Annotated in this window: 103 protein-coding genes and 1 pseudogene (1 of these 104 cut by a window edge); 47 read left to right on the forward strand and 57 right to left on the reverse strand. The window is 56.4% G+C overall.

Going from position 1 to position 102,391, the window contains the following annotated elements; translation table 11 throughout:
* The 12 genes from ACOTTU_RS18040 to ACOTTU_RS18095 form a co-directional block, all read left to right on the forward strand.
* Window positions 1-478: the 3' portion of a nitric oxide reductase activation protein NorD gene (locus ACOTTU_RS18040; RefSeq protein ID WP_425660019.1), read on the forward strand. It extends 1,412 nt beyond the left edge of the window; 478 of the gene's 1,890 nt are visible here — the last part of the coding sequence; its start codon lies off the left edge, out of view; its stop codon occupies window positions 476-478.
* A 2-nt stretch (window positions 479-480) separates the two neighbouring features.
* Window positions 481-657, forward strand: coding sequence for a hypothetical protein (locus ACOTTU_RS18045; RefSeq protein ID WP_298918631.1), 177 nt, complete (start codon window positions 481-483; stop codon window positions 655-657).
* Window positions 654-872, forward strand: a complete 219-nt coding sequence (locus ACOTTU_RS18050; protein ID WP_425660020.1) for an NnrT protein — start codon at window positions 654-656, stop codon at window positions 870-872. Before ACOTTU_RS18045 ends, ACOTTU_RS18050 begins: the two co-directional genes overlap by 4 nt.
* A gap of 819 nt (window positions 873-1,691) precedes the next feature.
* Window positions 1,692-2,078, forward strand: coding sequence for a nuclear transport factor 2 family protein (locus tag ACOTTU_RS18055; RefSeq protein ID WP_425660021.1), 387 nt, complete (start codon window positions 1,692-1,694; stop codon window positions 2,076-2,078).
* Between the two features lie 35 nt (window positions 2,079-2,113).
* The gene (locus ACOTTU_RS18060) at window positions 2,114-3,514 is read left to right on the forward strand and encodes an NAD(P)/FAD-dependent oxidoreductase (protein ID WP_425660022.1); all 1,401 of its coding nucleotides are present in this window, start codon (window positions 2,114-2,116) and stop codon (window positions 3,512-3,514) included.
* Window positions 3,511-3,879 (forward strand): cupin domain-containing protein, encoded by a 369-nt coding sequence (locus ACOTTU_RS18065; RefSeq protein ID WP_298918619.1) that lies wholly within the window; start codon window positions 3,511-3,513, stop codon window positions 3,877-3,879. The genes ACOTTU_RS18060 and ACOTTU_RS18065 overlap by 4 nt, the downstream gene beginning before the upstream one ends.
* A gap of 732 nt (window positions 3,880-4,611) precedes the next feature.
* A complete protein-coding gene (locus ACOTTU_RS18070) occupies window positions 4,612-5,628 on the forward strand; it encodes a TRAP transporter substrate-binding protein (RefSeq protein WP_298918616.1) in 1,017 nt (338 codons plus the stop codon).
* 64 nt (window positions 5,629-5,692) lie between these two features.
* Window positions 5,693-6,256: a TRAP transporter small permease gene (locus ACOTTU_RS18075; protein ID WP_298918613.1), complete on the forward strand. Its 564-nt coding sequence runs from the start codon at window positions 5,693-5,695 to the stop codon at window positions 6,254-6,256.
* Complete coding sequence (locus ACOTTU_RS18080; protein ID WP_298918610.1) at window positions 6,256-7,596, forward strand: TRAP transporter large permease; 1,341 nt, start codon at window positions 6,256-6,258, stop codon at window positions 7,594-7,596. The genes ACOTTU_RS18075 and ACOTTU_RS18080 overlap by 1 nt, the downstream gene beginning before the upstream one ends.
* A gap of 25 nt (window positions 7,597-7,621) precedes the next feature.
* Window positions 7,622-8,110 carry a universal stress protein gene (locus ACOTTU_RS18085; protein WP_298918607.1) on the forward strand — a complete coding sequence of 163 codons (489 nt, stop codon included), beginning with the start codon at window positions 7,622-7,624 and terminating at the stop codon, window positions 8,108-8,110.
* A 94-nt stretch (window positions 8,111-8,204) separates the two neighbouring features.
* On the forward strand, window positions 8,205-9,167 hold the full coding sequence (locus tag ACOTTU_RS18090) for a LuxR C-terminal-related transcriptional regulator (protein WP_298918604.1): 963 nt from the start codon (window positions 8,205-8,207) through the stop codon (window positions 9,165-9,167).
* Between the two features lie 119 nt (window positions 9,168-9,286).
* Entirely contained in the window at window positions 9,287-10,279 is a 993-nt protein-coding gene (locus tag ACOTTU_RS18095; RefSeq protein ID WP_425660023.1) for an MBL fold metallo-hydrolase, read from the forward strand.
* A 103-nt stretch (window positions 10,280-10,382) separates the two neighbouring features.
* On the opposite strand, the gene ACOTTU_RS18100 is transcribed toward ACOTTU_RS18095, so the two are convergent.
* Together ACOTTU_RS18100 and ACOTTU_RS18105 are read right to left on the reverse strand one after the other, a co-directional pair.
* Window positions 10,383-10,814, reverse strand: coding sequence for a RidA family protein (locus ACOTTU_RS18100; protein WP_425660024.1), 432 nt, complete (start codon window positions 10,812-10,814; stop codon window positions 10,383-10,385).
* 134 nt (window positions 10,815-10,948) lie between these two features.
* Window positions 10,949-11,284 carry a carboxymuconolactone decarboxylase family protein gene (locus ACOTTU_RS18105; RefSeq protein WP_425660025.1) on the reverse strand — a complete coding sequence of 112 codons (336 nt, stop codon included), beginning with the start codon at window positions 11,282-11,284 and terminating at the stop codon, window positions 10,949-10,951.
* A 43-nt stretch (window positions 11,285-11,327) separates the two neighbouring features.
* Between ACOTTU_RS18105 and ACOTTU_RS18110 the strand changes: the two genes are divergently transcribed.
* A complete protein-coding gene (locus ACOTTU_RS18110) occupies window positions 11,328-12,053 on the forward strand; it encodes a creatininase family protein (RefSeq protein WP_425660026.1) in 726 nt (241 codons plus the stop codon).
* Here the strand turns inward: ACOTTU_RS18110 and ACOTTU_RS18115 are convergent, their stop codons facing one another.
* Complete coding sequence (locus tag ACOTTU_RS18115) at window positions 12,054-12,821, reverse strand: amino acid ABC transporter permease (RefSeq protein ID WP_425660027.1); 768 nt, start codon at window positions 12,819-12,821, stop codon at window positions 12,054-12,056.
* Window positions 12,822-12,832: 11 nt separating this feature from the next.
* The gene (locus ACOTTU_RS18120; RefSeq protein WP_298918585.1) at window positions 12,833-13,576 is read right to left on the reverse strand and encodes an amino acid ABC transporter ATP-binding protein; all 744 of its coding nucleotides are present in this window, start codon (window positions 13,574-13,576) and stop codon (window positions 12,833-12,835) included.
* A 118-nt stretch (window positions 13,577-13,694) separates the two neighbouring features.
* Here ACOTTU_RS18120 and ACOTTU_RS18125 point away from each other — a divergent pair, with 118 nt between their 5' ends.
* Together ACOTTU_RS18125 and ACOTTU_RS18130 are read left to right on the forward strand one after the other, a co-directional pair.
* Window positions 13,695-14,471, forward strand: a complete 777-nt coding sequence (locus tag ACOTTU_RS18125; protein WP_425660028.1) for a transporter substrate-binding domain-containing protein — start codon at window positions 13,695-13,697, stop codon at window positions 14,469-14,471.
* A 157-nt stretch (window positions 14,472-14,628) separates the two neighbouring features.
* On the forward strand, window positions 14,629-15,645 hold the full coding sequence (locus ACOTTU_RS18130) for an amidohydrolase family protein (protein WP_425660029.1): 1,017 nt from the start codon (window positions 14,629-14,631) through the stop codon (window positions 15,643-15,645).
* Here ACOTTU_RS18130 and ACOTTU_RS18135 read toward each other — a convergent pair.
* The 5 genes from ACOTTU_RS18135 to hutI form a co-directional block, all read right to left on the reverse strand.
* Window positions 15,642-16,679 carry a Rieske 2Fe-2S domain-containing protein gene (locus ACOTTU_RS18135; protein WP_425660030.1) on the reverse strand — a complete coding sequence of 346 codons (1,038 nt, stop codon included), beginning with the start codon at window positions 16,677-16,679 and terminating at the stop codon, window positions 15,642-15,644. The two genes, ACOTTU_RS18130 and ACOTTU_RS18135, sit on opposite strands and share 4 nt — an antisense overlap.
* Before the next feature lie 127 nt (window positions 16,680-16,806).
* The gene (gene hutU, locus ACOTTU_RS18140; protein ID WP_425660031.1) at window positions 16,807-18,474 is read right to left on the reverse strand and encodes a urocanate hydratase; all 1,668 of its coding nucleotides are present in this window, start codon (window positions 18,472-18,474) and stop codon (window positions 16,807-16,809) included.
* A 10-nt stretch (window positions 18,475-18,484) separates the two neighbouring features.
* Entirely contained in the window at window positions 18,485-19,288 is an 804-nt protein-coding gene (gene hutG, locus ACOTTU_RS18145; protein ID WP_425660032.1) for an N-formylglutamate deformylase, read from the reverse strand.
* Entirely contained in the window at window positions 19,285-20,823 is a 1,539-nt protein-coding gene (gene hutH, locus ACOTTU_RS18150; protein WP_425660033.1) for a histidine ammonia-lyase, read from the reverse strand. Before hutH ends, hutG begins: the two co-directional genes overlap by 4 nt.
* A complete protein-coding gene (gene hutI, locus ACOTTU_RS18155; RefSeq protein ID WP_425660034.1) occupies window positions 20,820-21,986 on the reverse strand; it encodes an imidazolonepropionase in 1,167 nt (388 codons plus the stop codon). The genes hutH and hutI overlap by 4 nt, the downstream gene beginning before the upstream one ends.
* A gap of 123 nt (window positions 21,987-22,109) precedes the next feature.
* Here hutI and ACOTTU_RS18160 point away from each other — a divergent pair, with 123 nt between their 5' ends.
* Window positions 22,110-23,477, forward strand: coding sequence for a formimidoylglutamate deiminase (locus ACOTTU_RS18160; protein WP_425660035.1), 1,368 nt, complete (start codon window positions 22,110-22,112; stop codon window positions 23,475-23,477).
* Between the two features lie 23 nt (window positions 23,478-23,500).
* Window positions 23,501-24,418, forward strand: a complete 918-nt coding sequence (locus ACOTTU_RS18165) for a LysR substrate-binding domain-containing protein (protein WP_425660036.1) — start codon at window positions 23,501-23,503, stop codon at window positions 24,416-24,418.
* Window positions 24,419-24,502: 84 nt separating this feature from the next.
* Here ACOTTU_RS18165 and ACOTTU_RS18170 read toward each other — a convergent pair whose 3' ends face one another.
* Window positions 24,503-25,615, reverse strand: a complete 1,113-nt coding sequence (locus tag ACOTTU_RS18170) for a hypothetical protein (protein ID WP_425660037.1) — start codon at window positions 25,613-25,615, stop codon at window positions 24,503-24,505.
* A 182-nt stretch (window positions 25,616-25,797) separates the two neighbouring features.
* Here ACOTTU_RS18170 and ACOTTU_RS18175 point away from each other — a divergent pair, with 182 nt between their 5' ends.
* The 6 genes from ACOTTU_RS18175 to ACOTTU_RS18200 all read left to right on the forward strand — a co-directional run bounded on the left by ACOTTU_RS18175 (window position 25,798) and on the right by ACOTTU_RS18200 (window position 31,482).
* Window positions 25,798-26,487, forward strand: coding sequence for a UTRA domain-containing protein (locus tag ACOTTU_RS18175; protein WP_425660038.1), 690 nt, complete (start codon window positions 25,798-25,800; stop codon window positions 26,485-26,487).
* A gap of 129 nt (window positions 26,488-26,616) precedes the next feature.
* Window positions 26,617-27,978: an MATE family efflux transporter gene (locus tag ACOTTU_RS18180; RefSeq protein ID WP_425660039.1), complete on the forward strand. Its 1,362-nt coding sequence runs from the start codon at window positions 26,617-26,619 to the stop codon at window positions 27,976-27,978.
* 123 nt (window positions 27,979-28,101) lie between these two features.
* Window positions 28,102-28,845 (forward strand): amino acid ABC transporter ATP-binding protein, encoded by a 744-nt coding sequence (locus ACOTTU_RS18185; protein WP_425660040.1) that lies wholly within the window; start codon window positions 28,102-28,104, stop codon window positions 28,843-28,845.
* Between the two features lies 1 nt (window position 28,846).
* The gene (locus ACOTTU_RS18190) at window positions 28,847-29,674 is read left to right on the forward strand and encodes an amino acid ABC transporter permease (protein WP_425660041.1); all 828 of its coding nucleotides are present in this window, start codon (window positions 28,847-28,849) and stop codon (window positions 29,672-29,674) included.
* Between the two features lie 35 nt (window positions 29,675-29,709).
* Window positions 29,710-30,543 carry a transporter substrate-binding domain-containing protein gene (locus ACOTTU_RS18195; protein WP_298918546.1) on the forward strand — a complete coding sequence of 278 codons (834 nt, stop codon included), beginning with the start codon at window positions 29,710-29,712 and terminating at the stop codon, window positions 30,541-30,543.
* A 69-nt stretch (window positions 30,544-30,612) separates the two neighbouring features.
* Window positions 30,613-31,482, forward strand: coding sequence for an amino acid ABC transporter permease (locus ACOTTU_RS18200; RefSeq protein ID WP_425660042.1), 870 nt, complete (start codon window positions 30,613-30,615; stop codon window positions 31,480-31,482).
* Here ACOTTU_RS18200 and ACOTTU_RS18205 read toward each other — a convergent pair whose 3' ends face one another.
* Window positions 31,483-32,478 (reverse strand): succinylglutamate desuccinylase/aspartoacylase family protein, encoded by a 996-nt coding sequence (locus tag ACOTTU_RS18205; protein WP_425660043.1) that lies wholly within the window; start codon window positions 32,476-32,478, stop codon window positions 31,483-31,485.
* Window positions 32,479-32,657: 179 nt separating this feature from the next.
* Between ACOTTU_RS18205 and ACOTTU_RS18210 the strand changes: the two genes are divergently transcribed.
* From ACOTTU_RS18210 to ACOTTU_RS18250, 9 genes are all read left to right on the forward strand, one after another.
* Window positions 32,658-33,239 carry a helix-turn-helix domain-containing protein gene (locus ACOTTU_RS18210; RefSeq protein ID WP_425660044.1) on the forward strand — a complete coding sequence of 194 codons (582 nt, stop codon included), beginning with the start codon at window positions 32,658-32,660 and terminating at the stop codon, window positions 33,237-33,239.
* A 68-nt stretch (window positions 33,240-33,307) separates the two neighbouring features.
* The gene (locus tag ACOTTU_RS18215; RefSeq protein WP_425660045.1) at window positions 33,308-34,270 is read left to right on the forward strand and encodes a fatty acid desaturase family protein; all 963 of its coding nucleotides are present in this window, start codon (window positions 33,308-33,310) and stop codon (window positions 34,268-34,270) included.
* Between the two features lies 1 nt (window position 34,271).
* Complete coding sequence (locus tag ACOTTU_RS18220) at window positions 34,272-34,589, forward strand: Rieske (2Fe-2S) protein (protein ID WP_425660046.1); 318 nt, start codon at window positions 34,272-34,274, stop codon at window positions 34,587-34,589.
* A 160-nt stretch (window positions 34,590-34,749) separates the two neighbouring features.
* Window positions 34,750-37,041, forward strand: coding sequence for a bifunctional salicylyl-CoA 5-hydroxylase/oxidoreductase (locus ACOTTU_RS18225; protein ID WP_425660047.1), 2,292 nt, complete (start codon window positions 34,750-34,752; stop codon window positions 37,039-37,041).
* Window positions 37,038-37,781, forward strand: a complete 744-nt coding sequence (locus ACOTTU_RS18230; protein ID WP_425660048.1) for an SDR family NAD(P)-dependent oxidoreductase — start codon at window positions 37,038-37,040, stop codon at window positions 37,779-37,781. Before ACOTTU_RS18225 ends, ACOTTU_RS18230 begins: the two co-directional genes overlap by 4 nt.
* Window positions 37,778-38,254 (forward strand): MarR family winged helix-turn-helix transcriptional regulator, encoded by a 477-nt coding sequence (locus ACOTTU_RS18235; protein WP_425660049.1) that lies wholly within the window; start codon window positions 37,778-37,780, stop codon window positions 38,252-38,254. Before ACOTTU_RS18230 ends, ACOTTU_RS18235 begins: the two co-directional genes overlap by 4 nt.
* A gap of 1 nt (window position 38,255) precedes the next feature.
* Entirely contained in the window at window positions 38,256-39,056 is an 801-nt protein-coding gene (locus tag ACOTTU_RS18240) for an enoyl-CoA hydratase family protein (RefSeq protein WP_425660050.1), read from the forward strand.
* A complete protein-coding gene (locus tag ACOTTU_RS18245) occupies window positions 39,056-40,207 on the forward strand; it encodes an acyl-CoA dehydrogenase family protein (RefSeq protein ID WP_425660051.1) in 1,152 nt (383 codons plus the stop codon). Before ACOTTU_RS18240 ends, ACOTTU_RS18245 begins: the two co-directional genes overlap by 1 nt.
* Window positions 40,208-40,332: 125 nt before the next feature.
* Window positions 40,333-41,085, forward strand: coding sequence for a sulfite exporter TauE/SafE family protein (locus tag ACOTTU_RS18250; protein WP_425660052.1), 753 nt, complete (start codon window positions 40,333-40,335; stop codon window positions 41,083-41,085).
* Window positions 41,086-41,097: 12 nt separating this feature from the next.
* On the opposite strand, the gene ACOTTU_RS18255 is transcribed toward ACOTTU_RS18250, so the two are convergent.
* From ACOTTU_RS18255 to ACOTTU_RS18275, 5 genes are read right to left on the reverse strand one after another with little or no spacing between them, the layout of a single operon-like run.
* Entirely contained in the window at window positions 41,098-42,585 is a 1,488-nt protein-coding gene (locus ACOTTU_RS18255; RefSeq protein ID WP_425660053.1) for an AMP-binding protein, read from the reverse strand.
* Complete coding sequence (gene sauS, locus ACOTTU_RS18260; RefSeq protein ID WP_425660054.1) at window positions 42,582-43,985, reverse strand: acylating sulfoacetaldehyde dehydrogenase; 1,404 nt, start codon at window positions 43,983-43,985, stop codon at window positions 42,582-42,584. Before sauS ends, ACOTTU_RS18255 begins: the two co-directional genes overlap by 4 nt.
* A 57-nt stretch (window positions 43,986-44,042) precedes the next feature.
* On the reverse strand, window positions 44,043-45,011 hold the full coding sequence (locus ACOTTU_RS18265) for a tripartite tricarboxylate transporter substrate binding protein (protein WP_425660055.1): 969 nt from the start codon (window positions 45,009-45,011) through the stop codon (window positions 44,043-44,045).
* 38 nt (window positions 45,012-45,049) lie between these two features.
* The gene (locus ACOTTU_RS18270; RefSeq protein WP_425660056.1) at window positions 45,050-45,520 is read right to left on the reverse strand and encodes a tripartite tricarboxylate transporter TctB family protein; all 471 of its coding nucleotides are present in this window, start codon (window positions 45,518-45,520) and stop codon (window positions 45,050-45,052) included.
* Window positions 45,517-47,028: a tripartite tricarboxylate transporter permease gene (locus ACOTTU_RS18275; protein ID WP_425660057.1), complete on the reverse strand. Its 1,512-nt coding sequence runs from the start codon at window positions 47,026-47,028 to the stop codon at window positions 45,517-45,519. Before ACOTTU_RS18275 ends, ACOTTU_RS18270 begins: the two co-directional genes overlap by 4 nt.
* 108 nt (window positions 47,029-47,136) lie before the next feature.
* On the opposite strand from ACOTTU_RS18275, the gene ACOTTU_RS18280 reads away from it, so the two are divergent.
* Window positions 47,137-48,156 carry a LacI family DNA-binding transcriptional regulator gene (locus ACOTTU_RS18280; protein ID WP_425660058.1) on the forward strand — a complete coding sequence of 340 codons (1,020 nt, stop codon included), beginning with the start codon at window positions 47,137-47,139 and terminating at the stop codon, window positions 48,154-48,156.
* 6 nt (window positions 48,157-48,162) lie between these two features.
* On the opposite strand, the gene ACOTTU_RS18285 is transcribed toward ACOTTU_RS18280, so the two are convergent.
* The 26 genes from ACOTTU_RS18285 to ACOTTU_RS18410 all read right to left on the reverse strand — a co-directional run bounded on the left by ACOTTU_RS18285 (window position 48,163) and on the right by ACOTTU_RS18410 (window position 81,348).
* Entirely contained in the window at window positions 48,163-51,474 is a 3,312-nt protein-coding gene (locus ACOTTU_RS18285; protein WP_425660059.1) for a hypothetical protein, read from the reverse strand.
* Window positions 51,471-52,832 (reverse strand): ATP-binding protein, encoded by a 1,362-nt coding sequence (locus ACOTTU_RS18290; RefSeq protein ID WP_425660060.1) that lies wholly within the window; start codon window positions 52,830-52,832, stop codon window positions 51,471-51,473. The genes ACOTTU_RS18285 and ACOTTU_RS18290 overlap by 4 nt, the downstream gene beginning before the upstream one ends.
* Complete coding sequence (locus ACOTTU_RS18295) at window positions 52,825-56,712, reverse strand: contractile injection system tape measure protein (protein ID WP_425660061.1); 3,888 nt, start codon at window positions 56,710-56,712, stop codon at window positions 52,825-52,827. Before ACOTTU_RS18295 ends, ACOTTU_RS18290 begins: the two co-directional genes overlap by 8 nt.
* Complete coding sequence (locus ACOTTU_RS18300) at window positions 56,709-58,898, reverse strand: hypothetical protein (protein WP_425660062.1); 2,190 nt, start codon at window positions 58,896-58,898, stop codon at window positions 56,709-56,711. The genes ACOTTU_RS18295 and ACOTTU_RS18300 overlap by 4 nt, the downstream gene beginning before the upstream one ends.
* Window positions 58,895-59,740 carry a hypothetical protein gene (locus ACOTTU_RS18305; protein WP_425660063.1) on the reverse strand — a complete coding sequence of 282 codons (846 nt, stop codon included), beginning with the start codon at window positions 59,738-59,740 and terminating at the stop codon, window positions 58,895-58,897. Before ACOTTU_RS18305 ends, ACOTTU_RS18300 begins: the two co-directional genes overlap by 4 nt.
* On the reverse strand, window positions 59,737-63,687 hold the full coding sequence (locus ACOTTU_RS18310; protein ID WP_425660064.1) for a hypothetical protein: 3,951 nt from the start codon (window positions 63,685-63,687) through the stop codon (window positions 59,737-59,739). Before ACOTTU_RS18310 ends, ACOTTU_RS18305 begins: the two co-directional genes overlap by 4 nt.
* A gap of 133 nt (window positions 63,688-63,820) precedes the next feature.
* The gene (locus ACOTTU_RS18315; protein ID WP_425660065.1) at window positions 63,821-64,747 is read right to left on the reverse strand and encodes a hypothetical protein; all 927 of its coding nucleotides are present in this window, start codon (window positions 64,745-64,747) and stop codon (window positions 63,821-63,823) included.
* Window positions 64,744-65,181, reverse strand: coding sequence for a GPW/gp25 family protein (locus tag ACOTTU_RS18320; protein ID WP_298922130.1), 438 nt, complete (start codon window positions 65,179-65,181; stop codon window positions 64,744-64,746). Before ACOTTU_RS18320 ends, ACOTTU_RS18315 begins: the two co-directional genes overlap by 4 nt.
* The gene (locus ACOTTU_RS18325) at window positions 65,182-65,472 is read right to left on the reverse strand and encodes a PAAR domain-containing protein (protein ID WP_298922129.1); all 291 of its coding nucleotides are present in this window, start codon (window positions 65,470-65,472) and stop codon (window positions 65,182-65,184) included. It lies immediately after the preceding gene.
* Between the two features lie 13 nt (window positions 65,473-65,485).
* Window positions 65,486-67,249 (reverse strand): phage baseplate assembly protein V, encoded by a 1,764-nt coding sequence (locus ACOTTU_RS18330; RefSeq protein ID WP_425660066.1) that lies wholly within the window; start codon window positions 67,247-67,249, stop codon window positions 65,486-65,488.
* 9 nt (window positions 67,250-67,258) lie between these two features.
* Entirely contained in the window at window positions 67,259-67,951 is a 693-nt protein-coding gene (locus tag ACOTTU_RS18335) for a LysM peptidoglycan-binding domain-containing protein (RefSeq protein ID WP_425660067.1), read from the reverse strand.
* A 3-nt stretch (window positions 67,952-67,954) separates the two neighbouring features.
* The gene (locus ACOTTU_RS18340; RefSeq protein ID WP_425660068.1) at window positions 67,955-68,131 is read right to left on the reverse strand and encodes a hypothetical protein; all 177 of its coding nucleotides are present in this window, start codon (window positions 68,129-68,131) and stop codon (window positions 67,955-67,957) included.
* Window positions 68,128-68,583, reverse strand: a complete 456-nt coding sequence (locus ACOTTU_RS18345) for a phage tail protein (protein WP_298922125.1) — start codon at window positions 68,581-68,583, stop codon at window positions 68,128-68,130. The genes ACOTTU_RS18340 and ACOTTU_RS18345 overlap by 4 nt, the downstream gene beginning before the upstream one ends.
* Window positions 68,584-68,589: 6 nt before the next feature.
* Entirely contained in the window at window positions 68,590-69,048 is a 459-nt protein-coding gene (locus ACOTTU_RS18350) for a phage tail protein (RefSeq protein WP_298922124.1), read from the reverse strand.
* Window positions 69,049-69,068: 20 nt separating this feature from the next.
* The gene (locus ACOTTU_RS18355) at window positions 69,069-71,243 is read right to left on the reverse strand and encodes a cadherin-like domain-containing protein (RefSeq protein ID WP_298922123.1); all 2,175 of its coding nucleotides are present in this window, start codon (window positions 71,241-71,243) and stop codon (window positions 69,069-69,071) included.
* 13 nt (window positions 71,244-71,256) lie between these two features.
* Window positions 71,257-71,997, reverse strand: a complete 741-nt coding sequence (locus ACOTTU_RS18360) for a hypothetical protein (protein WP_425660069.1) — start codon at window positions 71,995-71,997, stop codon at window positions 71,257-71,259.
* Complete coding sequence (locus ACOTTU_RS18365; RefSeq protein WP_425660070.1) at window positions 71,997-72,569, reverse strand: DUF4255 domain-containing protein; 573 nt, start codon at window positions 72,567-72,569, stop codon at window positions 71,997-71,999. The genes ACOTTU_RS18360 and ACOTTU_RS18365 overlap by 1 nt, the downstream gene beginning before the upstream one ends.
* A 123-nt stretch (window positions 72,570-72,692) precedes the next feature.
* On the reverse strand, window positions 72,693-73,295 hold the full coding sequence (locus ACOTTU_RS18370) for a hypothetical protein (protein ID WP_425660071.1): 603 nt from the start codon (window positions 73,293-73,295) through the stop codon (window positions 72,693-72,695).
* Window positions 73,292-74,938: a transporter substrate-binding domain-containing protein gene (locus tag ACOTTU_RS18375; protein ID WP_425660072.1), complete on the reverse strand. Its 1,647-nt coding sequence runs from the start codon at window positions 74,936-74,938 to the stop codon at window positions 73,292-73,294. The genes ACOTTU_RS18370 and ACOTTU_RS18375 overlap by 4 nt, the downstream gene beginning before the upstream one ends.
* Window positions 74,935-75,723, reverse strand: a complete 789-nt coding sequence (locus tag ACOTTU_RS18380) for a class I SAM-dependent methyltransferase (RefSeq protein ID WP_425660073.1) — start codon at window positions 75,721-75,723, stop codon at window positions 74,935-74,937. Before ACOTTU_RS18380 ends, ACOTTU_RS18375 begins: the two co-directional genes overlap by 4 nt.
* A complete protein-coding gene (locus tag ACOTTU_RS18385; RefSeq protein ID WP_425660074.1) occupies window positions 75,723-77,009 on the reverse strand; it encodes a transporter substrate-binding domain-containing protein in 1,287 nt (428 codons plus the stop codon). The genes ACOTTU_RS18380 and ACOTTU_RS18385 overlap by 1 nt, the downstream gene beginning before the upstream one ends.
* Window positions 77,010-77,160: 151 nt before the next feature.
* Complete coding sequence (locus ACOTTU_RS18390; protein WP_425660075.1) at window positions 77,161-78,735, reverse strand: DUF4157 domain-containing protein; 1,575 nt, start codon at window positions 78,733-78,735, stop codon at window positions 77,161-77,163.
* 215 nt (window positions 78,736-78,950) lie between these two features.
* Window positions 78,951-80,210: an FCSD flavin-binding domain-containing protein gene (locus ACOTTU_RS18395; RefSeq protein WP_425660076.1), complete on the reverse strand. Its 1,260-nt coding sequence runs from the start codon at window positions 80,208-80,210 to the stop codon at window positions 78,951-78,953.
* Between the two features lie 23 nt (window positions 80,211-80,233).
* Window positions 80,234-80,578: a c-type cytochrome gene (locus ACOTTU_RS18400; RefSeq protein ID WP_298922114.1), complete on the reverse strand. Its 345-nt coding sequence runs from the start codon at window positions 80,576-80,578 to the stop codon at window positions 80,234-80,236.
* On the reverse strand, window positions 80,575-80,904 hold the full coding sequence (gene soxZ, locus ACOTTU_RS18405; RefSeq protein WP_425660077.1) for a thiosulfate oxidation carrier complex protein SoxZ: 330 nt from the start codon (window positions 80,902-80,904) through the stop codon (window positions 80,575-80,577). The genes ACOTTU_RS18400 and soxZ overlap by 4 nt, the downstream gene beginning before the upstream one ends.
* Window positions 80,905-80,922: 18 nt before the next feature.
* Window positions 80,923-81,348 carry a thiosulfate oxidation carrier protein SoxY gene (locus tag ACOTTU_RS18410; RefSeq protein WP_425660078.1) on the reverse strand — a complete coding sequence of 142 codons (426 nt, stop codon included), beginning with the start codon at window positions 81,346-81,348 and terminating at the stop codon, window positions 80,923-80,925.
* A gap of 178 nt (window positions 81,349-81,526) precedes the next feature.
* Here ACOTTU_RS18410 and ACOTTU_RS18415 point away from each other — a divergent pair, with 178 nt between their 5' ends.
* Window positions 81,527-82,246, forward strand: coding sequence for an ABC transporter ATP-binding protein (locus ACOTTU_RS18415; RefSeq protein ID WP_425660079.1), 720 nt, complete (start codon window positions 81,527-81,529; stop codon window positions 82,244-82,246).
* Entirely contained in the window at window positions 82,243-83,034 is a 792-nt protein-coding gene (locus tag ACOTTU_RS18420; RefSeq protein ID WP_425660080.1) for an ABC transporter permease, read from the forward strand. The genes ACOTTU_RS18415 and ACOTTU_RS18420 overlap by 4 nt, the downstream gene beginning before the upstream one ends.
* 8 nt (window positions 83,035-83,042) lie before the next feature.
* Here the strand turns inward: ACOTTU_RS18420 and ACOTTU_RS18425 are convergent, their stop codons facing one another.
* Window positions 83,043-83,246: a hypothetical protein gene (locus ACOTTU_RS18425; protein ID WP_298922107.1), complete on the reverse strand. Its 204-nt coding sequence runs from the start codon at window positions 83,244-83,246 to the stop codon at window positions 83,043-83,045.
* 113 nt (window positions 83,247-83,359) lie between these two features.
* On the opposite strand from ACOTTU_RS18425, the gene ACOTTU_RS18430 reads away from it, so the two are divergent.
* The 7 genes from ACOTTU_RS18430 to pqqE all read left to right on the forward strand — a co-directional run bounded on the left by ACOTTU_RS18430 (window position 83,360) and on the right by pqqE (window position 88,898).
* Window positions 83,360-84,958, forward strand: a complete 1,599-nt coding sequence (locus tag ACOTTU_RS18430; protein WP_425660081.1) for an ATP-binding protein — start codon at window positions 83,360-83,362, stop codon at window positions 84,956-84,958.
* A gap of 4 nt (window positions 84,959-84,962) precedes the next feature.
* Window positions 84,963-85,646: a response regulator transcription factor gene (locus tag ACOTTU_RS18435; RefSeq protein WP_425660082.1), complete on the forward strand. Its 684-nt coding sequence runs from the start codon at window positions 84,963-84,965 to the stop codon at window positions 85,644-85,646.
* A 108-nt stretch (window positions 85,647-85,754) separates the two neighbouring features.
* Window positions 85,755-85,853, forward strand: a complete 99-nt coding sequence (gene pqqA, locus ACOTTU_RS18440) for a pyrroloquinoline quinone precursor peptide PqqA (RefSeq protein ID WP_298922104.1) — start codon at window positions 85,755-85,757, stop codon at window positions 85,851-85,853.
* Between the two features lie 24 nt (window positions 85,854-85,877).
* Window positions 85,878-86,774: a pyrroloquinoline quinone biosynthesis protein PqqB gene (gene pqqB, locus ACOTTU_RS18445; protein WP_425660083.1), complete on the forward strand. Its 897-nt coding sequence runs from the start codon at window positions 85,878-85,880 to the stop codon at window positions 86,772-86,774.
* Complete coding sequence (gene pqqC, locus ACOTTU_RS18450) at window positions 86,771-87,520, forward strand: pyrroloquinoline-quinone synthase PqqC (protein ID WP_425660084.1); 750 nt, start codon at window positions 86,771-86,773, stop codon at window positions 87,518-87,520. The genes pqqB and pqqC overlap by 4 nt, the downstream gene beginning before the upstream one ends.
* Window positions 87,520-87,795: a pyrroloquinoline quinone biosynthesis peptide chaperone PqqD gene (pqqD, locus tag ACOTTU_RS18455; RefSeq protein WP_425660085.1), complete on the forward strand. Its 276-nt coding sequence runs from the start codon at window positions 87,520-87,522 to the stop codon at window positions 87,793-87,795. The genes pqqC and pqqD overlap by 1 nt, the downstream gene beginning before the upstream one ends.
* The gene (gene pqqE, locus ACOTTU_RS18460) at window positions 87,792-88,898 is read left to right on the forward strand and encodes a pyrroloquinoline quinone biosynthesis protein PqqE (protein WP_298922100.1); all 1,107 of its coding nucleotides are present in this window, start codon (window positions 87,792-87,794) and stop codon (window positions 88,896-88,898) included. The genes pqqD and pqqE overlap by 4 nt, the downstream gene beginning before the upstream one ends.
* A gap of 19 nt (window positions 88,899-88,917) precedes the next feature.
* On the opposite strand, the gene ACOTTU_RS18465 is transcribed toward pqqE, so the two are convergent.
* From ACOTTU_RS18465 to ACOTTU_RS18495, 7 genes are read right to left on the reverse strand one after another with little or no spacing between them, the layout of a single operon-like run.
* Window positions 88,918-89,526 carry an ABC transporter ATP-binding protein gene (locus tag ACOTTU_RS18465; RefSeq protein ID WP_425660086.1) on the reverse strand — a complete coding sequence of 203 codons (609 nt, stop codon included), beginning with the start codon at window positions 89,524-89,526 and terminating at the stop codon, window positions 88,918-88,920.
* Window positions 89,523-90,272 carry an ABC transporter permease gene (locus ACOTTU_RS18470; RefSeq protein ID WP_425660087.1) on the reverse strand — a complete coding sequence of 250 codons (750 nt, stop codon included), beginning with the start codon at window positions 90,270-90,272 and terminating at the stop codon, window positions 89,523-89,525. The genes ACOTTU_RS18465 and ACOTTU_RS18470 overlap by 4 nt, the downstream gene beginning before the upstream one ends.
* A 12-nt stretch (window positions 90,273-90,284) precedes the next feature.
* Window positions 90,285-91,250: an ABC transporter substrate-binding protein gene (locus tag ACOTTU_RS18475; protein WP_425660088.1), complete on the reverse strand. Its 966-nt coding sequence runs from the start codon at window positions 91,248-91,250 to the stop codon at window positions 90,285-90,287.
* A 27-nt stretch (window positions 91,251-91,277) separates the two neighbouring features.
* Window positions 91,278-91,529, reverse strand: a complete 252-nt coding sequence (locus tag ACOTTU_RS18480; RefSeq protein WP_425660089.1) for a PepSY domain-containing protein — start codon at window positions 91,527-91,529, stop codon at window positions 91,278-91,280.
* Between the two features lie 17 nt (window positions 91,530-91,546).
* On the reverse strand, window positions 91,547-91,984 hold the full coding sequence (locus tag ACOTTU_RS18485; RefSeq protein ID WP_425660090.1) for a hypothetical protein: 438 nt from the start codon (window positions 91,982-91,984) through the stop codon (window positions 91,547-91,549).
* Window positions 91,985-92,002: 18 nt separating this feature from the next.
* The gene (locus ACOTTU_RS18490) at window positions 92,003-92,974 is read right to left on the reverse strand and encodes a YVTN family beta-propeller repeat protein (protein ID WP_298922093.1); all 972 of its coding nucleotides are present in this window, start codon (window positions 92,972-92,974) and stop codon (window positions 92,003-92,005) included.
* 10 nt (window positions 92,975-92,984) lie between these two features.
* A complete protein-coding gene (locus tag ACOTTU_RS18495) occupies window positions 92,985-94,148 on the reverse strand; it encodes an ABC transporter substrate-binding protein (RefSeq protein WP_425660102.1) in 1,164 nt (387 codons plus the stop codon).
* Between the two features lie 171 nt (window positions 94,149-94,319).
* Here ACOTTU_RS18495 and ACOTTU_RS18500 point away from each other — a divergent pair, with 171 nt between their 5' ends.
* The 4 genes from ACOTTU_RS18500 to ACOTTU_RS18515 are packed head-to-tail and all read left to right on the forward strand — an operon-like array spanning window position 94,320 to window position 97,087.
* Entirely contained in the window at window positions 94,320-94,808 is a 489-nt protein-coding gene (locus ACOTTU_RS18500) for a DUF3280 domain-containing protein (RefSeq protein WP_425660091.1), read from the forward strand.
* Entirely contained in the window at window positions 94,805-95,350 is a 546-nt protein-coding gene (locus tag ACOTTU_RS18505; RefSeq protein WP_425660092.1) for an SRPBCC family protein, read from the forward strand. Before ACOTTU_RS18500 ends, ACOTTU_RS18505 begins: the two co-directional genes overlap by 4 nt.
* Window positions 95,313-96,275: a YncE family protein gene (locus ACOTTU_RS18510; RefSeq protein ID WP_425660093.1), complete on the forward strand. Its 963-nt coding sequence runs from the start codon at window positions 95,313-95,315 to the stop codon at window positions 96,273-96,275. Before ACOTTU_RS18505 ends, ACOTTU_RS18510 begins: the two co-directional genes overlap by 38 nt.
* A complete protein-coding gene (locus ACOTTU_RS18515; RefSeq protein ID WP_425660094.1) occupies window positions 96,272-97,087 on the forward strand; it encodes a quinoprotein dehydrogenase-associated SoxYZ-like carrier in 816 nt (271 codons plus the stop codon). The genes ACOTTU_RS18510 and ACOTTU_RS18515 overlap by 4 nt, the downstream gene beginning before the upstream one ends.
* A gap of 29 nt (window positions 97,088-97,116) precedes the next feature.
* On the opposite strand, the gene ACOTTU_RS18520 is transcribed toward ACOTTU_RS18515, so the two are convergent.
* Together ACOTTU_RS18520 and ACOTTU_RS18525 are read right to left on the reverse strand one after the other, a co-directional pair.
* A complete protein-coding gene (locus ACOTTU_RS18520; RefSeq protein ID WP_425660095.1) occupies window positions 97,117-97,671 on the reverse strand; it encodes a PQQ-dependent catabolism-associated CXXCW motif protein in 555 nt (184 codons plus the stop codon).
* Window positions 97,668-98,420 (reverse strand): substrate-binding domain-containing protein, encoded by a 753-nt coding sequence (locus ACOTTU_RS18525; protein WP_425660103.1) that lies wholly within the window; start codon window positions 98,418-98,420, stop codon window positions 97,668-97,670. The genes ACOTTU_RS18520 and ACOTTU_RS18525 overlap by 4 nt, the downstream gene beginning before the upstream one ends.
* Here ACOTTU_RS18525 and ACOTTU_RS18530 point away from each other — a divergent pair.
* The gene (locus tag ACOTTU_RS18530; RefSeq protein WP_425660104.1) at window positions 98,327-98,602 is read left to right on the forward strand and encodes a DUF1589 domain-containing protein; all 276 of its coding nucleotides are present in this window, start codon (window positions 98,327-98,329) and stop codon (window positions 98,600-98,602) included. The two genes, ACOTTU_RS18525 and ACOTTU_RS18530, sit on opposite strands and share 94 nt — an antisense overlap.
* Here ACOTTU_RS18530 and ACOTTU_RS18535 read toward each other — a convergent pair.
* The 5 genes and pseudogenes from ACOTTU_RS18535 to ACOTTU_RS18555 form a co-directional block, all read right to left on the reverse strand.
* Entirely contained in the window at window positions 98,494-98,964 is a 471-nt protein-coding gene (locus ACOTTU_RS18535; protein ID WP_425660096.1) for a c-type cytochrome, methanol metabolism-related, read from the reverse strand. The genes ACOTTU_RS18530 and ACOTTU_RS18535 overlap by 109 nt on opposite strands.
* A 120-nt stretch (window positions 98,965-99,084) precedes the next feature.
* Window positions 99,085-100,884, reverse strand: a complete 1,800-nt coding sequence (locus tag ACOTTU_RS18540) for a methanol/ethanol family PQQ-dependent dehydrogenase (RefSeq protein ID WP_298922084.1) — start codon at window positions 100,882-100,884, stop codon at window positions 99,085-99,087.
* A gap of 126 nt (window positions 100,885-101,010) precedes the next feature.
* Window positions 101,011-101,412 (reverse strand): c-type cytochrome, encoded by a 402-nt coding sequence (locus ACOTTU_RS18545; protein WP_298922141.1) that lies wholly within the window; start codon window positions 101,410-101,412, stop codon window positions 101,011-101,013.
* A 22-nt stretch (window positions 101,413-101,434) separates the two neighbouring features.
* Complete coding sequence (gene fghA / locus ACOTTU_RS18550) at window positions 101,435-102,259, reverse strand: S-formylglutathione hydrolase (protein WP_298922083.1); 825 nt, start codon at window positions 102,257-102,259, stop codon at window positions 101,435-101,437.
* Between the two features lie 7 nt (window positions 102,260-102,266).
* Window positions 102,267-102,391, reverse strand: a pseudogene (locus ACOTTU_RS18555) (S-(hydroxymethyl)glutathione dehydrogenase); the annotation flags it as partial.

Consider the following 102,391-nt stretch of genomic DNA (forward strand, 5'->3'; position numbering starts at 1 on the left):
CGGAGGGATTGATGCCACCGGTGATCGTTTTGCGATCTGGGGATTTTCATCGTTGCGACGCGACAGGGTCTTCCTGCACAGATGCAAAACGTTTGACGCCGCTCTCTCTCCGGATGTGCTGGATCGGATTTGCAGCCTTAAACCCGGGCACTACACCCGTCTTGGCGCCGCAATTCGCCATGTAAGCACCCAGCTGGACACTGAAACAGCACGCTGCAAATTGTTACTGGTACTGACTGACGGCAAGCCCAATGATCTCGATCACTACGAAGGCCAGCACGGTATCGAGGACAGCCACATGGCAATTCGCGAAGCCCGCAACCGGGGTCAGGCGGTCCATGGAATCGTCATAGACGAAGACGGTCAGAACTGGTTCGCACGTCTTTTCGGAAAGCATGGGTTTACCCTTCTGCCGCAACCTCAACGCTTGACTAAAGCCTTGCCGGATATTTACCGCGCCCTCATCCTGGAGATTTGAACATGATGCGCATCTTTTTCGTGATCTTGCTGTCTGCGCCGTCAGCTGTGACCGCTGATGGATACATCCGACCCATTCCTCAGCCGCAATCCGCCACGGCAGAATTCTGGTTTCTGGCCGCATCCCTGGCTTTGATCGGCGCACTCTGGGGCGTGCACCGGTTGGTCTCCCGCAGATGAGCACCAAAGGATGGAGTGTCTGGCAAATTACTTTGGCGCTGTATCCCTTTGGGGCAGGGGCCATGGCGCTGAATATCTATTTCGGATCGCTGATTGTTTCATGGTTTGGTGCGCCAGTCATTACACCTGGCATCGCAGTTCTTCTGGGCCTGCCGCTTGGACTTCCCGCTACCTGGTTATTCGCAAAGCACATCAAACGATTGATGACATCTTAGCTTGATGAACGATGCATCGCGCTTGCTGAAGACAGCAATCGATCCAGATAGCGAACGTTGCGAACAGCGCAGGATGCCATACACGGCAGTACACCGGAAATTGATCTCGACTCGCTGGTATGAAAATCGAAGCCCTGGCTCAACGCCACGAACGCTGACCACATCCCTCGCAGCATCTTCGAAATCGCTAAATCGACAAGAACTGAACATGATCGTCTTCAACGTAAACTTTCACGAAATGCAGGTTTGTGATGCATCAAACAATTAACCTCAGGATATTTCAAACGAGCCTTGAGAACCTATGCCCGGCCAGTTGGGTATCCCAAACGGTTGCGCAATCCGGGATAAAAACTCGGTACCCGCAGCCAAGGCAGCTTATTTTATTGCGCTTTAGGCGAGTCTAAAATTTAATAAGACATGTTATGTAATCTGATTAATATATTTGATACGCGAGTCGTCGCTTCCTGGAAGGTCTGCGTTCTAAATGCCGCAAGGGTCTCAAACGACAGCCTTTTGAAGCCTTGCACACCATCACGGGGAACATAATAGTTGCGTTGCTTACTGGCCAAATACATTTGACGAGACCGCGGCGCGAGACGCGTTTGCAAACGCTCTTAAATTTGAGGCCAGTGCTTGGCATTAAGCTAAGTCAATAACTGGCCCTATTTGAATAAGTGGCTTTTCCTGTAAACGCAGGCTCAGTGGCGCATCCAACTATTTATGGAATCACCCACGAGGACGCTATCCGCTTGATCACTGCAGCCTGGTTTTACGAGAGATGTCGTGGCCAGAACCACTTACAATTCCTGGAGACTATAAATGTCCAACACCCTGACCGCTCAAGACCTGGCTGATACTTTCGATGCTTTCAACAGGCACGATGTGGACAGCGTCATGAAGTGTTTTGCAGAGGATTGCGTATTTTTCACTGTGGGTGGCCCGGAAGTTTTTGGTGCTAAAATCGAAGGTGCCAAGGCCATTGCAGAGGCATTTTCGGCGGTCTGGGCTGGTATGAAAGACGCTCATTGGGATCATCACAGCCATTTCGTCCATGGCGACCGCGCCGTTTCAGAATGGACGTTCTCCGGCACTGACGCTGACGGCATGCGTGTCGAGGCACAAGGCGCTGATCTCTTCACACTCCGCGACGGGCAGATCATCGTGAAACAAGCATTACGTAAATCGCGTCCTCCGTTCAAAGCGTAAGGATGCGTCTCTTCTCAGACTGAAGGAATGAGAAAATGCCGGACAGAATGCGGCCCCGCCATTGGCCAAAGGCCAGCTACGATCCAAAATACGACCCGATGGTCGACGCAGGCCCCGGCCATAACCGAGATCATGCGCCGACCTACTGGATTGGGACCGCGGGCGCACCTCCCGAGGATGACGGACCTGTCTCCGAAGATATGGACGTCGATGTTGTTGTCATCGGTTCTGGCTACACGGGTCTTTCCACGGCAATCCACCTGGCAAAAGAGCACGGCATCAAGGCAACCGTGCTTGAGGCAAATACTGTTGCCTGGGGCTGTTCCACACGTAATGGCGGACAAGCCCAGATATCGTCCGGCCGTCTCAAACGCTCGCAGTGGATTCAACGCTGGGGCGTTGACATGGCCAAGAAGATGCATGCAGAGGTCTGCGAGGCATTTGAACTCTTCAACGATCTGATTGGCTCAGAAGATATCGACTGCGACCCGCAGACGGGTGGGCATTTCTATCTGGCGCACCGTGAAAAAGTCATGCCAAATCTGGAAAAGGAATGCCAACTGCTCAATGAAACATTTGGGTATGGCAGTCGCATGATCGGACGTGACGAACTGCATGAACGTTATGTGCGCGACCAGGAAGCCTGTGGCGCAATGTGGGAACCCGACGGGACCAGCATTCACGCGGCGAAACTGGCGTTCAGCTATGTCAGGCTAGCGCGCAAACTTGGCGCAAAGGTGCACACGGCAAGCCCGGTTATGGGATGGAAGGTCAAAAACGGCATGCACCACTTGACCACCCCTGGCGGGACCGTTCGCGCAGGTGCGGTGGCTTTGGCCACGGCTGGCTACACGCCCCCCGGCCTTGACAATCGCACCAAGCATCGCCTCATGCCGATCCTGTCAAATTCGATCGTCACCCGGCCTTTGACCGATGACGAAAAGGCCGAATGTGGTTTCCAGACCAAATCGCCGCTGACGGACACGCGCACATTGCGCCATTACTATCGCTTCCTGCCCGACGACCGCGTCCAGATCGGTAGCCGTAGCGCCATCACCGGGCGCGATGCGGAAAACCCCAAACACCTTGCACTCTTGCGTAAGGGCCTGCACCGAAAATTCCCTGCGTTGACAGACGTGGACCTCGACTACTCGTGGTGGGGTTGGGTCGATGTCAGCCACGACATGATGCCGCGCGTCTACCAGCCTGACCCTGACCGGACGGTATATTACGCCATGGGTTACGGTGGAAACGGCGTGATGTATTCCGCCCAGGCTGGCAAGCGTCTGGCCCAGATTGTTGCCGGCAAGAAAATCGAGGTTGATCTGCCAATCTTCAATTCGCCGCTGCCAAGCCACGGGATTCTGACACCATTCAGACGCCTCGGTCAGCGCATAATGTACCCGTACTACTACGTGAAAGACGAAATCCTATGACGCAGTCGGTTATCGATTTTTCGAAGCATGAAGGGACCCTTGGCAAGCGCCGTTTGGCGGATCTGCCAGACAGGGTGGTCGAAGGCGATCCGCATCACGAGACGCGATCACATTTCACCAGCCCGGATGGCACGTTTCTGGCCGGAACCTGGACAAGTACGCCAGGCAAGTGGCACGCCTTCTCTGATCGGGATGAGTTTTGCTACATCATCTCGGGTCATGTTCAATTGATATCTGAAGACGGCGAAACACAGACCTTTCGCGCAGGAGATTCATTCCTCATCCCAAATGGGTTTTCAGGATTTTGGAACGTGATCGAAACCACAACCAAACACTTCGTAATTCGCGATTACTCTGCAAAATGACCAATGGCCAACCGCTTCAACTCCTCAAAAGATCAGGCATGACATGCTAAATGTTCACGGAATTTCGATGATGTTATCAGGTGAATATCTATCTGATTTAATGACGAAGTTCCGTGTTTTTCTTGCGCGTCAGGTGTCTTCCAACGGAAGTGACGACACCACAATTGCGGCTTTTGGAATTAGCTGGACGTTAAGAACTCGAAATGCCATCGTGACCCAGGGGAAAGTGACTCCGCACCATACCAAGTTGCTTGGCAACTGGGCACGGGAGGCAATAATCGCAATTCGAAACCGCCTTATCCAAGCAAGAGACACCAAGACGCGTTTTGGCATAACCTCCTTCGGGAAGGGCATGTGGCGAGAGCCTCGGATGTGTTCCCGTCAGGGTTCGAATAGCACTGAATATTCCTGCGGCAGAGCGATGGACGCAGGATGGCTCAATTCGAAAATTACGGCTTTGAGCGGTACGCTGGCTTACGCGGCCTCGCAGATTGCATTCTGTTCGATTGGCAGGCGCGCCTACGCTTTCAGTCCAATGATCGTCATGTCCTGCTACACTACGGCTAAACGTAATTCTGACAGCGCCGCCGAAATTCCCATTCCGCAAGCGGCTCGTGCCGGTTCGCGGTCCATCCACAGGCCATCAATAAGGACAAGCGTCTTATATGGCGCGACAAGAAGGCCGGACAGCCGGCTCATGGAACTTTGATTCAACAGCAAGGAGAACTCTACATGAATCCCATCAAATCTTTTACAACGTTTGCGGCCGTTGCGTCGGTTGCGGCACTGACGCTGGTTGCCCCAGCGCATGCCAAGAACTTCAAGATCGCCGTTGGCGATAGCGGCGGCAGCAGCCAGGAAGCGACAGGTCTGGGTTTTGTCAAAGCGCTTGAAGAACTTTCTGGCGGCAAGCACACTGCTACATTGTTCCTGAATGGTCAGCTGGGCTCGGAACAGGATACAGTGAATGATGCGGCAATCGGGACATTGGATATGTCCTTGCTGGCGATCAACAACATCACGCCATTCTCGCCAACTGTGGGCGTCTTCACCCTGCCTTACGTCATTCTCAGCCTCGAAGATGCGGAAACACTGACCCAAGGCCCCATCGGACAGGAGCTGACCGAAAACACCATCAACGACGCCGGTGTGCGCATCATCGCGTGGACCTACACAGGCTTCCGTGTTCTGACAAACTCCAAAAAGCCAGTTAAATCCGTGGCGGACCTTGAAGGTCTGGTGATCCGTGTTCCCAAAAACGAGATCATGATTGACACGTATAAATCCTGGGGCATCAGCCCGACACCGATGGCCTGGTCAGAAACTTTTGCGGGTCTTCAAACCAAGGTTGTGGATGGTCAGGACAACCCCTACACGACCATCAACGCGATGAAGTTCTACGAAGTTCAGAAGTATGTGACCAATATTCGCTACATCTTCTCGATTGAACCTCTGATCATTTCTGAAAGCGTATTCCAGGACCTTTCTGCCGAAGATCAGAACACTGTGCTGGAAGCCGGTAAGGCCGCGACACAAGCCTCTGCTCAGTTCCTGCGCGACAAGGAAGCCGAGATCAAACAAATCCTGCTCGACAAGGGTATGGAAATCTCTGATCCGGAAAACAACGAGCAGGAGTTTATCGACCTTGCGACAGCAGCTGTCTGGCCAAAGTTCTATGACAGCATCGGTGGTATCGAAAAAATGAACGAAGTGCTGGCAGCCATCGGGCGAGACCCGGTCGCCGAGTAACATCGCAAAAGAAATAATGAGGAGCGCCTTTGGGCGCTCCCTTCACATAGACAGTGAGGGACACATGACTAGATTCTGGGGTATTCTGAACAATATAGAAAGCTACATATGCCGCACCCTGTTGGCGATATTTGTGTGCCTTCTGTTCCTGCAGGTTGTCGTACGAACCGTATTTAATTTCTCGTTCTCCTGGGTGGAAGAACTCTCTGTTTACATGTTTGTGTGGTTTGTCTTCTTTGGTGCCAGCTACGCCGCAAAAATGAACGCGCATAACCGCGTGACTTTCCAATTCAAATTTTTACCACCCAGAGCGATTAAGTACATTGAGGCATTTGCTGACCTCTTCTGGCTGTTTTTCAATGTCTACTTTGTCTATCTGTCGATTGATTTCATCTTCAACAAAATGAACCGCTTTCAGTCCTCACAGACCTTGGGTTTTCATCTGAGCTGGGTCTACATCGTGCTGCCCATCGCTTTCACGTTGATGACGATCCGCATCCTGCAAGTGAACTACAAGAAAATTATCCTGAACGAAGATCTCCGCGATCCTGACGCGATTGATCTCGAAGAATTGCGCGCAGAAGAAGCCGGAAGCGCGGCAGGCCAAAACGACCGGGGGAACACCTAATGGGCACCGAAATCATTTTCATCCTCTTCGGAGGATTTCTCTTCCTTCTCTTTATTGGCGCGCCGATTACCGTCGCACTGGGTGTCTCGACCCTGATTTCGTTTTTGTATCTCGATGAGAACCCCATCAAGTTCGTTCAGATCGCCTTTACCTCCGTGGGGTCCTTTCCCTTGATGGCGTTGCCTGCATTCATCCTAGCTGGCGCGTTGATGGAAGCCTCCGGACTGTCGCGAAGGCTGATCAATGTGGCTGAGAGTTTCGCGGGCCCCTTCACGGGCGGCATGTCGGCCGCGACCGTTTTTGCATGCCTGTTTTTCGGCGCTATTTCGGGCTCCGGTCCGGCCACTACGGCTGCTGTGGGCATGTTGATGATCCCGGCGATGATTGAACGCGGATACGGAAAACCATTCTCATCCGCGATTACCGCTTCCTCGGGGGGGCTGGGCATCGTGATACCGCCCTCCATCCCGTTGATCATCTACGGCATCGCGGCCCTCGGCATGCCGGCCCCGCCAGAAGCCGTTGCCGCACACGGCACATTCCAGACCGTCTCCATCCCCAAACTCTTCATTGCGGGTTTCATGCCAGCCTTCCTGATTGCGGGCAGCCTTCTGATCATGAACTACATCCTTGCCAAGAAGAACGGATACAAAGGCTCCGCCGAAGGATGGTCTGCACGTCAGATCTGGTGCGAGCTCTACCGTGGTTTCTGGGCGCTGATGGCACCTGTGGTGATCCTGGGCGGTATCTACTCGGGCTTCTTCACCCCAACGGAAGCCGCCATTGTCGCGATCTTCTACACTTTGGTTGTCGGAGCGTTCATTTACCGTGAGCTGACATGGGCAAATCTCTTCACCTCTCTGGAGACCACAACCTGGCTCACCGGGCGGGTCTTGCTGATCATGTTCACGGCTACGGTGTTTGGGCGTCTGCTGGTAGAAAACCAGATTCCAGCCGTCATCGCGGAAGGCATGTTGTCCGTGACGGACAATATCTACGTGATCTGGACGCTCGTGATCTTCTTCCTGCTCTTTGTCGGGATGTTCATGGAAACGCTGGCGACAATCCTGATCCTCGTTCCTGTGATGTTGCCGGTGGCTTACAGCATGGGGATCGACCCGATCCACTTCGGCGTTGTCATGGTGTGTACGCTTGGCATTGGCTTCCAAACACCACCCCTTGGCGAGAATCTGTTCATTGCCTCCGGGATATCGAACATCTCGATTGAACGGATTTCAGTGGCGGCCCTGCCCTTCGCCTTCATCAATACCATCGCGATCTTCATCATAGCCTTCTTCCCGGAGATATCGCTTTGGTTGCCGAGAGCCTTCGGATATTGAGCCGCGAACAGAAAAGGATCACAAAATGATACCCCACGTAAAAGACATTCTGTTCGCGACAGATCTCTCGCCGAATTCTGACAATGCGCTGCGCCATGCCTTGGGTTTGGCGCAGTCACTTGGCGCAAAGGTGCACATCCTTCATGTCGCCGAGCCACTCTCGCAAGATGCGGTGGTGACGCTGCGCATGTTCTTGCAGGACGAAACAGCGCGCGACAAAGCCATCAAAGAGAGGCATGCGTCGGTTAAGGATATGCTCAAGCTCAATCAGAAGAAGTTTGTGCAGTCGCTTTCTGACGCTGAGAAAGACGCTTATTCAGCGGTCGGATCGGTTGAGTTGGTCGATGGTCACCCAGCAGAGATGATCCTTAATCGCGCAAAGGAGCTCAATTGTGGTTTGATCGTCATGGGGACCCACGAGCAAGGCACAGGGCATACGTTCATCGGGACCGTTGTAAAACGGGTGCTGCGGCGATCCTCCATTCCAACCATGGTTGTCCCGCATCTTACCTGATTGACCGCGGCTCTGCGAAACCCCAACATCAAACGTGAGCCCTGACGGCTCGCGTTTGCTTGTCTAGCTGCACCAAAGTGCCGGGAGGGTGTGCATGGCCGTTCCAAAACCAAAGATACCACCACAGACCATGTCCAACTGGCAGCGGATCGTCGACCTGATCGCGCGGCTGGCGGATGTTCCGGCAAGTCTTGTCATGCAAACCCATGCGCCTGATCATTCTGTTCTGGTGACAAGTCACAGCCCCGGCAACCCCTACGATGTCGGGCGCCGTTTCACGCTCAATGACAAACTTTACTGTTTCGGTGTCCTAAAGAATGACGGAGAGCTAGTGGTGGAAGACGCCACCTGTGAACCTGCGTGGGTGGACAATGAAGACATGGAACACGGCATGAGTTTTTATGTTGGATTTCCACTTAAATGGCCTGATGGGGTCATTTTCGGAACCATTTGCGTGCTGGATAAGCACCGCAATCGCCGGGCCTTGATGTTTCGTGAAGGGTTGCAGGAATTTGCCCGCGTGATCGAGGCTGATTTGCGGCTACTGACGGAAATCGACCAGCGCGCAAGGCTGGAAGCCAAATTGCAGGCGACCTTGGATCAACTGGAAAGAAATGTGGCCAAGCGTACTTCCGAACTGGAAGAAGCCAACACCGCGTTGCGCGTGCTGCTGGCGAACGTCGAACAATCCCGCAATGAATATGACGCCAAGGTGCTTCGTCAAATCAAGGGGTTGGTTTTACCCCATCTTGGCAAGCTCCGCAGCCGTCTGGAAGGCGATAGCGCGGCCAGCGCCTACCTCGAAATGATTGATGAGAACCTTCGGTCGATCACTGCCTCCATGTCCGACCAGTTTTCCGAAGTCTTCGAAGTTCTGACCCCTTCAGAACAAGAAGTCGCGCAAATGATCATGCACGGACAGACGACCAAGGATATCGCGCGTACTCTGTCGCGCGAACCCAGCACGGTCGAGTTTCACCGCAACAATATTCGCAAGAAACTCGGGCTCAAACGGAGTGGCAAGAACCTGCGCAGCCTTCTTTTATCCATTCAGTAAACCAAGGGGTATTTCCCCATGTTTTACCATGGTTTTTCCAACATCATGAAATGCTGATGTCCTCCGTTACTCTCCCGCTACCGGGCGACGCCCGACCCTAGCCAACATGGAGAACCGAAATGGAAAGAGACGATCTGAATCTCATACCAACTGTGCTGAACGGTGCCAGAGACACCTTGTCCCCCGGCCTGTCACGCCGCTCATTTTTCGCAGCAGCGGGGGCCGCCGGCGTAGGAACGACTGCGGCGCTCTTGGGCGGCACCTCAGCCAAGGCGCAATCCACTGACTGGACCCAGCCGGGCAACAACAATCACGTCATAGATTTGCAAAGCACAACCGGATCGGCGGTTGACGGGGCAGTCGGCGTCGATTTCTACGGGCATTGCGCTATCAAAATCACCTCTCCCGGAGGCGCAACAGTGCTGTTCGATCCCTGGCGCGATGACCCGTCCGGGGCGTGGGGACTATGGTTCAAGAATGAGTTCCCGGAAACGCCCGTCGATATCTGCATGTCGACCCACACGCATTTTGATCACGACGCTATCCACCGTCCGGTATCGACCATGGTGCTTGATCGAATGGTCGGAAATTTTGAGTTTGCCGATATCAAAATCACTGGCTTTGCCGACAAACATGCCTGCGTGGCCCCCGGGTGGTACAGCTGGACCGATGCGCTCGCAGAATTCGGCGTTAACGCCTGCCCACCCGATAACGTCGGCCATATGGATATGGTCGTTTACCTGGTGGAGACAGGCGGTATTCGGACGCTGATCTGGGGCGACAACCGGCACAATCCGCCGCAGGAATTCTGGGACGCGATTGGCCAGGTCGATGTGCTGACCCTGCCTGTCGATGGATCCCAGCATATTCTGAGTTACGAGATGGGGAACAACATCGTCGAACGCCTCAAGCCCAAGGTCGTGATCCCGACCCACTATCTGAACGAGACCACAAGTTACACGCTGACCACCCTTCAAAACGCAGATGAGTGGGTGAAAGCGCAATCCAGCTACAAGATGCTTGATGGCGCCAGCGTTTCGCTTAACGCCAGCGAGGTCGCGGGCATGGATCGCGAGTTCATGTACTTCGGCCACAATGCTCTGACTGCCTGATCAGCCGTACGACCCGCTCCCAATCCGGTTGCCCGGGTTGGGAGCGGACCGTTTAACCGTGACACACGTCATGGAAATAGTTGAACGCGCTCGCGCCAGAACATCATAGTTTGAACCGGGCTTCGGGAATGACCGCTATCGCCGACATTTCGACAAGAAGCTCGGGCCGCACCAGACCGGCAACCTTGACGCCGGTAGAGGCGGGACCGTGTTCGAGGCCAAACCGCCGTCCGCGCACATCTCGAATGGCCGCAAGGTCCTCGTCTCGCACATAATACATCGTAACCGAGATCACATCATGTATCGATCCGCCCATAGCGCTCAGAATCGTCTCGATGTTATCGATCGTTTTCTCGGTCTGTGCCGTGGGGTCGTCAGGCCCGACCAGTTCCCTCTCAACTGTCCAGGCCACCTGACCTGCGACATGCACCCTGTGGCCAGCCGGTTCTACAGCTGCCTGGCAATAAGGATAGTTTTCTATCCCCCAGACATCGGGCGTGTTGAATCGGATTGCTGGCCTGACTGTTTTACTCATCTCTCGCTAGCTCCCAAAGATATTCTGCATCGCCATACGCCTAGGTCCGCTTGCTATTAACCGATCACTAGGCACCATCGCAGACCTGTCAAAAGGTGCTCCATCGACAGCCGCATTGGCAGAGTTCAACGTTTCTAGGCGGAGAACTCGTCAAAAGCCTCCAGCGCTTTCGCACCGTAAGCAATGGACGGGCCGCCGCCCATATAGCCAATCATTTCAAGCGCTTCACAAAGCTCTTCTCGCGTGGTCTTCAGCCGGACCAGAGATTTGACGTGAAAGCCAATGCAACTATCGCAGCGGGTGGACACCGCAATTCCAAGTGCAATCAGCTCTTTTGTCTTCTCATCCAGTGCACCAGATTTCTTGGCCGCCTGCGACATGGCGTTGAAGCCCGCGAACATATCCGGCGTTTCTTTCTGCAATTTGCTGATACGACCGATGGTCTCCCCTAAAAACGTCGTCCAGTTCATGATTGAGCTTTCCTTTCGATATGGCTGCGCGTTAGCAGATGGTATGAAACTTGAAGAAATGGCCTGGCAAGAGGTCGATACCTATCTTGCGACCTGCCAAGGGGTGATCCTGCCGACGGGATCGATTGAACAGCACGGACCGCTCGGTCTGATCGGGACAGATGCGATTTGCGCGCGCGAAATTGCCTGGGCGGCGGCAGACCAATGCCAGGCCATCGTTGCACCGGAACTGGCCTATGCTCCTGCGCCGTTCAACATGAGCTTTGCGGGCACAGTCTCGGTGAGCCCTGCCCTTTTTGAGGATCTTGCGCTGCAGGTCATGCAATCTCTGGCGCATCATGGGTTTCGTAAAGTCTACATTTTGAACGGACATGGTGCCAACCTTGAGCCATTGACCGAGGCCAGCATGAAGGTCGACGCAGACACGCGCATCCGCAGCTGGTGGGACTTCGAAGAGGTCAATGTGCTGCGGGAAGCGTGGTATGGGGATTGGGAAGGTATGCATGCCACGCCGTCCGAAGTGTCGATCACGCAGCACACCCATCGCACCATCGAAGACAAAAACCTCCCTGCGCCACGCAAACTCACGCCCGATTACATCAAGGCGCATGCTGGGGACAAACATGGACCACCAGAGGACCACCGCCGCGATTTTCCAGACGGCCGGGTCGGGTCTCATTCTGCATTGGCCCGGCCTGACCACGGTAAGGTGCTGCTAGAGACGGCAGCCGCCGCAGTCGCTGCGGATTTTCTGTCTTTCACGGGGTGATCACTTGCTTTCATCCGCGCCCATTTTTCGTTCAAGCCAGCGGACAAAGAAGCTGATGATCAGCACCAGCACGAGATACTCAAATATCAGCAAAGTGTAGATTTCGAGGGGGCGATACTCTGTCACCACCAATTCATTGGCGCGGCGCGTCAACTCCTGCATGCCGATGACAGAGGCAAATGCGGACATTTTGACAATATAGATGAATTGGTTCGCCAGGGGTGGCAGGATGCGTTTGATCGCCTGAGGCAAGATGACGTAGCGCATGGTTTGCCGATAGTTCAAACCAACGGTTTTGGCAGCTTCGGTTTGCCCCTTGCTGATCGACTGAATGCCCGACCTGTAAATCTCTGCGGTAAAGGCGCTGTCAGAGATTGCAAGCGTCAGAACCGCGCCCCAGAAAGCATCAATGCTTACGTTGATCCCGATGGATTTCAGCACAACCGGGAGCCCGTAGAACACCCAAAACAGCATCGGAAGCAAGGGAATGGCCCTTATGAATTCGATGTAGATGCGCGATGGCAGTCGTATCCAGCGATTGCCCGACATGCCGGGCAAGGCCACCAGCAACCCCAACATCATCGAAAGCCCCGCTGCTATGAGCGACAACAGGATGGTTGCACCGAAGCCGCTAAGCAAGAAGCTGATATTGGACATACCCTTTGGTGTACTGGGATCAATCACATACCAACCCCAGGTTCCGGAGCCGGAGCTACACCCGGCCAGAAGCACCAAGGCACCGAATGACAAGAATATACGTAGTCTCATGGGTGCGCCCCCTAGTGCTGCAAGATTTGGCTGAGGAACAACTGACAACGCTGGGATTTTGGCGCATTGAAAAACGCATCCGGTGGGCCGGTTTCAATAATCTCGCCATGATCCATGAAGATCATGCGGTCAGCAGCACGCCGGGCAAATCCCATCTCATGGGTGACGCAGATCATCGTCATCCCCTCTTCGGCAAGATCAACAATGACATCCAGAACCTCCGAGATCATTTCCGGGTCCAGCGCGGAAGTTGGTTCATCAAAAAGCATGATTTTCGGCTCCATGCAGAGCGATCGGGCAATCGCAACCCGCTGCTGTTGGCCACCGGACAACTCGCTGGGTTTCTTTTGCGCCTGATCGGGAATGCGGACACGTTCCAGATAGCGCATGGCCCGCTCCTCGGCATCTGCCTTAGACATGTTGCGGGCCTTCATCGGCCCCAGCGTTAGGTTCTGCAAAATCGTCAAATGCGGAAACAGGTTAAACTGCTGAAAGACCATACCAACTTCTGAGCGGATTTCGTTGATCGATGCTTCATCCTTCATCAAGATGCCATCGACAACGATCTGGCCTGAATTGTGCTGTTCAAGTGAATTCACACAGCGAATCAACGTGGACTTCCCGGAACCCGACGGCCCGCAGACAACAATCCGTTCGCCATGATCAACTTGCAGATCAATATCCTTGAGCGCATGATAGTCGCCATACCACTTGTTCAATGCGCTGATTTTGATGGCCGGACCTTTTTCGGACATAGACCCCTCCCCGGTATGTTTGTTATCGTCTTTGTTACTTGATATTCCGATAGAACTATACAAAAATTTTAATGCACAGACATAATACAGACAGAAAGCAACCAACAGGGACGACATAATGAAACTAATGAAAACGGTAGGCCTGGCGACGGCATTTGCAGTGTCACTGCTGGCAGCACCAGCAAGCGCGCAATCCGCCTTGAATGAAATTCTGAACGGTGGCGTTTTGAAAGTCGGCACGACGGGTGACTGGAACCCGATGTCGGTGCGGGATCCGGCGACCAACTCCTATGTCGGATACGACATTGATGTGATGACACAGCTGGCGGCGGACCTCGGCGTGGAGCTTGAAATGGTTCCCACCGACTGGAAAACCCTCGTCAATGGTGTGGTCGCAGGCAACTACCACATGACCGGCTCCGCTTCGATCAGCCCGGCACGTCTGAAAGCCGCGGGCTATTCAGACAGCTATATTGACGTGGAAATCCTGCCTTTCACCACAGAAGACAAGGCTGAGCGCTTCGGCGAATGGGAGACCATCAACAAAGGCGACGTCAAGGTTGCCACGACCCTTGGCACCACCTTTGAAAAAAGCGTCCGGAGCTGGTTTCCCGACGCCGAAATCGTTGTGGTTGAAGCTCCCGCACGAGGCTTTCAGGAAGTTCTGTCGGGTCGCGCCGATGTCTTCATCACATCTAACATTGAAGGGTCGACGCTGCTGACAAAGTTCCCAAATTTGCGCCAAATCGGCGTGTCCAACTCGCGCGCGCCAACCCCGATTGCAATGCTATTGCCGCAGACCGATCAGGTTTGGATCAACTACGTCAACAGCTGGATCGAACTGAAGAAAAAGCAGGGCTTCTTTGAAACAACCGCCGAGAAATGGGGGCTTTGAGCCGCCAGAACAATAAGTAGCCGTGAGAATATATGCCGCGCAGCGTTTCAGGCCGCGCGGCACATCTTCAAACACTCAGAAGTTAACACGCCGGATCTGAAAGCCTGAGTGCAGTGCGATTTTCTCACTCGGAACCAGCGGCGATCAGGACATGCGCATGGCAGAAGAGAACCGTCGCATCGATATGCACGCCCATTTTTATGGTGGCGGGCTGGTGGAGACACTGCAATCGCGCAGGGAACGACCGTACCTGCGAAAACGAGAGGACGGCGTGACCGTCATGGTCGCGATGAATGGCGAATTTCCGTTTACGGATCATTATCATGACCCGCTCGTAGGTTTGGCAGAGATGAAATCTGCAGGGCTGACCCACCGCATGCTGACTTTTCCCGGTGCTCTGGGTGTGGACTTATTGCCCGCAAATGAAATTGCGACGGCAATCTCGGATTACAACGATTTCCTTGCAGAACTGGGCACGCAAAGTGCCGGGGCCCTGATCGGGCTGGCGGGGGTGCCTCTGGACGATCTTGAGCTTGCCTGTGCGGAGGTCCGGCGTATTCGTCGAGACCTTGGCTTACCCGGGATCATCTTGCCGTCGAACTACTTCAACTCCTTGCAGGAAGCCGCCACCCTTGTGCCATTGCTTGAAGCAGCAAATGACCATGGCTGCCATATCATGTTGCACCCGGGACTGAAGGTCGGGCAGGAGCCGCCTCCCCTGCCCGCAGATTTTGTACAATACAGGCTCTCCGCCGTGGATCTGCAATCAAGCGCCTCGCAGGTGGCCCTGACCCTGATCCTTTCTGACATAATCGAAACCTATCCCAACATCAGCTTCCAGATCGTCAATCTGGGGGGCACCCTGCCTTTCATTTTTGAACGCCTGGAGAGCATTGCCCGGCATCGCAATCCGGACCTGCCATTTCCCACGGAAAAGCTACGGCACCTGTGGTATGATTGCGCGTCGCTTGGTCCGCGCGCTTTGGAGGCCGCAGTGAAGGTTCTTGGCGCGGATCGGATCATGTTGGGGTCGGATTATCCGATCTTCAAGGACGATCCTTATGCCCATGCCGTTGCGCCCGCCAACCTGACGGAAGCAGAGAAAGAGCAGGTAACGTGGAAGACTGCCCATCGTCTTTTAACACGGCTCGAAGACCTGCGGCAAAAGCCCTAGGTTGATCCAAACGCGGCTTGCTCAGCGTCGATCAACCTTTGTAGCTGGAGCCGAAATGTCTTTGCACCCAGATCGAGCCCCAGGTCCAAATGCGGTGTGACCGGCGCTTCCATACCCTTGTGAACCGCTTCCAGAATATCCTTGTCCTCGTTGAAGGCCATGATCGCCCCGTCATTCATCTTTTTCGAAATGGCCTTGTCATCGGGGTCGGTGTTGCGATGCTGGAACCAGATATACTGCGCGTTATGCGCGTCAACTGGCGTCATGAAGTTGTATGAGATGTTCACATAGGTCTGATCAACTGCGGGTTTACCTGGGCCACCGGTCCCTACGGGCGTGTAGACAGATTTGTTGAGCGCAATGGCGGGAAAGCACATCTCATAGTGCTGTTTGCGATCACAGTTCCCCCCGAACCTGATCAAGTCCTTGTAGTAAGGTGACGGTGGTTGATCGTAAATCCAGCGCGACACGATCACGCCGCGGTCGGTCTTTTCCATGTCCAACGGCTGGTCATCGGTCCCACCCCCGGCAAAAGACGTGACATGCACCCAGGCGACATGGCTGGGGTCCAGCAGATTATCGACGATCCAGAGGTAGTTGCAGGCAATCGGGAGGGTGCCGCCATCGGTGTAGCCCCATTCCGGATTGTCAAAGTTTTCAATCTTAAAAATCTCGTCTGGATCAGCCTTTTCCGGATCACCCATCCAAATCCACAGCAGGCGGTATCGATCCACGACCGGATAGGATCGCACGACCGCCCGTTTCGGGATGCTGCCCCTCTGTGTCGGCGCATCAACGCAGGCCCCAGAACAATCGAAGGTCAAGCCGTGATAGCCGCAAACGACATTATCATTTTCCAGTTTCCCCATTGAAAGGGGCAATTTTCGATGCGGACAGGCGTCTTCGAGCGCTGCTGGCGTGCCATCGGACTTCCGGTAAAGAACAATGTTTTCGCCCAGCAGCTTTTGCGCCGTAAGGGTCTGATCATAGTCCTTGCTCCAACCTGCGACATACCAGCAATTGCGCAAAAACATCTGTCTTCTCCTCTGACTTCTTCACCTAGCAGCATATGCGCTTGGACAGGATTGCTCCATGACTGTCTGTTAATGCACCTTATTAGCTGGGCTTATTCGACCCATGAAAGACGCATGAGAGGATGTTTTAATTGCCCAGAATGGTTGGCAGACGCAAACCCTGTTCGCGCGCGCAAGCAACCGCATCGGCGTAGCCGGCATCGGCGTGACGCCACACGCCCGATGCGGGATCATTCCACAGCACGCGCGCGAGCCTTGCCGCCGCCTCATCTGTGCCATCTGCGCAGATGACCATTCCGGCGTGCTGGCTGAACCCCATGCCGACACCGCCACCATGATGCAACGAAACCCACGTGGCCCCGGAGGCTGTGTTGATCATGGCGTTCAGCAGCGGCCAGTCGGAGACGGCATCGGAGCCATCCTTCATCGCCTCCGTTTCCCGATTGGGTGAGGCAACCGATCCGCTGTCGAGGTGGTCACGCCCGATCACAACTGGCGCGGATAGCTCGCCGCTTTTGACCATTTCGTTGAACGCAAGGCCGAGTTTATGTCGTACGCCCAGACCCACCCAGCAAATCCGCGCGGGCAATCCCTGGAAACTGATCCGCTCCCGCGCCATGTCCAGCCACTTGTGCAGGTGTGGATCATCGACGAGTTCCTTCACCTTGGCATCGGTCTTGTAAATATCTTCCGGATCACCCGACAGCGCTGCCCAGCGGAAGGGGCCGATGCCCCGGCAAAAGAGCGGTCGGATATAGGCGGGCACAAAACCCGGGAAGGCAAAAGCGTTCTCCAACCCTTCCTCCAGGGCGACCTGTCGGATGTTGTTCCCATAATCCAGCGTTGGCACCCCCAAGTTCCAGAAATCCACCATCGCCTTGACGTGGATTTTCATCGAGGCGCGCGCAGCTCTCTCTACGGCCTTCGGATCGCTCTCGCGTTTCTCGCGCCATTCTGCCATGCTCCAGCCCTGAGGCAGGTATCCGTTGATGGGATCATGGGCAGAGGTCTGATCGGTGACGATATTGGGTCGGACGCCACGTGTCACGAGCTCGGCAAAAACATCCGCAGCATTGCCCAGCAGCCCGACGGATTTGGCCTCACCCGCAGCCGTCCAACGGGTGATCATCTCCAAGGCCTCGTCAAGCGTATCGGCTCTTTCATCGACGTATCGGGTACGCAGGCGGAAATCGATACTGTCAGGGTTGCACTCGACCGCAAGACAGCAAGCGCCCGCCATGACCGCCGCCAGAGGCTGCGCGCCCCCCATGCCACCCAATCCGCCGGTTAGGATCCATTTGCCGGTCAGGTCCCCCTGATAATGCTGTCGCCCGGCCTCGACAAAGGTCTCGTAAGTGCCTTGTACGATCCCCTGTGATCCGATGTAGATCCACGACCCGGCGGTCATCTGGCCATACATTGCCAGACCTTTCTTATCGAGCTCGTTGAAGTGATCCCACGTCGCCCAATGCGGAACGAGGTTGGAATTTGCGATCAGAACGCGCGGCGCATCTGCGTGGGTCTGGATCACAGCGACCGGGCGCCCGGACTGCACGATCATCGTTTCGTCTTCTGCGAGGTCCTTGAGCGTCGCCACCATCGCGTCAAAATCCGACCATGTGCGCGCGGCGCGTCCGATACCGCCATAGACCACAAGTTCATGCGGGTTTTCAGCGACATCCGGATGCAGATTATTCATCAACATGCGCAATGGCGCCTCGGTCAGCCAGCTTTTGGCATTCAGTTCGGGACCTGTTGGCGGATAAACGTCACGTGTATTCTTGCGGTCGCGCATTTCCGGCTCCTTATGTGTTGAATTCACCACTGCGGGCGAGGCGATCCAGATTTTTGAGGATTTTCTGCAAGACCGCGCGCAGGCCTGATGCGCGATCTTCGCAGTAGGTCCAGGGGGCTTGCTCTTCCATGTAGGCACGCTGGGCCAATTCCATCTGGATGGCGTGGATCCCTTCGGCGGGCTTCCCGTAATGGCGGGTCGTCCAGCCACCTTTGAAACGCCCATTCAGAACAGTGCTGTATTCGATTTCCGACAGGCACTCCTGGTGGACCGTTTCCTCCACCAGCCGATCACAGGTGAGGCCATCGTTGGTACCGATGCTAAAGACAGGCAACACCCCTTCGAAGAGAAAGGGAATGGTCGAGCGAATGGAGTGGCAATCATAGAGAATAGCGACCCCGTGACGGGCCTTCACGCGATCCAGTTCCGCCCGCAACGCTTCATGGTAGGGCAGATGAAAGGCTTCGCGGCGCGCCGCGATCTCATCGTCTCCGGGGGCTTGCCCTTTAAGCCAGATATCAAGCCCATCGAAGTCCGTCTGTGGGCAAAGCGTGGTCGTATTTTGGTTTGGGTACAATGACATACCGCCCGGATCGCGGTTTGCATCCACGACATATCGGTGCACATTTGACCTGACCACCGTCGCGCCGTCGAGCAATCCGCCATAAAGCCGGGTGATGTGCCAATCGGTATCTGACAATCCCTGACCGCAGGCATTCAGTCTGGAAAGGATGTCCTCCGGTACGAAAACCCCACCGTGGGGCTGCGCGAGCACAACCGGGCTGTGCCCCGTGATCACCTCAAAAACCTTCATGCGTCCAGTTCCGGCATGGGGACTTTTGCAACATTTTGCACCTCGGCCGAGGCAATAAGATCGGCTGCACGTTTGATATCGGGCGCGAGATAACGATCTTCTTCCAGCGTAGGCACATCCTTGCGCAGCAAGCGGATACAGCGCGACAGGGCGGCACTGGTTTCCAGCGGCGCACGAAATTCGACGCCCTGTGCGGCACAGAGCAGTTCAACACCCAGAATATTGTGCAGGTTCGACAACATCCGATGCAACCGAAACGCCCCATGCGCCGCCATGGAAACATGGTCCTCCTGATTGGCGGAGGTGGGCGTTGAATCTGTCACGCAGGGGTTTGCCAGATGTTTGTTTTCCGACATCAACGCCGCCGTGGTTACCTCTGCGATCATGTAGCCGGAGTTCAGGCCCGGATTTGGCGTCAGAAAGGGAGGCAAATCAAAGGACAGGGTCGGGTCGACCATCAATGCCACGCGTCTTTGCGCGATGGCTCCTATTTCCGACAGTGCAAGCGCGATCATATCGGCGGCAAAACCAACCGGTTCCGCGTGAAAATTGCCACCAGAGACAATCATATCCGCGCCCGTCAAAACCAGGGGATTGTCCGTGGCGGCATTGGCTTCAATCCGCAGCGTCATCGCCGCCTGTCGCAGCACATCCATAGCCGCCCCGGTAACCTGCGGCTGGCATCTGATACAATATGGATCCTGAACACGGCTATCGCCTTCGCGGTGGCTTTCGCGGATCTCGGATCCGTCCAGCAACGCCCGCATCGCCGCGGCGGCTTCAATTTGCCCGCGATGCCCCCGCAGCGTGTGGATTTCAGGCTGCAAAGGGGCGGTCGAGCCCATGATCGCATCCGTGGATAGTGCTGACGTAACAAGTGCTGAACTGGCCGCCTGCCACGCGCCAAAGAGGCCGGACAAGGCAAAAGCAGTAGAGAACTGGGTGCCATTGATGAAAGCCAGGCCCTCTTTTGGCCCGAGCTGGATGGGTTGCAGGCCAGCCTTGCTCAAGGCGTCGTGGCCCGGCATGACATCACCCTCAAACTCCGCCAGCCCCGCGCCGATAAGGACAGCCGCCATATGAGCAAGGGGCGCCAGATCGCCCGAAGCGCCCACTGAGCCCTGCGCTGGAATCATAGGCGTCACACCTCGCGCCAACATCTCTTGCAGCAATTCAATGAGCGACCAGCGCACCCCGGACGCTCCGCGCCCCAATGACAGCATCTTCAGCGTCATGATCAACCGGGCGTGAGCACGCGATATTGGGTCACCCACACCGCAACAATGTGACAGGATCAGATTACGTTGCAGCGTCTCTGTATCTTCGGGTGCGATCTTCAAGCTGGCCAGTTTTCCAAAGCCCGTATTCACACCGTAGACTGGGTCTTCGCCGCGAGCCGCCGCCGCAATGCGTGCAGCCGCAGCCTCGACAGCACTGCGGCAATCAGGGTCCAGGACCACAGAGGTTTCATGATGAAAAACCTCCGCTAGATCACGCAATGAAACAGCGCCGGGCGTCAGTGTCAGAACGGTCACGGCTGACCTCCAAAAATCCGTGAATGCAGCGGATTGAACCCAATTCTGTAAACCAGTTCAGCGGGCGTCTCGACATCCCAAACGGCAAGGTCCGCGCGCATTCCCGGGGCGATCATACCGCGATCCGTGAGCCCCAGAGCAAGCGCCGCATTGCGCGTAGCCCCGGCCAATGCCTCTTCCGGCGTCATGCGAAACAGGGTCGAGGCCATATTCATTGCCAACAACAGGGAGGTCATTGGCGAAGAGCCGGGATTGGCATCAGTCGCGACCGCCATCGGCACGGCGTGTTCACGCAACAGATCAATTGGCGGCCTCTGGGTTTCACGCAACGTGTAGAATGCGCCCGGCAAAATGACCGCAACGGTGCCTGTCACAGCCATGGCCGCCACACCCGGCGCATCGAGGTATTCAATATGATCAGCGGACAGGGCGCCGTATCCCGCAGCCAGTTTTGCGCCCCCCAGATTTGAAAGCTGTTCGGCATGGATTTTCACCGGCAACCCGAGCTCGCTGGCCACCTCAAACACGCGCGCTACCTGCTCCGGCGAAAAAGCAATGCCTTCGCAAAATGCATCCACCGCATCCACAAGACCTTCGCCATGCGCTGCACGAAGAGTGGGAATACAAACCTCGTCAATATACGCATCCCCTTGCCCAGAAAATTCTGGTGGTTCCGCGTGCGCGCCCAGAAAGGTGGTCTGAACTGTCACGTCCCGCAGATCACCAAGGTGACGTGCGGCCCGCAACATGCGCAGCTCCACCTCCGCATCAAGGCCATAGCCCGACTTTATCTCAACGGTAGTGATGCCCTCGGCGATTAGGGTATACAGTCTGGGTAGCGCCTGAGCTACCAGCTCGCTCTGGCTGGCGGCGCGCGTCGCCGTGACCGTTGACACAATGCCGCCGCCAGCGCGCGCAATCTCCTCATAAGACGCGCCATTCAGGCGCATCTCAAATTCCCGCGCCCGGTGGCCTCCGAACACCAGATGCGTATGGCAATCGATGAGACCCGGGGTCACCAATCTGCCCTCCAGATCGAGAGCGGATGCCTTGGAATATTCTTGCGGCAGTTCGGCCTGCACGCCAACCCAAATGATCTTTTCATCCTGTAAGGCAATTGTATCGCTACCATCCAAACCATAGGCCGCGCTGCCGGGTACCATGGTCGCAACTTGGCAATTTTTCAGAACTCTGCGCGTCACGGGAACACCAAATTCGAAATTCATCTTGTCAGCCAGATTGTATGGCCTTAAGTTTATTATGTCCATTCATAATAAGGATCATGAATGACCATTTTTGCGCAACGTGCCTACCTCCAAGATGGCTGGGCCAAGGATGTTCGGATAACCCTGCGCGCAGAAGAAATCGCGCACATCCAGACCCAGACAGCACCGAAACCAGAAGACATTCGTGTCGATACGTTGCTGCCTGCATTGTCGAACCTTCATAGTCATAGTTTTCAACGTGCCATGGCCGGGATGACGGAGTTTCGCACAGCGGGCAGAGAAAGTTTCTGGACGTGGCGTGACCTGATGTACCGGTTTCTGGATCATCTGACGCCAGAGGAGATTGGGGCAATCGCGCGCCTCGCCTTCATGGAGATGCAAGAAGCGGGCTTTGCGGCGGTGGGCGAATTCCACTACATCCATCATGCACCCGGCGGGCAGTTCTATGACAACCCCGCTGAGCTTTCGGACCAGATATTGCAGGCCGCGTCGGATACCGGCATTGGGCTGACGCATCTGCCTGTCCTTTATTCTTATGGCGATGTTGGTCAAAAACCACTGACAGGCGGCCAATTGCGTTTTGGCCATAAGGTCGATCAATACATTGAATTGATCGACCGTTGTCAGGACATGGTAAAGCAACTCAACGCAGATACACGCCTCGGGATTGCACCCCATTCCCTGCGCGCGACTTCGCCTTCCGATCTCGCCCGGGTATCGAGCCTTCAGGCGCAGGGCCCGATCCACATCCATATTGCTGAACAGGTGAAAGAAGTCGAAAGCGTCAAAGCGGCGCTCGGGGCGCGACCGGTAGAGTGGCTGCTACATAATGCCGAGGTCGACGCGAGATGGTGCCTGATCCACGCAACCCATATGACAGACGAAGAAACGCAGGGCATCGCTCAGAGCGGGGCGATTGCCGGCCTCTGCCCTGTGACAGAAGCCAATCTGGGTGACGGTATTTTTAACGGTCCCGCATATATTGAAAACGGCGGAAAATTCGGCATCGGCACAGATTCCAACATCAACATTTCGCTTTGCGAAGAGCTCAGAACACTGGAGTATTCGCAGCGCCTGAAACACCAGCAACGCAATGTTCTGGCGGCAGGCCACGGGTCCACGGGTGAAACGCTCTATACAAACGCCGCATTGGGGGGTGCGCAGGCCCTGTCACGTAACGCGGGCATTCTGGGTGAAGGGAAGTTGGCCGATATGGTCGCCATCGACAGTACGGCTCCGGCTCTCTGCATGCTTCGGGACGACCAGTTGCTTGATGGTCTCGTTTTCGCGGCCAAAGACAAGGTCGTCACGGATGTTTGGTCAGGCGGGCGCCATCAGGTTCACGGTGGGCACCATGTTGCCCAGGAAGAAATCCTGTCGCAATATCGCGAGGCCATGCGCAAGCTGATGGCGACATTGAACAAATGATATGATCTCAAAGAATAGGTGACATGCTCAAGACCTTGCCCTTCAACGCCTTGCGCACTTTGGAATCGGTCGTACGGCTGCGCGGTTTCGGGCGTGCGGCGGAAGAATTGAATGTCACGCAAAGCGCGGTCAGTCAGCATATCAAACTGCTGGAGGATTGGTTGGGTCACAGGTTGCTGATCCGCCGCAGCCGCAAGACCGTGCCCACCGAGGCGGGCGAACGCCTGGCACAAGCCACACGCGAAGGCTTTGGCGGCATCGAGATGATCTGCGACGAGTTGCGTGGATCAAAAAGAACTCGTGGGCAAGGTATACTGGTTGGCGCGCCGCCCGGTTTTGCCTTTGTCTGGCTGCTGCCCCGGCTTTTGAGGTTTGACCATATGAATCCGGACATCTCAATCTCATTGTCAACCGATCCTCATTCACGTGAGCCCAGCACCGGAGAGGCGGATGTTTTCATTTCATATAGCGCCGGGGGTTTCCCGGGTTTGCACGCCGAACAATTGATGGACGAGAGGATGTCACCGGTTTGCGCACCGAATTTGGCGCGAACAGTGAACGCCATTGGCGACCTGTCCAATCACACCATCCTGAGGGACAATCTGGAATCCGACGAAGCCCTATCGCCCTGGGAATTCTGGGCAAAAGAGTGCGGGATCGGATTGCCACGTTTCAACCGCACAAAGACATACGGTCAGGCAAATCTTGTGGTTCAGGCCGCGGTTCAGGGTCTTGGGATCGCAATGGGAAGAGGGCCGCTGGTTGCGGATGCCATCAAGGATGGGACGTTGGTTCGCCCGTTCGAAGCCACAGCGCCGTCGCAGTTTTCTTACTGGTTTGTCTGCCGACACGAAGCGCTCAAATCGGATAACGTAAACGCTTTCCGGAAATGGCTTCATGAAGAAGCCAAACCTTTTAGACAATCAGGCAATGTGGATTAGGACCACTTTTCGGTGCAGGCGCAGCGCTTGCCCGTGGGTGCCTTCGCAGCACATCTGAGCGTCTCACATGCGAAGCCCAACCATTCAGCGATACCTCAGGTTTCCGCAGGCGGCCTGACCTACCATTGCCGCCGGGCTCTGGAAGACCTTTGCAAGATCTGGGGAGGCCTCCAGCAAAGCGGCACTTTCAGGGAGGCGGTCAATTCGAAGGATGCCATTCTCCCACAGCGCCAAACCATCCAAGCGGATGCTCGGGTCAAGCACATTGAGTGAAATCTCGCCGGGCGGATAAGCCCCGCAAGTATGGAAATGCAACAGACGTGGATTACCGAAGGCGCTGCCACTCCAGCGCTCAAAGTGACGCCCTGCTGCCGTTTTATATTCACACCCCGGGTGAATACCCGCATGCCAGGAATGCACGTAGTAGGTGTCGATCCCGTACTTGTTGCCGACAAACTCATAATGCGCACGCGCCGCCGCTACATCTTTGGCAGACCCTTCGAAACCGGTGATGCGCGAACCGTCAAAATTCACCAACAATGTATCTTCTATCTCGCAAGACCAGGGCGAATAGTAGTGTGAGCCCGTTCCTGTCAGGAACCCACGCTGCGCCACACTACCTCTGAAATCGGATGCCGGGACCGGAGCAAAGACGGAAACAGGAAACCGCTTTCTGGTCACGTCACCGATTTGCGATGTGGCTTGACCCACCTTGCCTTTGAAATCGGTCCCCGCCGGGCAAGTCACGTGAATTTCTTTCGCGGACGCAACAGCGGCGTTGATCAGCTGCTTGAGGTCTTCGAAGGCGCTGTAGTCGATGGTCCCGAATGGCGATGCCAGCATTTCGCAGTCAAGCGCATAGCTGATGATCTGCTTTTTCGATGCATCTTTCGTTCTAAATCTGATCTGATCACCCAACCGGGCAAGAAAAACCGTGCAATCGGCCTCCAGCATCTTTGCGACCAGATTGTCGTCAGGGTCCGTGACATCGCGCGCCAGCGGAACGCCGTAGCTTTGCGTGATCAGCCCCAAATGCTCCGCAGTCTTATGGACCTCATCCAACAGGGCCGGATCGTAGTAACCGTCGTTTTCAGTTTCATAGACCAGCAGGACCTTCTGACCCGGTGTGCATTCCGCACAATTGATCAGGAGGTTCCGCGTACCTTCTTCCAGGCGCTGTTGCAGATGTGTGTGCAAGTGATGTCCCCGGTTTCTCGCATGTCCGTTCCCCGAGCACACCGTAGCAAGTGGCGAGCGATCAAACCATTTGGCGTTCATTAACCCCATCATTAGCAATTCTAATATAAGAGCTTTTGCCTTGCCGAAAGTTAGTCATTATCGCTATTAAAGATATACATAATGAAGTGAGCGGCCTCCAAATGCGGACGAGTTACCACGACATCAAAGCCGATGTTCTAGATCGCATTCGCAAAAACATCTGGCCCCCCGGTGCAAATCTTCCAGGCGAAATTGAACTGGCTGAAGAATTCGGGTGTGCACGTGCAACTGTGAACCGCGCGATGCGTGAGCTTGTGAGCGAAGGCATTCTGGAGCGCAAACGCAAGGCAGGAACACGTGTCAAATCCTCGCCCAGCCGAAAAGCCAAGTTCTCCATCCCGCTCATTCGCGAAGAAATCACCAATACCGGTGCGACCTATCGATACGTGCTTGTCGATCGAAACATTATTGCCGCCCCGGGTTGGTTGCGTGCTCAGATCGAGATCCCTAAAGGCCAGAAAGTATTGCATCTCAGATGCATGCATTACGCGGGCAATCGCCCCTACCAGTTCGAGGAACGCTGGATCAACCTTGGCGCGGTTCCGGACGCGGAAGGCTTTGACTTCAAGGACATGGGGCCAAACGACTGGCTGGTGCGCAAAGTACCCTTCACCAATGGCGAGCTGGTTTTCTCGGCCACAAACGCAACACTTGAAATTGCCGATTTTCTGAACATTGCGGAGGACGACGCCATTTTCACGGTCGAGCGGACAACCTGGCTGGAAGACATCAGCGTAACCTATGCGCGGCTCTATTTCGCGCGGGACTATAAAATGACGACGCAACTTTGACCTGGATGCCAACCTCGCTGATCCCCACGCCTGCACTTTTGAAGTCCGAGACCCCCCGGCGACCCACCCGACAGCACCCAAAGATTTTTTCTCCCGCAACCATCTTCGATATCAAGAAGCGGGTCGGCGATGATTGACGACGATCTGACGACCGGATCCATCAAAGGCCACTTTCGCCGATTGGCGCTTCCTGCCGCGATAGGGATGCTGTTCAGCACGCTCTACAACGTGGTGGATACCTTCTACGCGGGCCTCTTCGGTACCCAGGCACAGGCCGGGCTTGCAGTTGGCTTCCAGGCGTTCTTCGTTCTGGTCTCCGTCGGTTTTGGACTGGGAGCGGCGATGAGCGCACTGGTTGGGAATGCAAAAGGCCGCAAGGATGTGGCCGATGCGCGCCACCTCGCCGCCCAGGGCATCAGCTTTGCCCTTTTTGCCACGGTGGTGCTGATTTTCCTGTCACTGTTGGCAGGGCCCGCGCTCATCAATGTGGTTTCCGAACCCGGAGCATATCGCGATGCCGGGCAATCCTATTTCAACTGGCTGGTGCTTTCGTTGCCGGGATTTATCGTGGCCTATGGCGGCAACGGCATCTTGCAGGCACGGGGTGACACGGTATCCATGCAACGCGCGCTTATCGTCGCCTTTTTCGCCAATATCGGGCTTAATCCGCTGTTGATGTACGGCATTCCCGGGGTGGTTCCCGGCATGGGGTTCAACGGCATCGCACTGGCGACCGCGCTTAGCCAAACCGGCGTCGCGATCTACTTGCTTACCAAAATCTTCGGGCGCGCCATGATGCAAGATCTCGCATGGCGTGAATTTGTCCCAATACCCTCGAAATATTCCGAGATTGCCAATCAGGCATTCCCGGCGAGTTTTGCTCTGCTCATCAACTTTGCCAGCGGTTTCGTTGTTCAGTTCGCGCTGAAGGCTTACGGCGCGACGGCCCTTGCCGCCTATGGAATATCTCTGCGTGTAGAGCAGCTCTTTTTGCTCCCGGCGGTCGGCATCACCATCGCGCTGGTTCCCATCGCAGCTCAAAACTATGGTGCGGGAAACCATGACCGGGTTCGCCTGGCTTTTAAACGGTGCTGGACGCTGGGCGTGATTGCCACCTGCTGTGCCTTTCCATTCCTGTGGTTTTTCGGAGGTTTTGCCACGAGCCTCTTTTCATCCGATCCCGAAGTCATCCGGATCGGGGCACTTTTTCTGAAGATCGAAGCGATTGTGCTGCCGCTCTATGTTGTTCTGTTTTCGGTGAACTCATTGCTGCAGGCCCTGAAAAAGGCCGTATGGACCATGTGGATCGGTATTTATCGGCAAGGCATCGGCATTGCCTTTTTCATATGGCTACTTACGGCGGTCTTTGACTTCGGTCTTTCGGGCGTTAGGATCGGGATTGCACTTGCCGTCGTCACCGGGCTGATGCTGTCACTGGCTGTCGCCGCCACTGTTGCCCGGCAGCGCATCGGAGGATTAGCGCCTGCTTAAATTCTGATCAAGGTCCACCGCGGCCGCCTGCCAAGACAAGTCACATTTGAGAAAACTGTTGCCAATCATCATTAAACGCAGACATAATCCGTTTGATATAGGTTTATTCGAGGCCGATAACCGATGAACTCTGGCGAGATGATATCCGTTTCAAACGTCGATAAATTCTACGGTTCCTTTCAGGCTCTTACCGATATCAATCTCACGGTGGAAAAGGGTGAAAGGGTTGTGATTTGCGGCCCGTCCGGCTCTGGAAAATCAACATTGATCCGGTGCTTCAATGGCTTGGAATTTCACGATTCAGGCAGCATCACAGTCGATGGAATTGAGGTTGAGGAAGGGTCAAAGGCGCTCAAGACCCTTCGGCAAGAAGTCGGAATGGTGTTCCAGCAGTTCAATCTCTTTCCGCACCTGACCATTCTTGAGAACCTGACCATCGGACCGATCCGGGTCCAGAAAATCCAGAAAACGGAAGCGGAGGAACGAGCGCGAAAATATCTGGAGCGGGTTCATATCCCCGAACAGGCGGACAAATTTCCCGCCCAGCTCTCGGGCGGCCAACAGCAGCGCGTCGCCATCGCCCGGTCTTTGTGCATGGAAACGCGCATCATGCTTTTTGACGAGCCGACCTCGGCGCTCGATCCCGAGATGATCAACGAAGTGTTGGATGTCATGGTGGAACTGGCCGATACCGGTATCACCATGGTCTGCGTGACCCACGAAATGGGTTTTGCGCGCAAGGTTGCCGATAAAATGGTGTTCATGGAGGCAGGCCGCATCCTGGAAATTTCAGAGCCCGACAAGTTCTTTACCAACCCCGACAGCCCGCGCTGCAAGCTGTTCCTGAGCCAGATTCTGGAGCATTAGGATGACCACGCGACCCGGCACCAAGCGCAAATCCCGGCTTCAATTCTCAAAGATTGTGAATTCGGTTCCGATCTCTCTCGCGCTCTACTTCACTGTTATTCTGGGCATCGTCTGGCTTGCCTATTCAGGGGCGCAGGCGATGGGATACAATTGGCAGTGGTATCGCATTCCTCAGTATTTTTATACACTCACCGACGACGGATTTCAGTGGGGTGAAATCATGATCGGGCTGGTCAAAACGATCCAGCTTTCGGTCACTTCCTTCATTTTCGCGACACTTCTGGGTCTGCTGATTGCGCTGTTGCGGCTTTCGGGGCTGGTCGTTGGTGGGGCGATTGCCATCGCTTTTCTGGAGTTTGTTCGCAACATGCCAATTCTGGTGTTGCTCTATCTCTTTTATTACGTGCTCGGCCCCGTCTTTTCGCTGGATCGGTACACGGCAAGCGTCTTGTGTCTTGCGGTGTTTCACGCCGCCCTTATTTCCGAAATTTTTCGCGCGGGCATCAATGCCGTCCCAAAAGGTCAGTGGGAAGGTGCCACCTCTATCGGGATGTCAAAGGCGCAGGCATATCGCTACATTATTCTGCCCCAGTCCATAAAATTCATGCTGCCGCCCATGACCGGCGAGGTTGTTCATCTTGTCAAAAGTTCCGCAATCGTCAGTGTCATTGCGGTCGCCGAACTCACCACGATCGGGCGCAACCTCATTTCCGACACTTACATGAGCTTTGAAATCTGGTTCACGATTGCAGCCGTCTACATGGTGATCACGCTCGCGCTGTCAATCGGCGTCTCAAGATTGGAAACCAAATACGCGGTCCAGACATAAACCCAAAACAGAAACGATCAACAAGGAGATAGGACATGAAAATCACAAGACGACTGGTGGGGATGGCGCTCGCCTCCGCTGCCGCGATGTCTCTGGCATTGCCAGCCGCAGCGCAGCAGACGCGGCAAGGTCTATCCAGCGACAGCGTTATCGAGACCATCAAGGAACGCGGCGTGATCAAGATCGGCCTGTCGCTGTTCCGGCCCTGGTCGATGCGCGATCTGGACGGTGAACTCGTCGGGTTCGAGCTGGATGTCGGGCGCGAGCTTGCCAAAGACATGGGCGTTGAGGCGGAATTTGTCCCGACCTCATGGGACGGGATCATTCCGGCGCTGGTTTCAGGCAAGTTTGACGTCATTATCTCCGGTATGTCGATCACACCTCAGCGCAACCTGACGGTCAGCTTCTCTGATCCCTACGCCTATTCCGGCATGACGATCCTTGCCAACAGGGCCATGACCGAAGGCTTTTCGCTGGAAGATTACAACAACCCGGATGTTACATTTGCTGCCCGTCGCGGAGCCACGCCGGTTGCGGTCATCCAATCTATGTTCCCGCAGGCACAGCTTCTGATGTTCGACGAAGATGGGGCCTCCACTCAGGAAGTTCTCAACGGAAATGCGCATGCGACCATGGCCTCCGAGCCCACACCGTCAGAAGAAGCGAGACGCTATTCTGATACGCTTTATGTGCCATTTAACGAGACCTTTCAGGCGGGCGGTGAGGCCTTCGCTTTTCGCAAAGGGGATCCGGATGCCGAAAACTATTTCAACAACTGGATCGGCGTGAAGACCCGCACAGGCTGGCTGAAAGAGCGGAATGATTACTGGTTCCGTGGAGATGAGTGGAAAGACAGCGTCGCTGAATAAGCTTGAGGATCAGCATCCAGACGGGCGTTCGTCGCCCCTCTGGGATTTTCCCGGTTGAAAGCGGATTGCATGCGAAATCTGATTAAACGCCTCCATTGGATGGACTACCTTATGTTGTTCGTCCTCGTTGCAGCAACTGCTGCAATCGTCGTGCGCGTTGGTGGCGTTCTGAACTACGATTGGCGCTGGGAGAAAATCCCGAACTATATTTTCCGCTACAAGGAAAGTGAGGAGCGCTGGGTCGCCAACCTGCTTGTGCAAGGCCTTGTTGCGACGGTCCGGATCAGTATCTACGCCAGTATTCTGGCCCTCATTCTTGGGGTGATATTGGGTGTCGCACGCTGCTCGGCAAACCTGACAATAAGGATGCTTGCGCGGACCTATCTTGAGTTTCTGCGCAATGTTCCTCCCGTTGTGGTGATCTTCATCTTCTTCTTTTTCCTCTCCGAGCAGTTGATCGTGGCACTCAACATGGAAAGTTGGGCTCGCGGCATCGCCCGGCAGGAAAACAACGCGGTCTGGACCTTTCTGTTTGGTGACATGCGGCGCTTTCCCGCGCTCATTTCAGGGGTGATTGTGCTGGCCCTGTTCGAAAGCGCATTTGTCGGTGAGATTGTCCGCGCGGGCATCCAGTCTATCGACAGGGGGCAGCGGGAAGCAGCGCGGTCCATCGGCATGAGTTGGTTTCAGGAGATGCGTTTCATCGTGCTCCCCCAGGCGCTTCGCAAGGTTTTGCCGCCGCTGGCCAACCAATTCATAAGCCTGGTCAAGGACAGCTCATTGGTGTCCCTCATTTCCGTACCCGATCTGACGTTCAAGACGGTCGAGTTGGTCGCCTCAACCCGGCTGATCTTTGAAGCCTGGCTGACGGCAGCAGCATTCTACTTTGTGATTTGCTTCGGATTGTCACTGCTATTCCGGCGTCTGGAAAACAAGTAACTATTCTGTATCCTGAACAACCAGCATCAGAAGATCACCCCGCGCGACGTAGCCACGATTGGTATGCGCCAGTACAAATCCGTCATGGGAGAAGGGAATAGTTTCGGAGGCCCGTCGCGGTTCACAAACATAATGCAGGTAGCCTGCGACCTGCCCCTTTCTGACCTCATGCCCGGCTGACACTTTGCGATCAAAGATACCCTCCCCCGGCGCATAAATACTGTGATCAGGGTCTGCGATCTCTACCCGCCGGGGGGTTAGGATTTCAGAGATCTCCCCGGCGAGAACGCCCATGTGACGCAGCACTCTGTAAAGGCCCTCTTCCGCCAGGTTGGCAATGTCAGGATCGACGCCACCGCCGCCGCCCAGTTCTGTGGCAATCATTGGCACCCCTGCCCGCTCAGCCGCAGAATTGAGAGAACGCGGGTCGTTAAATCCGCCCAAAACCCATACAAACGGCAGGCCGAAAACCTCCGCCAAGGCGAGATTTCGCGCATATAGCCCCGGATCAGCTGTCCGTGTTGGCAAGGTGCAAGGTGCAAAATAGGCCGCCTTGCCACCGGAGTGCAAATCCAAAGCAGTATCGGCAAGCGGGAGCAGTTCGGTCTCTACATAGTAGGCGATCTGCTCGGTGAGCGCCCCCATCGGATCACCGGGGAATGCACGGTTCAGATTTACCTGATCAAGCGGAGAAACGCGGGTAGACGCCGCGACGGCGGGCCTGTTCAGACTGGGTATAATAATGATCTGTCCGGTAACATCCTCGATCGACCGATCACCAACAAGACGCATTATCGCCGATGGTCCCTCGAACTCGTCGCCATGGGTGCCGCCAATGATCAATATAACTGGTCCCGCACCGTTTTTGAGGCTGATGATTGGCACCGGGTGATACCCCAAAGGCACCGAGTTATCGGACCAGCGGACACGCAAATCCCCAACTTGTTTTCCCTCGGCCGCAAGGTCAATCGTCGGTGCAACGGTACTTTTCGGCATTGAATGTCTCGCTCTTTTGGGCAGGTTATTCGGTGCAGCCTACAGAATTGAATGCTGTGTGCATGCATATTTTTGACCCGTCAAAGCTCGGGTTTGAACGGCGCGTTTCGTTTGATCTTGTAGGTGAGGTGAGGAATTTCCAACATTGCAATTGGACAAGCCAAACGTAAGCTGCGCGCATGGAACCCAAGGATTCCCCCAACAGGCTTGAAAGCTGCGTCGGTCATTCCGTCAAGAAGCACCGCAATGCGAGAGACCTTACAATCGTCGAACTTTCAAAAATTTCGGGGGTTTCCTCCGCCATGATTTCAAAGATCGAACGCGGTCAGGTCTCGGCCTCTCTGTCCACGCTCGACGCCTTGGCGCAAAGTATTGGAGTGCCCATCGCAAACCTCTTCGCGGACACAGTCGAGCGCAAGGAAGTCTCTTTTGTGAAAGCAGGCGCCGGCATCGAGGTTCGCCGTGTCGGCAGCACCTACGGCCACAGCTACACTCTGGTCGGACGATCCGAGGCAAACGGCCAACATCTGGAGTGCTATGTTATTACCATCAGGGACACCGCAGCAGGACAACCTCTGTTCCAGCATCCCGGGATAGAGTTCATACGCATGATAACCGGTCAATTGACCTACCGCGTCGGCGGCGACAGTTACCTGCTGGAAAAAGGGGATTGCCTGACATTCGACAGCGAGATGCCCCATGGGCCGGTCGCGCTGAACACGCAATCTGTTGAATTCTTGACCATCATCGTCACCCCTTAAGAAATTTTCTTCAAAAGAACTAATTTTACTGATAGTAGAATTAATATCATTTCTGCTGGAAGCACCCGATGACGGCAACCGTTCTGACACCGATCACCCAGGCACTCAACGCTGGCGTGCTCACGCGCCAGGAACTGAAGGCGTTGATGGTACGGTCAGACGTTCCCGCGCTGAAACACCTGGCTCTCTGGATCATGCTGGTGCTTTCGACCGGATCACTCATCCATCTGACGTATGGATCGGTCTGGATGTGGGCCGCCATGTTCCTGCACGGCGTGGTTCTGGTTCACCATTTCTCACTGCAACACGAGTGTTGCCATTATACGGTATTCAGGACCCGATGGTTGAACGACCTAGTTGGGAACATCTGCGCCATCATCATCATGCTGCCGAACCGACATTTTCGTTATGAGCACTGCGATCACCATACCTACACCCAGCTCAAGGGGGATGACCCTGAGCTCATCGAACTGCCGCGCAGCCTTGGCGGATATCTTTGGTATCTGTCTTCCCTCCCCTACTGGCGCAACAAATTCACCGAACTGGGGCAACATACCTTCGGGCACCTCAGTAAGGAAGAAGAACGATTCATTCCCAAGGAGGAGCATCAGACCATTTTCTGGGAGGCGCGTCTGATGCTGCTGGCCTATGTGGCAATCGGGGGTTTTTGTATTGCGACCCATTGGTGGGGACCCGCGATCTATTGGTGGGGACCGGTATTATTGGGCGAACCTGTGATGCGGTTCATTCGCATGACCGAACACGTGGGCAAACCGAACGTGCGCGATATGACCGAAAATACCCGCACCAACTATGTCACCCGGCCCATGCGATTTCTCGCGTGGAACATGAACTATCATGCCGAACACCACTATGCGGCCTCTGTGCCCTTCCACGCGCTGCCTGCTTTGCACGAAAAACTCAAAGGTCATGTGGCGGTCGAGTCCAGAGGCTATATCGGGGCCCACATCGACATTCTGGCGCAGCTGATCGGACGCAAGCATCGCTGTGATGCAACGAAGGACAACTGACATGCCTCGGGAAAGGGCCTGGCAAGATTTAATCCCGGTTGCCCAGATCTATCGCCGCGATGCGACACCGGTTTCCCTTGGGTCCAGAGAGTTTGCAGTGTTTGACACCGATCAGGGGATCACGGTGGCGCTGGCCCGATGCACACATGGCGCAGCCAATTTATGTGACGGCTACTTCGACGGCACCCATATTGAGTGCCCTTTGCATCAAGGCCTGTTTGACGCGCGCACAGGAGTGGCCGTCGCAGCACCCGCCCGGGTCAAGTTGCGGATGATCCCGTCGCGCGAAGTTGACGGCATGGTGCAAGTTTTCATTTAGGACTGACAGTCCGGTGACGTCAATCGGCGTAAGCAGTTCCTATGGTATTTTATTTAGGTTTTAATATTTCAAACTTGAAGATTATCGCCTCTGGTCGTAGACTTCTGCCACAACAGCAAGCGGTACCTGTGCTGTTCAAAGGCGATTTTGGGAGGGCTTAATGCGAATAGCGTGCTTGGGGGGCGGGCCGGCGGGTCTCTATTTTGCGATCTCTATGAAGCTGCGCGACCCTTCCAGCGACATCACGGTATTCGAGCGCAATAAGTTCGATGACACTTTTGGCTGGGGTGTGGTGCTCTCAGATGAAACGCTTGAAAACCTGTCCCGCAACGACCCCATAAGCGCCGAAGCAATCGGCGATAGTTTTGCCTATTGGGACGACATCGCCCTGCATTATCGGGGCGAAACACATATTTCCTCAGGTCATGGATTTTGCGGGATCGGGCGCAAGAAACTCCTGTTGCTCTTGCAGGCCCGCGCCAAGGAACTGGGCGTCGAACTGCGCTTTGAAACCGAGATAAATAGCGCCGATACCTACCGGTCGGACTATGATGTCGTCGTCGCTTCTGACGGGTTGAATTCGGCCACGCGCAATCTTTATGCGGAAAGCTTCAAACCCGAGGTTGATCAGCGGCTATGCCAGTTTGTCTGGCTCGGGACACATCAAAAGTTTTCCGATGCCTTCACCTTCATCTTTGAAGAAACAGAGCATGGATGGGTTTGGGTGCATGCCTACCAGTTCGATGACGAAACCGCGACGTTTATCGTCGAATGCGCTCAGGAAACATTCGACAAGTTCGGCTTTGCTGACATGAGCCAGCAGGAAAGCATCCGGACCTGCGAGGCGATATTCAAAGACCACCTGGGCGGCCATGAATTGATGTCGAACGCGAACCATATTCGCGGCTCTGCCTGGATACGCTTCCCGCGAGTCCTTTGCGAAACCTGGCACCATGAAAATGTGGTTCTGCTGGGGGATGCCTCGGCAACGGCGCATTTTTCAATCGGTTCGGGCACCAAGCTGGCCTTTGAAAGCGCGATCGCTCTGGCTGAATTTATCCATACGGAACAAACCCTTGAATCCGCCTTCACGCGATACCAGGAAGAGCGGCGCCTGGAAGTTCTGCGACTGCAATCAGCCGCGCGGAATTCTCTTGAGTGGTTTGAATCTGTGGAGCGGTACCTGGGCCTTGACCCTGTGCAGCTGAACTACTCAATGCTGACGCGGTCGCAAAGGATCAGCCATGAAAACCTGCGATTGCGTGACCCGAAATGGATGGAAAGCGCGGAGCGCTGGTTCTTTGATCAGGCTGGCGTGGCGGATGACGTGCCGGTTCGTGCGCCAATGTTTGCACCCTTCAAGCTTCGCGAAATGCAGCTTGAAAACCGCATCGTGGTATCGCCGATGGCGCAGTACAAAGCGGTGGATGGTACGCCAAACGATTGGCATCTGATCCACTATGGTGAACGTGCCAAGGGGGGTGCCGGGCTGGTATTCACGGAAATGACCTGTGTCTCTGAGACGGGTCGGATCACACCGGGTTGTCCCGGACTTTACGCGCCTGAGCATGAAACAGCCTGGAGACGCCTGACAGATTTCGTCCACAACGAGACGACGGCGCGCATATGTTGCCAGATCGGCCATTCCGGTCGCAAGGGATCAACAAACATCGGTTGGGAAGGGATGGACCGGCCCCTGGCGGAGGGGAACTGGGAATTGGTCTCGGCCTCTGCAATACCGTGGGCCCCGGACAATGCTACCCCCCGTGAAGCAACGCGCGCCGATATGGACGAGATCAAAGCGCAGTTTGTCGCCGCCGCAGAAATGGCAGAGCGCGCCGGTTTCGACATGATTGAGCTGCACGCGGCCCACGGGTATCTGATTTCTTCCTTCATCTCGCCGGTCTCCAATCAGCGCCAAGACGCATATGGGGGCGCTTTGGCAAATCGGCTGCGATATCCATTGGAAGCCTTTGCGGCGATGCGCGAGGTCTGGCCGGAACACAAGCCAATGTCCGTCCGCATCTCGGCCACTGACTGGATGGAGAACGAAGGCGTCACCCCGGACGATGCGGTCGAAATCGCACGCGCCTTTAGCGCCCTCGGCGCTGATATCATTGATGTTTCCGCCGGGCAGACAACGCCTGACGCCAAACCGGTTTACGGTCGGATGTTTCAAACGCCGTTTTCAGATCGCATCCGCAATGATGCCGGTATCAAGACCATGGCTGTTGGAAACATCTATGAAGCCGACCACGCAAATTCGATCCTTATGGCCGGTCGTGCGGATCTTGTCGCGGTGGGGCGGCCGCATTTGGCGGACCCCTATTGGACGTTGCACGAGGCTGCGAAAATCGGGGATCGCCAAGCCGATTGGGCGCTCCCCTATCAGGCGGGCAGAGATCAGACATGGCGACTGGCCGACCGGGAAGCGGAGATGATCAGGGTATGAGCATTTCAGGCAAAAATGTCATTGTGACTGGCGGCGGCACGGGCGTTGGGGCGCAAACGGCAAAAATCCTTTTCGAAGCCGGGGCCAAAGTCACAATCATGGGACGCACTGAGACGCCTTTGAAATCTCAGAAACTTCCCTATCAGATTTGCGACGTGACCGATCCGGCGGCTGTTGCAGATGCCTTCAGCGCCGCGCGAAAAGATCACGGGCCGATTGCGGCAGTTGTGGCAAATGCCGGAGCCGCGCAAAGCGCACCTTTCGCCAAAATGACCAATGAGCAGATGCACGCCATGCTGTCCGTTAATCTGATCGGGGTTGCAAATGTCTGGCAAGCGGCTTTGCCGGACATGAAGGCGGCAGGCTGGGGACGCATGATCGCCATTGCCTCTACGGCGGGTCTGAAAGGGTACCCCTATGTAGCGGCCTATTGCGCATCAAAGCATGGGGTTGTCGGGTTGACGCGAGCGCTCGCCATCGAACTGGCGGCCTCCGGCATTACCGTAAATGCTGTCTGCCCCGGTTTCATCGACACACCGTTGCTGGATCGTTCCGTCGCGACGATTGTCGACAAGACCGGCATGTCCGAGCAAAAGGCACGCGCGTCACTGGTCGCCGGGAACCCGCAGAAACGGTTGATCTCAACCGATGAGGTCTCGGAGGCGGTGCTTTGGCTCTGTTCGGAAGCCGCTCGCTCGGTCAATGGTCACGCCCTGTCACTCTCGGGAGGCGAGATATGACGTCTGCCCGCGACACGCATGACATCGGTGAAAGCCTCTCCAAGGAACGTCTGCGCTTGTGGCTGAAATTGCTAAAGACCAGCAATCAGATCGAGAGCGAAATACGACGCAGACTACGCAGCGAATTCGGATCAACCCTGCCAAGGTTTGATGTCATGTCTGCGTTGGCACGAACGTCTGACGGGTTGAAAATGAGCGAAATTTCGAAGCGGCTGCGGGTCTCCAACGGAAACATCACAGGAATCGTGGACAAGCTGACCGAAGAGGGCCTTGCATCGCGCCGATCGATCCCGGGTGACCGTCGCGCCAATCTCGTTCAATTGACACCCAAGGGACGTGAAGTCTTTGCTGAACACGCTGAGGCACATGAAAGTTGGATCAGCGGCATTTTGTGCGATCTGGATGAGAACGACATTGAGGGAATGATCCAACGGCTGGATCACCTCAGCCAATCACTTGAGGATCAGAATTGACATGCGCAGCGACGTCTCTCACTTCAATTGCAACGTTTCAGACGGTATCGCCAGGATCTCTTTGGACCGGCCTGAACGAAAAAACCCGCTGACACTGGAGAGCTACGCAGAATTGCGAGACTGGTTTCGGGACCTGCATTACGCAGAGGATGTGAACGCCGTCGTTTTTGCGCCTAATGGCGGCAATTTCAGCTCGGGCGGGGACGTTCATGATATTATCGGTCCATTGACAAAGATGAGTATGAAAGAGCTTTTGACCTTTACGCGGATGACCGGCGATCTGGTCAAGGCGATGGTCAATTGCGGCAAACCGATCATCGCCGCGGTAGATGGTGTCTGCGCAGGTGCAGGCGCGATCATCGCGATGGCCAGCGATCTGCGCATAACAACCCCGGACTCCAAAACCGCTTTTCTCTTCAACCGTGTCGGGTTGGCAGGATGTGACATGGGGGCTTGTGCCATTCTGCCACGGATCATTGGTCAGGGGCGGGCTGCGGAACTTCTATATTTGGGGCGCTCCATGACTGCCGAGGAGGGTCATGCTTGGGGATTTTTCAACAAGATCGTAGCGACAGATCAACTGACCCAAGAAGCCAATGGGCTTGCGCGTCGCATTGCGGACGGTCCGGGTTTTGCAAATATGATGACCAAGACCATGCTGGCGCAGGAGTGGTCGATGTCCATCGAGCAGGCCATCGAGGCTGAGGCGCAGGCGCAGGCCATCTGCATGCAGGGGCAGGATTTTCACCGGGCCTACCATGCCTTTGTGGCCAAAGAAAAACCCGTCTTTGAGGGCGATTGATGGCAGATAAATCCTTTCTTCAATGGCCTTTTCTGGAAGACCGGCATCGCGCCCTGGCCGCGAAGCTGGAGGATTGGTCGCAATCCGCCTTGGGAGATATCGATCACGGGGATACCGACGCCGCTTGTCGGGTGTTGGTGACACGTCTCGGAGAAGGCGGGTTTCTCACCCATTCGGGCTCGGAACGAGGCGTGCTGGATGTGCGCAGTCTCTGCCTGATCCGCGAAACGTTGGCGCGTCATGACGGCTTGGCGGATTTCGCCTTTGCAATGCAGGGGTTGGGTTCGGGTGCGATTTCCCTTTTTGGCTCACCCGATCAACGGGCGGAATGGTTGCCGAAAACCCGCTCCGGAGAGGCCATCGCCGCCTTTGCCCTCACCGAGCCGGGCTCCGGATCGGACGTTGCCAATTCTACGATGACAGCAGAACGCGACGGCGCTCACTATGTATTGAACGGCGAAAAAACCTGGATTTCCAACGGCGGCATTGCGGATGTCTACACCGTCTTTGCCCGTACCGGTGAAGCACCGGGTGCCAAGGGGCTATCTGCCTTTATTGTCACGCCAGATTTGCCCGGCTTCGAAGTAACGGAACGTTTGGAAACCATTGCCCCCCACCCGCTCGCCACTCTGCGCTTCAGCGACTGCCGCGTTCCGGCAGCGGCCTCGATCGGAGAGCGCGGACGGGGTTTCGCCATCGCCATGTCGGTCCTGGATGTTTTCCGATCAACCGTCGCTGCTGCCGCTTTGGGGTTCGCCCGGCGGGCCTTGGACGAAACATTGACACGTGTCGAAACCCGGCAGATTCACGGGGCCCCATTGTTTGATTTGCAAATGGTCCAAGGCCATATCGCCGACATGGCGCTGGACATAGATGCCGCGGCGCTGTTGGTCTACCGCGCGGCCTGGACCAAGGATAGCGGCGCGCCACGCGTGACCCGTGAGGCCGCAATGGCCAAACTCTTTGCAACAGATCGGGCGCAGAGCGTGATCGACAAAGCGGTACAGCTTCACGGTGGCGACGGTGTAAAATCGGGGGAAACGGTGGAACGTCTCTATCGCGACATCAGAGCGTTGCGCATCTATGAAGGCGCCTCAGACGTTCAACGTGTTGTCATTGCCAGACAGGTGCGCGCTGGTCATCCTCAATAGACAGGCCTCGTTTTTTAAGTCCAAGTCGATTTGGAGTTGCAAAACCCGAGGTCAACGGCGATTTCAAAACTCACCGGAAACTGCGGCAACGCTCCCCAAATCAACACACAATCTGAGACCTCCCTTTGACAATCTTTGAAATATGCCTTCTGACATCTGCCGGATTTCTCGCGGGGGTCATCAATGCAATTGCCGGAGGCGGCAGTTTTCTGACTTTCCCCGCACTCGTGTTTGCAGGTGTGCCAGCCATCCCCGCCAACGCGACAAGCGCCGTGGCCGTCTTTCCGGGTTATCTAAGCGGTGCGTTAGGATTTCTGGATGAACTACGCGTTTACCCGCGCAGACATTTGAGCGCGCTTCTGGGCTTGTCCGTACTTGGCGGCGTTCTGGGTTCGCTGTTGTTGCTGGTGACGCCCGCGACTGTGTTTTCTGCAGTGGTCCCATGGCTGCTAGGTTTCGCAACACTGGTCTTTGCAGTGGGCAAACGCATCTCAAACTGGGCTGAACGGCGTTCGCAAACGACTGGAAACCTAGGTACGCTCAGCACCCTGATCGTCTGTATTTATGGCGGCTATTTCAACGGCGGCCTCGGTATCATTCTGCTGGCGCTGCTTTCGACGTTGGGTGTCCGGGATCTCAACGTTATGAACGGTCTCAAAAACGCGATGTCATTCATTCTTTCCGCAGCCTCAGTGGTCACTTTCGCCCTGGCGGGAATAATTTACTGGCCACAGGCTCTGCTGATGATGGTATCAGCGACCGTCGGAGGGTATTGTGGCGCATTGCTGGCCCGCAGGCTATCCGCGCGGGTCATCAGGTCAATCGTGATCTGTGTCGGAGTGGCAATGACGATTGTCTTCACTTTCAGAACCATCTGACGATGTCGTCGATTAGGTGACCGCAAGCAACTTCAATCGCTGAATCTTTCCTGACGGACCTTTGGGCAGTTCCGGCAAGAAATGAATGCGGTCAGGTGCTTTGAATCTGCCAAGTTTCTGCACGCAGATGTCCACGAGGTCATCGTTTGTCAGGCGCGACCCATCCCGGACCCGAACAGCAGCCTCCACCCGCTCACCATATGTCTTGCAGGGGCGCGCAAATGCGGCCGCTTCAATGACATCACCATGCGAATAAAGCGCCTCATCAATCTCACGCGGGGCGATGTTCTCCCCCCCCTTGATGATCAACTCCTTGAGCCGCCCGGTGACGAACAGATATCCATCCGCGTCTTTTTTCCCCAGATCACCGGTACGCAGCCAACCGTCCGCGAAGGTCCCATTGGTGGCATCGGGGTTCTTGAGATATTCGAGCATCACATTGGGCCCACGAACCGCAATTTCGCCCTCTGTATCACAAGGACATTCGGTCAGATCGGGCGCAAGAATTGCAACCTCATTGCCATATGCAATTCCCGGAGACCCGATTTTGCGTATGCCCGGCGGCAACGGGTTGGACAGGATCTGGGCTGCAGTTTCAGTCAATCCCATGGTCTCAATGATGGGAACCTTGAACCTCTTTTCAAAGGCGCTTTGGACATCCGGCGCCAGAGCAGAAGAAGCCGAACGGCCAAACCGCAGCCGATCCATGGTTTCTGCGCCTGGTGCGCCCTTTGCATGGAGCAGATGGGAGATGATCGTCGGAACCACGGAGAACCAGGTGGCACCCATTTCACTGACCTGTGTCCAGAATCCGCTGACCGAGAATTTTGGACACATCGCAACCGAGCCACCCGAGACAAGAGCCCCAATGACAGTCACACATAATCCGTTGATATGGCAAATGGGCAGAACGCAGAGTGCACGGTCCCGAGGCGAAAGGTCATGGGCAATTGCCGTGGTCCACCCGCCGGCAAGCAGGCTTGACTGTGTATGCACAACCCCTTTTGGCCGACCTGTCGTACCGGATGTGTACATCAACAGCGCATGATCCGATGGCGCCACGTCGTGTAATTTCGCGTCAGTCACCGCGACAGATACATCCATCGTTGCCATCGCTCCAGGCCGTGTGGCCTCAAAAAGCGACCGGACGCTGTCATGGACGATCGCGACCTTCGCTTCACTATGCTCCAGCGCATAGGAAATCGCATCCTGACCTGCCGCAAGGTTGATCATGGTGGCGCGGAACCCGCCGTAGACCGCACCATAAAAAGCCAGCACGCCTTCGCGGCCGTTAGGTTGGAGGATCGCGACACTTTCACCCTTTTCAAGGCCTTGGGCCGTGAGGGCCATGGCTATCTTTCTGGCTTCAGCCTGAAGAGACTTCCAATCCAATCCTTCAGGATCATCCCAGAAGACAAACGCTGTCCCACCGCTCGCGGCGCGATGATCAACCCAGTCGCGCAGCGTCCCCTTTGGGGGCGTATCCGGCGCGAAGATCATTGACCAGCGACTTCCCAGTAGTCGCCGAAGATGTCTGCAACTTCTGGCTCGCGCGGCGGAATTTCGCGAATGACTTTTGTCGTTTGCAAGAAATGCCGCCAATGCAGGTTGTCATCAATAGAGTTTCCGCCCCATGATCCGCAGCCCATGGAGAGTGAAAAGGGCATTCCGTTGTTAAAAGCCCCGCCGGTCGCGAAACAATGCGCCTGATTGACGATCACGCGACAGGTCGGAATGGCCGTACCCAATTGCAAAGCCCGATCATCCTTTCGCGAGTGTAGGCCGATGGAATGTCCTGCCCCCTGATAGGCCAGAATTTTCCCGGCAACGGTCATCGCATCGGAAAAATCTGCCGCACGATAGAGTGCTGCCACACGTGACAGCTTCTCGCCAGATAGCGGGTGTTCATGGCCGATGCCCGAGGTCTCAACCACGAGGAATTTGGTTTCTGCCGGGACCTCCTGCGTCAATTCCAGCGCTTGCAGCATCTTGTCGGCATCCTGCGCAATGACCGCGCGATTGAGATGCCCGTCAGGCCACAGGGCCCTGACAATGCGATCTTCGTCCTTGACCAAAGCCCCCCCCGCTTGCGCCAGTTCCGCAACAAATGCATCGTAGATTTCATCAACGGCCACAATCGCGTTTTCCGAAGAACAGGACGTGGCGTTGTCGAAGGTCTTGGAGGCCGTGATCTTCTCTGCAGCTGCTTTCAGATCGCAGGTTTCGTCAACGATCACGGTGACATTGCCTGCACCAACGGCAAGCGCGGGCGTGCCAGAGGTATAGGCCCGTTTGACGTTATTCTGCGACCCCGTCACGACGATCAGATCGGTGGTCTCCAACAGACGCTGGGTCTTCTCCTTGCTGCCCTTGCCCGGCACCATCTGCACCAGATCATGGTCTTCGCCAATCTTGTCGAATTCCGCGTGTACGTATTTCAGCAGGGTCTCGCAGGCGGGCACGCCCTTGGGTGACGGCGACAGGACAATGGCATTGCCGCATTTCAAAGCGTTGATGATGTTGTTGGCCGGCGTCGCCGCGGGATTTGTGGAGGGCACGACGGCGCCGATCACACCCATCGGGCGGGCGATTTCGGTGATACCTGTTTCCGGGTCATCGGCGATCACGCCGTATGTCTTGGCCGGCGCAATATCGCGCATCAGACCCAAGGTTTTGCGATGGTTCTTGGTGATCTTGTCCGGCACGTTGCCGAGGCCGGTTGTCTCGACCGCAAGCTCCGCAAGATGGCGGTTACGGGTGGGTTCCATGATGGCCCAGGCAGCGGCCTGTGCGGCCCGGTCGTATCGGGTTTGCGATCCACCGACCTCATAGGCTTTTTGTGCGTGGCGCGCCCTTGCAACAATGGCATCAACCTCGGCAAGATCATCATGGACGTTCATTTGCATGTTCCTCTGAAGGGGGTCCCCACCCGGCTGACCGGATGGGGACGGCGTAGATTACAAACCGGCCAGCAGTTCTTTCAGCGTTTCTTCGCGCGCGGCCCACATGGCCAGAACCTCGTCGCGGGTCATGATGTGCATGGGCGAGCCGCCCGCTTTCATCTTGCCCGCGACGCGGCTGTTCTCGAACATGGTCGGAACCGTTTCTGCAAGCTTGTCGATGATCCCCTCCGGCGTACCCTTGGGCACCATCACGCCGCGAAAGTTCACGGAGGCATTGTCTACATCCAGACCACCTTCCATCATCGTGGGAACATCCGGCAAAAAGTCGTTCCGCTCCAGATCGGCGACCGCGAGGATTTTGACATTGCCCGCCTCACGCGCACGGAAAGCATCGCTAAGGTTATTGATACCGGCCATCACTTCGCCTGCAATCACCGCTTTCATGGCCGCAGCACCACCGCCTTTTGTCGGGATATAGGCCATTTTCATATCGCCTGCTTTTTCCATTTGCAGTGCAGCAATGTGGTGACCGACGAAAAGCCCCGCGCCCGAGGTGGTCAGCTTACCTGGATTGGCCTTGGCAAAATCGACCACATCCTGAAGCGTGTTGAATTCGCTGTCCGCGCCGACAACCAGCACGGCAGGATCCGCGCCCCAATTGGCGATGGGCTCGAAACTGTCAGCCGAATACTCGACACCGCCTTTGATTGATTGGGCAATGAAATGTGGGACGTTATATGCACCAAGCGTATAACCATCCGCTTCGGCCTGACCGGCGAGCCAGTTCCAGCCGACACGCCCCCCCGCACCGGGCTTGTTGAGGATCGCGATCGGCATGCCTAGCGCATCCTCGTTCCCGGCGGTCATCGTCACGATGCGCGCTTGAAAATCCGTGGCCCCCCCGGCCCCGTAGCTGACCATCATCATGATCGGTCGGTCTGGGTAGTTTGCGTGACCATCCGCCGTCGCGGTCGTGGTCAGTCCCATTAGGGCAATGGCGGCCCCGGCGATTACTTTCTTCATGGTAGTTCCTCCCAAAATGATCTGCCGCTGTTTGCGGTTCAGAAATATATCTCTCGCGGTGTGTAGACTTTCAGCAGCAAGGCGAAGAGACCGTACATGACAGCCATAAAGCAGGCCGTGATGATGATGCGTTTGAGCCAGGATTTGAGCACGCCGTGTGGTGCCGGATCATAAAGGCTCAACAGAATAAAAAAGGCGATGGAGGTTGCGGTATAAAACCCCAATCCCTTGGCCGCCCAGAAGATGTAGATCAGTGCGATGATCAAACCCGGTGCCAGATTTCGGAGCTGCCTGGCGGAAATGCCGTTGCCAACCTTGGTCCAGCCGAGACAGGCTTTGGCAAATGTCCAGATGGCCAGCAAAACAAAGACAGTCGCGATCAGACGTGGAAACAAAAAGGCTTCGGACGGTTGCTGGGTGTAGCTGACATAGGCGACCCAGATGCCGACGGCGGCTACGATCCCCGACCCTATGATGTGCTGAACACGCGGCAGGCTGATATCACTCATGCCATGATCTCCTCTTTGGAGGTGTAGCGACGGCTGCGTAACTCCATGTAAGCGGAGTAGAAAATCGAGGCGATGACCACCGCGATCAGGAAGAGGTTGAGTGCGCCGCCGAGGAAATAGGGACCCATTCCATCTGTTGCAGTGGCGATCATGCTGCCCTGGATGAAATTCGCCTCAGCAATGGGTCCGAGGATCAGACCCAGCACCAGTGGGGCGGCTGAAAAGCCAAAGCGTTCGAGGAAGTACATCATCACGCCAAGCCCGGCCATGACGTAGACATCTCCCATACTGGACTGCACCGAGTAGCTGCCAAAGACCGCGAGCCCCAGAACCACAGCGGCCATCACGCTTTGCGGCACCTGGGCCACCCGCGCCGCCATCCCGGCCACATAAAGACCGAAAATACACATCAGAACCTGGCCAATCAGCATCGAATTGATGAATGTCCAGGCCACATCCGGGTGATTGTCGAAAAGGTCGGTGCCTGGAAAGATGCCATGAATCAGCAGCCCCCCCAACAGTACCGCCGCCGTGGGCGATCCGGGGATCGAGAGGGTCAGCAACGGCACCAGCGACGGGCCAACCATCGCGTTATTCGCCGATTCCGCCGCGACAAGACCTTCGGGATGGCCGGTGCCGAATTTGTCACGATCAGGGCTGAACTTCTTGGATTGGTCATAGGCAACCAGCCCGGCGATCTGCCCACCGACACCCGGGATCAGGCCGATGACGGAGCCTGTGAGCGTCCCGATGCTCATGGCGCGTTTGTTGCGCATCAGTTCCGTAATCGCCCCGGAAATCGGGTGTTTTTGAACCTGAATGACTTCCGCACCATCATTCCGGCGGCCTTTGGCGAACATGGTGATCACCTGCGGGATGGCAAAAAGCCCGATCAATGCCGCAATGATATTGATACCGCCCCCAAGCGCTGGGTGGAAGATGAACCGTTGCGCGCCCATGATGTCATCAAAACCGATTGTGGCCAGCCACAGGCCGATACACCCCGAAAGCAACCCCTTCACCACCGAACGCGAATCCAGAGACCCGATGACAGTTACCCCTAGGATCGCCAGCCAGAAAAGATGACTGGGACCAAAAGCCAGAGCCCATTTCGCCAGCACAGGCGTCAGAAAGATAAGCAAGAGAACACCGAATATCCCCCCGACAGCCGAGGACAGAAATGACAATTGCAGCGCTTTGGCCCCCTCGCCTTTCTGCGCCATTGTGTGGCCGTCGAGCGTTGTGGCGATGTTCGCCGGAGCACCCGGAATTTTTAGCAAAATCGCAGAGACTGCACCGCCCGCCACTGTGGATGTATAGGCCGCCCCCAGCAGAATGAGGCCCTGCGCCGCCTCCAGTTGAAACGTAAATGGAATGAGCAAGGCCACGGCCATGGTGGGTGATAACCCGGGCGTGGCCCCCAGGATGAGCCCGCCAATGGTGCCCAGCAAGAGCAGCCCAAAGTTGATGGGTGTAAAGACATCGCCGAAATAGAAGATGAATTCCATTTAAAGGCTCCCCAGCCAAACTTCCTTGACAAAACAGGGTAGGCAATGAAAATAGTTTTGCAAATGTTTTCATTTTTGAGCTCATATTTTCCTATAAGGCACTGATAAATGATAGATAAAGTGGATATATTTGCCGTTGCAAAGCGCGCCCAAGTTTCTATTTCGACGGTTTCGCGGACGTTCAATCACCCCGATCAGGTAAAACCTGCGACTCGCAAAAAGATTGACAAAGCGGTGCGCGACCTGGGCTACATCCGAAACCGTGCCGCCCAGACGATGCATGGTATCCGGAGCGGAACGATTGGCCTTGTGGTCCCGACAATTGATCACACGATCTTCGCGGAGCTCATTCAGGCGTTTTCACAATCGGTGGAAGCGCATGGTTTCGTAATTCTGGTGGCATCCCATGGATACGACCTGGAACGCGAATATGCGGCAGTCCGCAAATTCCTTGAACATCGCGTGGATGGCGTGGCGCTCATCGGACAGGACCATTCCGAAGAGACCTATCAATTGCTGGAAAGTAACAAGACACCCGCCATATCGATCTGGAACTACGACGCGGAATCGCGGCTGTCTTGTGTGGGGGCTGACAATGCTCTGGCCGGCCAACTGGCGGCGCAATGTTTGCTGGATCACGGTCACCGGGACATCGGACTTTTGTTTCCGCCCCTTCCCGACAATGACCGTGCCCGAGGGCGATTTGATGGGGCATGCAAGACCTTGGCGGCAGCGGGTGTCGATCTGCAGGAACGATGGATGACCGAAAGTCTCTATAGCCTATCTGAAGCCAAACAAGCGGTGACGGGGATTCTCAATCGAGAGCACAAGCCCACCGCCTTGCTATGCGGCAATGACGTGCTGGCGGTCGGCGCATTGTATGGCGCACAAAGTATCGGGCTGAAGGTCCCTGATCACCTTTCGATCATCGGCATTGGCGATTTCAAAGGATCCGAAGAAATGACACCCGCCTTGACCACGGTCCGTCTGCCAGCACGAGAAATCGGCCACCTCGCCGGGCAACAGTTGGCGGGCTCCATTGTTGGCAACCTGAATCAAACCGTGCGCATCAACTGCGCTATTACCCTGAACACCCGCGAGACCTGCAAGCGGCTTCAACAGTTTTGAACCCGGTCACGGTTTCGGCCCGTTTTTCACCCGCTGCACAAAATTGTATCCGATGATGAGCCCCAGAACGGCGATTAACCAGATCACGAAGATGCGTGGCCAGAACGACCGGTAGTCGCAAATGTCCAGGATCAGCAACATCGCGATCACAGCGGCCATGCCGATCCAGACAACACCAAGCCGGAAGGCCAATTGATTGATGGCGCCGCTATAGAACGACCGCAGCGTCAGAATGAGCACAAAAACAAAGAGGGCCGCCGCGATCAGCGAAATATAGGCACGGTTCGGGCAAGCCCATGTGCAGACCTGTTCCAGCGGAACCCGAATTGTGCTGAGCTCCTTGGGAAGGCTGTGCAGGTTCCAGTCCCCGGCGATTGTTGCCTTGATCGTGGCGATATCCGTATCTGCCAAGCGCGGGACGGGCCAGAACCCGATACCCGAAAAGTTGTCTTCAAAATAGATTACGTCATCAACGAATTGCGAATATTTCAGCGCCTCTTCGTCAGTAACGTCGCTTTCTTGATGGCGCTGAAATACGAACTCATGCCCGCTGGGGGGGACAATCGGAATGATGCTGCGCAGGATTTCCGAGCGCTCCTTACCCCGGAAATCACTGCGATCCATGCCGGCGCGCAGACGCTTTTTCGTTTCCGTCGTTGGGCGCTCCAGAAAGATCAGAATCTTGTCCACGATCTTTGCCTCTTCCTGTTCCTTGCGGGAAAACTGCCCTTCTTCCTGACCCTCCACACGTTTCTGCGCCAAGGACCGGCCGGTCAAAAGCAAATCGCTGAGATTGCTCAACACCGGTTCTTGGCCGGGGATGTCGATCAGGGCAAAATCGAGCGCAATGTTGACATGTTGGTTTTCAGGCTGCGGTAACTTGGCGTGCACTGCGCGAACGATATCGATCAGGTTCTGGGCATTCAGATCAGCCATCGTCTTGTCTGCATAGTTTTCAAAAACCAGCGTCACACCGTCGGGATAGGTCGCATCAAAGAGCGTCGGCAGCGCGGCGCGAAGGTCTGCCACCGTTTCAGTTGGAATACGCTCAAAGGCTTGCAACTGTTTGGTGATTTCGGTGGTGGCATTATCAATTTCACTTGCCGTCCAGTTGGACCAGTCACGCAGATCAAACGCCACATCCACTTTGGCACGATGCCGGTGCGCCGAATTCACAAAACTCCGCCGGGCCTCAATCCAACGATCTCGATGGATCAAGGACAGGTTTCGCGTCGTTTCATCGCCTTCGGGGTTGGCATAGGTCATCTCCATTCCATAGAACGCGAGACGGCTGATCAATTCGAAATCGACAAGTTGCAAGGTCGGCGCAGGTGGGGCGTCTTCGCTGTCGTCCGGGGGCGGTGCATCTTTGAGGGGCGCGAACCAGAAAGGGTAGAACCCATAGACTTCTGCAGTGTCGTCTCTTTTCGGAACGCATCCGCAATCGGGCGCCGCCAAAGGACCAAATGCACGTTCCTTGAATTTGTCAGGGACCTCGCGTTGCGCCAATGCGGCAGCAGCGGCGACCAGTTGTTCCGACAAGGGCGGCTCCGAGGGGTCCGCGCCTTCCGCAGGGGGCACGGCGTTTAATGCGGATTGAAACAGCCTTGCTGACGGATACTCGACACCCACCAATGATCTAAGCCGTGTCGCAAGGTCGTCGCTGGTGGGGTCATCCACCAGATCGCTGACATCCGGCAAGTCCAGAATTCTGGACTTGAGACTGGGTGTGAGGGACCATGTAGACGTGATCACCGGTTCGATCTGCGCCATCTTATCGGCAACTTCTGCGGCAATCTGTTCCTGGGCGACCGGGCGTAGAATGCGGCGCACATCTCCTTTCAGGATTTCAGGCTGGGTCGCGGGCAGGTAGTTGCTCGTTGCGAGCGCTTCCCGAAATGCGTCGTTCAGAACCGTGCTGGCGATGGCCAAATCTGTGGCATCCGTAACTCCGATCGTCGCCGGTGGCTCAGGCAATTCATATTCCGGGACACCTTCGGGCAAGGTGTCCAACACCGGAGGAACCGGCTCCGCAGCCGCAGCAAGTGTCGTTGCGGCCACTTCGACTTCTTCGTTTATCGTCAGCGTCACCTGTCCCGTCACTGCGGCGGTGAGCCCGGAGATCAATGTCTCTTCATCCGGGGCAATACGCCCGATGAAGGGTTCGACCACGGGCATAACGTCCTGCAGTTGGTCGATAAAGCTGAGAGATTTGGTGGCGTTTTCATCTATCAGGAACGCTCTGGGCAGGAATTCCGGGCCGATGACCAGTTCCTTGATCTGGTCCATGGTGCATTGATCAAGCACACCCTGCAAATTGACCTGCAATGCTGCCCATAACTGCTGCGCGCTTGCAAACTGCATGTCCTTGACAGCTTCAAATGCTGTCTGCACATCAACGTTTTCCGTAAGCGCCTTCAGATTATCCTCCGAAAACGCGAAGTAACGTGTCGAACTGTCAACAGCATGAACCGTGCAGGATGCCGGTTTGGCGACTGGTACGGGCGTATCGACCACGACGGGGGCGGTCAGTTTGCTATCATCATACTCCTTGAGCAGTGCCAGCACGGCCGGAACAGATCCCAACAGGCGTGGTAGCCTGTCTCCCGCCGATTGCCCAAGCCAGGTTCCAAAAGCGTCCGACATCAGATCATCTACGCCGCCGGGCATGGTGAGGTCGATCTGACCTATTCGCGTCATTGCTGACAGGAAATCCTCGCCAGTGCCAGCAATCGGGAAAGCCGTACAAATGTCGACAAGAGCATAGCCAAGATCAGGGCCGGACAGAAGATCAAGCGCTGCCTGAACCTCAGGTGAAAGGGCCTCTGTCGTGCTCAATGCATTGCAATCCGCAATGGATGTGGTTCCCGTCAGGGCTGCTGATGCGACCTGCGGCCCGGCCGCAAACCGAAGCGCCAGCCGCGACGTAGCATTCGACTGCGCCAGGCTGGAAATCACATCGCTCGACAATACGAGACTGCGCCATTCGGAAACGAGCCCGGAGAGAACGCCGTAATCTGTTGCTAAATCAAGAGTCTGAGTGATATCCGGGCCATTCCCCCTTCGCGGCACATCCTCACAGAGCTTCACAAGGGCAGCGCGGGTCACGCTACCCATAAACCCGTCTTTCAGACGTGCGTTGCTATCCTCAAGTGCGGCGCGTAGACCAGTTTGGACGGTGCCGACGTCATATCCCTCGAATGCCTCATTCCCGAGAGTCTGAAAGTCGGTACAATTGGCCAAGGCTGCCACCGGTGTTCCAATCGCAAGGGCAGCAACGACCCAAAAACGGGTCAGAAAACGTCTGATAATCGTCATGACGTACGTCCTTCTTTGCGCATCTCGGTCGTGATGGCATGTTTGAAATCTTCGGCCGCAACGGTTGCGCTTTCGCGACGCAAAGCGGTGATAGCAGCGGTGCGGGCAACATTGGAAATCGATCCGCCTACCAGAGCGTAATCACGGGCCATTCTCTGGACATCGACATCATCCGCCAACGGAACCTTTGCCAGCACGTTCTGCCAGATTTGAAGCCTCTGCCCGGCATCCGGTTTAACAAAGCCAACGGACATCTGGAATCTGCGGAAAAACGCATCATCAATGTTGCTGCGCAGGTTTGTGGCAAGGATCACGAGGCTCTCGCAATCTTCGATCCGCTGCAACAAATAGGCCACTTCCTGATTGGCGTATCGGTCATTTGACGAAGAGGTCGCACTGCGCGCACCAAAGAGGGCATCCGCCTCGTCAAAGAACAATATCCATTCCCGTTCAGCCGCCATGTCAAACACAAGACCAAGGTTCTTTTCGGTCTCGCCAATGTATTTGGACACAACCATCGACAGGTCCACGCGGTAGACATCCATGCCCGTGCGCTTTCCCAAGAGGGAGGCGGTCAGCGTCTTTCCCGTCCCTGGCGGGCCATAAAAAAGTGCCTTGAAACCCTTGCCAAATTGCTTGTGCAGACCCCAGTCCGACAGGATTTTTTCCCGGTTTTCCAGCCACGCGATGACGTGACCCAAGGCGTAGTGCAAATCTCTGGGCAAGACGAGATCCGACCATTCCAGGCTTGTCTGCAAGCGTTGCGCAGGGAAACTCGGTGAAAAATCCGGGCGCGGCGGGGAGCCTTCACACAACGCCACCAGCCGGTGCACCGAGATATCCAGAAGGTTCCCAAACGCCTTGGTCTCCGGACCCGCCGTTCCCAGCAGTATCCCTGCTCGTTTTCGTAGCGGGCGATCCGCCTCAAAAATTGCCATGGCCGCAATGCGGTCCGAAGTCTCCGCGCCAGCAAGCAGGAACAGCGCCGTCTCTGCGGTTGGTTGAAACCCACCTGCCCCGCTATGTTGCCCGCCAAATTGTGAAAAGGCCCGGTCGATCGCCGCGTTTTTGACAAAGAACGGATCGAGGATCGCTGAATTCACATGCGGTGCAATCGCCAAAGCGATGACCAAGCGCTCACCAACGCTCAAGCGGTTTTCAGTGACCAGGTCCCGCAAAGCCGAGCCGGGCCGAAGCGGCGGAGGTGAGGGCATAACGAATGCAGCCCCCGTTGCATCAAAGAAATGGGAAAGCCGCGTCTCGATAACCTGCGACAACCACGCCAGTTCCGCTTCGACAGCCACAGCATGGGGCGTCGCATTCCCTTTCAGCTCAACGAGATTGGGGGCGCTAGGCATCATTATCCCTCCAGCGAATATGGCAGGGGGTCGGCATCCATGGGAGCGCAACTGTCGGACCCAGCGACCAGGGTAACCCGTCAAGCAGCACATCAAAGGGCCCGGGATCGACCCGAAGATGAGCGCCGGTGTCATCAAAATGAAGCTGACCACCGCGCCGGACAAATGCCTCCTGCAAACCGGCCGGGGAGGTTTGGCCCAGCCTCGCCCATTGATCGATCACAGCACGGATCAAACTGTCGACCAGATCAAGTTCGACAACTGACAATTCGTCAGGAACTGGCGCTTCCATGCCATCAGGCATCCCCAACAAAACACGGTGCAACGGGTCCATGGGACCGGGCAAGTCATTCACCCCCGCAAGGGCATTGAGGACAGCTGCGGCTCGGTTAATTTGATCAGGCAACAAATCATCCTTGGACGTCAGCAAATCCATCCTCGAAAAGAGCATCTTATAGTAAGGGTGGAACAGGATCAGCCCGGCATGGGCCGTTAGCAATTGATGTTGCGAAGCCTGATTGGCCGGTATTCTCGGAGTCGCTTGATCGCTGGAAACATCTGGTGTTGCGGCATCCAGAAGCTGTTGGAGAATGGATTTCAACCGATACCGCAACGCCGGCGGCACTTCACCAGAAGCGTACCCAACCCGTACAACCAACAACCGCAACAAGGCGTTCCGCGCCATCTGTTCTGGTGCGATCAGTTGCAGCAGATCTTTGACAAAATGTGGAAGATCCCTGTCCACCACCCCGTTTTGCGCGACCATGTCGAGCAGCAGACGGTCTTCGATGCCCAGTTTTTCCCATTCAAGTTCGGCAGCGCTCAGAACCTGCGCGGCTTCATGCTCGATGGATAACCTTCCATAGCCGTCTTTTGCCGCTTGCGGTAAAGCCGACCATATTGCGGCGACGGTCGCGCGAAAATCCTGTGCGTGCGCTCCGAATGCTGCCTCAACAAGCGCATCGACGACATCCTCGGACGACGGAAAATCTGGAGGCAGCGTATCCGTCGCATCAGGCCTCGTTTGAGAAGAACTCACAGGTTGGGAAGTGCGGAATATCGGTGTCGCGTCTGATCCGTCATCATTCGGTGCAAGCGGCCTTGTTGTCTGGTCAGCCCTTGGCGGACCAGCGTGATCAGCAGAACGCGCAGGTGTTGAACCAATCGTGCCTCCTTCCTCGGTTACCGACAGCGGGGCGTCGTTGCCACCTAGATCATCGGCGGGTGTGGCGTTTTCAGCGTACCTACGGTTGGTATCAACAGATCGTTCAGAAAGAACCCCCTCCCCGCCTTGCCCGACATCAGAAGCAACGTGCTGATCTCTTACCTCGCTCTTCGCCTGCGACGCTTTCAGCAACGCCTCTGCCTTCTGTCTCTCCGAAGTAACGGTGGGTACCGGCTCAGCGGAAACCTCCTTTGATGACATTGGCGCAAGAGGCGTTTCCTGGCCTTCAACTGATGGAAGATCACCACCCGGCAGGTGCCCACCACCCGACGCTGCGGGATCCAAGTTGACGTCTTCCTCGACTTCAGTCCCGGGTTTTATGCGTCCCGGGTTTGGCGCCGAAGCTTCCGGTGTCGCGCCATCCAGCTGCCCGGGTTCCGAATCCGTTACATCCTGCAAATCCGGTTTCTGGCCCCGTTCCGGATCGTCCCTGGAAGCTCTCCTTTCAGATCGGGAATCGATTTCAGGGGACCCGGACCCAACAGACCCTTTTACCTGCCGGTTAGACCGGTCAAGCGTCGGATCCCGATCATAATCACTTTCAACGGCATCGCGTTCTTGCTGGTTCTTTGATTGGTCGGTGTTGAATGATCGGTCGAAAGCGTCAGCCTGCGCGTGGTCAGCATCCTCAGCATTTTCGGTGCGGGCAAATGAGAGATCTGTGCTCTCCCGCTTGGCTATCTTCTGCGCCTCCCCGGAAACGTCTGACACGCCAGCACGCGTCCCAGCGCCGCTATCTTCTCCTGAAACAATATCCGAGTTTCCCGGCTCATCCCTCTGCGAAGGTTGCGTGTCTCGGTTCGCACCAGCGTCGTTGCGCCTCTGACCCTCTTTGCTTGCCGCATCAAAAGCCTGATCTGCCAGGCTCGTTCCCTCCGATCTATTCCGCTCAGGAGGTGCCGCAACATCCTGTTCGCCCCCTCTTTCTTTCAACTGACCAGGTCCGGGCGCAGTTTTGCGCCGTGAAATCCAAACAGGCGGATTCATTGGAAGATTGACATGGTCAGTCTGGTCAGTCTGGTCAGTCTGGTCAGTCTGGTCAGTCTGGTCAGTCTGGTCAGTCTGGTCAGTCTGGTCAGTCTGGTCAGTCTGGTCAGTCTGGTCAGTCTGGTCAGTCTGGTCAGTCTGTGAAGACGATCTGAGCATCACGTCATGTGCAAGCCCTACCTCGCTCTTTTGCACCGATCCGAAAGCGCTGAGCACGTCCAGCCAACTACGGGCCTTGGATACTGGTGACGGATCGCGCTCAGGTTCAGACGCCACGCCAGGATCATTGGCCTGATAGGAGTTTGATATTTGTCCTGCGATGGATAGATCATCATGACCATCCCGGTGATCAGTGGGATCGGTTTCGGTCCTGCCTGGGTGACTGCCGGCCTGAAGGGCCAGTTCCATGTCGATCGGGTTGCCGCTCAACTGTGATCGCAAGACATATAACAATGCATCACACGGGCGGGCGGCTTCTGTCGCAAGTGTTTCGATAGTCTTCTCGAAATCGGAGTTTCTGTGCGGAGCAAGAGATGTCACTATCGACACCAATTCAGGTATCGGCATCGTTTCGAATTTTGCCAGTACCCGGGACGGAAAGTGTTGCCACTCCTGACGCAGTTGATCTACGCCCGCCTCGGAAAACGACCACCCGGAGATTGGCGCATCCGCATTTCCCGACTCCAAAGCCTCTTGCTTTGCGTCTTCTTTTGTCCTCGCGACAACTGCATCCCCAACGGGCCGGTCCCCCTGTGAAGTCGTTGTTACGACAGCTGTCACCCTTTCGCGCACTGCTTCTGGTTTGGATCCGTCGGGTAATGGCGATGCTTGGTGCCAAGATGATGCATCGGGCTCCAAAGCAGCACTCGCCGGGTGCAACAATATCCGCGCAATCAAGCTGGACGCATGGCCTGTCGCTTCTTTTCGCGAGTGGCCAGATGCCAGAAAGGAGGCAGTGATCGCCTCCTTAAGGCGCGTAATCTCGCCTGACAAAACGGGATTGGTCCCGTTACCAGAAACCAGGCCCGCCAGACTTTCGCGATGGTTACCATGTGGTAGGGCTTTCAAAGCCGCCTCGATCAAATCAGGCGCGCCGCGATATGTGTCGCGCAACATGGTGACCACATCACTCTGCGTATTTGCTCGAAGACGCCGAAATGCTGCCAGACGCACCATTCGATTGCTCCGGTCAGCGTCATTTGCCCCTGACAAACCTGGCACCGGGTGACGCTTGGAAGGGGTCAAGGTTGCATTCCGGCCAACCTGATCAGCGCGCTCTGGTCCCCGCTCAATTTGGCGGCCATCCGGCCGATCTTCAATTGGCGGGTTCTGGATCGCTCCAAACGAAATTTTCCTCAGATAGGGTGCAAGGGCCGCAATGAGTTGCGCGCGGAACACGCTCCGCACCTCCGCCCAATCCGGCGTTGCTGACCAATGTCCCAGGTCCAGTTCCAGCATTTCGATCTCGGCGGAATATCCGATATAGGCGTCTGCCTCCAAGACCTCCGATAGCGCCGGTAACAGCTCTGTTTTCACAAGCTGTGCAAGGCGTTCAGGCGATCCCAATGGGCTCTCTTCGCCGATGACCGAGAAAGCGGTGACAAATTCACCAATGACGTGCCGCTTTGGTGACGCCAAATCCTCATATGAAGCCGGGTGTGCGATCATGTCACTTGCCTGAGATCCCGCAGGAACGCCTTCAGGTTACTGCAATCAGGAGAGTCCGACTGTGCCACAGCTACACGCAGATTTTCAAAGGTCACCATCTGCGGGAAATCGAGCCAGAGCAGGTCGATCACGACGTGCGACGGTGCCAATTGCTGCACTAGTTCAGAGACATAGGTTCGATAGCTGTCAAGCGTGGTCCGCGCCGTCCACCCCGTCAGAACCAATGTGCACCTGTTTGACGCAAAATCATCATCCGACGACCGCAAAAGAATGTCCTCGACAAGATAAGCACATTCCGACTGTTCATGCAGCGCGTTCCAGGTGGCACGCAGCTCGTTCACGAAGGCAATGGCCTCCGATTTGTCCTCTGTGGTTTTCACCGCATACACCGCGTCAGCATGCCCGCTGTCGAATATCACCTGCCAGCGACCACCGCTGACGGGCGTGATTGCGAAAGCATCAGCATTTGCCGCACGTTGGAAAGTTTCAGGTGTCAGAACACCATCGGGACCCCACCATGCGGTCGCGCGAAACGCAGCCTCATCCAAATGCTCCACATCATCATCACGCGGCACCAGCATCTCGAAAGGATTGACCGGCATCAACAAATCACGTCGCGGAAAATCAGGCGGAACCTCTGTTGCCGTTGCATCGAGGCACCATCCCAAGTCGGACATCATTTTCGTCGCAGGTCTTTCGGTCTGCACGGAAATATCGGCTAGAAGACCCAGCCGCGCCATGAAACCGCCCGGCTGCGCGGCCATCGGCCCGGTGCCACGGGCCGCGTTCAGGGCAGGCAATGCGCGCAGATAGTGCAATCGCCAGAAAAGCTCGAAGTCCTGACGCGACGCAATGCTTCGATAGCAGTGCAATCCTGTGTGGCGGATTGCTGGCAGCGTCTCGCCATGAACAGCCAAAAGCAAATCAAGGATCTCTAGTCGCTGCGCATGCAGTGCCGGGTCCTTCGATCCCTGATCGGTATCTGCGTCAAAGAGCTTCGGCACGGCGGCCAGGGCATCGCTCATGGCTTGCAATTGCCCATCTATGGCCGTGCGATACTGGCTCATCTGTGAGTCAAGACGCCCATCTGGTCTTTGCGCGCCGCGAATACTTGTGTTCTGACGCGTTGTTGAACCGTAAATCCGATAGATTGCAGGCAGCATTTCATCGACATGGGAGCGGCTGAAATTACGGCGGCGACCGTCCGTCAACACCGACCAATCCGCATCGGCAAGATGATGATGCGCCCGCGATATATTCTCAGCCGCGACGCGAATGTATTCCTCATGAATGCGGTTGTGGTCCAGCGTCAGACGATTGTCGCCGATCCAAAGTTCAACCTCGATTTCATCGGCAGCATGCGGCAAAACCAGGGCTGGAAAGGTCGGATCCAGAGGTGCACCCGCATCCTCCGCAGGAAGCTCCCGGAAAGCCAGTTCGCCAATATCCACGATACCCAGGATCGCGCGAAGGCGGGAAAGATGCGCATCAATTTCCGGCAAAGTATCGGTGGTTTCTGCTGGCGGGCGGTAGAAAAGCTCCGGCGTGTTGTAGACGTCTTCCCGTGTGGCGGCCTGGCTGCTGGCGGCCTGATACGGACGCCCGCGCAAAATAGCGGCAACATGATAGTAGAACCGCGCTGCAACCCGTTCGGGGTTTGCGGTGGCCGTCACGTGCAAGGTGCAGCTCAGCACCGTATCGCGATGCCGCGCGATGGCAATTTTGTCCAGATCGGTGGCCAGAGGTCGTTTCTCGGCAAATATTCCTGCGACCTGATCGCGTAGCGCGGTTTCATCAAGGTCCTTCTGATCCGCCGGAATGACCACAGCGTTGTAAAGCCCTGTACGAAACCCCGGGCGCACCCATGCCCGCGACACGCCCGGCAGATCAGACAGGAAAGATGTCAGATCAAGGTCCGTAACGGGATCACCCGGTAGCACCAGCCGCGGATCGTATAACGCCAGATCAGGATAGTGCAGCGTCCCATCGTCAGCTGTAAGGATGTCACGGATCGGATGTCTGGCTTGATAGCCCAGTTCGCTGAGTGCAAAACAGGTCTGTTCAAGCAGGGTCACGCCCGGATCGTGCAGATTGAAGTCGGTCCAGATGTTGCCGGAGGCCTGCTGCGCATAGTGCACAGCCCGCGCGCGCAGGTTCTCAAAATCTGTTTGCGCGGGCGTGCTCACAACAATCCCTCGTCGCGATCACCTTCGCCCCGCGATCCGCCCATTGTTGCGTCAAACCACAGGCGGGTCAACGAGTAGCGGATCACCGTGTCTTTGCCAAAACGGGCGTTGGACCGGATTTGCAGCTTGAAGAAATGCCGCCCCTCCCCCGCAACCCAACGCAATTTCAACCGATCTGCGTAGCTACCGTAGACCGCTGTCTGTGCCTTGATGCTACGCCGCTTGAACAGCCAGTTCAGAATGGGATTGCGCGGATGAAATGCATTCATTGCAATGGCATGCAGCATAGAATACCGACCTGTGCGCGGCGTACCCCCGACGCCAGCCATCACTTCAAAGGCCTGACACCCGGTGATATCGGCCGTGATATCATGCCATTTTCCATCTGCCGGGACATGCGGGATATCTGGCGAGCTTACGCCGATCCGCCCATCCATCTTGGCCACACCATCCACATCCAATCGCCAGTCCGGGGCGTCTGTATTGATCCCGGCGCGCCCGTCCGGGGTGAAACACATGCCGAGCGCCTTTTTGGGACTACCTTGAGGCGCAGACCCGGTTGGCGGCAACAGCCCCTGCTCGGGGCGTAGATGCAACGCGCCTTCAGACTTGCCGTGCTCCATGACCCAGGACGGATTGGGGGCGCCCAGACCCTTGTAAAGGCTCATGACACGCAAAGAGGTGCCGACAGAGTTCAGCTGCAGGCCATCCCCCGGGGTCTTGGAAAACCCGTCTTCGACCTGATTTACACTGCTGTCGATCAAGTCCCGGTATTCCTTGGCGGTCGGCAATGCGCCGTCACGAAAGAAGGATTTCAGAGTGGTGCGATCTTGTTTTGTCACGACGGTATCCTCTGACCGACAATCAACGTGCCGCCGACAGACAGTCGGCTGATTCCACTTTGGATCGGTGCTTCTTTTTGTGTGGCGTCCACCACGGTCAGCGCATGTTCTGCCGCCGACAGCGGCAGGCTCCAGGGACGCGAGCCCCGGACGACTGTGCCTATTTTCCCGCGCCAGTCATCCTGGGCGGAATCAAGCAGGACATGGGACCCCTGGTCATCGGAAGACAGATGCAGCACCGAAAAATCGGTCACGCCGCGGACATATTCCAGATCATTGATGTGCGCATTGAGCATCTTGAGATTGAGTGACCAGCCAAAACGCCCAAGCGTCTCCGGCGCCGTCCAGACGGAGAGATAGCGGCGCAGGTCCCGTTGCAGGCGTTGCGCCATGGCTCCGTCATCACGATAAGGGTCGAAGGCCAGTTTCGCCCTGACATGCAAACGGTCGAAGGTTGGGTTGACGGCCTCGATCTCGGCAAACTCCGGGGCGAGGTCATCAATATAGTCGCGGATGCGTTGCAGGGTACTGACGTCGAACATCTGCGCCGAGGGTTCGCTCGGTGGCTGACGGACCACCACAAGCGTGGCTTTACCCGGAGCAGGATCAGGTGACATTCGGCTCATCCCGGCAAGGCATTTGGCCATCCAGACCTCCGGGAAAGCGTCCAGAACCAGCCGTTCAATGTCCCAGGGCGTCACCGCTCGTTTGCGATGCCGGAGCCGTTCGCCAACCCGCGCAACAAAGGCGTCGCGGTGCTCGGGCGGGCGTACATCTGCGGGCGTCGGCACTTCGGTAATGGCCGCAATACCGGGCTGGGCCGGATTAAAAGTCCAGACGCGGTTCCGTTCCATCTCATGATACGTCCCATCCGTGCATTGCGCCCAGACGCCGTTTGTTTTCAGGTCGGAAAGCGCCGGGAAACCGTCCAGATCAGGTTCGGTCGCAACGGCGGCAATCCAGACACCCCCTTCCGGCATTTCCGGCGAGTGATTGATGGAATCCTCCGGCAGGTCGACCATGACCAGCCCGGAACGCATCAACCCTGCGGTGGAATCCGAAGAAATTGCGGTATCAGAAAGCTCACGCCAGCCATGCGCCGCGAGATAGTACCATTTGACCGGATTGGGCCGCGGTACCAGTCGCAAATGACCGCTCTCCGCCATATCAAACAAAAGTGGTACCGGTCCCGTCGCCTGATCACCCGCCAATTGGATGAAAAGATGTCCGTAGCCCAGACGTGGCGGGAAAAGCCCGATCTCGCGCAGCATCCGGTTAGGGAATACTTCGACCTGACCAAAGGGACCGAACTGCACGATCCTCTCACCCGGATTTGCTGCATCGGGGGCATTAACCTCGATCGACGACCGCGCGGTGTAGGAAAGGGAAAATTCGTCGATTTTTGGCACGAATGGTGCGGGAGGGATTCTCCGTTCCCTGAACGAAAGCGGACGCGGGCGCATCGCTTCGACCAGGGCCATCGGATATTGATCGGCATGAAATCCACCCGCTGTGCCGGAAAGTGTCAAACGCACCGCACCTGCCCGAAGGCTCTGGCGCGAACTGAACATTTCCGGCGTCATGCGACCGGTGGCCCTCACCGAATGGCCCTTGATCCTGCCACCAAATTTCCGTTCGGGTGTCAGTTCCCCGGTTACCGGGAGCGTTTCGAACAGGGGCAGCGGATCGTCGGTAACAGGTTTCCAGCCATCCCCGCTCAGATAGGTTACGCCCAACATCGGTTCAGGCACATCAGGTTTGCCCGCGTAATTTGCATAATGCGCTTCAAACCCACCCAGACGATCCGGCAGTTCCGCCCAGGTCATGTCGATGTCGACGTGAACAACCGGTTTTTGTGCCAGCTCAGGACTTGCGACCAGAAAAGTCGCGCCATCCTGCGGCCGCGCGCCAAAAGGAAAGAAGGTCTGGTCGGTCACAACAGGCCCATCATCGGACCACGCATGCAGCTTGCGCATGCCACTCACTTCAACTTCGAAATCGACTGATTCCAATGTGTAGCGTTCGAAAAATGAAATCGGGCAGATGCGCGGGTTGGCGGCATTGCGCAGCGACAAGGTAGGCGATTTCGCTCCTTCGGGCGCGGCAATTGCGGGCATGCCAGGCGCGAGCGCCAATGCAATCGTAATCCCTGCGCGACCGGCTTTGGGAGAAGGTAGAATTTGTGTAACGGAGGCAGCAATCGGGCCGTCTGGGGTGCTGATTGTGACGTCAAATGCATCCCCCAGCAATTTCTGGAACATATCCTCAGGGGTCAGGCTGACGGCGCCATCCACGCCGGGTGCAAAAACGTCGAGGATCATGGATCGCGGCGTATCGAGCGATTTCACGTTGGTGCGGACTTCGCCGGACATCTCTTTTTCGAAAGCTTCGATCTTGTTGCTCAGGATGCTGCGAAAAGCGCCTGTCGGGAAAGGAACGCGTTCGATCAGACACAGCGTCACAATCCGGCCCAGAAGTACACGTAGCTGAGCCGCGCTCTCAATCTTGCTCGCCAGATATTCATATATACTGACAAGACCCGGGCTTTCAGCTCGCTCAGCGGCCAGTTCCTCGACTTTGCTGGCGATCGTGCGAGCGCCAGCTTCCAGTTTGCCCGGGATGAAAATCTGGACCAAATCCGGATCTGACTGCAGCGCGGCGAGCAACTCGGATTCAGGAACGTCACTTTGCGAATTTCGCGGGCGTGTTTTGACCAGTGGTGCAGCAAGTGCTGCCAAACCCGCAGCACGCTGAAACATCAAAGACATGGTAATGCGCCGCGTCCCTTGCGCGAGGGCCAACATCGGCGACGTGATGTCCAGGCCCATCTGGCCCGCAACTTGCGTGCCCCCGGAAAAAAGGCCCGGCTCAGCACCTTCCACCTGTTCAGATGCCCCCGGTGCCCCCGTGCCCAGACGAGTGACCTGCATTCCGGTGATACCGCCAAGCTCGGCATTGAATGAAATTTGCGGATGCGTCTCAAAGGTAAGCGTGGCCATCGATTGCACTTGAGAAGAACTCACATGCACCGGTGCTTCCGTCGCAAAACTCTGAACCGAGTTGTCCGTCTTGCGCGCGGTCAGTTTCGTTCCCTCCGGCAGGAACATCGACTGTTTGCCCGATGCAAGATGCAGCAGCACACGTTCGGGCGAAGCTGCGGCAGGGCTCTGTCCGACAACATCTTCGTAATAGAAACGGACGAAACGGTCTGTCACTTCGTTAAGGACGGCATCCACATGCAGGGCGGTCCGCAGCTCGGCGACAAGAAGACCAAGAGCCGGGTCCATATCTCCGGAAGTGATGCGTTTTTCAAAGGCCGCAATTGCATGGGGGCGCAAGGTCTCCACCGCATTGCGCAACAGTGCGTGCGTTGACCGATAGGCTGTCACCAAGGCGCGCGCCTGCTGCAAGGCGTCTCCCCGAGGGCGGCTAATGACGGGCGTGATACTTTGCACAACCCGGAACATTCCCGCAGGCCCTGTTCGCGTCAGCTTGGCCAGACTTGGTATCAGATCGGCTTCGGCATTGAGCTGCTGAACCTGCTTGGAGAATGGTGACGAATGGCCATTGGGCAAGCGCTCGATCCAGTCTTTGAGTCGACGGGACAGCTGCGAGATCAACTTGGAAGCCGATTGGGGGTCCGTTTCCATTGCCCGGTCGAACTCAAAGGCCGCGTGTCGCACATTGAACGAAATCAGCTCCGAATAAACGAAGGCGGGTTCCGACGCGAAAAGCCGCACCCAAGGACCGTCCACCCGTTTTCGACGATGTCGCTTTGCATCTTCTGCGTGTAGTCTTCGGCCCGCATTGCAAAAGGCTTCCGCGAGACTGTCAGGACGCAAATCTTTACGATCCCGCGCAAGAGCAGCCGGCAATCGATCGCTGCAAAGCGATCCTGGCGTCACAAGGATATCGTCCCATTTTCGATGCACGGCAGCTTTCCACACCTCTGGCAGGTTTTAAAAACACGGCCACCCCGGGCCACAAAACACTAATCAACGCAACCATTTGAGTACTCATTGAGGCCAGCAAAGAATATCCGGCCTCTTCACGAACGCAAGGCAAACACCCTGCGGCAGGCTATAGCGGTTCTGGATTTCCTTCTATTTCTGGTTGTATCGCAATGAAGACCCCCGTCAGCGTTCCGGTATCGCCGGCAACAATGAATGTACCGCCAAAACTATCCGGTGGGCCCGGTCGATCTTCACGGGCAAACTGTGATGATTCTAGTAACGCGCGAATCGGCGTTTGATCCCGACCGCTTTGAAACGGGACCTGCCGCCCACCATCCGGCTGAACAAAAAGCACTTGCCCCATGCCAGAACTGGTGACCCGCGTGCCACAAATGCCCAGACGTGACCACTGCACGCCTGCAAAGGGAAGGTCTGTGCCGGAGGTATCGATTTTGAAGCTGGCCTGCTGAGAGCCATAACCGATAATCGCGGTAAATTTTGCCATCTCCGTCTTGTAAGAGGTTGCGCCATCGCCGGGTGAGGTTGCCAGCGTCAATTGCACATCTCCCGAGTAGACGATACGACCGCTTGTGGGGATCTCGAAGCCTGTGGGGCTCGGGCCCACGACAACCGGCCCCTCATAGTCAATCCGCTCAGCCCGGTATGACATCGTGTAGGCTGCCGGGAGTTGCCCATCGACGCCAAGACCCTCAATCGGTTTTGCCACAGACCGTCGCGAACCTTCCAGCGGGCCGTCATCCGTTGGACGAATGCGGCGCACGGTGAGATCACTGAAATTCAGATTGCGTGGCAGACCCTTGCGCGATGTCTTGCCCGTCACGAAGAAAACGTCGCTGCCCTCGGACGCCGCGACCTGACGCAGATAGGACCCTGCGAGCCTGCGCCCTTCTCGTTTCGTCACAACACAAGGCTCATCGGGCGCCAGACCCAAGAGTTCGAATGTCTTGCTGGTCTGCACGGCCTCAACGGCACCGCATGCGACCAGCGTGCCGGTCACGAGCGGCACAACAACATATCTACCCCAGCCGGTCATGCGGCAGGAACCGGGGTTTGAGAAATCAGCGTGCCCTCGGTGATGTAGAAGGGGAAAACCATATTGTTCCGCTCGTTGGTCTCCACCACGGTATAGTTCAACGTGATGCTAAGATGGCCTTCAAGCGCGTCTCTGATGTCCACCAGGATCGTACCCAACTTGATCCGCGGCTCGAAGAACAAGATCGCCCGCGAAATCGCCACTTCGATTTCTGCCTCGGTCTCACCGTCCATCGGTTCAAAAACCAGATCGTGCAATCGGCAGCCATACGTGGGGTGCATCACCCGCTCACCGGGTCGCGTCTCCATCAGGATGCGCAGGCTTTCGGCAATGTCCTCTTCGGCCTGCACCATTCTGGCCTGCCCGGTACCCTCGTCAAAGGAGGGCGGAAACGCCCAGCCACGCCCGAGAAAAGAAGGATCAGCGTCGGCCATCTATCCCCCGATCATCACAGTTGGCAGACCGGCCACAATACTGCCGCCGTGGGATGTGGTGTCCCCCATCCGCGCCGCGGGCTTGCCGCCGATCATCACAGTTGCCGACCCTTTCACGATGGTCGCCGGTGGACCGACGCAGGTGCAGTTATCCCCCACGATTGCCGCAGGCATGCTGCCGATGAGCACAGTAGCTTCACCGGGCCCGATGATCGGCCCCCCGACGTGGGGGACAATACCTGTCACCATCGGGCAGGTTTGCATATCTGTAATTCTGGCAGCGGGGGGCATGCGGTCCGTTCTCCTAGTTGATCATAACGATTGAGCCCTTGACGGTCGTCTGACCGCCAGAGCTGATTTCGGCAGAGGCAGACCCTTTTGCAGTCAACCCCGTTTGCGCTTCTGCATTGACGTTCATGCCGCTGACGCTGGCGTCCCCCGTGGCGGCGATGTCGATGGCACCATCTGCAGACAGAGAGATATCGCCGGGGCTGCTCATGGTGATCCCGCTTTCGGCCATCTCCAATTTATTGCCTGTCAAATCTTCCAGTGTGACGGTCTTGGCATCATCATCCATGGTCAATTTGTGACCCCCGGGCGTTTCAAGCGTGATGATCTTCTTTTCTTCATCAAACTCCAGTTTCATCGCCTCTTTGGTGTAGATACCCTTGATGTAGTTGTCCGCCGTCGGCGTGTTGACCTGTGCGTTGGTGCCGTTGTGCAGCGATCCCAGGACAATCGGCGCATTGGGATCAGCATTCAGAAACCCCACCAACACCTCATCATCAATTTCGGGCATGAATTGAATGCCGGCCGTATTCGAGGCATAGGGCTGCGCATAGCGCGCCCAGACCTCCGGTGCCGGATCAGCCACAAGAGGCAGCGACACCTTGATACGCAGCTTGCTGTCCGGGTCTTCATCAAGTTGCATCACCTTGCCGACCTGAAGCCCATGGATTGGCGACGCGAGGCTGGCGGCACTTTCTCCGGCAAAAACACCAGAATCCACATTCCACGTGTCCGGCAGACCAAGCAGAACTTCCGTCGTCCATCCGCCCTCGTCGATGCGCTGTTTAACACCACCGATCAGAGCCGTGCCGCCAAATCTGTCGCCCAGGCCCTTAAGCTCAATCGTGGCACCGGGAACCGCCAGACCAGACCCCTGAAACACACAGTTTCCCTGAATGGCCGCATGCGCCGTGCGCATCGTTCGGGCATCTGCTGCGGTCTTGAGATCGGCGGAGGGGATTTCAGTGGCGGTTGAAATCGCATGTTCGCGTGACCCGAGCACTTTTGCCAAATCACTTGGCTTGTAGGTACCCCATTGCCCCGCTGCCGGATCGGTGCCTGTTTCAGACACCACGTCCACAGCACTGGAATCCCACGCCGTAGCCTTGGCGGCATTCAGTGACGATTGCGCGCCAACGGTTGAATCGAAACTGATCATGTCCATGCCAAGCGTCACTGTCAGAACCGCCGAGGCGCTGTCATCGGGTGGGGCTGAGGTGACAGTACCGTCTGCAATTGTCAGAATATGCCCGGAGCGATCCGCGATGCTGCGCAGATATCCCCAATCCGTACAGGCATATCGCACAATATCCCGCGCAATATCTGTTGTCGCCGTGACGTCGGCTGTCAGCCCGGCATCCGAGATGATCTCACTCATCACGTCACTGTCCTTCTTCTGCGCGTATTGCGCAGATTTCCTTGTGTGCGTGAGCTTTGCCGCCTTATCGATACAGCCGATTTCAAGCTTCGGAGCCCCTCGCATGATGCGCATCCGGACGGAGACGATCAGCCCCTTGAAAAGCTCCTGATCACTCCCGCTCCCGTAAGCTGCGGCAATGGAAATATCTTTGCCGATCTTGAAATCGTCGCCATCGGAGGCCGGGAATTCATTCTCTGCGATCGATCCGGTCGTCAGCACCAGTTGCGCTTCGGGAATGCGGCCCACGCCCAGATCAACGTTCACGCTCGCGATCTGGTATTCATCCGCAATGGCGGAGCCGTCCACCTTGACGGTGATTGCAAGCGGCCCATCGGCATTATCAATTGGACTAGCGGCCATCAACGCTCCTCATCGCATCGGTGGAAAGCGCAAAAGCGTGTTGGGTTCGAGGTCCCGAAAACTGTCAAGTTCATTGATCCGGGCGATCTCAAGGTACTTCGTGACATCTTTGTAGACCCGCTGGCACAGCAGCGGCAGGGTGTCGCCTTGCTGTACCCTCACCACATGGGTCATGTCGGGGGATTTGCGTTTGGCTTCCCGTGCTTCCTCCGCATCGGTCTTCGCCTCTACGAAATCCAGCTTGATCTTGGCCCGCAGGGCCGACCCATCGGGGTGAAAGAGATTGTAGTCGACGCTCAACGATGTCAGGCGACCGTAAAACGCCTTCAGCCCCTTTCCCCAAAGCACTTTGACCGGCGTGGGCTCATGCTCATCGCCGTCATAGTCGTAGGCAATTGATCGCAACTTATCGATCTGTTCGGCAACCGTAACGTTTGCCGCATCCGCCACAACGCCGGTCCCATCCAGAACGATACTGAAATTGAGCTTTTCCGGCTCAGAGCTGGCAAATTTGGCCACCGGCGCGGATTTACCCAAAGCGCCCGCCGTACTGCTGCCCTCCCCCGTGCCCGAATATTTCAGGCCAAAGGTATGGGAGTAATCCTGCGGATTGATCGTGGCTTCAAAGGTGTTGGCAGCCCCTTTTTGTTCCTTGATCTGACCGTTCTGAATCTTGCAGCGGATGATCTTCAGCTTGGCCATGGCTTAGCGGTCCTGCATCCTTGGACTGGTATCTGCGATCAACTCGCGCACGTCCTCCAGAATGTCCCGGCGCAGCTCAGCGAGTTGCCGCGCCATGTCACTGCGCTCCGCATCCGCATTGCGCGGCTTGGGGCCAAAGTGGCCCTTGACCACAAGCGATCCGATTTCAATCGCCATCATGTGTCCCTTTTCAATGTTGTGGCGGCCAATTCGATGGTTTCGATGGCCAGCTCGTTTTTCATTGCATCAAACCCGCTCATCGACCATTTGACCGGATAGGCATTACCCACCGACCAGGAAGCGACCGGCGATCCTTCTTCGTCCAGCAAAGAGATCACCAAGTTCTTGGGCTCGATCTTCTTGGCGAAATCTCCCTCCAGCGTGTTCTTGCACCACTTGACCAGATCGCTGGACGATTCAGTCAACCCCCGTTTGAGCACGATGTTGTTGCGCTTGGCGGGTTTGGGCAGTTGGTGGACGAAACGGTTCTCGCCCCCTTCCACGACCGGTTCCACTTCGATGGAGGATTCCAGCCCTGACACTTCCTGAAAGGCAGCGTCAGAGATGGAAGGCCCGGATCCGGTGAAACTCACCGAAAAATGGAAGGCGACGGGCAGATCAAAGTCGCTCATGTGGGATTATGCGTTCTCGATGACAAAACCTTCATGCGCGATCTCGATGCTTTCGACCGCGACCTCATTGCCCTCGGCCTTAAGATCCGTCCCCGTGACCTTGACCGGGAAGGCGTTTTGCACCTTCCAGACCATGGTTGGGTTCTGACCCTCATCGAGCAGCGAAATCGTCAGCGCCTTGCGCGTGATCGTGTTCATCTTGATCTCGGCGAACCAATCCCAGATCGCGTTATCCTTGGCGAAAACACCCTTCTTCATGGTGATATTGCCGGTCTTGATCATGCCCGGCATCTTTATCGTCGAGAATACCGGGTTGTTGCCCGCCCGGTACTCGATGGGCTGGGTTTCGATGTCGAGGCCGGAGACCTCCTGAAAGGCCAGCTCTGTATCATCCCACTTGACCTGAAAATGAAACTTGGGAAGCGGCCATATGGCCTGCGTTTGTGCGGAACCGTCGTCTGCCATGTCTGAATATCCTCTCTAACTTATGATTTCTGCATCTGCTGCTGGAAGGTGATCTCGATGAATTCCGCAGGCCGCGTCACGGCCACGAGCACGGTAATCCGCAAAATCCCTTCCAGAATATCCACCGGGGTCATGGTCTCGCCCAGACCGACATGCACGGAGAACGCATCCGTCGGCACAGCGCCCGCCAGACCGCCCTGTTTCCAGATCGACGTCAGGAAGTTTTCGATCATGGATCGCATGGTCACCCAGGTCTGCGCGGTGTTGGGCTCAAATACATAGGCCTTGGACGCCAGACGGATCGATTCCTCGATCATGATCATGGTCCGGCGCACGTTGATGTAGCGCCAGTCAAGGCTGTTGCCGTCGAGCGTGCGCGCACCCCAGACCAGCGTGCCCTCGCCCACAAACGGTCGGATCGCATTGATCGATTTGCCAGTGGTGGAAACGTTGAGGTTTTCCTGCTCCTCATGGCTGATATTGACCATGGGCGCCACAACGGAATTCAGCGAGACATTCGCCGGTGCCTTCCAGACACCACGGCTGTTGTCGACCATCGTGTAGATGCCCGCCATGGCCGCAGAAGGTGGCATGGAGTTCATATAGCCGGTGATCTCGTTCATCACCTCCGTATAAAGCGGCACCACCGCGCGCAATGTCTTGTCGATGGTGGTCGCCGATGGCCCGCCCGCCTCAACGCCGTCCTGACTGTCGTTCATCAGGATGCGAATCTGTTGTGGCGGCTGAACAACGCCAGCCACTTCGATGGTGTAGCTCACCGAGGCTTCCGGCCCCACGAAGGCAGGATCAGGGGCGAAGGTGACCTTGCCACCCGCGCCGACTTTCCACGACCCGACGCCTTCTTCGGCCTTGGCCTTGCCACCCTCGCTGTCTGCATCGACCAATTTGACAGTTGCCTTGTCGCCATCCGGATGATCGGCGGGCACATCGACAACCACCGATGTTCCGGCGGCCACGGCGGGCGCATCCAGCAATCCGCCGACAACCTCGACCCCAATGGTCAGCGCATCAGTGGCAATCTCGTTTTCATCGCTGATGACCAGATCAAACTGGCCAACACTTCCCTTAGCGGCATCATGAATGAAGCTGACCTCACCCGCTTCCAGTTGCGCCTGGGTAAATGTGGCAACGGCATCGGTCGTGCCGGTTTTGACCAGCTTGCCCGCCATCGTTTCTTCGTCACCTTCGACCGTGTAGGTCAGCCCCGTGGCGTCACTTTCATCGTCCGTGGCGGTGATGTCCGTTGTGGTCAGCGGAATGGTCCCGCCTTTGGGGACCGACAAGGTGAAATCGCCCATAACCGTCGGCGCAGAAATCCGCTCGATCTCCTGACGCAGATCATCGGATTTGCCTACCGACCGGCGCATCAGACCAATCAGGGTCTTCCGGCTGCCTGGGTCGATGTTTTCAAACGTGAAATCGCGCGACTGATAGATCGAACTGTCGAGCCATGGATAATAGGTCGCGCCAAAATCAAGGTTGTTGATTCCGATGTCATTGCGGAAGGTTGCGACCGGATTGCCCAGAGGATCAGCCTGCGGCAGATACCCGCCCGACATGTCCAGCAGCGCAAACCGGTTTTTCATGTCGTTGCCGCAATGCTTGAGCATCGCTTGCTGGACCTTGACCGCATTCTGCCGCACCAGACGTGTGGTTTCCGGAATGACCACCATCGTTGGTTCGGGCTCTTTTTTCAGCCGGGCGATCGCCGCCAGCATCGCGTCGGCGTCAATCTCGTCGTCATAGGAGCCGATGGAAGTTACATAACAGGCCCCACCCCCGTTCTGGAAAAAGAGGCGCATCGCCCCGTAGAGCGCGAAGGCCGTATTTTTCTGGACAAGCTCGAATTTCTCCGGTCCGCGCGGGCCGACAGTGGTGAAGATCGCGCGGGGCATGGTCGGTTTCTTGTCAGCGCCATCCGCAGAGAGCGGCGAGACCCCGTCAAATTCTGCAAAGGGCTTGATCTCGAAAACCGGCTCTGGCGCACCCCCAAAGTAGCTGTGGAATTCAGACATGGATGTGATCCGCCACGGTGTTCCCGCCAGCGAAACGTTTCCGTTTATTGCTGTCTGGGTATAGCCGATAAAGGCCGGAACCGCAGTGGCCACCTGAACGACCGAATTGGGAAACGCACTCTTTTCGACAATATATACACCGGGGGTCTTCATAGCCATTTTCAGCTCTCCTTTACCAAAGCGTGACGAAAATATCGGATTGCAGACGCATGGACGCGTCGGCTTCCGTTATGGGTTTGAATGGGGACCGCGCAGCGGGCAGCACCGCGATCAGTGTTTCAGGTCCAAAAGGACCGGTCTTTTGCAGGGCAAACCGCTGATCTGGTCTGGCCCGCGCCGCCAGCGCCTGCGTTGATCTGATGACCCGCACCGGACGGCCATCCGGCAATTCGCGCAAACCGAGGTCTTCGAAAGTGACGTCGCCGGCGCTGTCGATGATTTCCAGCCCCTCCAGGCCGTCTGCCCCGGTAAGATGATAGGCCCAAAGCGCATCAATCGCCTCCAGGGAGAAAGTGACATCGCGCCGGCCAGTTGTGGGAATCTCAATTTCCAGATGTGCCAAAGAGGTTTCAAAACAGCGCGCATTCTCCGACGCCAGCGGTGCCGGAGCATCGCTCAACCGAACCGTATCAGCCTGCAAAGAAACCGTTAAGGGGACGGCAGCACCCCACACTGCATCTCTGGTCACCTCGATCACCTGTGGGGTCTGCGCGGACAGCGTCAAGGCGACATGCGTCGGGCGTTCTTCAAGATCGTCATCTAGCAGAATGAGGGTCACTGCACCGCGCTGACGCAACAGGCATCCTGCAAGGTCGAAAGCGCGTGGATCACTTGGCGACACACTCAACGGCGGGACATCGTTCCCAAAATAGGCATGGTTCAGCGTGAGGCGTAGTATTTCGGAGTAACCCATCAGACTGATTCCGGCTCAGTGCGCTGAGAGGGTGCCGTGATCAATGGTACGACGCTGGTGATTGCGCCTGCGTCGATCAAGACCGAACGCATCTTGAACATGATCGACGGCGTGTAGCGCCCCCCGAGATTTGCCCAGACCTGTGCGATCTCCTCGGTCTTGAGATTGCTGACCTCCACGGTCAGCTGCGACAACCCCAGCGGCATCTCGGGCGTGGTCAAGGGCGTAAACACCGGCTTGGATTGAAAGAACATCAAGGCAGCCGAGATAAGTTTCAGCCCTTCGCCGTAAAGATCTGCGTCATGCCCGGAGGCCACCATGAAATAGACGTCCATATGCAGCGGCGGCGCTTGGCTCAATTGCCCGGCAATGCCATCACGCCGCGATCGCGGAACCGCGTCATGTGCGATGTTGGTCAGGAAGACCACAAGACGGTTGCGCGCGGCCTGAGCAAGCTTGCCTTCCGCGTCCGTCAGTGGCGACAAGCTAACCAAGTCTTCTGGCACCGAAAAATGTGTCCTGAGGTGATCGTTCAACCGATCACGTACAAGTTGGAGCGCCTGATCGATCATTGGGTACTTAAGTCCACCACTGGATTAGAAATTGTCGGGTCAGTATGGTTAATTTCAACCATAGGTAAGTTTCACCGTAACCGGGAGTTGAAGAAAAGCAAGCTTACTTTCCCTAACGGAAAGTTAACGCGCCTTTGCAAGGATCTTCACGATTGTGGAAAAAATCAAACCCGTTACTAAAAACCAAAGAGAAACATAGAGATAGGTGACCAACAAAAACTGCGCGCTTTCGTTTTGAGAAATGACAATGTTGGCGCGGCCGACAATTTCATCCGCCCCGATGACCGAGGCGGTGGCAGAAGCCATGATGATGATCAAGAAATATTGCAGCCAGGCAATGGTAAATATTTCACCGGCCCCGGTGACGCCTGCACGCCTTTGTTCGAAGTAGCCTTTGGATTGATCGGACGTGAAACCGATCACCGGAAATGTCAGCGCCAGTGTGGCCTTGATCCATAGCGGTACCGTCATGATTGCCCCGCCGACTTCGACTTCACTGGGGATCATGGATGCCATGTAAAACAGCAACACGAAACTGGGCACGTTGCGACAAACATTGGTTCCGAAATGCGACAACGGACCAAGGGCGGTGACTCGCCTTGCCCGTACCCAACCCAATGCCGCACCGAGGATCGTGCCAAAGCTCATCGACAGAATCGAAATCAGCAGGTTGGTGGCGAACCCTTGGGCAAAATATCCGGTTTGCTGGTAGAGAATTTCGATCATTGGGCGTCTCCGATGATCCAGCGTTTTGCGCGACGGAAAAGCCACAAGACGCCCAGCATCAACAGAAAATAGAAGATCAGCAACCCGTTCATGAACGTGCTGACATCCCCTCCTTCGGATACAATCAGATTGACCGTTGAGACCAGCTCCGTCAGCGCGATGGCACTGGCCATGCCCGCCGCTTTCACAATATTGACGCAAGCAGCGACCAACCCGTCAAACGCCCGTATGAAAGCCCCGGGCACCAGCGCCCAGACATTCTTTTCAGGATGTGTCCCGCGCTCCTGCGCCAAGGCATGCGACATCAAAACGGTGTTTGTTGACCCCGCGTAGAGTGACAGGATGACGGCCGCTGTGGCGAAGGCACCCGGCGTGATGAGCGAGGATTGCGCCAGCACACCCCCCAGTCCGAAAAAGACGATGTACATTTGCAAGATCGGGGGCGTCATCCGCGCAATCGTCACCAGAACCTTCTGAGGCAACAACAACAGCTGACCCCAAATGCCGCGCCTGTTCAGGGCCGCATCCATCACCCCCAAACTCAACCCGACAGCCAGCGCACCAACAATCGCGACAGCGGAGAGCGCAAGTGTCAGGCCAAGGCCGCGGATCAGGCGCCCGCGGCTGTAAGCATCATGAAATACCCTCAGATCCACGCCTGTTTTGCTGCGCAGGGTGTCCATCCAAGCCGGAGGTGGTTCTTTTTCTGCGATCTGCGGAAAAGGCGGCGCACCCAGACATTCGGCAGGCAGGGTGCCTTGACTGGCATCGCAAAACGACGGTTTTCCGTCAGGTCCGGTTTGGGCCCACGCGGCATTCAATCGCTGAAGGTAGGCGCTTTCCCCGATGTTCCATTTCCGCTCCAAGTCCAGGATATACCCGGTCGCATGCCATTCCCCGATCATGGCGGAGACAAATCGGCCCCAACTGATGTCACGCTCTGCGCTGGCTACGGCGATGGCCCAGGGGGTGACAAGGATGCGATCCTCCATAACGCTGTAGTTGGTTTCAGGATTGGCCAGAACCCTTTGCACCAACGCCGTATCATCAAACGCCCAGCCCACGCAGCGTCCGAAGGAAAGCGCCATCTTGGCCTCCCGGTTGGCAGGAAAATACTTTCCGTCTACACCATAGGTCTCTTCAAGCGTACGGTTGTAGTAAGAGCCCTGGGTCATGCATACAGGCAAGTCGCGCAGTTCTTCCCAAGTCTGATAGTCGCGATTGATCGGACCATAGGCCACCACACCGCTTGAGTAATAGCTAGGCTCCAGCAAGCCTGCCTGAGCGCGCCGCGTTACCGTGTCGCCCATGGTCGCAATGACGACATCGACCACACCTTGATTGACGCGCGACAGCCGGTTTGACGCTGTGACAGCAACAAGCTCCAATCCCACGCCCATGCGATCTGCCAATGCCCGCGCCAGATCTGGTTCAAGACCGATGATGTCGCCCTGAGCGTCGAGCGTGCCCCACGGAGGGTAGTCTGTCTTGACCCCCACGATCAGGGTTCCGCGCCGCAGAATATGTGCAAGTCGCCCGTCCGGTTGTTCCGGCAACATCACAGCGGATCTGTCCTGCTGCGCCAAAGCCGGTGAGAACAGGCAAAAACCGCACAGGAAAAAGCACAACAGCAATCGGATCATGGCACAGCCACTGCGATCAAACCGTATCCCAGCGACGCCGGGCACATCCGGGTCAAAAGACTGTCAAGCCAGCGCAGCGGCGCATACGTTGTCAGCAGGCTTTCCGGCAGGACACTCTCCGCCCGGATTTTCGCGATCTGAAAACCTGCCTCTGCAAGTTCCGCTGTCAAACGTGCCGGATCAAACAGCTGATAGGGCAGCGTGACCTTGGTGCCGTCCATATCCCGCGTATAGCGGATCAAACCCGCTGCATTGGCACCGGCCACGCGCTGTTCTGCAAGGAACCGTCGGGCCTTGTTTGGCACCGAAATGAGCAGGCGTCCTTCGTTTGGTTTCAGCAGGCGACGCATCTGGCGCAAAGCGATGATCCGATCCGATCGGGCCTCGATATGCGCCAGAACACCAAAGAGGCACAGGACAAGATCAGCCTGCCCGTGTGTTTCCGTGTAGGTTCCAAGATCGACCGGGTCTGGCCCCAATACCGACAGCTCGGGCCAAGCCAACTCTTTGGCTCTTGCGGAGAGCATTTCCAGCGCTACGGGGTTGATGTCAAACCCGGCTGCCTGACCCACATGATCTTTGAGGCGCAGCAGATACCGGCCGTTTCCACATCCAAAATCCACCACATGTCCCTGCTCGGGCAGCAACTCCAGCATCCTGCGCCACGTCGAGATGTTCGGGTTGGGATACCGGCGATCATAGTGCCCGGATCGGAAATAGAGCAGATACGACCGGGTCGTCAGATCAGGTGGCTCCGGTTTAGGAATTTCGCGGTGGTGTCCCATCAGTTCGGCGCAATCGCCCCCGACCCCAGCGTGTTTTCAATCCGCTTGCGCCATTCGGTGTCACGCATCCGGACGATCAACGCACTATCTATTGCCCGCCTTAGATAATCACTCTCATTGGCACGCGAAATGGCCCAGCCATAGGGTTCATTGCGGTAGACACTCCCCTGAACGGTGACGTTGCCATCATACGGCGACCGCCGGGACAGATAGGACAGCGCGATCCAGTCGCCCAGCACCGCATCAACCTGACCCGTATAGAGCTGTTCTACGGCCTGATCCCAGCTCCGCGTCAGAACCACGCCGCCCGCCATCCCGTCATCGTCCATGGTAAAGATGCTCTTTGAATGGTCGTCCGACGCGTTGCATTCAAGCCAGTCTGAGCGCTTGTCCAGAAGGGCTTTCTTTTCATTTGTTGCATCCATCCTATCAGAGGCATCAACATATTGCTCACGCAGAAATTCCTGAGCGGTCGAACACCGCAACGTCGCGATTTTCATCGTTGGCAGCGCATGAGAGGCAACCGGAGGGCTCTCACCGATGGCCCCGACAAAAGCAGATGTAATCACGCCGAGGATCATTGCGGAAAGCGCCGTGCCAACAACAGCCATCACCATTTCGAATATCTTGCCCATCAATGTCGCGAAGCTGTCACCAAACCCCTTCAGACCCGAAGTCCGCGCGACGGCCTCAAGCGAATAGGCCAACCAGGTCCGAATGGGTCCTGCGGTCTCCCCTTCGTTCAGCCCTGCTGGCACGCTACGCATCAACGCTCGAAGCAGGAAAGCCGTGATAAGATTGAGAAGTAAAAACAATATGATGGCGCGGGCGACGGTCGGTTGAAAAATGGTATCGACAATCGTTTCGATCGCCACCTCGAAATCAATGGCACCCGATTGCGCAACAGCAAGCGTCAGCCCTGATGACAAATACTGCTGGCTGAAATCATAGCGCCGCATCCGGTCTGCCGTGATCGTCAGTGGTGAAATCACGACATCGATCGTACCGCCGCGCAGGCCAGCTTCCTGCTCGTCGATACTGCCGCAGACGACGAAGGCGGTCGTACGATCAATGTCAGTCGAGACAGAGTGCCAAAGGTCTACGGCAAAGCCACGTGGCAGGCCATCTGGGCCTGAAAATGTAAAGGGTTCTGCGGAGCGGATCGCGACAACAAGATCATGGTCCCCATCAGGCGCTTCGCAAGCGCCGGCAGCGGATACCAATATGGCGAAAACTGCGAGAAACGACGCCATCAAAAGGCGTCCCAGATGGGCCAGATCGTTCACGCAATTCCCTTTCCGACAGGCCATGCGCAGTGGCAATGCCTCAAAATCAATCTCACCCTATGGTAGAAATTTACGCAGGGGCAAGCCTTTTCCGGGCCGTCATGGAGAGAACATCCGGTCAGGCGCTGCACGTGGTCCAGCGGCATTTTTCTCAGTCTGTCCCCGTGGGTTCGACGGTCGATTCAGTTGACGGCCCCAATGTTTCCGGCGTTGGTACAACCACCGCCTCAGGCTGGGCATCAGCCTGATTATTGGGCGCTTTGGAGCTGGGGGCATCGGCGGCCTCCCCCGCCTGAATGCCCGTCCGGAAAGCTTTCGATCCACCAACCACAGCGCTCGCGCCAGCGCCCAGGAACTCTGAAAGTGAGCTTGCATCCATGCCCGAGATCATCAGGGCAAAGGCTTCAACCGCATGGGCCGCGGTGGCGAACATCATCAGCCCCTTGCGCAACAGCGGCCAATTCGTTTCCTCTCCCATGCAATTCGCGAGGAAGGTCGCCAATGACCGCAAAGACTTGGCGATACCAAAGACAATCAGCGGCAGCTGTTTGAAGCCCTCTATATGAGCCGCCCCAACCAGCGCACCCGCCGCTTCCAGACCCCGGAGCACATCGACGACTTTCGCCTTGGTTCCCTTGTTCTCAGGTTTGACTTCGATGGCCATCAAAACGCCACGCGCGAATTTGACGCCGCCAACGATCATCCCCATGATCGCCGGAACTGCCCCCACACCGCCTGACAACACACCTGCCGCAAGAGCCACGCCAAATGTCAACGCACCTTCCAGTGCGACAAGACCGCCTTTGACCCGATCCAGTGTCTTGCTCGACAACTTGGGCCACTGAAAGAGCTGCAGGATATCGCCCGCAGCCTTGTATTGCGTCACCAGCGTGCGGCCCCCTGCTGAGATCGCCCCATGAGGTGCCTGTTTGCACTGCAGGGTGGTCTGCCAGTTCGCGTAGGCCGCATTTGACATTGAACTGATGGCCATGCCGTCCAGCGCCCGCTGAATTGGCAACTGCTGTCCGGCAAAGGGTTGCTTTCCACGTCCGGCAGACAACAACTGGAATAAGCCGCGTGTGGGCGACCAGAAGGTCGTTTCATGCGCGCGTCGTTGATAAGCGGTGCCTGAGGATGCGGCACTGCCCATCATGCCCGCGCGCCCGGAAATCGCCTTGGCCTGTGCAGGCGCAGACATCGCCTTGGCGCCCATTTCATCCGCTTCTTTTTCGAGGCCTGCGTCATCATTGATCTGCACGCCCGTCGCCTTGAGTTGCCGGGTCGGCTTGACGCGACCCTGCGCCTGCTGAACAACGTGCCAGGCTTCATGGGGCAAGTGTTTTTCCTGCCCGGGGCCAAGATGAATTGCACTACCCTGCGCGTAGGCATGGGCACCAACTTTGGTGGGTTCAGCGGAATTGTAGTGCACCTGAACACCGCTCATATCCACGCCCGACAAAGCCTCGATCCCGCCACGCAGCTGATCCGGCAGACCGCTGCCGCCGCCCGCATCCTCCTGTGGTTTTTTCTGAATAGCTTCTCTGCCTGACCATTGGGCCAACTGGCTCACGACAGCACTTTGATCTGCTCTCTGCTGCAAGGTCGCCAATGCGGAATTCGCCGAAGGCTCTCTGGTCCAGTCGCACGGTTCGGCGGCCGAAGCGCTCTTGGCACTTGCAGCATCTGAGGGCTGCACACCGCGTTCGGACGACAAAATTCGAGCCATTGGGTTCTCCTTATGGTGGTACCCTAGCACCCTCATCCAGCTACGTCATTTGATCTTTGGTTAACAAATCGCTAAATCGGTGCGGGCGCATGCACCTACCGTGGAACGGCTTAAAGTCTTGATCTTAATTGGTATCCGGCAGGTAAAACATCCGAAACGCAACCTTTCGGGAACATCCCTTCACGCAAGCGTCACGACCTGGTTCCGCACTCATCTCAGCTGAACATGTCTTGCGTAATACTGCCGTACCAGGCCTCAGATTCTTCATAGGTCTGCCTGCGCAAATCGGCCGTCTCGCCCGGTTGCGAGATGAAACCGTCAACGCGCGCGATCTTCTCAGGCGTTGCTTCATAGGTCGCACCCACCTTGACGCCGTCATTTTCGGCAATCAAAGACCAGCAGGTGTTTGTGTAACGCGCCGGAAAAACCTTTGATCCGGTCAAGGCACCACGCACGGCATTTGCGCACACCTTCGCTTGCGAGTTTGCCGAGAATCCGGACTTCGGCATATCGCCCTGTTGGCTGGCATCCCCCAGAACATAGATGTCAGCGTTCGACTTGGAAGACATGTCCGCTGCATTGACGGGTGCCCAATTGCCCTCCGTCGCGCCTGCCATCTCGGCAATTCGGCCCGCCTTCATCGCTGGAATCACATTGCACACGTCCACCGGCGTGGTTTCACCATCGATCGTCAGTTCCATGTTTTCGGGATCAACTGAAACCGTACCGCCGCCGAAATCTTCGCCGATCCAGTCGATCATTCCGGGGTAGTGCACCGCCCAGCCTTCCTCAAAGAGCGCCATCTTCGAGAATTTGGGTTTGGGGTCGGCCACGATGATCTTGGCCGTGGGATTATGGGATTTCAGCACATGCGCCACCATCGACACCCGTTCATAGGGTCCCGGTGGACAACGATATGGATTAGGAGGCGCAACCATTGCAAAGGTCCCGCCCTGAGGCATTGCCATGACCTGAGCCCGCAGGAGTTCGGTCTGCGACCCGGCCTTGTAGGCATGAGGCATCCGGTTTTGCGCAGAAATATCCCATCCTGGCACCGCGCCATCCACGTAATCAATGCCAGGGCTGAGGATGAGTTTATCATAGGGCAGCATGGCTCCCCCCGCGAGAGTGACAGCTCTGGTGTCCGGGTTCACATCTATCGCCCAGTCGTGGATCACATTGATGCCGTGCCGGGCGGCCAATGACCCGTAGCTGTGGCCAATATCTTCAATTTCCTTGAAACCGCCGAGATAAAGGTTGGAAAAGAAACAACTGAAGTAGACGCGCGAAGGTTCAACCAATGTGACATCAACGGCACCTTTGCTGTCTTGCGCGATATAGCGCGCGGCGGTGGCCCCTCCGGCGCCGCCGCCGATCACGACAACCCTGGGTTTCCCATGCCCGTCAGCCAGAACATGCGGGGCCGCAAGTGCCGCAGCACCTGCGCCGATTAATTTCCGTCTGCTCAGTGTCATCTGTTCCCTCCCCGATGGGTGCCTCAATCAGCGCCCTTGAAATATGCGGCCAACGCCCTCATCTCCTCGCGGCCAAGGCGCGCCGTTATGGTCTGCATGACCGGGTTGACGCGCGTGCCTGATCGGTATTCCTCAAGCAAACCGATGAAATCTTCAGGCCTCCGCCCGGTAATTGATGGAATCTCGGTAGCCCCTGAATTTTGCGTATGGCAAGCCACACATTCCGTCGCCAGATACGCGCCATATTCCACATCCCCAGCGTCAACGTCGTCTTCCGGATCGTTTTGCCCAGACGCCGTTCCCGCAACACAGACAATGGTCGCAAGCGCCAGATGGGCCGCACGGCCCGAAGCCGCGAAAAACATCATGTCACCGCAATTTCCCTGCTGGCCGTGTAAATGGACCCATCGTCGTCATGCCAAGCGAAAGAAAAGACACCAGATCTTGGAACGCGCACCGAAAATTCAAAGAATGGATTGTTCGAAATGCCGGGTCCCGTTTCAACATCGACAACTGTTTCACCCTCAAAACTGCATGTGAAACGGTGAATGATCGACCGGGGAATGGTTTGCCCAAGAGCATCCACCCTCTGGCCGCTCTCCATTTGATGGGTGATCAGCGTCTTGATCGTGATCACCTCCCCCACCTTCGCGGTCGCGGGCAGTTTCACGCGAGATTTGACCCCGTTGGCCATGGTTATTCCTTCACTCCATCACGCACCGCACCCGCCAACGATGACCTCAACCTGACGCGACGCCCGAAGGATGGCACCGCCGGGCATGCGTGCCAGCGCCATGATCTCCTGGCTGCGGGCCAGACGAACGCGGGTTGAGAAGCGACGGTCTGCCGCCAGAGTACCGAACTGCACCATAGCCAAAGGTGGAACGGGATTTTGCGGCGCGATGATCAGCAACGCCTCTGCCCCTTCGGCCGCAACTTCAATCGGGACTTTGAAACCATCCTCGGCCACGTCGGGCAGCATCAGCGTAACCTCGCCCGGCACAATATCAGCGCCATTTGCAAAAGCGTGGATCGCGTCCTGCGCGTCTATTTCCTGCCCCAGTGACGGCAAAGGCAAACCCAAACCAATGAGAGTCGCACTGCCGGACATCAGCATATCACGTCTTGCATAAAGCATCTGATCAGTCCTGCGAAGTCGCCCGACGCTACGCCATCGCGCCTCTTTCGCGCAATGAAAACTTCGTGAGCGTGGCCCTTCAGATCCTAAGACTTTAGGATGAGGCCAGCCTGCTGCCGCTTGTCGCTGGCGTCGTTTGCAGGCAACCTCGCGGCAAGGCTTTTCAAAGGACGCATGTATGGCGGATGGATTGTCCGTAACGGGGCTAAGCTTCAACTATGGCGCCAAACTGGCGCTGAATAATGTATCGATGGACATCGCACCGGGGAAATTCTGCGCGTTGTTGGGCCCAAATGGCGCTGGTAAATCGACTTTGGTTGCCTTGCTGACCCGGCTGCTGGTCCCGCCAAAAGGCGAAATCTCGATCGCGGGCGAGGACCTGTGCATCAGCCCGCGCAAGGCCTTGGGTAAACTCGGCGTGGTTTTCCAGCAGCCAACCGTTGATCTCAGCCTGTCGGTTCGGCAAAACCTGTCCTACTTTGCCGCTCTTCACGGATTGGCAAGAACGGAAGTACCCGGTCGCATCGACAAGGCACTTGATCGCCTTGAGATGCGCGAGCGAGCCGATGAAAAAGCAGGCGCACTAAATGGCGGCCACCGTCGGCGGATGGAATTGGCGCGCGCCCTCCTGCACGACCCCGAAGTGCTGCTGCTTGACGAGCCCACTGTCGGTCTGGACGCCGCAGCGCGCGCGGCAATCACAGAGCATGTCCATCATCTGGCGGATCAGGGCCTTTGTGTGCTCTGGACCACGCACCTGACCGATGAAGTGCGAGACAATGACCAACTTCTTGTGCTGCATCAGGGCGAGATTCTGGCCACTGGCCCTTGCGGGGAAATAAGGGGCGACACCCCTCTGAAGGACTGGTTTCTCTCACAAACGGAGAAAGCAGCATGACCGGGTTCTGGGGTGTCGCCCGTGCGATTGTCGGTCGCGAATTCCTGCGCTTCGTTCATCAGCGAGAAAGGTTTCTCGCAGCCCTTGTCCGCCCCCTCGTCTGGCTGTTGATTTTCGCCGCCGGATTTCGCGCAGCTCTGGGCTTGTCGATCATCCCGCCCTATCAAACCTACATCACCTACGAGACCTACATCGTGCCGGGCCTTTGCGCCATGGTGTTGCTTTTCAATGGGATGCAAAGCTCGCTGAGCCTTGTCTATGATCGTGAAATGGGATCAATGCGGCTGCTGCTTACCAGCCCGTTTCCCCGCTGGTGGTTGCTCTTTTGCCGCTTGTTTGGCTCCACCGCAATTTCAATCCTGCAGGTCTACACGTTTCTCGCGATTGCCGCCCTGTTCGAGATCACCATGCCGCCCTGGGGGTACGTCACCGTTCTGCCAAGCCTGATCTTTGGCGGGATGATGCTGGGCGCACTTGGGCTTGTCCTGTCGAGTTTCATCCGGCAGCTAGAAAACTTCGCCGGTGTGATGAACTTTGTCATCTTCCCGATGTTTTTCATGTCATCGGCCCTCTATCCGCTTTGGAAGATGGCAGAAAGCTCACCGCTATTGCGCGATATTTGTGCGGTCAACCCGTTCACGCACGTGGTCGAATTCATCCGCTTTTCGCTCTATCTCCAGCTGAACCTGCCCGCGTTGGGGTGGGTTCTTGGCTGGACGGTTCTCTTTGGCCTCGCGGCCATGTGGGGATATGACCCCGCCCGCGGCCTCATGCAGCGGAAAACGTGATGACCCGTTTAGGCGTCTCTCTCCGCAAAAGAAATCGCTTTGCAGCGCCAACTCTTTATCTGCTGGTTCGGGTGGCTCGTTACCCATTTCGCCAACTCGGGTTGCGCACCCATCATGCATTGCATGGGGGTGACATCGGTAAACATGAGACTGCGTTCCTGACATTCATCAGGTGCTGTCGTCATGCATGCAATAAAAAGAAGCTCGATCATGGTTCTGCCCGTCCTGTTTTGCCTGTTTTTGAACGTTTGCGGCTCAAACATAGACTAAAGTCGGTAAACCGCAGATTAACGATCCGCCATGCGCGACTTGCCGGAGTCGGCTCGTGACCCGTCCAACATCCCCTTCCTTGTCGTTGAAAACACGTCTTGGCGCGGGCGCTGCCGTTCTCGGCGCAGGGACGTTTATGACCGCGCTTATACTCTATCTCGGCCTGAACGCGGTGGCGGACCGGTTGGATACGGCGCTGGCGTCGGAAAACCGCATGGCACGATATGCCACGCTATCCCAACAAGCTGCGACGTTCCTTGTTGTTTCCACCGAAATGGTTCAGACAAATCAACCTATGGAGGAGCGCCGGGATAGAATTTCTCCTATAACCAATCAACTGGCCGCCACTTTTAAAGTTTTACATGAAGATACCGAGGCTGCCGTTGCCGCTGCGCGCTCTTTGGGGTTAGATGCTCAATCACACTATGGCACCCAGTCACTTGGTCTTGCGCGCATGCAGGCGATGCTTGCCAACACGGTCGATGGGTTGCGGGCGGAATCTGATGACGCGGCCTCCCTCAGAGCCTATATCGACAGTTTCGCCGCCAGTTTTGACCCTTTACTCAGCCAGGCTGTAAACACCGAAATCCTGTTTCGAAATGGCATCCTGACCGGCATTGAAGACCTGCGAAAAAAATTGGTGCTTCTGGCACTGGTCATCGCAGGGCTGGCGGTTTTTCTGGTTGCCGGCTTCTATTTCGGCCTTGTGCGGCCTCAGTTTGCCCGGCTTGATCAGCTGCGCGCGGCCGCAAACCGGATACGTAAAGAAGACTTTACTGTGAAGCTACCGGTGACCCGCTTGGATGAAATCGGGCGTCTTGCAGAGGAAACCAACCACATGGCCGCCGCATTGTCCGATCGGCAAACGCGCATCCGACAGGAGTGGGCTCAACTGACACAGACCATCGAAAGCCAAACCCGGGATTTGCGCGCAGCCAACGCAAAGCTGGAAGAGATCGACGAAAACCGTCGCCGCCTCTTTGCAGATGTCAGTCATGAGCTACGCACGCCATTGACGGTCATTCTCATGGAAGCTCAGATCGGGCGCAAAGCCTCGCCCGAAGCGGCAACGGCCTTTGACACCATTGAAACTCGCGCCGCGCGGCTGAACCGACGCATTGATGATCTTTTGCGTATCGCGCAATCGGACAGCGGGCAGCTAAAGCTTGATCTGCAAGAGATCGATTCCACGCAATTGATCAACGGCGTTGTCGCTGAAATAGAGGCAGAGATCGACAATGCTGGCATGGAGTTGGAGGTATCGCGCTGCCCGAAATCCACGCTGAATTGTGATCAGAACTGGATCAGGCAGGTGCTGGTGAGTTTGATCCGCAATGCGATCCGCCATGCGCGACTTGGGCGAAAGATCAAACTGGCTGGCGAACAAGAGGCGGATCATCTGGCGATCAGCGTGATCGACAATGGGCCGGGCATAGAACCGGATGAGCAGGCCGGGCTCTTTGACCGCTTCAGCCAAGGGTCGCATCCGGGGACAACACAAGGATTTGGCGTCGGACTCGCCCTCGCCCGTTGGGTTGTCGAGGAGCATAAGGGACAGATTTCGGTGATCAGCCCCGTCCCCCGCAGATGCGCTCTGGCAGAAGCACCGGGCACAGAAGTCCGTGTATGTCTGCCAAGATTGGTGGAGTCATAAGCCCATGAACCCGCGCCTTTTGATTATTGACGACGATCCGCAAATTACCTCCGCGCTGGCTCGCGGCCTTGCCCTCAACGGATATGACGCGCAAACCGAGAACCGGGCTGATCGGGCGCTACACTATCTGAGCACGGAAGAATACGCGGGCGCCATTGTGGACGTCATGCTGGGCGCGGATAGTGGCATTGATCTTGTGCGCAAAGCCCGTGCCGCCGGGGTCAAAATGCCAATTGTGATGTTATCCGCATTGTCAGACGTCGAACACCGCGCGGCAGGTTTAGAGGCGGGCGCGGATGACTACATCGTCAAACCCTTCCACTTTGATGAGCTTGTAGCCCGCCTGCGGGTTCAGGAGCATCGGGCGCTGGCACAAAATCCGCCTCCCGCGCATATGTCGACAAAAACGAAGACCTTGCAACTTGACGAAAAATCCATCGCTCTGACCGACCGCGAATTTTCACTGTTGGCGCTCCTTGTGCAGCACCCAGAGACACCGCTGGCGCGAAAAACGATATTTGACGCGCTCTGGGCGGTCGAAGGGTCCGGTAACGAAAATGTGGTCGATGTCTACATCGGGTACTTACGAAAGAAGCTGAACCAGTATGATTTTAGATTTGAAATCAAGACGTTAAGAAATGAAGGGTTTTGTCTGAACGGGCAAATCCCGGAATTGCGAGACGAGTGATACAGACCAAAGTCTAGGCATTTCTTAAAAAATAAGAGTCGCGCCGGGTGCACAGCTCTGGCAATCTTTGCTGCAAGGCAAGACTGCCTCAGCTGAAAGGAGACAATTATGGCTTGGACAAAACCTGTCATCCGTGAAATCGAATGCGGTATGGAAATCAACATGTATGGCCCTGACCGCGAAGACGAGCGCGAAGACCTGCTCTAAAATTCTTGCGCGCGGAGGGTGCAAATGTCTTTCCGCGCTCAAATTCTTGGGGCTGCCGCCGGTGGTGGCCTGCCCCAATGGAATTGCGGTTGTGAAAACTGCAATCTTGCCCGTAGCGGGCTTATTCCCTCGCAGACGCAATCATCGCTGGCCGTCAGTGCGAACGGGCGTTCATGGGCAATTCTGAACGCTTCGCCGGACATTCGCCTGCAACTCGCCGACACGCCCGCACTGCACCCTACAGATTTGCGCGAACTCCCTTTGACCTCCGTTCTGGTTACCAACGGTGATATTGATCACGTCGCCGGATTGCTCACACTCCGCGAAATGCAGCCGTTCACCCTTTTTGCGACAGCAGGCATTCACGACGTTTTGTCAGACAATCCCATGTTCGATGCCCTGAATGCGGATGTTGTGAAACGCAGCACCATCGCGTTGGATACGCCATTCGAGCTTGCGGCGGAGTTGACGGCCACGCTTTTTGCGGTACCGGGCAAGGTGCCGCTCTATCTGGAAGGAGAAACCGTGCAGACCGACCTGCTCGGAGATCAGACCGTTGGCGTCGCATTGCAGGCGGGGCAAACGCAAGCCTACTATATCCCCGGCTGCGCGGTGTTGAACGACGATTTGCGCAATCGGCTTGAGGGCGCTGATATGGTCTTTTTCGACGGAACCCTCTGGCAGGACGATGAGATGGTGCTGGCAGGATTGGGGAAAAAGACCGGGAAACGTATGGGGCATATGTCAATGAGTGGTCCGGATGGGTCGATTGAGGCTTTCGTCGGCATGGACATTGCGCGCAAAATCTACGTTCATATGAATAACACCAATCCGGTGCTGCGACCGGGGTCAGCCGAAAAAGCGCAAGCCGAAGCAGCCGGGTGGATCATCGGACAAGACGGAATGGAGATCACCACATGACCCAGGACCGCGATGCATTTGAACACAGGCTGAGACAGATCGGGGCAGAACGTTATCATGATCTGCACCCCTTTCACGACCGTCTGCATGGCGGCGAATGTACGCCGGATCAGGTGCGGGCCTGGGTGATCAACCGCTACTACTACCAGCATTCCATTCCGATGAAGGACGCGGCGTTCATGTCCCGCGTGGAAGACCCCGCCCTGCGGCGTCAGTGGCGCAGCCGGATCGAAGATCACGACGGAACCGAGGGCAACGAAGGCGGCATTCGACGATGGTTACGTCTCGCAGAAGCGGTCGGGCTGGATCCCGATTATGTGGCCTCTTGCAAAGGTGTGCTGCCCGGCACGAAATTTGCGGTCGACGCCTATGTACGGTTCGTACGCGAAAAATCTCTTCTGGAAGCGGTCGCAGCCTCCCTCACCGAGCTTTTCGCCCCCAAGATACATGCCAACCGCATTCAGGGGCTTTTGAAAAACTACGATTTCGCGGATGACAGCTCGCTCTCCTACTTCAAAAACCGCCTCAAGGAGGCCCCCAAAGACGTCGCCTTTGGTCTCGCCTGGGTTCTTGATCATGCGGATACGGCTGAGAAACAGGACGCGGCTGCCGCCGCTCTCATCTTCAAGACCGATGTGCTCTGGTCACAGCTGGACGCCCTTTGGGGTGCCTATGTCGAACCTGCACGTATTCCCCCGGGCGCCTGGCACCCCGGTACCGGCGTGACCTTGAGGAGGGCATCGTGATGGAAAACGGAGACGTTCCCGCATTGCCCCGGGGTGTGCGCCTGCATTTCGACGCTGTGCGCGACACATGGGTGCTATTGGCACCGGAACGCGCGGTTACATTGGACGGGATCGGCCATGCGATCCTGAACGTGGTCGATGGTGCCCGAAGCTTTGGTGATATAACCCAGTTGCTGGCGGAAAAATTCAATGCGCCGGTCGATCAAATTGCACAAGACAGCGCGGGGTTTCTCGATGCGCTGCGCAATCGCCGGTTTCTGGACGTGAAGGCATGACGGCTCCGCCCCCCATCGCCATGCTGGCCGAATTGACGCACCGTTGTCCGCTCTCTTGCCCCTATTGCTCCAATCCAGTGGAAATGGCACGCCTCGATCAGGAACTGGACACCGAAACATGGGCGCGCGTGTTTCGCGAAGCGGCCGAGCTTGGTGTGTTGCAGTTGCACCTTTCAGGCGGCGAACCCGCATCTCGCCGTGATCTGGAAACGCTTGTCAAAGCGGCGCGGGACGCAGGGCTTTACACCAACCTGATCACCTCGGGGATTGGCCTTACTGAAAAGCGGCTTGCAGCACTGGATGCCGCCGGGCTCGACCATGTGCAATTGTCGCTCCAGGGAACAAACCCGGAAATGGCAGATGAGATTGGCGGCTATAAAGGGGGCTTCCAACGCAAGATGCAAGTTGCGGAATGGATCGGGAAGATTGGATTCCCGCTGACCCTGAATGCGGTTTTGCATCGGCGAAACCTGCATCAGTTGCCGCGCGCGCTGGAAATGGCGGTGGAAATGGGGGCCAGACGCATCGAAGTCGCGACGGTTCAGTTCCATGGCTGGGCGTTGAAAAACCGCGATGCATTCATGCCAACCCGTGAACAGGCGGCCGAGGCCACAAGGATTGTCGTCGAGGCCCGCAAGGCGCTCAAAGGAACCCTGGTCGTTGACTATGTGCCCGCCGATTACCACGACGACTATCCGAAAAAATGCATGGGGGGATGGGGGACCTCTGGCTTGAATGTCGCGCCAGATGGTTTGGTCCTGCCGTGTCACGCCGCACAAACCATTACCCATCTTGAATTCGAACGCGTGCAAGACAAACCCCTCGCTGAAATCTGGTACGAAGGGGCTGCATTCAATGCCTATCGTGGCACCGAATGGATGGCTGATCCCTGCAAAACTTGCGAACGCAAAACGCTCGATTTTGGAGGGTGTCGTTGTCAGGCCATGGCAATTCTGGGGGATGCATCAGCGACCGACCCTGTTTGCGTCAAGTCTCCGCATCACGGAGCCCTACAGGCGCAGGCCAATACCCACGCCGCTCAAACCGATGCACCGCTCGTTTATCGCAGCCAACCCAAAAAACTCGCTGAAACAGTAGATTAGGGCCGTCCCCGGCGTACTATCAAGCATCGGACGGGGTCAATACAGCGCCTGTAGGCAGAGGTTTCATCACCAGGGTTCTGTTCGCCAGGCGGTTCGCCTCATCTGATGAATGGGTCACAAAAAGCGTGGCCGGGCGGTGCCTTGCAATAAGGTTTTCCGTCAGCGTCAGCATGGTTTCTGCGGTCTCCCGGTCCAAAGACACAAATGGTTCATCCATGATCAATAGCTCTGGACGTCCTGCGAAAGCACGCGCAAGTGAGAGACGTCTTTGTTGACCCAGGGATAGCTGGCCGGGGAAAAGCTGCTCTTTGCCCGACAACCCGACATCATCGAGCATGTGTACCGCTTCGGAATGCGTGAGGCCTTTATGGATCAGCGTGAGGTTTGCCAGAACACTGCGCCAGGGCAGCAGGGTCGGTTCCTGAAAGACAATCGCCATCGCTTGCGGTCTTACTATCTGACCTTCAAAATCGGAATCGATTCCGGCGATGATGCGCAGCAGGGTGGTTTTACCGACGCCGGAAGGACCGACAAGTGCCACGGTTTCGCCAGCGGCAATTGAAAACGCCAATGCGCCAAGTACAGGCGATGCGCCGAACCGCTTGCTGTCAATGGAAACGGTGATCACGCTTTTCGCCAGCGCGTCACGCGCCTTTCCCAAGGCTGCAACAAAAACCATTCCGCCAGCAACATCACACAGATAAAGGAAAACGCGTAAACCAGCACCATGGCCACATCGAAAAGCTGAAAATAGAGGTGTATCTGAAAACCGATCCCGGAAGAGCGCCCGAGGAACTCCACGACCAGCACGATTTTCCAGATAACGGCCACGCCGCTGCGCGCGGCAGCGGCTATGAAAGGCGCAAGTTGCGGCAGAATGATGTGCCGCAGACGGGCGCGCCACCCCAGCCGATAGACCTGGGCCAATGCGTCGAGGTTCGTGTCCAATGCGCGCGCGCCTTCACGCACCACCGTGGCGACATTGGGCACCTTGTTGAGCGTCACAGCGATGATCGCCGCCGCCTCGGTCAGCCCAATCCAGAGATAACACAGGACGATGAGGACCAGTGCCGGCAGGTTGAGAAAAACAACCAGCCACGGATCCAACCAACGATTGATCCGCTCTGATCGCCCCATGATCAGACCCAGACCCGTGCCCAGTGTCATGGCCAGCGCAAAGGCCCAAAGCACGCGCAGGAGCGTCGCCCCCAAATGTTTAAATAGCTCACCGGATGATATTTCGGCTCCGAACCGGGGCAGCAAATCCCAGGGCGTTGGCAAAATCTGAGCATCATCCGTCAGCAGCGCTGCCACGATCCAGAGGCCGATCAAACTGGCCATGGATAAAAATGGTGTGAGGCGCGGGCTATCCATGGCCTCTTCTGGCTACTTTAATTCCGCGAAAAGACCATCCGGGAGCGTGGTCGCCTCACCAACCAGATCAGCGCCTCCCAGTTTGGCCATAAGCGCGAACATCCTGGCCGCCGCTTTCCTGTCCACGCCACCGCGCGCAGGGATGCCGGCAATCCAGTCGGATTTGAGCTGCTCAAACTGCGCGTCAGTTTTTGCGTTCATTTGCGGTCTGACATCTTCCCAAGCAGCATCCGAATTTGACAGAAAGTCCTTGGCCTCGCGGCTAGCGTTGTAAAAGGACTGAGCAAGATCAGGGTATTGGGCGAGCAGGGTTTCCTTCACGTAATACCCCAGCAGGGGCGTGTTTGTATCCAGACCCAGCGCCTGGCCTGCCCGCTCGACAGAAACTAGCTCCTTCATGCCAGCGGCTTTCATCTTGGCCAGAAAGTGCCAGAAATTGATCGCACCGGCGTATTCATCGCCGCGCGCAGACTTAAAGATCAGCGGTGGCGCTCCAAAGACCTGTTCGGTCTCGGCCTTCAGATCCATGCCGTATTCCTGCTGTGCGTAAGCCCTCAGGATCAGCCAGGATTTGTCGAGGGGGCCGCCCGCGATCCCGATTTTACCCCCGACCAGATCGGATATATCCTTTGCCGTGCTCGTCTGCGGGACGACCAGACCGCCCACCGCTTTGGAATAGGGGATAAACACATATCCCTTGCCCGCCGCCCTTTGGCGCGCAACCCATATCCAGTCTGCGACCGCCATGTCGGCCTCACCACCTTCGACGGCGATCCGCGTGGCACCGTTATCGGCATAGGGACTGACTTCCAGCTCAAACCCGTGCTTGGTGTCAAAACCATTGGCTTTGATCGTCGCAAGCTCCCAATTCACCGTTCCGATTTTGAGCACCGCAACGCGAAGCACCGGCAAATCCGACGCGGTGGCAGGTGCAAGGGATGCAAGAACCAAAACCAAAAGACGGATCAAAATGCGCATCTGTCATCCCTTCCGAGCACCTGCGCGTTATTCCGCGCGACGGCTCACTTCATTGAGATCTTTGTCCAGTTTGATGTCGAACTGATCCCCACCTTTGCAGATCACATCGTCCAGATCATAGCCATCGTCCTCGACCTCTATGTCATCGGTGTCCATCTGGCATTCAACCGACGCCAGATAGGCTTCGATTTTTTCGGCCGTTTCGGCATCGACATGCCCGTCCGCAAAGGCAGGCAGGGCCAAGACCGTGGATGCAACAACAAGAACGAAGGTTTTCATGATACTTACCTCTTTGTTTATTGGATAGAGACGGTAATGGATTGCGCATCACCGGTTGATCCCGGAATGCGAATGACATGCCTGCCCGGTTTGATGGCGATGAAGGACAGTTCAGCTGTCCCTGCCTTGTCGAATTCGATTGAATCGATTGCCATGGGTCGGATCTCGATCTTGTTGATGACGATTTCATTCATCCAGATCGCCCGGAAGAAACCCGGTCCTTCAATGGCAAGTTCGGCCGAGCCATCTGCGGTCACCTCAAGCTTATAATAAGCCCCGGATTGCAACTGAACATCCTCGCCCAACGCCTGACCCGACGCCAGCGTCAGCTTGATGGTCTCACCGCGGTTGCATTTGGCCAGCAGACCGGCAAATCCCAGATCATCGCACAACGGTGCGGCACCGACCGGCATGGCCAGAACCCCTGCAACGACGGCACACATCAGTTTTCTCATCTGTTTCGTCTCCCTAATTCAGTCAATCGTCACCACACCCCAGGGCTGTTGGCCCACCTGTATCGAGCGGATGGCCTTTTCCTTGGCGACATCGATCACCGTGATGTCATTGGAATTGCCGTTGGTCGTCAGCAGGTACTTCTCGTCCGGTGTGAAATCGAGTTGCCAGACACGTTGCCCAACCAGAATATAGTCAAGTACTTCAAGGCTTTGTGCATCAACGACAGCAACCCGGTTCGCCGGGCCAAGAGCTACGAACAGGCGCGTGCCATCGGATGTGACCTTGGCCCCCACGGGCTGCAACCACTCAGGCTGCACACCGGCCACTTCAAAGCTGATCTTGCCGATGACTTCCGGCGTGCCGTCCTCTGCGATGTCCATCGCCGTGACCGTTCCGCCAATTTCCGACGTCACAAAAAGCCGTTTCCCATCGGCTGTATACTGCGCATAGCGCGGGCGCTGATCCACCAGGATGTTATGTTTGATCTTGTAGTCCTCGGTGGAGATGAAATGCGCCATATTGGTGGTTTCGGAGGTGTTGACCACGAATTTCGCATCCGGGCTCATGCCCATGCCTTCGGGCTCCACACCCACCGGCACTTCGGCCAGAACGGTGCGGGTTTCCGTGTCCGTCACCGTGACCAGATTGTCATCCTCATTTGCGATATAGAGCCGCTTTCCCGACGGCTCCAGAATGAAGAGTTCCGGATCAGGACCAGAGGGCAGGCTTGGCAGTTCTTCATAGGTTACCGCATCAAATACGCGAACCAGATTGTCATCCGACGCACAGACATAGATCTTGCTGCCATCCGGACTTGCGGTAATGCCCCGCGGGCGGTTGCCCGCGAAAAACTCCGTCTCCACTTCCCAGGTGTCCGTGTCCACGACAGTGATCGTGTTGCCGCGCTCATTGGAGATGAACGCCTTGCCCGCAAAAACAGGCCCGGCGCAAAGCGCTCCGATCATCGTTGTCATCAACAGAGATTTCATGGCTGTTCCTTCAGTTAAACGCTGTGCATCTGGATTCCGGGCGGTCCAGCCCCATCGTGTCCAGCAAGGATGTCTGATGCAGGAACCCCTCCTGTGGGCTCACACTGACCGTAATCTTGCCGTCATGCAGCAGGATCGGTTGCCGCAATTGGCCATTCCAGTTGCGAAATGTCACCTTGGTGCCTTTGAAAGCGGCCAGTTCAAACGCATCAGAGACGGCATAATCACGCACGCCGTCCGGCTCTGCGGTGTTTGCACGTGTCACGGCCTCGCCGATCACCCGCAGCGCCAGCCAGACATTATAATCTTCGGGTTTTGCATAGCGGCCCGTCAATTCTTCGAAACGCGTCTGATACTGCGTGGCGCCCCAGGCCTCATGCGCCCCATGGAACGTGGTCGGCACAAGACCTCCCGACCCCATGACCGGGCGCGGTGTCCAGAGATGATAACTCAGATAACGCGCGAAATAATCCGTCCCGTCCGCCGCAATCACCACATCATGGTCATCCGCCTGTTGCGTGAAAGTCGGCAATTGACGCTGCACCAGAACATGACCCGAATCTGTTCGGCGTGACCCGCCCGTATCCTCAAAAACGCGGTCTTCGGTGATTTTTGCACCAAACTTCCGTGCGGATTTCCGAAAAGACTCGGCAAGCGCCACATCTTCCGGGTTAGACCCCGAGATCAGGAACCACTCATCCCATTTTTTCCAGACCGCGAACTGCGCCACCGCATCCGATTTCATCGCATGACTGGGCGCGACATGCAGCAGATTTGCGCGGCATTGATCGTCACGCAATGTGACATCCGGCGCAGTTGCGTTGAAAACCAGCGCCCCAGCCGCCGCCGCTTGATCCGTTAAACGCGCCAGATCATCCCCGTTCGACTGGACCACAATCAGGCGAATGCCCTGATCCAGCAAGGCGCCCAAAGCCATCTCTGCGTCTTCCGGCGTCACAGCCCGTGTCACGGTTTCATAGGTGTGCCCCAGAAAACTGCCTGTTGTCCCATTGTCTTCATCCGCAAGCGCTGCGCCCGCAAACCCAAGATCATCCGGTCGCAGATCATACCGGCTGATGGGCAGCAACACAGGGTAATCCACGCGCAGAACCGCCGCTTTGACGTCAATTGCGAAAGCAGAGCCAGCAAATGAACCCAATGCGATCACCGCCATCAGCAGCGCGGAAAATTTCAGCACTTTATCCTCCCCCGTCTGCTATACTGCAGATCGAAATCTTATCCTCGGTCAAGCTCGGAAATAGAACCGATACTTTTGGCCGGGTTGTGGTGAACAGCCTAACACCCACACGATGAACCGCGATTCTTATTTTTTAAGAATGGACCCATGCGCCTGTTTTTGCTTCTATTTCTCTTTGCACCCGCTATCTGTAAGGCACAGGAGAAAGTCGCATTTTTTGGTCTGACCTTGTTGGACACATCTTTGCAAACAACCGAGCTCGGGCAGGATCCAGCGGAGCTTGAGCGCCTCGCAGCGGTTGAAAAAATCATCGCGGACCGGTTTGAGCAAGAAGGTTATGTCCTGCTCGAGCTGGACCCGGTGCGCAAGGATATTGATCGCTATGTGAACCTGGCCAAATGCTACGGGTGCGACACCCGGATTGCGACGAAGCTCGGGGCCGATTTCGCGCTGGTAGGTGAAGTGCAGAAGACCTCCAACCTGATCCTGTCGATGAACCTGCAATTGCGCGCCGCTGACACGGGCGAATTGGTCAAAGGTGGCGTGGTCGAGATTCGCGGCAACAATGACGAGAGCTGGTATCGCGGCATGCGGTACATCCTGAAAAACCGATTCTTTGTAAGGGAGAAAAAATGAAAAGACGTGCAGTTTTAGTGACTGGACTGGCAATCGGGTTAATACCCGCGCTGGCCCTGGCACACGGACCCACTCGGCAGAAGGTCACCTTGACGACCGAGGTTGCTGCGGATCCTGCGGAGGTCTGGGAGGTCGTGGGCAATTTTCAGGACATGTCCTGGCACCCCGCTGTTTTCTCTTCAACGGGTGAGAATGGAAATGACATCGACGCCACCCGTGTCTTAACACTGGGCAGTGCTGACGGACCCACAATTTCCGAAATCCTCTACAAATACAGCCCCGACAAGATGAGTTATTCCTACCGGATCACGGATGTGAAGGTAGAAGTCCTGCCCGTCACCAACTATTCGTCGCATCTGACAGTCAAACCCCGGGACGGCGGCGGCGCGGTGATCGAATGGCGCGGTGCGTTCTACAGGGGTTATCCAAACAACGATCCGCCGCCCGAGTTGAATGACGACGCGGCGATTGCTGCGGTCACCGGTGTATATCAAGCGGGTCTCGATGCGTTGGTCGAAAAGCTTGGTGCGCCGGGTTCGTAAACTGGTTCTGGGCATTTCGCTAGCTGTCGGGTCTGCCGCGGCTGGCGATCTGGCTTATGTGACATGCCAGAACGGCGACGCGCTTTTCGTGCATGATCTGTCCTCAGAGACGATCGTCTATGAATGGTCGGTGCCAGGCAAACCTGCGGGTATCGCGGTCACAAGGGTCTCAGCATACACCGTCTCAGCCGCCAGCAAGACCCTGCGCCGATTTGCGGCAGATACCGGCGATGTTCTTGCCATGACTGAACTTGATGGCGGCCCGATCGGTGTTGCGCTGGATGCCACGCGGCAACGCCTGTTCGTTTCGGATTGGTACAACGCCCGTATCTGGGTACTGTCAGCCGATACTCTTGCCCTGCAAGGCGAACTCACCGTCGGTGCCGCCCCCGCCGGTCTCGCGGTCTCTGACGACGGAAACTTCATCGCCGCCGCAGAGCGAGATGAGGATCAGATCTCCATTTTTGACGCCGAAACCCTTGAACTTCTGCGCACCGTCGCTGTTGGTATCCGCCCGTTTGGTCTGCGTTTTGCCCCTGACGGTCGGCTCTTTGTCGGAAATGTCGGAAGTAATGATCTTTCGGTCATCAACCCTGGTGAAGGTGAGCTGATAACGACTGTTGCTGTCGGCGAACGCCCCTACGGGATCGCCTTCGCAAAGGGGCGCGCCTTTGTCACCAATCAATATGAAAACACTCTTAGCGTAGTTGATCTTAAGACTTTGGTTGTGATCGACACAATCGACACGGGCGATTATCCCGAAGGCATTGATACCAGTTCTGACGGTCGTCAAATCATCGTGGCAAACTGGTTCGACAACAGTTTGACGATAGTCGACGCAGAGAGCCATTCTGTGTTAAGGACACTGGAAACCTGTGATGGCCCCCGCGCCTTCGGGGAGTTTGTTCTGGGAGGAGAACCATGAGACACATCCTGCTAGCTGCCGCGCTCGCCTGTGCTGGTGCCTTGCCGGCACTTGCCACCGGAGAAGAAGCCTGGGACTCGATCAAAACGCAGCTTTATGGTGAACGTGCGCTGCTCAGCGGGCAAAACGTGATCGCAATCGATGCCCCCTATCGCACCTACGAGGACGCGCGCACCGATCTGGCCGCTCAGATCATTGCACCGGCGGGTACGAATGTGGCCAAGGTCACGGTTGTGCTGGATGAAAATCCGATGCCTGTCTCCGCCGTCTTTGCACTCGACCGGCCCCAACCAAGTTTCTACTTCGATATTACAATGCGCATAAACGGCCCGACGCCGATGCATGTGGTGGCAGAAACAACCGATGGCCGCGTCTTTGTCTCCGAAGCAATGGTGAAAACATCCGGCCAGGGTGCTTGCGCGGCCCCCCCCGGTACCGACCCTGAACTGGCCCTGGCCTCTCTGGGCCAAATGGATATTCAGGTGGCTGACGTAACACCGGGCATTGCAAGCGGCAAACTGACCTCTTTGGCCTCCCGTCTGAACCGGATGGACCTGGATATCTCGCATCCATCGCACTCCGGCATGCAGATGGACCAGATTTCGCTGCTCTTCATCCCGATGCGCTATGTCGAAACCGTGGAAATTGAGCTGGATGGTGCGGGTTTTGTGGAGATGACAGGCTCAATCTCGCTCTCTGAAAATCCGCGCGTCGGTCTGTCGGTACCACGTCGCACCCAAACCGTGGATGTCACCATGACCGATACCAGCGGTACAGTCGCGACCAAACACAAGACGCTTCCCGGGTTTTGAAATTTGGATAGTTGAGCCGTAAGGGGACGTCAGTTCCCGGCTTGTGGCTGTCCGGCTTCGGGGTCGACTTTCTCAAGCGGATAGTCCCAGAGCTGCCAGCCATCAGTGCCTTCGGGCAGCCAGTAAACCGACGTATATCCCCATTCAATCGCGCGTTTGGCCGCGTTCCAGCTCATCCAGCAATCTTCAAGACAGAAGATAACAAGCGGGTGGTCAATATCGCCCCCCGACGCTTTTTTCAGCCCCTTACGAAAATAGGCCGCCGTCACATCTGCAATCGCGCCGTAGCCAACATTGGGCAACCAGATCGCACCTGGAATGGTATGTCTCGGTTTATCGCGCCAGATGGTGCCTTCGGGCAGATTGGCTGGTTTGGGCGGTTGCGGCAAGACGTCGATAAACCCGGCTGTCCCCGCAACCCATAGTTCGTGGGCCTCTTCTGGTCCAATCACCGTCCCACCGGTCAACGACCCCGGCACGGGATCGCGGTAATGGTCTATGCGGTATTCTTCAGGTTCCGGCACCGTCTGGGCAGGAACGCTCAAAGGCAGCAGCATGAACGCCGCTGCGAGAAGACGGATCAATTAGAAATCTCCAGCATTTCGGTACCCAAATCGCTGGCAAGGGGCACCCCTGCGTCCGACAGAAGCGCATTGATGTCATCCTGATTGCGCCGGATCAGGGAATTCAGCTTGCGCTGCCAGACCTTCTCTCCCTGCCGCACTCCCATGGTAATGCGGAAAAACAGCCGGGGCGGCAGCTCTTCCCGGATCAGCGGCACCACCTTCAGATCAGGATAGTCAGTTTTCACCAGCGGCGCCCCCAATGGTCCCCACAGAATGGCCGCATCAATGTCACCCGCAGCAAGATCGTCAAGCATATCAACGGCAGGGCTTTCATGTCGGCGATCGACAACCAGATTATACGCTTTCGCCCGCGCGATCAGACCATTGCGCGCCAGATGCGCCGAGGGCGGCGTTCCTGCGATGATCCCGATGCGCTTGCCTTTCAGCACAGGGTCCGAAAGGGATTGAGCAGCGGCCAAATCGCCCTCTTTCGGGACGATCAACGTGTAGACGGATGTAAAGTAGTGATTGGTATTCAGAACCAGTTCATGACCCTGCGCATACCCAATGACCAGATCGCACTTCTTGGCTTTCAGCGTGTTCCGAATGAAGCCGGTCGCCATCGGATACCACGTGTACTCGACCGGGAGTTCCAGTTTGGATCCAATGAATTCTGCCAGCTTGTTCTCAAAACCGGTCTCGTCTTCGGAGGACATCGGAAAGTTGGCGGGGTCTGCACAGACGCGCAAAGCACTATTTGACACCAGGTCAGAGGTTTGCGCCCCAACAGACCCCGCAAGGGAGAAACTCAGGAGAAACGCCGCAAGGTAGCGCCGTGTTTTATGTGCCCAGACAGGCATTTTCATCCTCGCGAATGATTTCGTTCTTGGGCTGTTTCTTGCCCGGACGGCCCCGTGGCACCACATCCGCACCGCGCGCTTTGAGATAGACATATATGTCATCAAGATAACACATCACATTGGGATTCTCGCCAAAACCGGGCATCACCGAGTTTTCAGCAGCCCCTACGCGCTTGCGACCGTTGGTCACAACATCCACGAAATCATAGTAATCCATGTCAATGGCCGAAACCTTGAGGGCCGGGGCATAGGTCGATCCTTCGCCTTCGGGTCCATGGCACACATGGCACTCCGAATGGTATCTGCGGAACCCGGAATATGTTGGCCAGTCGACGGTGCCGTCTTCGTCCACGCTGTAGGTCGGCACATCGTCTTCGGTATAGTATTTGCCATCTTCGGAATAGGCGGCTGTCAGGTTGTCCACCTCATCCGCCGTTGCCAGAAGGGGCATTCCCACGCATAGGCACGCAGCAATAATGCTTCCTGTCGTTTTCATCAATCTCACCCGTTCATTGTTGGATCGGCGCGACCAAAACAGGCCGCGCCGCTCAGTGTTCAAAGCAACCGCCGATCAGTTTGGCAGAGCGAATACGGTCAGTTGACCGCCCAGTGCCGTATAGTCGCTAAGTGCAGCGTAACCGCCCACAGCGCCCAGACCATCGTTGGGGTTGGTCAGACCAGCCGCAAGGCCGATGCCGGCCCAGCCGCCAACACCCGACAGGATGCCAACATACTGTTTGCCATCGGATTCGTAGGTCATCACGTTGCCAATGATGCCCGACGGTGTCTTGAAGCGGTAAAGCTCTTCACCCGTCTCGGAGTGCACGGCTTTCAGATGGCCTTCGAGCGTGCCGTAGAAGACGACATCGCCAGCAGTTGCAAGTGCGCCTGACCAAACAGAGAACTTCTCTGGGATCGACCACTTGATTTCACCAGCGACGTTATCCCAGGCAATGAAGTTGCCCATGCCACCGTGGCTGTCAGGCGCAGGATACATCGCAAGCGTCGCCCCTACATATGGCTGACCGGCCGTGTAGGACACGCGGAACGGTTCATAGTCCATGCAGACGTGGTTTGTCGGCACGTAGAACATTTCCGTTTTCGGCGAATAGGCCGCTGGCTGCTGGTCCTTGGTCCCAAGAGCCGCCGGGCAGATGCCGGTGGAGTTCACGTCTTCGCCGTTCTGCTCTGTGGAGTACTGAGCCACAACCGCCGGGCGACCATAGGTGTCGGACGCAGGATCCATGTCCACACCAGTGGTCCAGTTCACGACCGGGTCAAATTTCTCAGCGACCAGAAGTTCGCCGGTGACACGATCCATTGTGTAGCCCAGACCGTTGCGGTCAAAGTGCGTGAGAAGCTTGCGCTGCTCTCCATCAATCTCCTGCTCCGTGAGGATCATTTCATTGATGCCGTCATAATCCCACTCATCGTGCGGGGTCATCTGGTAGAACCACTTGGCTTCACCGGTATCGATGTCGCGCGCCATGATGGTCATGGACCAACGGTTGTCACCCGGACGCTGGGCAGGGTTCCATGTGGAAGGGTTGCCCGTGCCGTAGTAGACAAGGTTTTCTTCCATGTCTGCCGAATACCAGCCCCATGTGGTGCCGCCACCGATCATCCATTGATCACCTTCCCAGGTGTTCGTACCGGAATTTTCGCCAACGGGTGTGCCCAGATGAGTGGTCGTTTCAGGATTCACCAGGATATCGCTGTCCGGACCCATGGAATAGGCGCGCCATTCCCGCTCGCCGGTGTTGATGTTGTAGGCCGTGACGGATCCACGGACACCAAATTCACCACCAGAGATACCGACAATGATCTTGTCCTTGACCGGCAGAACCGTCGCTGTATTGGTCTCGCCGATCGCCGCATCGCCGTTCTGGGCTTCCCAGATCACATCTCCGGAAGCCGCGTCCAGCGCCACGATTTTCGTATCAGCCTGATGCAGGAAGATCTTGCCTTCCGCATAAGCGACACCACGGTTTACTGTGTCACAGCACATGACCGGGATAACATCCGGGTCCTGCTTTGGCTCGTACTTCCAGATGATCTTGCCTTCGTTCTTCAGATCGAGCGCGTAGACAATATTTGGAAACGGCGTATGCACGTACATCACATCATTGACGACCAGCGGTGACCCTTCATGGCCGCGCAGAACGCCTGTGGAAAATGTCCAGGCCACCTGCAGGTCGCCCACGTTTTCCGCATTGATCTGATTGAGCTCAGAGTAGCGCTGGTTTTTGTAATCACCCGTCTGGATCGCCCATTGTTTTGAGTCGGCCATCTGGGATACGAGATCGTCATTTGCGTAGGCAAGCCCTGCGCAAAGGGCGATCCCGGAGGTCAAAAGCATTAGCTTTTTCATTATAAGTGCCTCCCTAGTATGCGGCGGAATTGCCGCGGTAGTGACATCCAGCCCCACATCGGGGCTTTACGTCAGGTCTTTCCCGCCGGGGTCAGGCTCTCCTCCCGATCCGTCGGAAAACTTGGTCTACGATCCTTCACCCGCGAAGGTCGCCAGATACGCGATTACGTTCATTCGGTCGTCTTCCTTGCGCAAACCGGCAAAAGACATCTTGGTGCCTTTCGCATAGTTGCGCGGCTTTTCAAGAAACGCTGCCAGTTCTTCAGGCGTCCAGGTTTTCCCCTCCGCCCCCAGACCCACCAACACGTCCGAGTAGTTAAAGTCGGCACCCGATGCGATAGCTCGGTCCACAACGCCATTCAGCGCCGGTCCCACCTTGTTTTCAGCGCCTTCACCAACAGCATGGCAGGCCTTGCACTTGCGAAAAACCTTTTCACCTTTTTCGGCGTCGCCAGTGATATGTCCGTCCGCGCTGGCCATCATCGGAAGCGCGATCAGACATCCTGCGGCAAGTACCTTATTCAACATCATATACCTTTCTCAATTTACGTCAGTTCAGACGTGCAGAGTGCCATTCCACATGGTCTCGTGCAAAACTGTTTACGAAAAAATACGAGTGGTCGTATCCCTTCTGCATGCGCACCTGTCCGGGCTGCCGTCTGCGTGCCATCATGTCTGCCAGCGCTTCCGGTTTCAGAAGATCAAGGAATTGATCATTTGCCCCCTGATCCACCAGCAGGTCACCTTTCCAGCCATGCTCTTCGAGCAAAAGCGTTGCATCATGCTCGGCCCAGGTCGACTCGTCATCCCCCAGATAGGCACTAAGCTGCTTGCGTCCCCAGTCCGATTGGGTCGGATGCGCGATCGGCGCAAAGGCGGACAGAGATTGGAACAGATCAGCGTTGCGGATCGCGATGGTCATCGCCCCATGCCCGCCCATCGAATGGCCCGTGATACCGTGCCGGTCCTGAACCGGCAGATTTTCGATCACCAGGCTGCGAAGTTCATTCACGATGTAGTCGTACATCCGAAAATGCGGCTTCCACGGATCGCGGGTCGCGTTAACGTAAAAACCTGCCCCCTGCCCCAAATCATAAGCTTCATCATCGCTTACATTGTCACCACGCGGGGAGGTATCCGGGAAAATCACCGCAAGCCCATGGCGCGCGGCATGTTCCTGAAAACCGCCCTTGACCATGGCATTTTCATGGGTGCAGGTCAGACCTGAAAGATACCACAGAACAGGCACCGGCCCGTCTTCTGCCTGCGGCGGAAGATACGCGGCAAAAGTCATTTCGCACCCACATGTATTTGAAGGATGCTTGAAAACTTTCTGGCTACCGCCGAAGCTTCGGTTTTCCGATAGTATTTCCATGCTCCCCCTAGAACTCGACGACGGCTCTGATGGATTTGCCTTGGTGCATGAGGTCGAACCCGTGGTTGATCTCATCCAGGCTCAGCTTGTGGGTGATCATCGGGTCGATCTCGATCTTGCCGTCCATGTACC

Origin of the sequence: Roseobacter sp. EG26 (assembly GCF_049830555.1) — a bacterium.
Lineage (GTDB): Bacteria > Pseudomonadota > Alphaproteobacteria > Rhodobacterales > Rhodobacteraceae > Roseobacter.

Excerpts from the sequence above, each read along its gene's own strand:
- ACOTTU_RS18045 (WP_298918631.1), top strand. The coding sequence starts at position 481 with ATGATGCGCATCTTTTTCGTGATCTTGCTGTCTGCGCCGTCAGCTGTG.
- ACOTTU_RS18050 (WP_425660020.1), top strand. The coding sequence starts at position 654 with ATGAGCACCAAAGGATGGAGTGTCTGGCAAATTACTTTGGCGCTGTAT.
- ACOTTU_RS18055 (WP_425660021.1), top strand. The coding sequence starts at position 1,692 with ATGTCCAACACCCTGACCGCTCAAGACCTGGCTGATACTTTCGATGCT.
- ACOTTU_RS18060 (WP_425660022.1), top strand. The coding sequence starts at position 2,114 with ATGCCGGACAGAATGCGGCCCCGCCATTGGCCAAAGGCCAGCTACGAT.
- ACOTTU_RS18065 (WP_298918619.1), top strand. The coding sequence starts at position 3,511 with ATGACGCAGTCGGTTATCGATTTTTCGAAGCATGAAGGGACCCTTGGC.
- ACOTTU_RS18070 (WP_298918616.1), top strand. The coding sequence starts at position 4,612 with ATGAATCCCATCAAATCTTTTACAACGTTTGCGGCCGTTGCGTCGGTT.
- ACOTTU_RS18075 (WP_298918613.1), top strand. The coding sequence starts at position 5,693 with ATGACTAGATTCTGGGGTATTCTGAACAATATAGAAAGCTACATATGC.
- ACOTTU_RS18080 (WP_298918610.1), top strand. The coding sequence starts at position 6,256 with ATGGGCACCGAAATCATTTTCATCCTCTTCGGAGGATTTCTCTTCCTT.
- ACOTTU_RS18085 (WP_298918607.1), top strand. The coding sequence starts at position 7,622 with ATGATACCCCACGTAAAAGACATTCTGTTCGCGACAGATCTCTCGCCG.
- ACOTTU_RS18090 (WP_298918604.1), top strand. The coding sequence starts at position 8,205 with ATGGCCGTTCCAAAACCAAAGATACCACCACAGACCATGTCCAACTGG.
- ACOTTU_RS18095 (WP_425660023.1), top strand. The coding sequence starts at position 9,287 with ATGGAAAGAGACGATCTGAATCTCATACCAACTGTGCTGAACGGTGCC.
- ACOTTU_RS18100 (WP_425660024.1), bottom strand. The coding sequence starts at position 10,814 with ATGAGTAAAACAGTCAGGCCAGCAATCCGATTCAACACGCCCGATGTC.
- ACOTTU_RS18105 (WP_425660025.1), bottom strand. The coding sequence starts at position 11,284 with ATGAACTGGACGACGTTTTTAGGGGAGACCATCGGTCGTATCAGCAAA.
- ACOTTU_RS18110 (WP_425660026.1), top strand. The coding sequence starts at position 11,328 with ATGAAACTTGAAGAAATGGCCTGGCAAGAGGTCGATACCTATCTTGCG.
- ACOTTU_RS18115 (WP_425660027.1), bottom strand. The coding sequence starts at position 12,821 with ATGAGACTACGTATATTCTTGTCATTCGGTGCCTTGGTGCTTCTGGCC.
- ACOTTU_RS18120 (WP_298918585.1), bottom strand. The coding sequence starts at position 13,576 with ATGTCCGAAAAAGGTCCGGCCATCAAAATCAGCGCATTGAACAAGTGG.
- ACOTTU_RS18125 (WP_425660028.1), top strand. The coding sequence starts at position 13,695 with ATGAAACTAATGAAAACGGTAGGCCTGGCGACGGCATTTGCAGTGTCA.
- ACOTTU_RS18130 (WP_425660029.1), top strand. The coding sequence starts at position 14,629 with ATGGCAGAAGAGAACCGTCGCATCGATATGCACGCCCATTTTTATGGT.
- ACOTTU_RS18135 (WP_425660030.1), bottom strand. The coding sequence starts at position 16,679 with ATGTTTTTGCGCAATTGCTGGTATGTCGCAGGTTGGAGCAAGGACTAT.
- hutU (WP_425660031.1), bottom strand. The coding sequence starts at position 18,474 with ATGCGCGACCGCAAGAATACACGTGACGTTTATCCGCCAACAGGTCCC.
- hutG (WP_425660032.1), bottom strand. The coding sequence starts at position 19,288 with ATGAAGGTTTTTGAGGTGATCACGGGGCACAGCCCGGTTGTGCTCGCG.
- hutI (WP_425660034.1), bottom strand. The coding sequence starts at position 21,986 with ATGGTACCCGGCAGCGCGGCCTATGGTTTGGATGGTAGCGATACAATT.
- ACOTTU_RS18160 (WP_425660035.1), top strand. The coding sequence starts at position 22,110 with ATGACCATTTTTGCGCAACGTGCCTACCTCCAAGATGGCTGGGCCAAG.
- ACOTTU_RS18165 (WP_425660036.1), top strand. The coding sequence starts at position 23,501 with ATGCTCAAGACCTTGCCCTTCAACGCCTTGCGCACTTTGGAATCGGTC.
- ACOTTU_RS18175 (WP_425660038.1), top strand. The coding sequence starts at position 25,798 with ATGCGGACGAGTTACCACGACATCAAAGCCGATGTTCTAGATCGCATT.
- ACOTTU_RS18180 (WP_425660039.1), top strand. The coding sequence starts at position 26,617 with ATGATTGACGACGATCTGACGACCGGATCCATCAAAGGCCACTTTCGC.
- ACOTTU_RS18185 (WP_425660040.1), top strand. The coding sequence starts at position 28,102 with ATGAACTCTGGCGAGATGATATCCGTTTCAAACGTCGATAAATTCTAC.
- ACOTTU_RS18190 (WP_425660041.1), top strand. The coding sequence starts at position 28,847 with ATGACCACGCGACCCGGCACCAAGCGCAAATCCCGGCTTCAATTCTCA.
- ACOTTU_RS18195 (WP_298918546.1), top strand. The coding sequence starts at position 29,710 with ATGAAAATCACAAGACGACTGGTGGGGATGGCGCTCGCCTCCGCTGCC.
- ACOTTU_RS18200 (WP_425660042.1), top strand. The coding sequence starts at position 30,613 with ATGCGAAATCTGATTAAACGCCTCCATTGGATGGACTACCTTATGTTG.
- ACOTTU_RS18205 (WP_425660043.1), bottom strand. The coding sequence starts at position 32,478 with ATGCCGAAAAGTACCGTTGCACCGACGATTGACCTTGCGGCCGAGGGA.
- ACOTTU_RS18210 (WP_425660044.1), top strand. The coding sequence starts at position 32,658 with ATGGAACCCAAGGATTCCCCCAACAGGCTTGAAAGCTGCGTCGGTCAT.
- ACOTTU_RS18215 (WP_425660045.1), top strand. The coding sequence starts at position 33,308 with ATGACGGCAACCGTTCTGACACCGATCACCCAGGCACTCAACGCTGGC.
- ACOTTU_RS18220 (WP_425660046.1), top strand. The coding sequence starts at position 34,272 with ATGCCTCGGGAAAGGGCCTGGCAAGATTTAATCCCGGTTGCCCAGATC.
- ACOTTU_RS18225 (WP_425660047.1), top strand. The coding sequence starts at position 34,750 with ATGCGAATAGCGTGCTTGGGGGGCGGGCCGGCGGGTCTCTATTTTGCG.
- ACOTTU_RS18230 (WP_425660048.1), top strand. The coding sequence starts at position 37,038 with ATGAGCATTTCAGGCAAAAATGTCATTGTGACTGGCGGCGGCACGGGC.
- ACOTTU_RS18235 (WP_425660049.1), top strand. The coding sequence starts at position 37,778 with ATGACGTCTGCCCGCGACACGCATGACATCGGTGAAAGCCTCTCCAAG.
- ACOTTU_RS18240 (WP_425660050.1), top strand. The coding sequence starts at position 38,256 with ATGCGCAGCGACGTCTCTCACTTCAATTGCAACGTTTCAGACGGTATC.
- ACOTTU_RS18245 (WP_425660051.1), top strand. The coding sequence starts at position 39,056 with ATGGCAGATAAATCCTTTCTTCAATGGCCTTTTCTGGAAGACCGGCAT.
- ACOTTU_RS18255 (WP_425660053.1), bottom strand. The coding sequence starts at position 42,585 with ATGATCTTCGCGCCGGATACGCCCCCAAAGGGGACGCTGCGCGACTGG.
- sauS (WP_425660054.1), bottom strand. The coding sequence starts at position 43,985 with ATGAACGTCCATGATGATCTTGCCGAGGTTGATGCCATTGTTGCAAGG.
- ACOTTU_RS18265 (WP_425660055.1), bottom strand. The coding sequence starts at position 45,011 with ATGAAGAAAGTAATCGCCGGGGCCGCCATTGCCCTAATGGGACTGACC.
- ACOTTU_RS18270 (WP_425660056.1), bottom strand. The coding sequence starts at position 45,520 with ATGAGTGATATCAGCCTGCCGCGTGTTCAGCACATCATAGGGTCGGGG.
- ACOTTU_RS18275 (WP_425660057.1), bottom strand. The coding sequence starts at position 47,028 with ATGGAATTCATCTTCTATTTCGGCGATGTCTTTACACCCATCAACTTT.
- ACOTTU_RS18280 (WP_425660058.1), top strand. The coding sequence starts at position 47,137 with ATGATAGATAAAGTGGATATATTTGCCGTTGCAAAGCGCGCCCAAGTT.
- ACOTTU_RS18285 (WP_425660059.1), bottom strand. The coding sequence starts at position 51,474 with ATGACGATTATCAGACGTTTTCTGACCCGTTTTTGGGTCGTTGCTGCC.
- ACOTTU_RS18290 (WP_425660060.1), bottom strand. The coding sequence starts at position 52,832 with ATGCCTAGCGCCCCCAATCTCGTTGAGCTGAAAGGGAATGCGACGCCC.
- ACOTTU_RS18295 (WP_425660061.1), bottom strand. The coding sequence starts at position 56,712 with ATGATCGCACACCCGGCTTCATATGAGGATTTGGCGTCACCAAAGCGG.
- ACOTTU_RS18315 (WP_425660065.1), bottom strand. The coding sequence starts at position 64,747 with ATGACCGGCTGGGGTAGATATGTTGTTGTGCCGCTCGTGACCGGCACG.
- ACOTTU_RS18320 (WP_298922130.1), bottom strand. The coding sequence starts at position 65,181 with ATGGCCGACGCTGATCCTTCTTTTCTCGGGCGTGGCTGGGCGTTTCCG.
- ACOTTU_RS18325 (WP_298922129.1), bottom strand. The coding sequence starts at position 65,472 with ATGCCCCCCGCTGCCAGAATTACAGATATGCAAACCTGCCCGATGGTG.
- ACOTTU_RS18330 (WP_425660066.1), bottom strand. The coding sequence starts at position 67,249 with ATGGCCGCTAGTCCAATTGATAATGCCGATGGGCCGCTTGCAATCACC.
- ACOTTU_RS18335 (WP_425660067.1), bottom strand. The coding sequence starts at position 67,951 with ATGGCCAAGCTGAAGATCATCCGCTGCAAGATTCAGAACGGTCAGATC.
- ACOTTU_RS18340 (WP_425660068.1), bottom strand. The coding sequence starts at position 68,131 with ATGATGGCGATTGAAATCGGATCGCTTGTGGTCAAGGGCCACTTTGGC.
- ACOTTU_RS18345 (WP_298922125.1), bottom strand. The coding sequence starts at position 68,583 with ATGAGCGACTTTGATCTGCCCGTCGCCTTCCATTTTTCGGTGAGTTTC.
- ACOTTU_RS18350 (WP_298922124.1), bottom strand. The coding sequence starts at position 69,048 with ATGGCAGACGACGGTTCCGCACAAACGCAGGCCATATGGCCGCTTCCC.
- ACOTTU_RS18355 (WP_298922123.1), bottom strand. The coding sequence starts at position 71,243 with ATGGCTATGAAGACCCCCGGTGTATATATTGTCGAAAAGAGTGCGTTT.
- ACOTTU_RS18360 (WP_425660069.1), bottom strand. The coding sequence starts at position 71,997 with ATGGGTTACTCCGAAATACTACGCCTCACGCTGAACCATGCCTATTTT.
- ACOTTU_RS18365 (WP_425660070.1), bottom strand. The coding sequence starts at position 72,569 with ATGATCGATCAGGCGCTCCAACTTGTACGTGATCGGTTGAACGATCAC.
- ACOTTU_RS18370 (WP_425660071.1), bottom strand. The coding sequence starts at position 73,295 with ATGATCGAAATTCTCTACCAGCAAACCGGATATTTTGCCCAAGGGTTC.
- ACOTTU_RS18375 (WP_425660072.1), bottom strand. The coding sequence starts at position 74,938 with ATGATCCGATTGCTGTTGTGCTTTTTCCTGTGCGGTTTTTGCCTGTTC.
- ACOTTU_RS18380 (WP_425660073.1), bottom strand. The coding sequence starts at position 75,723 with ATGGGACACCACCGCGAAATTCCTAAACCGGAGCCACCTGATCTGACG.
- ACOTTU_RS18390 (WP_425660075.1), bottom strand. The coding sequence starts at position 78,735 with ATGGCTCGAATTTTGTCGTCCGAACGCGGTGTGCAGCCCTCAGATGCT.
- ACOTTU_RS18395 (WP_425660076.1), bottom strand. The coding sequence starts at position 80,210 with ATGACACTGAGCAGACGGAAATTAATCGGCGCAGGTGCTGCGGCACTT.
- ACOTTU_RS18400 (WP_298922114.1), bottom strand. The coding sequence starts at position 80,578 with ATGATGTTTTTCGCGGCTTCGGGCCGTGCGGCCCATCTGGCGCTTGCG.
- soxZ (WP_425660077.1), bottom strand. The coding sequence starts at position 80,904 with ATGGCCAACGGGGTCAAATCTCGCGTGAAACTGCCCGCGACCGCGAAG.
- ACOTTU_RS18410 (WP_425660078.1), bottom strand. The coding sequence starts at position 81,348 with ATGCTTTATGCAAGACGTGATATGCTGATGTCCGGCAGTGCGACTCTC.
- ACOTTU_RS18415 (WP_425660079.1), top strand. The coding sequence starts at position 81,527 with ATGGCGGATGGATTGTCCGTAACGGGGCTAAGCTTCAACTATGGCGCC.
- ACOTTU_RS18420 (WP_425660080.1), top strand. The coding sequence starts at position 82,243 with ATGACCGGGTTCTGGGGTGTCGCCCGTGCGATTGTCGGTCGCGAATTC.
- ACOTTU_RS18425 (WP_298922107.1), bottom strand. The coding sequence starts at position 83,246 with ATGATCGAGCTTCTTTTTATTGCATGCATGACGACAGCACCTGATGAA.
- ACOTTU_RS18435 (WP_425660082.1), top strand. The coding sequence starts at position 84,963 with ATGAACCCGCGCCTTTTGATTATTGACGACGATCCGCAAATTACCTCC.
- pqqA (WP_298922104.1), top strand. The coding sequence starts at position 85,755 with ATGGCTTGGACAAAACCTGTCATCCGTGAAATCGAATGCGGTATGGAA.
- pqqB (WP_425660083.1), top strand. The coding sequence starts at position 85,878 with ATGTCTTTCCGCGCTCAAATTCTTGGGGCTGCCGCCGGTGGTGGCCTG.
- pqqC (WP_425660084.1), top strand. The coding sequence starts at position 86,771 with ATGACCCAGGACCGCGATGCATTTGAACACAGGCTGAGACAGATCGGG.
- pqqD (WP_425660085.1), top strand. The coding sequence starts at position 87,520 with ATGGAAAACGGAGACGTTCCCGCATTGCCCCGGGGTGTGCGCCTGCAT.
- pqqE (WP_298922100.1), top strand. The coding sequence starts at position 87,792 with ATGACGGCTCCGCCCCCCATCGCCATGCTGGCCGAATTGACGCACCGT.
- ACOTTU_RS18470 (WP_425660087.1), bottom strand. The coding sequence starts at position 90,272 with ATGGATAGCCCGCGCCTCACACCATTTTTATCCATGGCCAGTTTGATC.
- ACOTTU_RS18475 (WP_425660088.1), bottom strand. The coding sequence starts at position 91,250 with ATGCGCATTTTGATCCGTCTTTTGGTTTTGGTTCTTGCATCCCTTGCA.
- ACOTTU_RS18480 (WP_425660089.1), bottom strand. The coding sequence starts at position 91,529 with ATGAAAACCTTCGTTCTTGTTGTTGCATCCACGGTCTTGGCCCTGCCT.
- ACOTTU_RS18485 (WP_425660090.1), bottom strand. The coding sequence starts at position 91,984 with ATGAGAAAACTGATGTGTGCCGTCGTTGCAGGGGTTCTGGCCATGCCG.
- ACOTTU_RS18490 (WP_298922093.1), bottom strand. The coding sequence starts at position 92,974 with ATGAAATCTCTGTTGATGACAACGATGATCGGAGCGCTTTGCGCCGGG.
- ACOTTU_RS18495 (WP_425660102.1), bottom strand. The coding sequence starts at position 94,148 with ATGGCGGTGATCGCATTGGGTTCATTTGCTGGCTCTGCTTTCGCAATT.
- ACOTTU_RS18500 (WP_425660091.1), top strand. The coding sequence starts at position 94,320 with ATGCGCCTGTTTTTGCTTCTATTTCTCTTTGCACCCGCTATCTGTAAG.
- ACOTTU_RS18505 (WP_425660092.1), top strand. The coding sequence starts at position 94,805 with ATGAAAAGACGTGCAGTTTTAGTGACTGGACTGGCAATCGGGTTAATA.
- ACOTTU_RS18510 (WP_425660093.1), top strand. The coding sequence starts at position 95,313 with ATGCGTTGGTCGAAAAGCTTGGTGCGCCGGGTTCGTAAACTGGTTCTG.
- ACOTTU_RS18515 (WP_425660094.1), top strand. The coding sequence starts at position 96,272 with ATGAGACACATCCTGCTAGCTGCCGCGCTCGCCTGTGCTGGTGCCTTG.
- ACOTTU_RS18535 (WP_425660096.1), bottom strand. The coding sequence starts at position 98,964 with ATGCCCCTTCTGGCAACGGCGGATGAGGTGGACAACCTGACAGCCGCC.
- ACOTTU_RS18540 (WP_298922084.1), bottom strand. The coding sequence starts at position 100,884 with ATGAAAAAGCTAATGCTTTTGACCTCCGGGATCGCCCTTTGCGCAGGG.
- ACOTTU_RS18545 (WP_298922141.1), bottom strand. The coding sequence starts at position 101,412 with ATGTTGAATAAGGTACTTGCCGCAGGATGTCTGATCGCGCTTCCGATG.
- fghA (WP_298922083.1), bottom strand. The coding sequence starts at position 102,259 with ATGGAAATACTATCGGAAAACCGAAGCTTCGGCGGTAGCCAGAAAGTT.